Source organism: Streptomyces sp. NPDC001513 (assembly GCF_042894695.1).
Taxonomy (GTDB): domain Bacteria; phylum Actinomycetota; class Actinomycetes; order Streptomycetales; family Streptomycetaceae; genus Streptomyces.
Genome location: NZ_JBIAVU010000005.1, coordinates 330926 through 443339 on the forward strand (window position 1 = coordinate 330926; position 112414 = coordinate 443339).

The following is a 112414-nucleotide window of genomic DNA, read 5'->3' on the forward strand; positions in this document are numbered from 1 at the left end:
CACTGTTAGACATTCGGACAGCCGGACGTGGCGGCGATGGAGGAGGAACGGTGGCGGGCGAGTCCCCCGACAAGTCGGTAGATGCAGGAGCGCCGGGGGCGGCGGAGTCGTCCGCGGAGCGTGACCCGAGGCTGTCGGTGTTCCGGCCGAGGGATCCCGAGGACCGGGACGTTCGCGCCGGCGAGGCGGAGACGGAGACGGCGGGCGGGGCCGACGCGGTTCCCGAGGCCGACACCGAGTCCGAGTCCGAGCCCGTGGCCGAGTCCTCGGCTGAGTTCGTGGCCGAGTCCTCGGCTGAGTCCGAGTCCGCGGCTGAGCCCGTGGCCGAAACCGACCGCGCGCGGGATCCGCTGCGCGAAGCGGTGGCGGCATGGGTCGCCAAGGCCGACGAAGCCGCGGAGACCTCCGAACGGGTGGATTCCGGTGCGGATGCGGATGCGGATGCGGAAGCGGAAGCCGAGGCCGCTACCGAAGCCGACGCGGATGCGGATGCGGAGGTGCGGGCGGAAGAGCCCGACGCCGCCGAGCCGGCTGTCGCGCCGCAGCGTGAGGCCGCTCCGGACGCCCGTGCCGAGGAGCCGGTTCCGGCTTCCGTTTCAGGCTCCACTTCCGGTTCCGCTTCTGGTTCCGCTTCGGCTTCCGGTGTCCGGTCCGGTTCGGCTCCGGAGGCGAAGCCCGTCGACAACGAGCGCACCGCCGTCTTCCGCGCCGTGAAGCCGGATGTCGATTCCGCTTCTGCTCCGGCCGCGGAGCCGGCGAAGCCCGCTCCCGCAGTCGAGGAGCCCGCTGACAGCGAGCGCACGGCCGTGTTCCGGGCCGTGAAGCTGGATTCCGCTTCGACCTCCTCCCCGGAGCGGCCGAAGCCCGAGCCCGCTGTCGACGAGCCCGCGGACAGCGAGCGTACGGCCGTGTTCCGCGCGCTGAAGCCGCCTTCCGCTTCGGCTCCGGCCGGGGAGGCGAAGCCCAAGACCGACAAGCCCGCGGACAGTGAGCGCACCGCCGTCTTCCGGGTCCCGAAGGTGGATGCCGTCAAGACGGAGACCTTCAAGCCCGCCGCCCCGAAGCCGACCCTCGCCAAGCCGGCCGAAGCCAGGTTCACCCCGGCCGAGACCAAGCCCACCGAGACCAAGCTCACCGAGGCCAAGCCCGCAGAGAGCAAGCCCGCCGAGGCCAAGCCCACCCGAGCCGAGCCCGCCGCCGCGGAGCCCAAGGGCAGCACCTTCGTCCCGCTGCGTCCGGAGAGCGGCGGCGCCGCACCGGCGCCCGCGGCCCGGCAGCGGCCGAAGCTGCCCGCCGCCGTGGACCGGTCCGAGCGGACCACCCAGCAGCCGCTGCCGCCCAAGCCGCCGCTCGACATGCTGGCGGACCTCACGAACAACCCGCCCCCGCCGCCGAGCCCGATGCGCACGGCGGTCCGGCGGGTCAAGATCTACGCCCCGCTCGTCGCCCTCCTGGCGATCATCCTGGCCGTCGTACAGCTGGTGCGCCCGCTGCCCGAGCCGACGCTCGTGATGACCGCGAAGTCCTCGTACACCTTCGAGGGCGCCAAGCCGCAGCTGCCCTGGCCCACCGAGGGGCAGGCGTACATGGCGGCCGCCGGCCTCGGCACGCTCGGCCAGTCCGGCGAGCAGAAGCCGGTGCCGATCGCGAGCGTCACCAAGTCGATGACGGCGTACATCATCCTGCGCGACCACCCCATAAAGAAGGGTGAGCAGGGCGAGATGATCGACATCGACAAGACGGCCGAGACCGAGGGCAAGAAGAACAACTCGACCGACAACGAGTCCACCCTCGACACGGTCAAGGAGGGCGACAAGATCTCGGAGTACGACGCGATCGCGGCCCTCATGATCCCGTCGGCCAACAACATCGCGCGGCTGCTCGCGCGCTGGGACTCCGGTTCCCAGGAGGCGTTCGTCAAGAAGATGAACGACACCGCCAAGGAACTCGGCATGACCAACACCACGTACACGGACCCCTCGGGTCTGGACGCGACCACGGTCAGCACCGCCGAGGACCAGGTCAAGCTGGGTCTGAAGCTGGTCGAGATCGAGACGCTGCTCGACATCACGAAGAAGCCCAACTGGGTCGACCCGTACGGCAAGAGCTGGCGGAACTGGAACGGCCTGACCGGCCCCTCCGGCGCGCTCGGCATCAAGACCGGTACGACGACCAAGGCGGGCGGAAACCTCCTCTTCGCCGCGCAGAAGAAGGTCGGCAACACCAACCAGCTGATCGTCGGAGCCGTCCTCGGCCAGCACAAGCCGTCGATCATCGACACCGTGCTCGCCGCGAGCAAGCAGCTGATGGTCGCCACGCAGAAGGCCCTCGACGGCGCGACCGTCGTGAAGAAGGGCGAGGTCGTGGGCTACGTCGACGACGGTCTCGGCGGCCGGACGCCCGTCGTGGCCACCGCCGACGTGCAGGCGGTCGGCTGGGCCTCGCTGACCGTCGACGTCAAGCTCGCGGACAGCGGCGCGAAGATGCCGCAGACGGCGAAGGCCGGGACCGAGGTCGGCATGCTGACCGTCGGCGAGGGCGCCAGCCAGGTGAAGGTGCCGGTGGCGCTGCAGAGCGACCTTGCCGCGCCGGGCATCGGCAGCAAGCTGACGCGCGTCGGCTGACATCCGGTGAGAGCGTGGATCCGGCGCCCCGGGCAACCCCGGGGCGCCGGGGCGCGTCTTGGCACCCGGGACGTGTGCGGGTGTGGACTCATGTGTTGGGGAGAGCGGCAGTGACCACTGCTGAGCAGCAGGGCCGGCGTCAGGAAGCCATCCCGCCGGCCGACGGCGGGGAAGCCGAACGGGGCTCCGGGGTGCCCGAGCCGTCCGCCGGCCACGACGCCGCACCGGGCGCCATACGGCCCCGCGGCCTCGGCCGGCCAGGCTCGGCAGGCTCCGGTACGGCCGGCTCCGGTACAGATGCCGATTCCTCTGCCGGTCCCGGTCCCGGTCCCGGTTCCCATTCCGGACCCGGTTCCGACCTCGGCTCCGCTTCCGGTTCCGGTTCCGGCGCCGAGGCGGATGCCGCCACCACCGCCACCGATGCGGCCACCGCGGCCGCCGAGCCCGTCGGCCCGGTCCGCGCCGCCTTCGGCTGGGCCCGGCGCCACCCGGTGGCCGTCGCCACCGCCCTCGCCGCCGTGCTGCACGTGGCCTGGTTCTTCAGCTTCGCCAACAGCGGCGGCGACCTCGCCGCGCAGGACGCCTGGGCCGAGTTCGTCGGCCGCCATCCCGACTCCGCGTACAACCTCGCCTGGTACGGCGGCATGCACCCCGTCTCGTACAGCGTGGTCTCGCCCTACCTCATGCACATGCTCGGCGTCCGCACCACGATGATGATCGCGGGCACCGTCTCGGCCGGCCTGCTCGCGCTGATCCTCACCCGCTGCCGCGGCGCCGTGCGCGAGCCGCTGTGGCCCGCCCTCGCCGGGGTGTACGGGCTGCTCTGCAACGCCCTGTCGGGCCGCGTCACCTTCGGCCTCGGCGCGATGTTCGCGCTCGCCGCGGTGGCCGCCGTGTTCTGCTGGCCCCGCAAGTGGGCGCAACGCCGCTGGGCCAAGGCCGCGGCGGCGGCCCCGCTGGCCGGGCTCGCGACCGCCGCCAGCCCCGTCGCCGGCCTCTTCCTCGGGGTGATCGCGGCCGCGCTGTTCCTGAGCCGGCGGCGCCCGGGTGCGTACGCGCTGGGGCTGGCCCCGGTGGCCGTGGTGGGACTGTCGGCCTGGCTCTTCCCGTTCTCCGGGACGCAGCCGATGAAGATCGGTTCGGCCGGGCTGCCGTTCGTGTTCGCGCTGCTGATCCTCTTCCTCGTGCCGAAGCGGTGGAAGACGGTCCGGATCGCCTCCGCCGTCTACGCCCTCGGAGTCTTCCTGACCTGGGCGATCGACTCCCAGGTCGGCTCGAACGTCACCCGGATGGTGATGCTGTTCGGCGGGGCCGTGCTGCTCGCCGCCCTCGCGTACGAGGTCCCGCGCTCGCGCCGCTGGTACGGGGTGCTCCTCGCCTTCGTCGGGATCAACGCCTGGATCACCGCCAACAGCATCACGGACATCATCCGCACCACCCCGGTGGCCGCCTGGAACCGGGAGCTGGCCCCGCTCGTCGACCAGCTGCAGAAGGCGGGCGCCGACCGCGGCCGGGTCGAGGTGGTCCCCGCCAGCAGCCACCGCGAGTCCTCCGCCTTCCCCTCGTACGTGAACCTCGCGCGCGGCTGGAACCGGCAGGCCGACCTGGAGCGCAACCCGCTCTTCTACGACGACACCCTCACCGCCGACAGCTACCGGGCCTGGCTGGAGCGCTGGGCCGTGCACTACGTGGTGCTGCCGGCCGACAAACCCGACTCGGGCGGGGAGGACGAGGCGAAGCTCGTGCGCGAGGGGCTCCCGTACCTCCAGCAGGTGTGGGGCGACGCGAACTGGCAGCTGTTCAAGGTCCACGAGCCGACGGACCTGGTGGCGGGACCGGCGACCGTGGTGCGGGCGAGCGCCGACCGCCTGGTCATCGACGTGAAGAAGCCCGGGCGGGTGCTGGTGCGGATCCCGCACTCCCCGTGGCTGGGGCTGGTGGACGGGGCGGGCAAGCCCGTCCCGCCGCCGCAGGAGACCTTCGCGTCGAAGGCGCGCGGCGTGAGCGGTGAGGGCGGGGCGCTCCGCAAGGAGTACGCGAACACCGCCGGATGCCTGTTCAAGGCCGCGCCGGACGACAGCGGCGACGTGTGGACGGAGCTGCTGGCTCCGGCACCGGGGGAGTACCGGGTCGCGGCGAAGTACCAGCTGCCGCGGGGGACGCCCTGCCCGGAGGACCTGGTCCACCAGACGCTGGGGCAGCCGAAGCTGCCGGCTCCGCCGCGCCGGTGATCCGGACCGGAATTCTTTACGGTCCGGTCCGGGTGCGTTGGTCGGTATATATGCATACGATCCCAGTAGTCCGATTGGGTGCTTCCCGAGGGAGTTGACGACGGGATGAACAAAGAGCAGAAGCGTGACGTCCGGACGGTCATCGCGAAGGCGCAGGAGCAGGCGCAGCCGCCGCGTACGCCGGGTCACGGCTTTGACGGTCCGGTACGGAGCAAGGTCAAGGGCGGGTCGCACACGAAGGCCGCGCTCAAGCGGGCCGGCACTCCGCAGGGGGACCGCATCGGCGAACGCAGCAGTGGCCTGAGCTAGCCGACCGAGCCGACCCGTCACTGGGCGTAGCCCTTCCGGCTTCCGGCCGGAGGGGCTTTTTCCGTCTCCGACCGTTCGCCGGGTGGCGGCCGGAGAATCGTTGGACCACCGCGCCCCCGTAGCGGTCTCCGGGGGCCTCGTGGCCTGACCGGGTCCCGGGTGCGAACCCCGCCCGATCCGCCCCGATCCCGCCGACCACACGCGGAGACGGGCGCACTACCGTGAGCTGACCGGGGAACCGTGAACGGGGGACACGGAACACGGGACGGGGAACGGGGAACGGGGACCATGAACGACAGCGAGCGCGGCACCACCGGCATGGGCGCCGACGGCACCACCGGCAGCGACACAGCCATGCGCAGCGGCACCGGCAGCGGCACAGCCATGCGCACCAGCACCGGCGTGGGCACCGGATCGGGCACCGGCGTGGGGACCGGCACCGGCACCCCGGCGGAGCCACGCCGATGAGGGGGCGGCCACCGCGCCCGCGGCTGCCCGCCTGGACCTCCACCCTGATCTGGAAGGCCGCGGTCTTCATCACGCTCATGTGCTGCGGCCTCGCGGCGCTGCTCGGCGTCCTCGTGCACCGCGCCATGACCCACCAGACCGTCGGCACCGCCCGCGAGAAGGCGCTGACCAAGCTGGAACGGACCATCAGGGCCTACGAGACCGGCGCGCGCCTGCCGCGCGGCGAGGGCATCGACCCGGTCGGCCTGCCCCCCGAGCTGCGCACCCTGGCAGTCGGCGGCAAACGCGGCACGGCGCTCGGCGAGCAGCGCGGCCGCGCCGCCATGTGGGCCGCCGCGCCCGCCGAGGAGGGCACCGCGATAGCCGTCTCCGTGGACTTCCGCGCCAGCGAGCAGACCATCGCCGATCTGGACCGCGCCATCCTCGGCTCCTCGGGGCTCGCCATCGGCGTCACGCTCCTCATGGGCGCGTTCGGCGTCACCCGGATCACCCGGCGGCTGCACGTGACCGCGCAGGTGGCCCGCCGGATCACCGCCGGCGACCTGGACGCGCGGGTCGACGACAGCGCGCGCAACAAGGACGAGGTGGCGGCGGTCTCCCGGGCCCTGGACAGCATGGCGGCTTCGCTCCAGGGCAAGCTCGAAGCGGAACAGCGGTTCACGGCGGACGTCGCCCACGAGCTCCGCACCCCGCTCACCGGCCTGAACGCCGCCGCCGAGCTGCTGCCGCCGGGCCGCCCGGCCGAGCTCGTACGGGACCGGGTACAGGCGATGCGTTCGCTGACCGAGGACCTGCTGGAGATCTCCCGGCTGGACACGCGCAGCGAGCGCGTGGAGCTGGACTCGCACGACCTGGCCGACCTGGCGGCCCGCACCATCCGGGCCTCCGGCACCGACACGGTCCTGGAAGTGGTCTCCTCGCCGCGGGTGGAGACGGACCGGCGCCGCCTGGAGCGGATCCTGGGCAACCTCGTGGCCAACGCGCACAGCCACGGCGCGGCCCCGGTCACGGTCACCGTGGACGGCCGGACCCTGACCGTGACCGACGAGGGTCCCGGCTATCCGGAGTACCTGCTCACCAGCGGCCCGCAGCGGTTCCGTACGGAGGGCACCAACAAGGGCCACGGGCTGGGCCTGACCATCGCCGTGGGCCAGGCCCGGGCCCTCGGCGCCACCCTCGCCTTCCGCAACCGGGAGAGGGGCGGCGCCGAGGCCCGCGTCACGCTCCCAGGGCCCGCAGCACCGGGAGCAACTGCGCCTCCTCGGCGTCGAGATGAGCCTCCAGCTCGCGGCTGAGCCGCTCCACCCGGTCACCGAACCCCGCACCGTCCGGCGCGTCCAGCGCCCGCACCAGCTCCTGCTGGAGCCGCGCGATGACGAGGTGCTCGGCGTCGAGCCTGCGGAAGAACTCCCGCATGTGGGGGTGCTGTTGCTCCAGGTACGGGAAGAGCCCGGCGTCCTCGCTCTTGTGGTGGAACTCCAGCGAGTGGCAGAACGCGAGGCAGTGCTGGCGCAGTTGCAGCCCGAGCGGCAGCGGCCCGCCACCGCGCGGCTCCTCGCGCGCGCCTTCCCGTACGAGCTCCCGTACGAGGGCCAGCTGCGCCCGCAGCCACCCGTGCACGTCGAGCAGCTTCCCGGCGATCCCGCCCTCGCCGGAGGCCGCCTCGTGCGTCCGCTGGAGCGCCACGACGGGGATCACCCGCCCGGTGCGCGCCTGGTACTCCCCGTACCCGGGCTCCGCGCGCACCACGCGCGCGAACAGCTCGTCCCGCCGCGCCCCTTCGGCGGGCACGGCGACGGCCTCGTACTCCTCGGTCCCGGTCTCGACCTGTACGAGGGGACGCGCGAGCAGGTTGTGGTACCAGGCGGGATGCCGGTCCGCCCCGGCGGCGGAGCCGACGACGAGCAGGTCCCCGCCGTCGCGGCCCGCGTCCCGCAGGAACCCGAGCGGGACGGTGTGCGACTTCCCGGACCTGGCTCCGGTGGTGGTGAGCAGGATCAGCTCGGACCCTTCGAAGGGCCCGCCGACGCGGCCGGCATTGGCCCTGAACTCATCAATGACAGTCTGATTGAACGAAAATGACACGGAGTGTAAAGATCCTCACGGTGTGTGCGTGCGATGGCAGCGGCAAAACCGAGGGAGATCACCCGTAGCCGGTGGCGTACATGCCCATGGGCCCGGTCCTTCGACAACTGGTGCCTGCCCAACCACCGCCCGGCCCACATCTCAGTAGGCGGCGTCACGCGACACGCGGCCCATGTAACCACAGAGCGACGAAGGACCCCCACCCGTTTCCGGCTGGAGGTCCTCGAAGTGTGCCCTCGGCAGGATTCGAACCTGCGACACCGGCTTTAGGAGAGCCGTGCTCTATCCCCTGAGCTACGAAGGCAGGGTGCGGAGACCTGGTTGTGAGGCCGGGCCACCGCGGTCAGTGTAGCGGGTGGTGCTTGATCCGCATCTGTGATCCACAGCGCCCGGCGCTCCCGGGCGCCGCGGTCGGCTGCCGTGCGGCGTGGTGCTCCTCTTCGAGGGAGGGGCACCACGCCGGGCGGGGTGGGTCAGTAGCGGTCGTGTGAGGCGTTTTCGTTGTACAGGCCGGAGACCAGGTTTTCCGCCGGCCAGTAGTCGCCGCAGTTCGGGGCGAAGCTCTGGCTGGGGCCGCTGTAGCCGGAGTTGAAGTAGACGCGGTAGTCGGCCACGCATTCGCCGTTGGACGCCGAGGCCGCGTTGTTCTTGACCGCTTGGCCGCTGCCCTCGTTCGTCATCGTGCAGGCGGCAACGGTTCCGGAGATCTGGCCGGGCCGGAAGACGTACCGGACGAGGGTCGCCCCGTTAGGCGAGTAGCCGAAGTAGTCCGGGATGTCCCCGTCCGAGACGAAGCAGGGGCTGGCGGAGTACCAGGTCTGCCCGCCGCGGCTGTTGAAGTGGATGGCGAAGCAGTAGCGGTTCCCGTTCGAGCTGCACGCGTCCCCCTCGTAGGTGGTGACCGCCGACGCCGGCGTCACCGAGAGGGACAGCGCGCTCAGGGCGCCGACTGCCGCGACGGTGGCGATTCTCTTGATGATGTTCATCGGTTCCCTGCCACTGTGTACGCCTGCGCGGCCTTCGCCGCGTTCTTGTCCTTCGCGGCCCGCTCCTCCGTGAGCTTCGGCGCGTTCTGCTCGATCGCCTTCCGCTGCTTCTCGGTCTCCTTGCCGTTCCACACCTTGATCAGGCCGGTCTGCTGCTTGCACTCGACGTCGGCGACCGCGTGCGCGATCTCTTCCTTGCCGGCGGTCGGGGCGGAGACGGGGATGCCGAGGGAGCGGAGGTCCTCGAGGGGGTGGCTCTGCTGGTAGCCCTTCCCCTTCATGCAGGAGGACCACTGCGCGAACGCCTTGACGACGTCCGGGTCGCTCTTGGTCTCGTCGAAGACCTTGACCCCGACCGTCTCGGCTTCCGGGGTCTGGGGCACCGGGAACATCCGGCGGGTTTCGCCGCGGCAGCCGTCCTGCGGGACCTCCTTGCCCGCGTAGGTGTTGCCCTTGAGCTCGGGGCCCTTGCCGGTGAACACGGCGGTCTCGGCACCGGGAGCGGGCTCCCAGCGCGCGGGTTCCTTGATGTCCGTCGGGAGGTGGTGTCCGTACTTCTTCGCCACCTCGAGATCGGAGACGCCGTAGCGCCGCCCCATGGTCGCGTCCGCCTGGGCCCGCGCCGCCTGATCGGAAGCCTGGGGCGGGCCGAAGTTCTTGAATCCGTACCGTGCCATGCAGGAACGCCACTGGTCCTGTACGGCGACCTTCCAGGCATAGCCGTCCGCGGGCTTGGCGGTGAATTCGTCGAGCGGAAGGGTGAGTCCCACCGCGAGGCCCTTGGTGGGAGCCGACGGAATCGAGTCGAGCGACATCCGTGCGGGCGCGGCATTCGCCGGCGCGCCCGGGTCCTGGGGCGGGTTACCCGCCTGTTGCGTTCCGCATGCGGCGAGGAGTGCCACGAGAGTGGCGGTACCCGCTATGGCTCTGATCGGTCTCAACGTGAAGGGCCTTTCGCGTGATCGGTCTGTTGCCGAACTTCGACGGAGGGGGGCTTCAAGCATTTCGGGCCGCGCTCACGGTACCCGCCGCGACGAGTTCCGATTGTGAAGACTTTCGCGCTTACGGGGTGAGTGATTCCGCATGGGATTTTCATCGAATCAAGAGGGGTGAATAAGCCATTCCTGTTCTGGTTCGCGGGGGAGCGGTGTCGGCCGGCGCGGCGAGTTGCAGGGGGTTTTCCCAGGTCAGCGACGGGCGAAGGGGTGGCGGCGCGGTCCGCCCGGTGCGGGGTCTGGGCGGTTCTCGGCCATCCGGGGAAGGTTCCCGGCGAATATTCCAACGAGTTGGTGATCGCCCGGGGTTAAGGTGCCGGTGGCCGCTTGGGATCAAGGGGCGCAGTCACAAATGGGGGAAGAAATGAAGCTGAAGCGTGTGGCGGCCACGGCCGCTGCCCTTTCCGCGTTCGCAGGTGTGGGTCTCGCCCTGGCGGGGCCGGCGAGTGCCAGTTCCATGTTGAGCAGTACCTGCTCCGACCTGCGTTCCAACGGGCAGTGTCTCCAGCTGTTCTACAACAGCGGATTCGGTGGTTCCTACTCGTTCTACGAGGGCACCACCAGCGTGCCCGTCATGGCCTCCAGTGACAAATTCCTGACCAGTGGGGCGGGGCAGGGCCGGGAAGTCAAGAACAATGCGGCATCGGCCAAGAATTTCACTTCCCAGGGTTTCTGGGTGAGCATTTACTACAACAGCTGGGGCGACGGCCCTTGTGACGCCATCGCGCCGAACAAGTCCGCCTCGAAGCTCGTGAACACGTACAACGAGAACGCCTCCGCCTACAGCGGCAAGGGCGACGGCTGCTACGTCTTCAACTGACCTTCCCTCGACGCATCCCCAGAGCCATAGGCGTACGCAGTGAACTCATGCTCAAGGAGAAGGGGGCGGCCCGGCCGGGTCGCCCTCGGGGCGTTGTGCCTCGGTCTGGTCCTCGCCGTCGCCGGCTGCGCGAGCGGTGAGAGCGGCGGAAGCGGCGGGAGCGGCGGAAGCGGTCGCGGGCCGGAATCCCCGCCCGCCGGCGCCGACGCGCCCTCCGCGGCCCCCGCGGCAAAGGCCCCGGGGCCGAGCGCGCGGCTGCCGATCGCGCGCTACAGCCTCACCACCGAGGAATCGACCCTGCTCTCGAAGGCCGAGCGACGGGCCATGGCCGCGTGCATGAGCCGCTACGGCCTCCCCTACGACACGGTCTCCGAAAGCCCGGCGGGCTCGTCCGACCGCAGGTACGGAATCCTGGACAAGACCGAGGCGCAGACCCGCGGCTATCACCCCGCCAAGGGGTCCGACCTCGGGCTGAAGAGGCCTTCGGACGAGGCCTGGCAGGTCCTCACGGGCGACGTCGGCACGTACAAGGGGCACGAGGTTCCGAAGGGCGGCTGCGTGGCGGAGGCGGGCAGAGCCCTGCGCGGCGACGCCGAGCCGCCCGCCGCGGCGAGGACGGCCCAGGAGATCTCGGTCAGCGCGTTCGAGGAATCGCGTTCCGCGCCGGAGGTGAAGAACGTCGTCGCCGACTGGTCCGCGTGCATGAAGGGCAAGGGATACACCTACGCGTCCCCCCTGGACCCGGCGGACGACTTCACGGGCCGGCCGAGCGCGACCCCGCAGGAGGTCTCCACGGCCGTGGCCGACGTGGCCTGCAAGGAGGAGACGAAGCTGGTCGACACGTGGCTGATCGTGGAGGCCGGGATCCAGCAGACCAAGCTGGCGGCCCACGGTGACGCACTGGCGGTGCTGGAAGAGCGGCACAAGCAGCAGGTCGACGCGGCCCGCACGATCCTCGCCCGGGCGGGGGAGTAGCGCGCGCAACCCGCCGGAAGGGCAAGCCGACGGCAGTCGACGTGTCCTTCCGGCTTCTCGGACCGGGGATCCGGCCGTCGCTCGCCCCCGGGACGTGACGGTGGATCGGCGGCGCCGGGTGCGGCCTCAGTGGTTGACGTCGACCACGATCCGGTTCGGAGCGGTGAGCTTCGAGATCCGGTACGAGGAGTGGTCGCCGAGGGCGAGTCCGATGTTGAACTCGCGGGCCTCGGGGTCGGTGGCGCCGGTGAGGCCCTGCCCCTTGAGGCTCTTGAAGTTGTAGTTCTGGTACTTCGGGCCCGTGTACACCGACTTGAGGGTGGTGAAGTCGAACCCGGTCGCCGGGGACAGCTTGATCTTCAGGTACTGCTTGCCCGTGATCGGGATCACCTGCCCGCCCGCCTCCTCACCGCAGCAGGTCAGCGGGGTGGTCTGGGTGGTCGTGGTCCACTGCGGAATCGGCCCTTCGCCCAGGTCGATCACGAAGCGGTCGAAGCCCGGGTGGGTCGCGGCGCGGACGCCGAGTACGCAGGTCCCCTGGCAGTCGGGGGCGGCGGCCGTGGAGGCCGCCTCCGCGACGCCGGCCGGCGCCGCGAGCGCGGACGCCTGGGCCTGGGGCACGGCTGCGCACAGGGCGCTCGCCGCGACCGCGACGGTGGACGCCAGCAGGCGAATTACCTTTTTGGAATGCACGAGAAAACTTCCCCTCATCATGCTCGTATTGCGCGAATTGGTCTCATGGCGACATGCGGTCCGGGGTCGCGTACGCGAAGTGTGACTTTGTGGTTCGGGGGTTCGTTCGCCTTGCCGGATTCGGCGATCCGAAAGCCGATCCTCGTGTGCCCGTACCTCCCCCCGTATTCGGCGTGGACGACGTGAATGCCGTCGAGCGGGGGGATGGTGTGCGTCGGCCGCGCGGCGAGATGGACCGCTGTGCCGACCGGGCGGAACGGCGCGCGCGAGGTGGTCGGTCATGCGCTCGCGAGCCGTGTCACCGGCGCGCGGTCGGCTCGGATCCGACGTGCGGAACGGGCTTCGCAGTGCTCGGCGGAGGTTCCCCCCGTCCCGCCGAGCACGTGCGTCAACGCGCCAACCGCTCGCGGTGGTCGTGCCGGCCGGCGGCTTCGCCGATCTCGCACAGGACCACCAAAGGCGGCTGTCTGCCGGGACCATACCCATAAGTAGCCCCAGGCAGGAGGGGTTTTCCCGGGGTGCGGGCCGCGGACCGGCGGCCGCGGCCGCTCCGCGGGGCAGGGGACCGGCCGCCGTCGCCGTGGGGGGCCCGGACGCTGCCGGGCCCTTGGGGCGCGGGCTCGGGCCGGGCCTGCGGGCGGTCGCGGGCGGTCGCCGGGGCGTCCGGATCCCGCTGCGAGATGTCCGGTTCCGGGCTGTTCCGCCGATCGATCAGGGCGCGTTTCACGCCGTTTGAATTTGGCTTGAATTGTGCGGTGTGCTGGCGAAAAATAGCCAGCCGAGCAGGCCTGGAAAGTGGAGGTGGCACATCCGGAAATAGGTGTGAGATATGGCTCATCTCCCCACCTCAAGTGTTCCTCAGATACGAGTTGGGCGGCTTGACTCGATGTGCATTCGCAATGAAGATCGATGGGTGCAGAGGGGGACTGCGCGATGCGGCTCAGTCGTGTGCGTCCCCTTCGTGGCAAAGAGATCTACCAGGGGGAATTGCCGTGAAGTTCCAAGTGCTCGGACCGGTTGAGATAGAGACAGAGGACGGGGCCCAGGTATCGCCGAGAGCACTCAAGCTCCGCTCCCTGCTGGCCTATCTCTGCGCCCATCACGGCGAAGCCGTGTCCTCCGGCCGGCTGATCGAGGCCCTCTGGTCCGGAACCCCTCCCCAGACCGCCTCCACCGCCCTGCACGTCTACGTGTCCAAACTGCGCAAGCACCTCCAGGCCCTCGACCTCGACGCCGCGGCGCTCATCACCACCCAGCCGCCCGGCTACAGACTGCGGCTCGTCGGGTGCGATCTGGACGTCTACGAGTTCGACAGACTGCTGGCGGTGGCCCTGGAGTTCCGTCGGGCCGGTGACCGGGAAAGCGCGTCGAAGACCCTGGACCGGGCCATCTCGCTCTGGCGCGGACAGGCCCTCGAAGACCTGCGCGCCATACCCGCCTTCGAGTCCCTCGGCCGGCGGCTGGACGAGCGCCGCTCCTTCGCCCACGAGCAGCGGTTCGAACTCGAACTCGAACTCGGCAACCACAAGGCCCTCGTCGGCGAGATCTACGCCCTGCTCGACGACCGCTCCACGTGGGAGAACCTCTATGCCTACCTGATGGTGGCCCTCTACCGCAGCGGTCGGACCGCCGAGGCGCTGGCCACGTACAGCAAGGTCCGGCGCAACCTGGTCGAGGACCACGGGATCGAGCCCGCCCCGCGCCTCCAGCGCCTCCAGCACGCGATCTTGACGCACGCCCCGGCCCTCGACGACTGTGGCGCGGATCAACTGGTCGGCGTCAGCGCCGCGTGAAGCGGCGCGCGGCCCGCCGCAACGAGCAAGAGGAGAGCCACTGATGGTCGGGTCGCGTGTCGCCGGGCATTCCCCCGCCGTTCCCTGGTGGCCGCTGCTGCGGCCGCAGGAGGACGTCGCGCCCCGCGCACGCCTCCTGGTGTTCCCGCACTCCGGGTCCGGCCCCAGCACGCTCTACCCGGTCGTCGAGGCGCTGCCCGCGCACGTGGAGGTGCTCGGGCTGTCGCTCCCCGGTCGGGAGCGCCGCTTCGGCGAGCCTCCGGGCTGCCGGCTCGACCAGGTCCTCGACTCCGTCACCGACGAGGTGCTCGGCCGCGACCCGCTGCCCACGGTGGTCTTCGGGCACAGCCTCGGCGCGCTCCTCGCCACCCGCGCGGCCCTCCTCCTCGGCGGGCAGTGCCGGGCGGCCGTCGTCAGCGGCCAGGTGCCCGGCGGGACCCCGCGCCGGGCCCATGCGACGGCCACTCAGGAGGACGCCGTACGGCTGCTGCACGAGGGCGGGGGCACGCCGCAGTGGGTGCTCCAGGACCCGGAGATGCTGGCGCACGTCACGCGGGTGCTGCGGGCCGACATCGCGCTCAGCCGGGAGGCCGCCGCGGGATTCGGGGACGTACGCCTCGACGTGCCGCTCCACGTACTGGGCGGCACGGCGGACCCGCTGGTCCCGCACGAGCCGCTCGACGGCTGGGCCGCGCACACGAGCGGCCCGTGCCGGGTGCGCCGTTTCGCCGGAGACCATTTCTTCCTGCTCGCCCAGGAGAACAAGGGCGAGGTCGGGGACATCCTGCGCCGGGCCCTCGCCGCGGAATTCTGAGAACCCGGCCCCGCCGCCGCTCCGCCCCGCCCGTTCAGCCGCCCTGCGGCCCGGCGGCCGAGGCGGCGCGGCTCTTCACGGTCGCCGCATAGGTGTCCACGTATTCCTGTCCGGACAGCGCGGAGATCTCCTGGGTGATCCGGTTCGTCACCGCGCGCCGCGTCCTACGGTCGGACTCGCCCCCGGAATGCTCGGGGAACGTCATCGGGGTGCCGAAATGCGCCTCGAAACGCGCGACGCAGAGCCGCTTGGCGCCCGCCGGATGCACCCGCTTGGTGCCGACGAGGCCGCACGGGATCACCGGCGCCCCGCTGCGCAGCGCTATCCACGCCGTGCCGGTGTTCCCCTTGTAGAGGCGGCCGTCGGGCGAGCGCGTGCCCTCGATGTGGCCCGACAACCACACGCCCGCCGACGGCCCCGGCCACCTCCTCGCCCCGCTGGAGCGCACGGTGGAGGAGATCGCCGACGTGCTGGAGTCCGTGCTGCGCGGCAAGTCCACGCTGTCCACGGCCCAGGCCACGGTCTCCTGACAGGTACGGGACGTCCTGCTGCACTGGACCCGGACCGTGTACGGCACTTCGGCCGAGGCCGAGGTGCGCCACCACGTCGACCGCTGCCTGCCGCCCGGCCCGGTGACCGACGCCCTCTCCTCCGCGTGGCGGCTGGAGACCCACCTGCACGGCAACCGCTTCGACTGGCAGCGTGCCGTCTCCCCGGTGCCGCCCGCCGGCTCCCCCGGGGACCTCCGCGCGTCGGTCCGCGTTCATGGCGCGCGACCAGCTGTGGGCCCGGCAGGGCAACGTGCGCAACCCCTACAAGGCGGCCGCCGACGGCGTCTGGCGCGACCTGCGCCAGGTCCTCTCGTACGCGGTGGACCACGGGGGCCTCACCGCCGCCTCCCAGCGGCACTTCCTCCAGCGGTACGTGCGCCACCACAACCGGCTCGCGAACGGCGCGGCCCCCGAGATCATGGCCAGGATGGCCGCCCTGATCGACTGCGGGCTGCTGGACGTGGGCGCCCGGTCCTTCCTGCTGTCGGCGCTGCGCCCGAACGCCGACCACTACGTCATGCGGGACACGCTGGTGTGGCTGGACCGCTTCTGGCCGAGGACCACGGCCCGCTGACCCCACGGGCCGCCGACCCCTCCCCGGCGGCCCGCGGAAACACCGATGGGCCCCCGCATGACGCGGGGGCCCATCGGCACATCCGTATGGCGCGTGTTCAGAACATGTCCCGGACGATGCCGAGGGTGATGAACGCCGCTGCCACCAGTACCCCGATGGCGATCAGCCCGGCCCGGCGCCAGGCCGGCACCGTGCAGACGGCGACGAGCGCCGGGCCCAGCGCCAGGGCGATCAGGTTCACCGCGTTGGTGTCGGGGACGTCGCGGGGCGCGAGGGGCCCGATGATGGCGATCGCGTACGCCTGGAGGCCGAAGGCGGCCGTCGTCACCGCCTTCCGCGGCCGTACCCCCAGCAGGGGCAGGGCGATGGCGAAGACGATCACGGCCAGGACCGCCCACGAGAGGACGCCGGTCAGCGGGTAGGGCGTGAGACAGACCGATGTGCTGTCCGCGCAGGTGCGCTTGTCCTCGGCGTCGGCCCACTGCCACAGGCCCAGTGCCAGCCACCCCGTGAGGGCGCCGGTGAGGGCGGAGCCGAGTACACCGTAGGCCTTGTTCATGGAGCGAAGCCTTTCAGAGGAACGGGCAGGGGCCCTGAGTACGGATACTCAGGGCCCCCACGACCGCTCGGTGTTACTTCATTTCCTTGAACGTGTCCTGCAGGGAGTCGGCGTACAGCCGGGCACCCGAGATCTTCGGGTGGAAGGATTGCGCGGAGGTCGGCAAGCCGTCCTCGTCACCCGGGGTCTTGTCCGTGACGATGCCGTGGACCGACTCGGGGCTTCCGCAGATCGCCTTGTTCAGGAAGTTGTCCGTGGGATCGGAGAACCACGCGTTCACGCCGAAGTTGGCCCGCGCGTCGGCGACCGCACCCTTCATCTCCGTGACGAGCAGTCGGCCGATCTCGTTGATCCAGGGCTGCTCGTCCCCGTTGATGCCGGGAATGCAGATGGTGCCCTCGAGGAGGGGCGGGTAGCCCATCAGCACGATCTTGGCGTGGGGAGCCCGGGCGGCGATCTGCGCGAGCGTGGTCTGGATCGAGGGACGCACCGACGTCTTGATCAACCTGGGCTCGGTGACCTTGAGCGGCTCCGACATGTCGCTGAGGTTCGCGTGCTGGCAGTTGAGGAGTACGGCCGCGTAGATGCACTCCTTGATGACGTCGGTGAACCGCGCGTCGTTGCCCCCGATGGACAGCGTCACCAGGGTGGTGTTGTCGTCGAGGTACCCCTTGTCGATCTGGGGGAGCTCGCCGTACGAGGACTGTCCCTTCTTGCCCTCGGTGTTGGTCGGGCCCAAGGGGTCGGCGGAGAGGATGTTCTCCGTCTGCGCTCCGGAGCAGGCGATCAGGTGGTAGTCCATGTTGCCGTCGCGGTCGTCGGACATGGCTCCGATCGACTTGGAGTACCCGGGCAGGGTGGCCTGGCGCGACCACGCGTACTTGGACCGGTGGCAGGCGTTGCGGAGCTTCTTGTCCTTGCCGAGGACGTCGGTCTCCTTGTAGTAGTCACCGCCGCCGGAGGCGGAGGCACCCTCACCGGAGGAGTACGAGTCGCCCATGGCGACCACGAAGTTCGCCGGCTTGGCAGCGAGCGGCTGGAAGCCGACGGCGTCCCAGGCGATGTCCTCGGAGCCGTCCCCGTCCTTGCTGTGGTTGTCCAGGACCACCTGAGGGGTGCCACGGGTGAAGTTGAAGACGCCGAGGTCGGCCCACTTGTTCTCCATCACCCGCTGCGGCTGCACGCGCACGGCGCTCTTGGAGTCGGTGCCCTTGACCTGGTAGGAGGCCTGGCGGGTGTGCGCCCCGTGGTCCGGGACGTGGACCCAGACGCGCATCCAGCCGCGGTCCGGCTTGTTCAGCGTCCAGGTGCCGGTGGTGAGCAGCTTGGCGCCCTCGGCCGTGTTCTTGTCACGGGTGTGCGTGAACCAGAAGTGGTTGCGGAAGCCCGCACCGACCTGGTGTGTGTCGATCTTGCCCGGGTAGGCCCCGCCCGACCCGGTGAAGGTGAACTGGAAGGTTCCGGCCGAGACGTTGTTGGCGCAGTTGCGTGCTCCACCGGCCGGGGAGAACCCGTTGGGCAGGTCGTCGATGACGTGCGTGCCCTCGGGGAGGCCGATGGTGCAGCGCGGCGGGTACGAGGCCTCGTCCGGCTGCTCCGGATAGGTGTCGTTGAACCGGTGGACGGGCGTACCGCACTGCGCGTCCTTGCAGTTCTTCCAGGTGGCCGGCTTGTTGTACCAGCACTTCAGGTACAGCGGGTCCTTGGTGTTCGGGTCGCCGGGAAGCAGGCAGGCGCCCTGACCGGTCTTGTTCGAGTCGGTGTCGCTGATCTTGGAGCGGTCGCAGTCGTTCGACGTGTCGCAGAACAGCCCGATCGGCGGCATCGCGCGGGTGCGGTCACCCGGGTTGAGCCACCAGGCCTCGCGGAAGCCGGCGCCGAATTTGCCCGGCTTCTCCATGGCCTCGATCGGACGGGCCGCCCAGCCGATCACCTTCTCCTGGTACGGCCAGTGCTGCGGGTTGGCAGCGTGGTAGTACGCGTTGCCACCGCTGGCATCCTCCAGGAACGGCGTGCGGTTCGCCTTCCACAGCGGGTTGGCCGGGTTGTTGGTCCAGCCCACGCCCCACTTGCCGCTGTTGGAGCCCGCGGTCGACTTCGGGTGGTATCCCGCGTTGTACGCCCACAGGGCGTACGTCCAGTTCTCGATCCACTTCGGGTGGCCGTCGTTGATGACCAGCCCGTCCCGGCGAGTGGAGTTCCACTTCTCGATGAGGATGTTGACGCCGGATGCGATGTTGGCCGCGTAGTCGAGCGCGACGGCCTCCTGCTGGACGACGGTCTTCGGGGTCTCCCCGGTCTTCTCGTGGCCGTGCATGCGCATGCCGTCGGTCACCTGGGTGATGCCGTAGCCGCAGTCCGAGTCAGCCCAGTCGATGGCCCACGGGTCCTGCTGCTGACCGTTGGAGGCGTACTTGACCCCGTAGAAGTTGCCGATCAGGGAGTTGGCGGTGACACCGGGCACGGCGTAGCGCGTGGCCTGCCACATGTTCGACTCCTGCGCGGTGATGCCGAGCAGGACCTGCGAGGGCACGTGCCACTCGTCAGCGCGGTCCGGAGTGCCGTTGGGGTCGCCGTCCAGCGTGGTGAGCGGGAAGAGGGACTGCGGCGCGTAGGCCGCCATGCCCGTGTTCTTCCAGTTCGCCGGACGCGTGGCTCCCTTGTTGAGCCCGCCGATGACGGTCTGGTTGACCGCCCACTCGACCTGCCGCGGCGTGGGCTGGAAGGCCTGCTTGCGGGGGTCGTTGCGGGGGACCGAGCAGAACCGGTCGGCGTCTACGGTGTCGTTGGCCGGAGCCGCCGCCGCTGCCGAGGAGACGGCGGACGGCGCGTTCTTGGCGTTCGGCTTGGCGGCCGGCTTGGCGCCGCCGGCGTTCTCCAGGGCGGGGGAGGTGCTCTGGCCGTCCTGGAGGGACTTCTCGCCACCGATCGGGTCGGCGGTCGGGAGGGCGTCGAGCTCGACGGTCGTGCCCGTGTCCATGGCCTTGATCGTGGTGCGCGCGGCGCGGGCGCTCAGCGCGTCCTCGGGGCGCAGCCGGGAGTCCTTGCCGTCGGCCCAGCGGGTCATGACGGTGGCCTGGCCCTCGCTGGAGACCGTGGCCTCCTTGGCGATGCCGCCCGGGTTCTTCACGGCACCCGGCAGCTTGCCGGTGTTCGTCGCCGTGCCGGTGACGAACACGGTGCCGGACGGGGTGCGAGCCAGGTCGAAGGCCTCCAGCTTGCCGGTGGCCACCTGGGTGCCCGCGGCCTTGCCGTCGGCCTGCTTGACGTCCGCGGCGGTGACCCGGCTGACCTCGCCCGTGGGCTCCGGCGCGGCGGGGCCGCCCTTGGCCGAGGGGGCGAGCAGCCCGCCGGGCTTCCCGGCGGGCTTGGCGCCCGGCTGGACGCGGTCGATGAAGGTGACGCCGCCCTCGGCGTCGGCCATCAGCTGGAACGGGATCGCCGAAGTCCGCTTGATCGGGAGGACCTTGGCGTCCTTGGAGTCCTTGCCGTCCTTGGCCACCTTGACCAGGGTGGGACCCTGGGCGGCGACGATCTCGCCGTTGACCGGGATCGCCGAGGTCACCTGGCCGGGCACCGTCAGGAAGTCGGCCTTGGCCGTGGGCGCGTCGATGCTGACGAGCCGCGTCTCGTTCTTCGCGGCCGTCTCGTCGGCGAACTGCGAGAAGACGGCCGTGTCGCCCGTGCCGCAGCCCGGGGAGAAGTAGCCGAGGCTGGCCTGCATCGGCAGCTTGGTGATCTGGCCGGTCCGCAGGTCGACGACGGCGGTGAACGCGCCGCGCGCCATCAGCTCCGGCTTGTTGGTGAACGTACGCGGCGCGTACGCGACGGCGGCGTGCGTACCGGACTGGGTCAGGCAGGCGTTGCCGATCCAGGTGTCGGTGTCGAAGCCGGGCTCGGACAGCGTGGCGGCGGTGCGCCACTTGTAGCCGTCCTTCTCGTCGGCGAGCAGGACGTGGAAGCCCGTGCCGTCGCCGGACGTGGTCCACGCGCGGTCCTTCGACCCGCGGTAGTCCTTGCCGAGGGCCGCGGAGCGGTCCTGCTCCGGAACGGCCTCGGGCTTGGGGACGTCACCGCCGGGGGTCTTGGCGCTCGGGTCGGCCGTCGCGTTCGCGGGCGGGGTCGGCGCCGGGGCGGCGAGGGCCTGCGAGGTGGCGATGCCGGCGGCCATGGACAGGGTGAGGGCGGCGGTCACGGGTATCCGTGCCCGCCTCAATCTGTTGCGATTCACTCTTCGCTCTCTGGGTTGCAATGTACATGTCACGACCATGCGCGTCGGGGGCTCCGCCGTCCGGCGCGGCGTGCTGCCGGACCGGAGGGGGCCGCCGGACGGCGGGTCGGTGAGTCGGTGAGTGGGTGCGCGGGGCGGCTAGTTGCAGGCGCCGACGCCGCGCATGTGGTCGACGACGACCTGGCCGGCCTTCTTCATGTACGAGTAGACCGTGCCGCACCAGCCCTTGTTCTGGTACACGGGACCGGCGTAGGTGGTGAAGGTGCCGAAGTCCTCGGTGTCCGGGGTGCTGGTGTAGTTGTCCTTGAGACGGACGCCCATGTACTGGGCCGAGCCGGTCTCGTTGTGCAGGACGGCACAGACCGGCCGGTCGTTGAGCCGCGGGCCGGTCTCCTGGCCGTTGGTGTAGACGTAGATCGTCGCGTAGCGGCGGGCGTCGGGCAGCCGCTCGGCCAGGACGATCTGGTCGTAGCCGGCGCCGCACACGGTCGAGGCCGCGGCGGCGGCCTGCTTGTTCGCCTGCACGAGGGTCTTGGTGGACGGCGAGGCGTCGGCGGCGAGGGTGAAGTGCTGCCCGGGGGTGTCGGCGATGGCCGCCTGGGGGGCGACGAGGCCGAGCGCCGCGAACGTGGTCGCGGTGGCGAGCGTGATCCGCAGCGAGGTCTTCATGGACATGGGGTGGTCACTCCTCTGAATTGCCATGATGTGGCGCGAGCGAGGAGGAGCGGGCCGCCGTTTGCTCAGAGTCGGCCCCCCCCGACGATCGCTTGGGGAAGCTACCAAGGCCGATTCCTGGAGGAATTTCACATAAGGCCGATATCGCCGGGGCGCCGGAAGGGATTTAATCGCCGTGCACGAACCGGCTTTAGCCGGCGGATAGGGGCGGTGCATCGCATTCAGGCCACGGGCGTGGGAATGGCCGGAGTCACGCTGGCGCGTGACCCCGGCAAGGGCTCCCGGATCCAGGGCTCCCGGATCCGGGGCTCCCGGATCTAGGGCCGGGTGATGCGGACCTGGTAGCTGCCGTTGCGCAGCTGCCCCACCACCGAGATGCTGATGCCCGCCTTGTCGTCGGTGAAGGTCTCGCCCGGCCGGAACGGGGCGTCCGACAGCTCGGCGTGCACATTGGGCCGGCGCGTGCAGCCGCCGCTCGCGCCCGCGCTGTCCGACACCGTGATCGGGCCGTGCCCGGTGTCCACGTCGGAGTCCACCTTGTAGACGAGGACTCCGGGCTTGCAGACGGCCTCGTCGTTCCCGGCCCGGGTCCGCAACTCCACCGCGTACCCGGCGCTCTCCGAGAGCGGGACGAAGGCCAGTTTCGTGCCGCCCCGCACTCCCAGCGGGGAGAGGGTGTGGTCACTGGTGCCCGGCTTGGACGCGCAGCTGATCTGCGTGCTGTCGAGCCAGCCCAGCTTCCACTTGTGCCAGCCCATCAGGTCGTTGTTGGCACCCCAGTCCTCGCTCATGATGTCCCAGTGCCCGACCGTGCTCCCGCCGTCGGAGGTGTAGAGGTCGGGCAGCCCGAAGACGTGCCCGTTCTCGTGCGGGAGCACCCGGTAGCCGGTCTCCCGGTAGGTTCCGGAGCCGTCGTCCTGCCGGCTGTAGACGAAGGACGTGTTGGCCAGCGGCACCCCGTCGGCGACGGGGGCCTCGCCGTTGCCCGAGAAGGTCACCGACAGGACGGTGTCCAGGGCGGACGGCCCGGCGTTCGGCGTGACCAGGATGTTGATCAGGTCGTACCGACTGAAGTCCACCTCGGGGTCGGCGGCCTTCGCGATGTGCTCGACGAGCTGCCGGTAGCCCGGCTCGTACGGGGACCCGCGCTCGATCCCGTACGCCGCGAAGGGCATCGGCATCCGCAGCCACGTGCTGATCGGGGCCTCGGGCCGGTAGGTGAGCCGGCCGTACGAGCTGGTGCGGAACCAGTCGGCGGTCTGCGGGAAGAACTCCGCCAGCCGGTCCGCGGCCGTGCCCTCGCCCTTGGCGTCGGGGAAGTCGACCATCAGGTTCAGGGCGCGGACCTCGCCGGTGGAGCGCGAGTACCCGGGCGGCGTCGGCAGGCCCTCGGACATCTGCACGCCCATCGTGCCGGCGATCCGGCAGGGCGCGAGAGCCGATTCGACGGTCGTGGCCACCGGGCCGGCCGCCGAGTTCCCGCGATTGGATATCCCGGTGCTGGCGGTCGCGGAGACGCCGAGGGCCAGCGCGGTCAGGCCGATGAACGCGCTGGTGCGGCGGGGCTTGCGTATCCGGTGGCGGGTCTGCGGCATGGAGATCGCCTTCGGGTCCGCGGCAGCCGGCCCTGTCCCGGTCTGCGCTCTGTGCGATCACCCTCCGACGGGCGCGGCGCGCCCGCGCGCGGGGAGAGGCCGAACGTGCGCGCTGCTGTGACTCAGGTCACACGGGCGAGTGAAATAACCGGGGACGGGTTCCCCGTTTGTACGTGAGTCCCGCAAAGCGGGGACCGGCTCCCCGTTTGGGTGGGCCGAACGAGCTGTCCGTACGGCGAACCGTCCGTACCGCGTGTCACCGTGCCAGGGAGGCCCCGGAATGAAGCGCCCCACCGCCACCGCCACCGCCCCGGCGGCCCCGTCCGTCCTCGTGGCATCCGTGGACCTGGCCCCGGCCGGGACCTCGAAGCCGGCGCGCGTCCGGGAGGGGGCGGGTGCCCGGGCGTCGGCGGCGTCGGGCGCGTCCCGCACGGATGGCGTCCCGCGCCCGCGCGCGGACGCCGTCCGCAACCGCGAGCGGATCCTGACGGCGGCCCGCGAGGTCTTCGTCGAGTTCGGCTCCGCGGCCCCCTTCGACGAGGTGGCCCGGCGGGCCGGCATCGGCAACGCCACCCTCTACCGGCACTTCCCCGACCGCCCCACCCTCGTGCGGCAGGTCGTGCTCTTCGTGATGGACCGGGTCACGGCGTCGGCCGAGGCCTCCCTCGCCGAGGAGCCGGACGCCTTCGCCGCGCTGTGCCGCTTCACGCACGCGGCGGCCGACGAGCGGATCGGCGCCCTGTGCCCGATGCTCGCCGAGGACTTCGACCGCGAACACCCCGAACTCCTCGCGGCGCAGACCGCCTTGCAGACGGCCGTCGAGACGCTCCTGGCCACCGGCCAGGACGCCGGAGCGATCCGTACGGACATCGGCGTCGGCGACCTGATGGTCGCCCTGTCCCAGCTCAGCCGCCCGCTGCCCGGCACCGCCTGCCTCGACACCGACCGCTTCGCCCACCGTCACCTCCAGCTCTTCCTCGACGGGTTGAGGGCTCCGGCCCGCTCCGAACTGCCGGGTTCGGCGGCCACTTTCGACGACCTCCGGCAAAAAACCATGTGACGCGCACAAAGCTTGCCAATTAGCCTTTTTCAGTCATTCCGCACAGTGAAGTGGGTACACCCATGTCAAAAACAGCCGCGACTCCGCCGCTGGCTGCCGATCCCAGCCGCTGGAAGGCCCTCGTCTTCATAGCCCTGGCCCAGCTGATGGTCGTCCTCGACGCGACCATCGTGAACATCGCCCTGCCCTCCGCGCAGACCGACCTCGGGATCTCGGACGGCAACCGCCAGTGGGTCATCACCGCGTACGCGCTGGCCTTCGGCGGACTGCTCCTCTTCGGCGGCCGCATCGCCGACAAGTGGGGCCGTAAGAACGCCTTCGTCGTCGGCCTCATCGGCTTCGCCCTGGCCTCCGCGCTCGGCGGCGCCGCGAACGGCGAGGCCATGATGCTCGGCGCCCGCGCCCTCCAGGGTGCCTTCGGCGCACTGCTCGCACCGGCGGCCCTCTCCCTGCTCGCGGTGATGTTCACCGACGCCAAGGAGCGCGCCAAGGCCTTCGGCATCTACGGCGCGATCGCGGGCGGCGGCGGCGCCGTCGGCCTGATCCTCGGCGGCTTCCTCACCGAGTACCTCAACTGGCGCTGGACCTTCTTCGTCAACATCCCCTTCGCGATCGTCGCGGCCGTGGGTGCCTGGATGGTCATCCGTGAGCCCGCCGGCGGCCGCAACCGCGCGCCGCTCGACATCCCCGGCGTGATCCTGTCGACCACCGGCCTCGTCGCGCTGGTCTACGGCTTCACCCGCGCCGAGTCGGCCGGCTGGTCGGACGCCCTCACCGTGACGATGTTCGTCGCCTCGGTGGTGCTGCTGGCGGCCTTCGTCCTCGTCGAGTCCAAGGTGAAGTCCCCGCTGCTGCCGCTGCGCGTCCTGCTGGAGCGCAACCGCGGCGGTGTGTACCTGTCGCTCGGCCTGGCCGTCATCGCCATGTTCGGCCTGTTCCTCTTCCTGACCTACTACCTCCAGGTCGTGAAGGGCTTCTCGCCGGTCAAGACCGGCTTCGCCTTCCTGCCGATGATCGCGGGCATGATCCTGGGCTCCACGCAGATCGGCGCCCGCCTGATGACCCGGGTCGCGCCGCGCCTGCTGATGGGGCCGGGCTTCCTGCTCGCCGGCGTCGGCATGCTGCTGCTGACCCAGCTGGAGGTCGGGTCCTCGTACCCGGCGCTGATCCTCCCGGCGCAGCTGCTGCTCGGCCTCGGCATGGGCACGGCGTTCATGCCGGCCATGTCCCTGGCCACGCACGGGGTGAACCCGGCCGACGCCGGAGTCGCCTCCGCCATGGTCAACACCTCGCAGCAGGTCGGCGGCGCCATCGGCACCGCGCTGCTGAACACGATCGCCGCCTCGGCGACGACCGCGTACCTGACCGACCACGCGGCCGAGGCCGCGGCGGGCGGCCCGGCCGCACAGCTGATCCAGGCGCAGGCCATGGTCGAGGGCTACGCCTCCGCCATCTGGTGGGCGGTCGGCATCCTGGTCGCCAGCTCGGCCATCGCGCTGACGCTGATCAACACCGGCCGGCCGAACCTCGGCGGTCCGGTGGCCTCCGGCGCCGGCGAGAGCGCGGACGCCGAGCTCAAGGTCCCGGTGATCGCCCACTGACGGCGGTGCCCGCACGGGAATGACTGATCACCCCGCTTGGTTCAAATTTGAACCAAGCGGGGTTAGTCTTTTCGGGCAGCCCTGCACCGACGACGGAGGAGCGCCCATGACCCCGGCCACTGCACCCCAGGACCCCACGGCACGGGGCACCCGCATGCCGGCGCTGTACCTCAGCCACGGGGCGCCGCCGCTCGCCGACGACCCGGTCTGGCCGGGCGAGCTGGCCGCCTGGTCCGCGGACCTGCCCCGCCCCGCGGCGATCCTGATGGTCTCCGCCCACTGGGAGGAGGCCCCGCTCGCCCTCGGCGCCACGGAGCGGGCCCCGCTCGTCTACGACTTCTGGGGCTTCCCCGAGCACTACTACCAGGTGCGCTACGACGCCCCGGGCGCCCCGCGGCTCGCCGCGTCGGTCCGGGCGCTCCTCAAGGCCCCCGGCACCCCGGTCCAGGACGTACCGGACCGCGGCCTCGACCACGGCGCGTACGTCCCGCTGGTGGAGATGTTCCCGGAGGCCGACATACCGGTGCTCCAGATCTCCCTGCCCACCCTGGACCCGCGCCGCCTGATGGAGATCGGCCGCAAGCTGGCACCCCTGCGCGACGAGGGCGTCCTCATCGTCGGCAGCGGCTTCTTCACCCACAACCTGGCCGCCCTGCGGCACGCGGGCGTCCCCGCCTGGTCCGCGGAGTTCGACGCGTGGGGCCACGAGGCGCTGGCCGCCGGCGACATCGACTCCCTGCTCGACTTCGAGGTCAAGTCCCCCTCGGGCCGCCTCGCCCACCCCCGCACGGAACACTTCGCCCCGCTCTTCGTCACCCTCGGCGCCGCCGAAGCCACCGGCGACCTCACCACCCGTCGCGACCCGGTGGACGGCTTCTGGATGGGCCTCTCCAAGCGCTCCCTCCAGTTCGGCTAGCCCTGCCCCCGCAGCCCCCCGGTGACGCCCTCGCCGATGACGAACCCCTTCGCGGGCCCCTCGGGGATGATCACCTCGGTTCCGTAGGGCATCCGCACCTCGGAGGCGTACCGCGCCTCGCCGGGCACGGGGCCGGTCAGCACGCTGACGGTGCCGTGCCCGTCGAAGTCGTCGATGATCACGTACACGGGGATCCCGGCCCGGGCGTAGGCCCGCCGCTTGCGTTCGCGGTCGCGTTCGAGGGATTCCTTGCCGGGCGACACCGCCTCCGCGATCAGCTGGACCGCGGAGGCGTCGATTCCGAGGCCGTCCTCGGTGACGTGCTCCTCGGCGTCCTCCAAGGCGATGAAGACGTCCGGGATCCACACCTTGCGCTTGTGGATGATGTTGCCGTCCTGGTGGGCGGCGAATTCGCCGCCGTCCAAGAACTTGTCCAGGGCGCGGCGCAGGCGATTGGCGATCTGCATGTGTGAGTAGCGACCCGTGGGTGACACCTCGATGAACCCCTCGACGATCTCGGCGTGGTAGCCCTCGGGGAGTTCCATGGCTTTCCATGCCTGCCACAGCACGTCGTCCAGGTCTGACGGGGGAGTCGCGACCTTCGGCATTACGGCCTCCAGCGTCTCGTGGGCGAGAGCGGTCATGTGCAGCACACCTCCTCTCAGTGTGGGCGTCGCCGGCCGGGCGGCACAAGCGACGCTTCGACGCTAGGGGCGGACCAGCTATGCCGCAGGAATATGCCCGCCCGCTCACTCGGAGGAGTGGCGGACTGCTTTCGGGCGGAACGGGCTACTTGCGGCGTATCCGGCCATTCCTTCGGCCGGGGAGGCAACCAGAAGGCGGTGGGGACCGTCTTCAGGGGTGGGAGTGCAGCCAGGGGCGGCGCCGTTCCGGAGTGACGGCCGTCTCACCGGCGCAGGGATCGTAGAGGTCGCAGAGGTCCGTGAGCACCGCCGGATCGGCCTCGGTTCCGGGCCTGACCTGCACCTCTTCGAGTTCCCATGGGATTCGGCCCCCTCTCGTGGCGGGGCAGGATACTGCAAGATCTCGAAAAAGAGGGAGCGGCGTGGGAATTCTGTCCCGATTCCAGTCGTTGTTTCCTTCGGAAGCGGGCACTCGGGAGAGTGTCCGAGGACGTACCACCCCACCACGGTGGCCGTCCGGCAGCCGCACCGCGACCGAACTTCATCGCAAGGGAGCACGCATGGCAACCCGCGCCGTCGCCCGTCGTCAGTCCACGAGCAGCGCCCGCGCTGTGGGCGGGGAGATCGCAGACCGCGACCTGGTCGGCATGTACCTGGACGAGATCGCGCGCACCCCGCTGCTCGACGCCGCCAAGGAAGTGGAGCTCTCGCAGATCATCGAGGCGGGCGTCTACGCCCGGCAGATCCTCGACGGCGAGATAGACCGTGAGGGCGAGTCCCCGGCGCGCGAGGAGCTGGAGGCGCTCGCTGCCGAAGGCGAGCGCGCCAAGGAAGTCTTCATCCGCTCCAACCTCCGCCTCGTCGTGGCCGTCGCCCGCCGCTACCCGCGCAGCGGCCTGCCCCTCCTCGACCTGATCCAGGAGGGCAACGCCGGCCTGGTCCGCGCGGTCGAGAAGTTCGACTACGCCAAGGGCTTCAAGTTCTCCACGTACGCCACGTGGTGGATCCGCCAGGCCATCACCCGCTCCATCGCGGACCAGTCCCGCACCATCCGCCTCCCCGTCCACCTCGTCGAGGAGCTGGGCCGGATCCGCCGGGTCCAGCGCGAGTTCAACCGCGAGAACGGCCGGGACCCGGAGCACGCCGAGATCGCCGCCGAGCTCGACACGACGGAGAAGCGCGTCGGCGACGTACTGGACTGGGCGCGCGACCCGGTCAGCCTCAACATGGCGGTCGACGACGACGGCGACACGCAGTTCGGCGACCTCCTGGAGGACACCTCCGCGATCTCCCCGGAGCAGTCCGTCCTGTCCCTCCTGCGCAGCGAGGAGCTTGAGGACCTGCTGGGCAAGCTGGACCAGCGCACGGCGTCGATCATCAAGATGCGGTACGGCATCGACGACGGCCGCGAGCGGACCCTGACGGAGGTCGGCAAGCAGCACGGCCTGACCCGCGAGCGGATCCGCCAGATCGAAAAGCACGCCCTGCTGGAACTGAAGCGGATGGCGCGCGACACCGGCTTCGACGCCGTGGCCTAGCGCGGCCCGCAGCGAAGCCCCATATACGAGCCCCGGTGCCTATCCCCCCCCAGGCGCCGGGGCTCCCCGTCTTTCCGGGCTCTGCCCGAACCCGCGCCTCAATCGCCGGCGGGGCCGGATGTGTGCCGGCGCCCGCGCAATTTCAGCCCCTCCGGCGTTTGAGGAGCGGGGGTCTGGGGGCTGGCCCCCAGGGGGTCCGGGGCGGAGCCCCGGTTACGGCGCGGCCGTCGCCGACGTGAGCCGCGCGGCCAGCGCACCGGCCGCGGCCCGCAGCGCCGCAGGCTCCCGCACAGTGAACGGCAGTCCCGTCAGCGCCAGCCGCGCCGCCACCCACTCCGGCGCATCCGCACTCTCGAAGCGCACCGAGGTCTCCCCCTCCCCGCCACCCCCCGGGAGGGCCCCGCTCCGCAGCCACTCCGGCAGCTCCGCCGCCCCCGCGGCGAAGGCGACCTCCACCACGTACCGCTCCGCGCCCCGCGGCCCGAGCCCCCGCCGCACGAACTCCTCCGCGTCCATCGGCAGGGCCCGCGCCGCGAACCGGGCCCCCGTCGCGAACGCCTCGGACACCCGGTCCACCCGGAAGGTCCGCCAGTCCTCGCGCTCCAGGTCGTAGGCGACCAGGTACCACCGGCTCCCCGTGCTCACCAGCCGGTACGGCTCCACCAGCCGCCGCGACTCGGCCCCGTCCCCCGCCCGGTAGGCGAACCGCAGCCGCTCCGGCCCCGCCACCGCCGACGCCATCACCGTCAGCGTCCCCGGGTCCACGCTCGGCCCGTCGCCCCGGGTCAGCGCGATCGTGGCCGACTGCAGCGCGCTCACCCGGTGCCGCAGCCGTGACGGCAGGACTTGTTCCAGCTTGGCCAGGGCCCGTACGGAGGCCTCCTCGACCCCCTCGATCGCGTGCCCGGCCCCGGCCCGCAGCCCCACCGCGATCGCCACGGCCTCCTCGTCGTCGAGCAGCAGCGGCGGCATCGCCGCCCCCGCCACCAGCCGGTAGCCGCCCTCCGAACCCAGCGTGGCCTCCACCGGGTAGCCGAGGTCCCGCAGCCGCTCGATGTCGCGCCGGATGGTCCGCGCGCTGACCCGCAGCCGCTGCGCCAGCTCACTCCCGGGCCATTCGCGCGGGGTCTGGAGGAGGGACAGCAGGGACAGCAGCCGTGCGGGGGTGTCGGTCATGGAATCAAGGCTGCCAGCGAAATAGGACACAGACTGACCTAGACGCCGTCTAAGTTTCTCCTCATGAGCACCGAGACGCCCCAGACATCGCCCGAAAGAGAGAACGGGCCCACACAAGAAGAGCGGAACGACGTAGCCCACGACGCACCCAGCTCGACCGTCGACCGCCGCCGCTGGCTGGCGCTCGCCATCGTGATGACCGCGGCCTTCATGGACCTGGTCGACGTCACGATCGTCAACATAGCCATCCGCACCATGCGCGAGGACTTCGGCGCCTCCACCAGCGCGATCCAGTGGATCACCGCGGGCTATGCGCTCGCCTTCGCCGCCGGCCTGATCACCGGCGGTCGTCTCGGTGACATCTACGGCCGCAAGCGCGTCTTCCTCATCGGCATCGCCGGGTTCACCGCGGCCTCGCTGCTCTGCGGCATCGCCTCGACCCCGGACGTGCTCGTCGTCGCCCGCCTCCTCCAGGGCGGTATGGCCGCCCTGATGGTGCCGCAGGTCCTGGCGATCATCCACGTCACCTTCCCGCCGCAGGAGCGCGGCAAGGTCTTCGGCATGTTCGGCGCGATCGTGGGCCTGGCGGCCGTCTCGGGCCCGCTGCTCGGCGCGCTGCTCATCGAGTGGGACCTCTTCGGTCTCGGCTGGCGCCCGATCTTCCTGATCAACCTGCCCGTCGGCATCATGGGCGTGATCCTGGGCCGCAAGTTCATCGCCGAGTCCAAGGCCCCGCAGGCACTGCGCCTGGACCTGGTCGGCGTCGTCCTCGCCACTCTCGCCCTGGTCCTGCTGATCTTCCCGCTGACCCACGGCCACGAGAACGACTGGCCCGCGTGGGGCTTCGTCTGCATGGCCGCCGCGCCGTTCGTCTTCGCCGCGTTCATCGCGTACGAGAAGTACAAGATCAAGAAGGACGGCTCCCCGCTCGTCGAGCTCTCCCTCTTCAAGGTCAAGAGCTTCGCCGGCGGTATCGCCGTCCAGCTGACCTTCGGCATCGCCACCGGCATCTTCTTCCTGGTCTGGACGATGTACATGCAGATGGGGCTCGGCTGGAGCGTGCTGCGCGCCGGTCTGACCGGCATCCCGTTCTCCATCGCCGTATCGGTCGCCGCGGGCCTCTCGGTCGAGAAGCTCGTGCCCCGTTTCGGCCGCAAGGTGCTCCAGGCCGGCGCGCTGACCATGGCTGCCGGACTGCTCCTCTACATCTGGGAGTCGCAGCACTACGGCATGGAGATCGCCTCCTGGCAGATGGCCGCCCCGCTGGTCGTCATGGGCGTCGGCATGGGCCTGATCGTGGCCCCGCTGAACGACACCGTGCTCTCCGAGGTGCCGCGCCAGCACGCAGGCTCCGCCTCGGGCCTGATCAACACCACCGGCCAGATGGGCAATGCCCTGGGTCTCGCCCTGACCTCCGTCGTCTTCTTCGGTCTGATCGACGACGACATGGTCTTCGGCCCGCCGTACGTCGAGGCCTTCCGCGGCGCGCTGTGGTGGGTCGTGGCCGTACTCGTCGTGATCTTCGCGGTGATGTTCGTCCTGCCGCGCCGGGCGCTCCCGATGGACCAGCGCGAGGGCGCGGCCGAGCATGCCGAGCAGGGCGGCCCGGCCGCCGAGAAGGTCCCGGTCGCCTAGAGGGCGTACGTCCCCTCGCGAGGGACACGCCACGGACATGCCCGCCCCTCCCGGGCGGGCATGTCCGTTTTCTGATTTCTGTCCCGTGACCGGCGTACGGTGAGGGGAATCCACCGATACGGAAGTCGTGCGCGCATGATCCTGACCGTCACGCCCAACCCCTCCCTCGACCGGACCTACGAGGTCCCCTCGCTGGACCGGGGCGGGGTGCTGCGCGCCACCGGCGACCAGGTCGACCCCGGCGGCAAGGGTGTCAACGTCTCCCGCGCGGTGGCCGCCGCGGGCGCCCGTACGACGGCGGTCCTCCCGCTCGGCGGCGGCGCCGGCATCCTGCTCGCCGAACTCCTGGGCGCGCACGGCGTGGACGTCACGGCCGTCTCGATCGCCGGCCAGACCCGCTCGAACATCGCCGTCGCCGAACCGGACGGCACCCTCACCAAGATCAACACCCCCGGGCCGGAACTCTCGCCGGAGGAGGCCGCCCTCCTCCTGGAGACCGCTGCCGCGGGAGCCGGCGAGGCCTCCTGGATCGCCTGCTGCGGCAGCCTCCCGCGCGGTCTCGGGCCCGGCTGGTACGCCGACCTGGTCACCCGGGCCCGCGCGGCCGGCGCCCGCGTCGCCGTGGACACCTCGGGTCCCGCGCTGCCCGCGACGCTGGCCGCCCGCCCCGAGGTGGTCAAGCCGAACGCGTCCGAGCTGGCCACGGCGGTGGGACGCCCGCTGTCCACCCTCTGGGACGTGCTCAAGGCCGCGGAGGAGCTCCGCTCGCTCGGCGCCGGAGCCGTGCTGGCCTCCCTCGGCGGCGACGGCCAGCTCCTGGTCTCCGCGGAGGGCACCTTCCACGGCACCGCGCCCGCCCCGGTGGTCCGCAGCACGGTGGGCGCGGGCGACGCCGCCCTGGCCGGCTTCCTGATCGCGGGAGGCGCCGGGCCCGACGCCCTCGCCTCGGCCGTGGCCCACGGCGCGGCCGCCGTCCAACTGCCCGGCAGCGCCATGCCCACACCGGCGGACCTGCGCCCCGAACAGGTCCGCATCACCCGGGACCTGCCCCTGGACCTCGCCCTCAGCGAGCCCGCGACGCCCTGAGCGGACCGGGTGGGACGGGCCGGACGGCGGGCGTGGGTCGGCCGCCGTCCCCACGAATGCTGCCACTCTCGTCGTCCATGGATGTCAGTACCTTCTACGCCCTCTTCTCCGCGACCTGCTTCACCCTGGTGGGCCTGTGGTGGAACGTCGTCCAGAGCCACCACGACTGGATGCGCGAACCCGCCCTGCGGCGCGTCGTCGGAGGGATCTACCTGTCCTTCCTGCTGCCCGCCCTGATGGGCCTGTTCGCCCAGGTCGGCGGCACCGAGCAGCCGCAGGTCTGGCGGGCGGCCTTCATCGTCCTCGCGGTGGTCGGCTGCGCGAGCACCCTGCGGCTGCTGGCCCGGGCGCGCGGCGACCGCTTCCTGACCTGGCAGCAGGCCGCCGCCGCCCTGCTCTACGCCCTGATCGCCGTGGTCGGCGCCGTCCCCGAACTCGCCGAGCCGCTCGGGCTGCAGCCCATCCAGGCCGAGGCGCTGATGCTGATCGGCCTGATCGTGCTGGGCCACGCCCTGGTCTGGCGTTTCATGGCCGGCGAAGGCCGCGCCGCCGCCGCGGACTAGACGGTCTGCCCACGGCCCCCGGCGGGAGCGTCACCGGACGCGGGCGCGGTGCTCCATGGCTCCGCGCGCGGCCGCCTCGCTCTCGTACACCTCGCACATGTGCCGGCCGTCGGGCGTCGCCGTGTGCTCGACCTCCCAGAGGCTGACCTCGGTCCCGTCCAGCAGCACGAAGGCGTGCTCGTACAGGCTGAAGCCGGCGTCCCGCCCGTCCGACAGGCACTGCCGGCCGCCGAACGCCTGCGTGATCTGATGCCCGTACGCCGTCCGCAGCAGCGCCGCCACCGGCTCGCCGGGCCGGTCCCCGTTCTCCGCGCGGCGCAGCACCCGCCGGGCGTGGTCGGCGGACTGCTCCACCGCGTACTCCCGGTGCCGCCGGGCCGGGGCCGAGCCCGCGAACAGTGCGCTCAGCGCCGCCACGTCGTTCTCCGGCTCCTCGTCGCCGGGCAGCAGCACCGGATCAGGGGTGGCGCCGGCGGAGGCCTCTCCGAACAGCCGGGACACCGCCAGGCAGGTCTCCGCCTTGCTCGCGAAGATCTCGTGGCGGACCCTGCGGTCACCCTCGGGCAGGTACGTCAGCTCCCACAGGGAGACCGAACCGCCGTCGGCCAGCAGGTAGGTGTGCCGGTGGGTCTCCCGCCAGACGCCCGTGGCCGGGCTGTGGTGGGTGGTGTAGAGCGAAGAGCTGTGGGCGAGCGCCGTGCCGAGGCGCTCGACCAACCTGTCGGGCAGGTCGAAGGAGTTGAGGGCGCGGCCGAGGAGTCGGTCGAGGTGCGCCTCGGTTGTCTCGTACGGATCGCTCAAGGTGGGTCTCCAGGCCGTCGCAGCTTGTCACTTCGCGGAAGCTCAACGTAACCCCTGGCTCTGACATCACGTTCGGGGTTCGGTAAAACGTCCGGGAAGCATCGGAGGTTCCCGCCACCCCTTCAGGTCAACTTGCGTACGGATGGGCACGGTTGGGCCTGTTCTGTGTCGGAGCGCGGGACTATGGGCCACATGGCAACGAATACAGTGGGCGTCCCGCGCCAGCAGGGACGGCCCCGCAGTGGACACGAGGGCGAACGGGACACCCCGCCCAAGGGGTTGGCCTGGCTGCTGGCCCTCACCGGGGCGGCCGGGCTGCTGGCCTCCTGGGTGATCACCCTCGACAAGTTCCTCCTGTTGGAGGACCCGGACTTCAAGCCGGCGTGCAGCCTGAACCCGGTCGTCTCGTGCGGCAGCGTGATGCAGAGCGAGCAGGCGGCCGCCTTCGGCTTCCCCAACCCGATGCTGGGGCTGGCCGGGTACGCCGTCGTGGTCTGCGTCGGCGCGGGCCTGCTGGCCGGCGCCCGCTACCGCGGCTGGTTCTGGCTCGGACTGAACGCCGGCACGGTCTTCGGCGTCGGGTTCTGCACCTGGCTGATGGTCCAGTCGCTCTACGAGATCAACGCGCTCTGCCTGTGGTGCTGCCTGGCCTGGGTGGCGACCCTGCTGATGTTCTGGGCGGTCACCGCGCACAACGTCCGTACGCGCGTCCTGCCCGCCCCCGGCCCGGTGCGGGGCTTCTTCACCGAATTCGGCTGGGCCCCGCCCGCCCTGCACATCGGAGTGATCGGAATGCTGGTCCTCACCCGGTGGTGGGACTTCTGGACCGGCTGACCGCGGCCGGAACGCCGTGCCGCGGCAGGCGCGGCACGCGCGAGGGCCCCGGCGGCTGGACGCCGCCGGGGCCCTCGTCGGTTTCCGCGAGCTGAGATCAGCTGCCGGCGGAGAGGTTGCCCGACAGGACCGGGATGTTGTCCAGGATGTGCGAGAGCGGCTCGTCGCCCTTGGCCTGGGTGGAGTTCTCGGTGCACTGCTGGTTCTGCGGGTTCGACAGGACGTTGATGTCCTGGACGCCGATGTTGAGCGCGGCGATCAGCGACTGGGCGTTGACCTTCGCCGGCAGGCCGATGCAGGGCTTGTTCAGGGTGCCCTGGACCAGGCCGAGCTGCGGGCTCAGGTCGCCGTGGGTCTTCTGGTTGCCGTAGATCTGCTGGGCACCGTTGCCGTTGACGGTGGTGACCCCGCCGTCGTTGCCGATGGCCATGGCCGGGGCCGCGGCAGCGGCGCCCGCGCCGACCGCAACGGCGGAGACCGCGGCGGCGGTCATGAACTTCTTGAACATCTTGATCCTTTTGTCGCACGAGTGCCCGCTGATGGAGCGCCCTGGTCAACTGCACTACCAGGGGGTTGGTTCCGCTCCTTCACTCAAACGGCCTGCGTGCGCCGAGTTTTTCCCCGGCCCGGGTGAGTGGCCTGCGGACGCGTGCGCGAAGCCCGTACGCAGCCCGTACGGGCACACGTTCCGGTTGCGCTCCGTGGGAGGTGTTCGCACGGTGGGTGAGGAAGCGGATCGCTCGGGTCCGTTTGTGTGCCACCACCAGAAGGAACGCTCATGCACCGCACGAAGCCGTCCCGCGCCCGCCTCCTCGTTCCGTCGGCCCTCGCCGTCGTCATACTGACCGGCGCGGCCGCCCCCGCGGGCGCCGCGGACGGTGACGGCTCCGCGGCGCTCAACGGGCGGGTGGCCTCCGTCCAGCAGCAGGTCGACAAGATCGAGCGGCGCGCCGCGGCCGCCGGTCCGATCGACGACCTGCTCGCCGGTCTCACCAAGACCATCCAGGACCTGCTCGCGTCCGTGGGAGGCCTGCTGCCGGGCGGGGTGAAACTGCCGCCGATCGAGCTGCCGAAACTTCCGGAGCTCCCGGAGCTCCCGGACCTGGAGCTCCCCGACCTGGAGCTCCCCGACCTGTCCGGGCTCATCCCCGCACTGCCGGCGGTGCCCGCGATCCCGGCGGTCCCGGCGGTCCCGGCAGCCCCGGCGGTCCCGGCAGTTCCGGAACTCCCCGCGGTCCCGGAGCTTCCGGCGCTCCCCGGGATCCCGGAGCTCCCGGACCTTCCCGCCCTGCCGTAGGACGCGGAACGACCGGGAACCTGCCGCATGGTTACGACAATTGAGCCGAACAGGTCTCTTCGTGCACGTGGCCGTGTCGTCGTGGGAGGGTGGACCGTTTCGCTCGATGTGAGCCCCGGATCGGGGCAGAACATCGAACAGAAGGTGCACTTCCCATGAACTCTGCCAAGAAGGCCGCCCTGGTCCTGGCCACCGCTGGTCTCGCCGCGGCCGGTGCCGCCGGTTCCGCCGTCGCCGACTCGTCGGCCGAGGGCGCGGCCGTGGGTTCCCCCGGCGTCCTGTCCGGCAACCTGCTGCAGGTCCCGGTGCACATCCCGGTCAACGTCTGCGGCAACACCGTGAACATCATCGGTGCGCTGAACCCCGCGTTCGGCAACCACTGCTTCAACGACTGACGTTCATCGCACGACCGACTGTGGGCGCCCCGGCCTCGCCGGTGGCGCCCACAGTCGTGTCGGTACGCGTTTCAGCCGGGGCGGTTCAGCCCTGGCCGCCGTTGAGCTTCACTCCGCCGAGCAGCGGGGACGTCTGGGTGGCGCCGTTCGCGAGGCCGAGCACGGTGGCGGGCACCTCGTTGCGGACCTTGTTGACCCGCTGGACCGTGTCCACGACCTTGTTCACGCCCTCGCCCTGCTCGGCCAGCGCGTTGCCCACCGTCTGCGGAGCCGACTCGGTGAACGGCCCGACGGCGTTGAGCGCGTCCGTCGCCCCGCTGGTCAGGCTCATCGGGGGCATCGCGGCCGGGGCATCGGCGGCGAAGGCGGGGGCGGCGGCGCCGAGGGCGGCGACCGAGCCGGCGACGACAGCGGCGACCTTCGTGAGCTTCATTATCGAAATCCTCTTCTTTTTTCGTGGGCAGCGGCATCAGCGGCGACCGTCGCACCGCTTTCGCCCTGGGTAACGATTCCCCGCGGCTGCGGAAACGCGAACGCGTGCGCGGTGCGGAACGGGTTCACGACAGCGGCCGGAGAATCCGACGAGGGATTCTCCGGCCGATATTTCTTCTGATTACCGGTATTGCCCGTCAGGAGATACGGGACCGCCGGTACAGAATGGCGCCGCCCAGGATGAGGGCCGTGGCGAGGGCCGCCGCGGCCGCGGGCTGACCCGCGCCGGTCTCGGCCAGCGCGGGCGCGGTCACGTGCGCCGGAGCGGGAACGGGCGCGGGAACGGGAGCCTGCGCCGGGACCGCAGCGGGAGCAGGGGCCGGCGCCGGGGGCAGGTGGACGGGGGTGTCACCGGCGGGGGCGGCCGGCGGCTGGTCCGCGGGAGGTACGACCTCGGGCGCCGGGGCCGGGTGCTCCACGGGCTGGCTGCCGTGCGGCGGCCGGGGCTCGGGGGCCTCGTCCACGACGGGCGCCGGGCCGGGCGCCGGAGCCGGAAGCGTGTGCGGGGCCTCCTCGGGCGCCGGGCCGGGCTCCGGGGCGGGGAGCGTGTGCGGGGCCTCCTCGACGGGAGCCTGCGGTGCCGGGGCCTCGGGGGCGGGGGCCTCCTCGGCGGGCGGTGCGGGCGGTGCCTCCTGGACCGGCTCCGGTGCGGGCAGCGGGGCGGGCTGCTCCTCCACGGGCTCCGGCATCGGATGCGGCGCGTCGGGCCCAGGCGCGTGGTGCTCGGGCGGGGGCGGCGCGGACTCGTGGTCGTCGCACTCCTCCTCGCCCTCCTCCTTGCCGGGGCCGCCGTAGCCGCCCTCGTGGCGGGGCTCCTCGTGGCGCGGCTTCGCGTGCCGGGGGCCCGCGGGGCGGGGCTCGTCGGGCCGGGACGCCTCGGGCCGGGACGCCTCGGGCTGGGCTTCCTCGTACCGCGCTTCCTCGTGCCGGGGTTCCTCGTACCGCGCTTCCTCGTGGCGCCGCGACTCCTGACGCTGTCCGGGCACCGCGTGCCGGCCGCCGCGCTCGTCGAGGTGGCGCTCGAAGGCCTCGGCGTTCTCGGGGCTGAGGTAACGCCCGTAGTCGTACCCGTCGTGGGCGTGCGAGCCGGTCGAGGTGGCGCACGTGTTGCCCATCGCAGGGTTGAGCGCCGCACCGCCGTCCACGCTGTTGCCGCACACGTTCGGCGCGAAGGTGACCGGTACCGAGACGCTGTTGCCGGCCAGCACACCCGGCGAATGCGAGACCTCGGCCGTCGCCCCGGGGTGCGCGTACGCCGCGCCGGTCGCGATCGACAGCAGACTCGACGCGGCCGCCGCCGTGAGCATCCCCTTGCCCAGTACCTGTCGGCTCAGTACCTGTCGCATGGGTCCTTCCCTGTCTACCGGCGCTGCGGCCGGTGCTGAATCGAAGGTGGCCTCGGAGTGCACCGCCGTGCACTCCGAGGCCACTCCGAGGAGGTTTGCCCTTGCGGGCAGGCGCTTCGTCAGGCGTTGACGCAGACGTTGCCGAACGAGGGGTTCAGCAGCGCGATGATGTTCACGGTGTTGCCGCAGACGTTGACCGGGACGTGCACCGGAACCTGCAGCAGGTTGCCGGACAGGACGCCGGGGGAGCCCACGGCCTTGCCCGCGGCGTCCGCGTCGGCCATGGCGGGGGAGGCTGCACCGACTGCCATCAGGGCGCCGGCGGCCAGCACCACTGCCTTCTTGTACGTCATTTTGATTTCGATCCTTCCCGCAGGGGCGTATCCACTGCAGAATTAACAACGAGTGGCGAGGGGAAAAGAAACCGCACATTTTCGGCGGGTGGCCGGCAATTCACTCCGATGCTCGGGGTGAATTCGGGGTGCCGGCGCATTTGTGTCGCGAATTACTCGGGCGGTGCGGCCCGGCTCCACATGCGGCGAGGCCGCCGCGACCCGAAGGTGCGGCGGCCTCGCGGGCGCGGGCCTTCGGTCAGCTGCCCTGGGAGACGTTGCCGGACAGGACCGGGATGTTGTCCAGGATGTGCGAGAGGGCCTCGTCGCCCTTGGCCTGGGTGGAGTTCTCGGTGCACTGCTGGTTCTGCGGGCTGGACAGGACCGGGATGTCCTGGACGCCGACGTTGACCAGGGCCAGGACGGACTGGACGTTGGCCTTCGCGGGGAGCGCGATGCAGGGCTTGTTGAACGAGCCCTGGATCAGCGCCATCTGCGGGCTCATGTTGCCGTAGGTGGCCTGGTTGCCGTAGATCTGCGCGGCGCCGTTGCCCTGGACGGTGGTGACGCCGTTGTCGTTGCCGATCGCCATCGCCTGCGGCGCCATGGCGGCACCGATGCCCACGACCGAGGCGGCAACCGCGGCCGAGGCCATCATCTTCTTGATCATTGTCGTCCCTTTTTTGCAGGATTGCCCGGTAGTGGAGCACCCGGATCAACGGACCGGCCCCGGCTCGGGTTGCGTGCATTCACCCGGATGCAGCCGTTTCGGACGGCGCGGTTGACGCTCAGGCGTTCACGCAGGTGTTGCCGAAGGAGGGGTTCAGCAGGGCGATCACGTTCACGGTGAGGCCGCAGGCGTTCACCGGGACGTCGACGGGGACCTGGAGCAGGTTGCCGCTCAGGACGCCGGGGGACCCGCCGGTGAAGCCGTTGGCCGTCGCACCGTCCCCGCCGTGCGCGGAGGCGAGGCCCGCGCCGCCCATCAGCAGGGCGGCGCCCGCGACGGCGATGGTGGTGCCGCGCACCAGCCTCTTCTTCATCTCCGTATTTCCTTTCGGTTCGAACAATGGTGCCCGGATAACGACCCGCCCGTTCCGAGGGTGCGTGCCATCGCCCAAAAGGCCGTACAAGCGAGTCCAGCGTGATTTCCAGCCCGAGTTCTGACAAAGTTCACTCCTGTTTTGTCCCCTTGATCGAAAATGGAGACAGGGTCATGGGTTCCTCCCGCAGAATCCTCGGCACGCTCGGTCTGCTGTCCTGCCTCACCCTTTCCGCGACCGCCCCGGTGGCGTGGGCGGCGCCCGGTCCCAAGGAGCTGCCTCGAGTTCCGTTCACCCAGCGTTACCAGGCCGTGCAGCACGGCGGGCTGGTACGGGCCTCCAACGCCGGCATCAGCTGCCGCAGGGAGGAGTCCCCGCAGGCCGAGCCGTGCGCCGACGTGAAGCGCGGCGCGGCCGGCGTCAACAGCGACTTCGAGATGTTCTACAGCGAGGTCGACAAGGACCCGGACACCTACAACTCCACCCGCGCCGAGCTCAAGGTCCCGCCGGGCGCGAAGGTCTCGTACGCCCGCCTCTACTGGGGCGGGAACCTGCGGGTGGGCGAGCAGAAGCCGCCGGAGGACAACGGCCGGGTGCTGGTCGCCGAGCCCGGCGGCGCGTACAAGGAGGTCCTGGCCGACACGGTGATGGGCCACCGCACGGACGCGGGCAGCGATGCCTACCAGGCCTCCGCCGACGTGACCCCGCTGGTCCGCAAGGGCGGCGCGGGCATGTGGACGGTGGCCCAGCTCAACATCGCCATGGGCCACTCCGAGGTGGGGGCCTGGGGCGGCTGGACGCTGGTCGTCGCCTACGAGCACCCGCAGGAGCCGGTGCGCCGGATCTCGCTGTGGGACGGCTTCGAGGGGCTCGCCGCCCGCGCCGGGGACGGAACGGTCGAGATCGAGGGCCTGGACGCGCCGGCCGGGTCCGCGGGCCGGGTCGGGGTGGTCGCGTACGACGGGGACCGGGGCACCCTCGGGGACTCACTCACCGTGACGGCCGACAGTGGGCGCCGGGTGAGCCTCAGTGACGGAGAAAATCCTTTTAATGATGTTATGAATTCCACGATCACGGAATTCGGCGGTCAGTCGTTCGTGCGACAGCCCGAACATGTGAATAATCTCGGATATGACGCGGACGTGTTCGACCTGAGTCCCGCACTGTCCGGTGGAGCCCGCAGCCTGAACTTCAGGTTCACGGGTGAAAGTCAGGGTCATTTCCTCGGTGTGCTCTTCGTTCAGACAGACGCGCGCCGCTGAACGTAGGAGACCACTCCACGTGCCCACACAACCTCGGGCGGCACAGCCCACGACCGTCCTCCATCTCGTCCAGCCCGTCGACGGCGGTGTGGCCAGGGTCGTCACCGACCTCGTCCGCGCCCAGACCGCCGACGGCCTGCGCGCCGTCGTCGGCTGCCCACCCGGCGGCACCCTCGGCGACACCGCCCGGTCCGCCGGCGCCGAAGTGCTCACCTGGCGGGCCGGGCGGGCCCCCGGACCCGGGCTGCCCGCCGAACTGCTCGGCGCCCGGCAGCTGCTCCGCCAGGTGCGGCCCGACCTGCTGCACGCCCACAGCGCCAAGGCCGGACTCGCCGGGCGGCTCGCCGCGCGCGGCACCGTGCCCACCGTCTTCCAGCCCCACGCCTGGTCCTTCGACGCGGTCGGCGGGGCCACCGGCGCGCTCGCCCTGCGCTGGGAGCGGTACGGGGCCCGCTGGGCCGACCGGGTGCTCTGCGTCAGCGAGGCCGAACGCCGCGCGGGCGAGGCCGAGGGCATCACCGCCCGCTGGTCGGTGATCCGCAACGGCGTGGACCTGGACCACTTCCGACCCGGCGGACCGGACCCCGAACAGGACCGGGCCCGGGCGCGCGCCGAACTGCCGCTGCCCGCCGCCTTCCGGGGAGGGCCGCTCGCCGTCTGCGTGGGCCGGATCTGCCTCCAGAAGGGGCAGGACATCCTGCTGCGGGCCTGGCCGGAGCTGCTGGGCACCGTCCCCGGAGCCCGCCTCGCCCTCGTCGGCGACGGCCCCGACACCGAACGGCTGCGCCGAACCGCCCCACCGGGCGTGCTCTTCGCGGGCGCCGCCACCGACATCCGACCGTGGCTTCGGGCCGCCGATCTCGTTGTACTGCCGTCGCGGTGGGAAGGCATGGCGCTCGCCCCGCTCGAAGCCATGGCCTGCGGTCGGCCGGTCCTGGTCTCCGACGTCAGCGGCGCCCGGGAGAGCCTGCCGCCCGGCCAGGGACGCCTGTGCCTGGTGCCGCCGGAGGACCCGACGGCGCTGGCCAAGGCCCTGGGGCGGCTGCTCGCCGAGCCGCGGCTCCTCGCCGAACTGGGGGAGCAGGCCCGGCAGCACGCCCGGACCGACTTCGACGTGCGGCGGACCACGGAAGCGGTCACCGGCCTGTACCACGAACTGCTGGGCAGGCCCCGGCCCTTGAACCAGGAGCGCATCAGCCGATGACGATGGACAGCGCACCCGCCCGGCACACCGGGCAGGGCGGCACGGGGCCCGCCGGCGGCAGCGCCTTCGCGCCCGCGCCACACGCGGCAGGCCGCCGTTCCGCGACCGCCATCCACCCCCCGCGCGGGCCCAGGACGGACCAGGCCAGGTCCGCCGTGCGCCCGCGGCGGGTCCGTCGCCGCAGCCGGGTGCTGCCCCTGCTCACCGCCGACGCGCTGGCCGCCGTACTCACCGCGACGACCCTGCCCGGACCGGCGCTGCCGGCCCCGGTGGCGGTGCCGGCCGTCGCCGCCCTTCCCCTGCTGCTCGCCGCGCTGCACGCGCAGGCGGGGCTGTACCGGCCCCGGCTCGCGCCCTCCGCGCTCCTCGAACTGCCCGTGCTGGCCGGCCGGTCCGCCGTCCTGTGGTGCGGGGCGGCCGCCGTACTGGCCGCCGTGGACCCGGCCCGGGCCCTCGGCTGGCACGTCCTGTTCACCGCCGTCTGCCTCCAGGTCGTCCTGGCCTGCGCGGGCCGCGGCCTCGTCAACCAGCTCCAGCGCCGCGCGGCCCTGCGCCGGCCCGCCTCCGCCCTCGTCGTCGGACCCGGCGCCGGAGCGGGCGCGGTGGCCGCCGCCCTGCACGGCCGCCCCGAGTTCGGGCTGCGCCCCGTCGGGCTCGCCGACACCTCGGCCGGCGCCGAGGCCGACAGCGGCGCCCTGCCCTACCTCGCCACCCACGAGGACATCCGGCGCGCGGTCATCCAGAACTCCGTCCGGCACGCGGTGTTCACCCGCCCGCCGGAGGCCGACGAGCGCACCGCCTCCCTGGTCCGGCTCTTCCACGACCACGGCTGCCGGCTGTGGCTCGCCGACCCGGCCGGCACCGCCAAGGTCACCGGGATGCGCCTCGCGCACCCCGCCGACCAGCTGTGGGGGTACGCCGTGCAGCCGCTGCTGCCGCGCCCGGCCCGGCCGCTGGAGCGCTGGGCCAAGCGGGGCATCGACTCGGCGCTCGCGCTGGTCGCGCTCGTCGCCGCCGCACCCGTGATGGGGCTGTGCGCACTGGCCGTACGGCTCTGGGACGGGCCGGGGGTGATCTTCCGGCAGGAGCGGGTCGGCCTCTACGGGCGCCCCTTCACCCTGCTGAAGTTCCGTACCCTGCGCGCCGACGAGCACGAGGCCGCCACCCGCTGGACCGTCGCGGGCGACCGCGGGATGAGCCCGGTGGGCTCCTTCCTGCGCAAGTCCTCGCTGGACGAGCTGCCGCAGCTGTGGAACGTCGTGCGCGGCGACATGAGCCTCGTCGGGCCCCGCCCCGAACGGCCCTTCTTCGTCGCCAAGTTCTCCACCGTCCACCCCGGCTACGAGGCCCGTCACCGGATGCCCGTCGGCATCACCGGCCTCGCCCAGATCAACGGCCTGCGCGGGGACACCTCCATCGAGGACCGGGCCCGCTTCGACAACCACTACATCGACACCTGGTCGCTGTGGCAGGACCTCTGGATCCTCGCCCGCACCGCGGCCTCCTTCTTCCGCTTCCGGCTGGGGGGCAGCTGATGAGCCTCGTCGTCTCCGGTCACCGGGCCCTGCCCGGACTGCCGGTCCTGCTGCGCCGGCACTGGCCGCTGCTGCCGCTCGCCGCGACCGTGCTGTTCCTGCTCGCCCCGCTCCCGGCGGGGGACGCGACCGCCTCCGGGAAGGTCGGCCCGGCCGACGCCGCCTCGCTGCTGCTGGCGTTCGTCTGCGGAGTGCAGGCGCTGCGCGGCCGGGTGCGGGCACTGACCCCGCTGGGCGTGCTCGTGCTCGGCACGCCGGCCGTGGGCCTCGCGATCGCGACGATGACCGCGGGGGATCCGTACGCCGCCCTGCCGGGCTTCGTGCGCTACCTCCAGGTCTTCGTGCTCGTCCCGGCGGCCGTGGTGCTGCTGGTGCGCGACGCCGCGGAGTTCCGGCTGGCCGCCGGGTGCTTCGTGGTCCTGGCGCTGGTGCAGGGCGCGGTGGGGGTCGTGCAGTACGTCACCCACACCGGGGCCTCCTACCAGGGCCAGGACGTCCGTGCCGTGGGCACCTTCGGCCCTGGTGACGTCATGGGCATGGCCACCGTGGTGGCGTACGGGCTGATCGTGGCCACCGCGGTCGGGCTGGCGCCCGGGCTGCCGCGGCGGGTCCGGCGGATCGGCGGGGGCCTGGCACTGGCGCTGGTGCTGCCGCTGGTGCTGTCGTTCAGCCGGGGCGTGTGGATCGCCACCGCCGGCGCGGCGGTGCTGGTGATGGTGCTGGCCGGGATCCGGCGGGCGCTGAAGGTGCTCCTCGCGCTCGTCGCGGCGGGCGTGGTCCTCGTGGGCGGGTTCGGTGTCGGCTCCGCCATGGTCGCCGAGCGGCTGACCTCCATCACCCAGGTCTCCAGCGCCCCCGACCAGTCGGTGACCGACCGCTACACGATGTGGGCCGCGGCCGAGTCGATGTGGCGCGAGCGGCCGGCGGTGGGGGTGGGGCTGAAGGGCTTCCCGGCCAACCGCGACGGCCACTCCTCGCTGGGGCTCTCCTCCGGCAGCGACACCGCGGGCGCGGGACAGGCGTACCTCCGCCAGCCGCTGCTCTCCCCGCACAACATGTACCTGCTGATCCTGAGCGAGCAGGGCCTGATCGGGCTGATCGCGCTGGCGGGCGGCTGGGCCGCGCTGCTGGTGGCGGGACTCCGGCGGCTCGCCGCCGGCGAGGGCATGCGGGACTGCGGGCTGGTCGCGATCGGGCTGTTCGCGTGGCAGCTGACCGACTTCCTGTACGCGGACATCGGCGGGCCGTCCACGGTCCTCACCGGGGTGATCATCGGCCTGGCGGCCTGGTGGGCACTGCCCTCCCCGCAGGACGCGGGCCGACCCGGCCCCGCCGTCGCCGGCATGGGCCGGCAGCGAGGCGCCCCTGCCCCGGCCCCCGGCGCGGGCTCACGGGGCAGCGCCCCCGAAGCCCTGGCCCGCCCGTGACGGACACCACGCCTTGGCGGCCCGCCTCCGGCCCTCCGGCCGGGGCGGGCCCCGCCCGTGTCCCGGGTGCACCCACCGGCACACCCCGTCCGGCCGCGGCTCCCGGGACCGCCGCCGGCGCCCACCCGGGCCGCAGCGGCCATGCGACGGGGTCCGGTTCGGCCGGCGCCCCCGCGGCCCAGGGCGGCCCCGGTACGCCCGGCCCGGGCCGTGCCCCGGTCCTGCCCGGTACGGCCCCCGGACAGGATCCGGCCGTGCCCGGCTCGGCGGACCCCGGGTTCGTCACCGGCGCCCTGCCCGGGCGCAACGTCGCGGCGGGGGCGGCCCGTACGGCCGGAGCCCCCGCGGCGCCGGGCGCGCGTGCGCGGGGTCCGGTGGATCCCGGGTTCGTCGCCGGGGCCGTGCCCGGCGGTGAGCCGGCCGTGCGGCAGCCCGTGTTCGGCTCCGCCGGCTATCCGGGCGGCCCCTCGGGAAGGCGCAGCGTACGGGTGGCGGCGCGCACCACGGGCGCCCCGGCCGACGTGCACGAGGCCCCGGCCCCGGCGGGCGGCCGGCCCGGCCACGTCCGTCACGCGGGCGAGGCCTCCGTACCCGCCGCCCCCGGCGGGGGCCGGCACGGCAGGGCCCGCGCCGCGGGCGGGTCCTCCGCACCCGGCACCCCGGGTACGCCCGGCACCCCCGGCGGCAGCCGGACGGCCGGATCCGCCGAGCTCCCCGATCCCGCCACCCCCGGCGGGAGTCCGCCGCTAGGGCGGTTCCTGGCGAAGGCCGCCGCGGTCACCGCCGGGCTGACCGCCGCCGGCGCGGTGTTCGGGCTCGTGCGCGACCAGACCATCGCGCACCTCTTCGGGGCCGGGCACGACAGCGACGCCTTCCTGATCGCCTGGACCGTGCCCGAGATGGCCTCGACGCTGCTCATCGAGGACGCCATGGCGCTGCTGATGGTGCCCGCGTTCAGCCACGCCCTGGCCCGCCGGGCCGCCAGCCGGGCCGGCCTCACCCGCAAGGAGGCCCGCGCGCAGGACCCCGTACGGCTGCTCGTGGGGGCGACCCTGCCCCGGCTCGCCGTGTTCGTGGCCGCCATCGCCTCCCTGCTCATCATGGCCGCGCCGGCGGTCGTCGCCGTGCTCGCCCCCGGCCTGCCCGACCCCGAACTCGCCATCCAGTGCACCCGGATGACGGCCCTGACCGTCATCTCCTTCGGCATCGCCGGATACTTCAGCGCCGCGCTGCGCGCCCACCGCTCCTTCGTGCCACCCGCTGCGATCTACGTCTCGTACAACGTCGGGATCATCGGCACCATGGTCGCCCTGAACGCCGTGTGGGGCGTACGGGCGGCCGCCGCGGGCGTCGCCGTCGGCGGACTGCTGATGGTCCTCGTCCAGCTGCCCGCCTTCATCCGCAACGTGGGCTTCGGCCCGCCCCGCGCCAAGAGGGCCCCGCGCAGCCAGCGCGACCGCGACCGCCCCACCCTCATCGCCTTCGGGGTCATCGCCCCGGTGATCTTCTTCGCCGTCTTCCGGCAGTCGCAGGTGCTCGTCGAGCGGTTCCTGGCCGCCTCGCTCCCGCCCGGGGCGATCTCGCACCTCAACTACGCGCAGAAGGTCGCGCAGATGCCGATGGTGCTCTCCCTGATGATCTGCACCGTCACCTTCCCCGTCGTCGCCCAGGCCATGGCCGGCGGGGAGCTGGAGAAGGCCCGGCGCCGCGTCGAACAGGACCTCGCGCTCGCCTCGCTCGCCGTCCTCATGGGCACCGCCCTCGTCATCGGCTACGCCCCCCAGATCATCCAGGTCCTCTTCGAACGCGGCGCCTTCACCCACCAGGACACCCTCGCCACCGCCTCCGTCATGCGGGTCTACGGACTCGGACTCCTCGGCCACTGCCTCGTCGGAGCACTGTCCCGGCCCTTCTTCTCGACCGCCCGGCCCATCTGGTTCCCGGCGTTCGCGATGGGTGCCGGCCTGCTCGTCAACATCGTGGCCGGAGCCTTCGCCGTCGGCTGGTGGGGCACCTACGGGATCGCCGCCGCCAACGCCGCCGGCATCTCCACCACCGCCGCACTGCTGCTCACCGGACTCGGCTCGCGGATCATCGCCATCCAGGTCCGCCGGGTCGCCGTCAGCATCGGACGGCTCGCCGTGGCCGCCGTCGCCGCCTGCGCCACCGGCTGGATCGCCGGGCCGATGATCCCCGACCCGATGCTCAGCGCCGCCCTCGGCTGCCTGCTGGTCCCGGCCATGTTCGGAGCCACCGGCATGGCCATACGCGCCCTCGAAGTCACCGCCCTGCCCGGTCAGATCTCCCAGTTCACGCAGAGGTTCCGCAATGTCCGCTGACACCGACACGGCCCCCGCCGCCGTGCTGGTCCCCGCCCGCCGGACCGCTTCGCCGTGGGTCCTGATGTACCACTCGGTCGCCGAGTTCACCGACCCCGCCGAGGACCCGTACGGGATCACCGTCACCCCGCAGGTGCTGGACGCCCAGCTGCTGTGGCTGCACTCCCGCGGCCTGCGCGGGGTCTCGGTCGGGGAACTCCTCCGGGCCCGCGCGGCCGGCCGCGGCGCCGGGCTGGTCGGGCTGACCTTCGACGACGGCTACACCGACTTCCTCACCCACGCGCTGCCGCTGCTGCGCCGCCACGACTTCACCTCCACCCTCTTCGTGCTGCCCGGACGGCTCGGCGTGGACAACGTGTGGGACCCGCTGGGCCCGCGCAAGTCCCTGCTCACCGCCGAGGGCATCCGCGAAGTCGCCGACGCCGGACAGGAGATCGGCTCGCACGGGCTGCTCCACCAGGACCTCACCGCGGCCCCCGACGACGTCCTCCAGCAGGAGCTCCGCGGCAGCCGCGACCTGCTGCGCGAGCTGACCGGAACCCTGCCCGAGGGGTTCTGCTACCCGTACGGGCACCTCGACGCCCGCGTCGTCGACGCCACCCGCGCCGCCGGCTACACGTACGCCTGCGCCATCGACCCCGGCGGGCTCGCCGGCCCGCACGCCCTGCCCCGCACCCACGTCAGCCAGGCCGACGGCAGCGCCCGGCTGCGGATCAAGCAGCTGCGCCACCAGGCGCAGGAGCTGCGTCGCCGGGCGGTGCGCCGGTGAAGGCCCTGCACATCATCACCGGCCTCGGCGTCGGCGGCGCCGAGCAGCAACTGCGGCTGCTGCTGCGGCACATGCCGATGCCGTGCGACGTGCTGACGCTGACCAACCCCGGGCCGGTGGCCGAGGGGCTGCGCGCCGACGGCGTCCGGGTCGTGCACCTCGGGATGCGCGGCAACCGGGACCTGGGGGCGCTGCCGCGGCTGGTGCGGTTCATCCGGCGCGGCGAGTACGACCTCGTGCACACGCACCTGTACCGGGCGTGCGTGTACGGGCGCCTCGCGGCCCGGCTCGCGGGCGCCCGGGCGACCGTGGCCACCGAACACTCCCTCGGCGAGGGCGAGATCGAGGGCCGGCCGCTGTCCGGCGGGGTACGGGCGCTGTACCTGGCCTCCGAACGCCTCGGCGCGGCCACCGTGGCCGTGTCCGACACCGTCGCCGCCCGGCTGGAGGGGTGGGGGGTGCCGGCCGCGCGGGTGCACGTCGTACCCAACGGGATCGAGGCCGTCCGCTTCCGCTTCGAGGAGGGCGTCCGGCGCTCCACCCGGGCCCGGACCGGCCTGCCCGAACGCGCCTTCGTCGTCGGCGGGGTCGGACGGCTGGTCCCCGGCAAGCGCTTCGACGTCCTGGTGCGGGCCGTGGCCGCGCTGCCGGGGGCGCACCTGCTGCTGGCCGGGGACGGGCCGGAGCGCGCGCGGCTGCGCCGGCTGGCCGCCGAACTCGGCGCGCAGAGCCGGATCCACCTGCTGGGGGAGCGGGACCCGCTGGGCGACAGCGCGGACGGCCGCACCCCCGGCATCCCGGCGCTGCTCGCCGCCATGGACGTCTTCGTCTCCCCGTCACGGGAGGAGGCCTTCGGGCTCGCCGTCGTGGAGGCGCTGGCCGCCGGACTCCCCGTCCTGCACGTGACCTGCCCGGCCATCGACGACCTGCCGGCCGCGCAGGCCCCCGGGGCCCGCCGCATCGGCACCGGCACGGAGGAACTGGTCGCGGCGCTGCGCGGGCACATGGAGGCGGGAGCGCGCCGGCTGCCCCCGCCGCCGGTGGTCCGCCGCTACGACATCGCCCGCAGCGCCCGGCAGCTGCTGGACGTGTACGACCTCGCCCTCTCGGCCGCGCCGGGCACCGCCGGGGCCGCCCGGGGCCCGGGCGTTCAGAGCGTTCCGGCCGCGCCGAGCCGGTCGGGTCCGCCGGGCCCGGACCCGGCGCGCCCGGAGCCTTCGGTCCCGGACCTGTCGCTCCCGGGCGCGGCCGTGCCCGGGCGGGTGCCCGGCGCCGCAGCCGTCACCGGAACCGTCGTCGGTGCCCGGCGCAAGCCGGTGGGCCCCGGGCCGGCGGAGCCGACCGGGACCGGCTGAACCGTCCCCTCCCCGAACCACCCTCACCCAGGAAGCGAGCACGCTCATGGCCGAAACCACCGATCACAAGAAGTCCGACAAGAAGCCCGAGCCGAAGCCGGAGCAGAAGGCCGAGAGGAAGACCGCCGAGCGGAAGACCGCCGAGCGGAAGCCGGACCACCGCTCCGAGCGGAAGTCGCGGCGGCGACTGCCGAAGCCGCCCGCATGGTGGCCGCTGCCCGTGTGCGCCGTGCTCGGGCTGGCCGCGGGCGGGGCGTACGGGGTGCTCAAGACCCCCGAGTACGCCGCAACCAGCTATGTCGTCGCCGTGCCCGACGAAACCACCGAGCCGGCCACCGCCCTCGGCTTCGCGCAGGCGTACGCCCGCATCGCCACCAGCAGCTCCACCCTCGGCTACGCCCAGCCCCGCGCCGGCATCACCGCCCGTCAGCTGCGGACCCAGGTGCGGGCCGAGACCTCGCCCGAGTCCCCGATGATCGCCATCACGGGCACCTCGACGAGCCCGTCCGAGGCCGCCGACATCTCGAACGCGGTGGCCGACGCCCTGTCGCTGAGCAGCAACCAGGCCGCCAAGAACACCGGGGTCCAGCTGCTCCTCTTCAACCAGGCCGTGGCTCCCACCGAGCCCGCCTCCCCGTCCGCCGCCATCAGCGGAGCCGTCGGCATGTGCGCCGGCGGGCTGCTCGGCGGGCTGTGGCTGCTCGCCCGGCCGGGCCGGGCGCGGCGCCCCGAGGAGCACGGGGACGGGCCCGCGGCCCAGGCCCAGGCCCCGGCCCGCGCCGTCGCCGCGGCGCCGGCCGAGCCCGCGGTGGCGTCCCCCGTCGAGGAGTACGCCTCGCTCCCCGCCCAGGGTGAGCCCACCTCGGCCAAGGAGAAGGAGTCCGTGCGATGAGTTCGGGCTCCGCCGGGGCCCTGTCGGTGACGCTGTGCCGCGACCCCCGGCAGTTCGCCGCGCTGGAGGAGCCGTGGAACCGGCTCTTCCGCGGCTGTCCCACCGCCACCCCCTTCCAGAGCCACGCCTGGCTGCACTCCTGGTGGCTGTCGTACGGGAAGGACGGCCGGCTCCGGCTCGTCCTCGTCCGGCGCGGCGAGGAACTGGTCGGCGCGGCCGCGCTGATGCTCGTACACCGGCCGATGCCCCTGCTGGTGCCGCTCGGCGGCCCCATCACCGACTACTTCGACGTCCTCGTGGCCGCGGAGCACGCCGAGCAGGTCGTCCCGGCGCTGGCCCGCGGGCTGCACCGGGCCGCCCGGCGGGCCGTCGTCGACCTGCGGGAGGTGCGTCCCGGGGCGGCCGCCGAGGAGCTGTACCGGCAGTGGCCCGGTGCCTGCGCCCGGCTCGCCGACTCCACGTGCATGGAGCTGCCCACGCTGCCGTTCGACGAGCTGGTCAAGCGGATGCCGGCGTCCGGCGCCCAGCGGGTGCGGGCCAAGCTGCGCAAGACCGACGCGGCCGGGATCGAGGAGCACGAGGTCACCGAGCAGGAAGTGCCGCGTGCCGTACGGACCCTGCTGCGGCTGCACGAGAAGCAGTGGCGCGGCCGCGGGGTGACCCCCGAACACCTGAGGCCCCGCTTCGCCGAGCACCTGACCCGGGCCACCCGGCGGATGGTGCGGGCGGGGGAGGGCCGGCTGACGGAGTTCCGGCTGGACGGGAAGGTGGTGGCGGCCAACGTCACGCTGCTGTCGGCCGGACTCAGCGGCGGCTACCTCTACGGGGCCGACCCGGACCTGCGGACCCGGAAGGTGGACGTGGCGACGCTGCTGCTGCGCTACGAGGCGGGGCGGGCGCTCGCCGAGGGCCGGCCGGTGGTCAGCTTCCTGCGCGGCAACGAGCCGTACAAGAACCACTGGCGGCCCGAGACGGTCGTGAACCAGCGGTTCCTGCTGGCCACCAGCGCGCTCGCGCCCCTGCTGCGACTGCACGAGTCGCAGCTGACGGGGCGCGAGCGGGCGGTGGACGCGCTGCGGGAGGCGTTGCCGGCCGCCAGGGACTGGCGGGCGCGGCTCAACGAACTGCGGGTGCGATGACCCGTCTAGAAGGGCCAGATGCCGGAGCCCTTGCCCCAGTCGAGCCTGATGCAGACCGACTGCTTGCCGACCAGCTTGGAGAGCCACTCGCCGAAGTTGAGCGGCACGCACCACTGCGAGCTGTTGACCGGCGGCTGCTGCGGCTGCGGCAGGGGCTTCGGCGGCGTGGGATCGGGCTTCGGCACGGCGGGCGTGGGCCCGACGGGCGGGGCCGAGGGCGAGGGCGACGGGGCCGGGACCTCGGGGCTGGGGGCCACGGGCGTGGGCCCGGGGACCTCGGGCGAGGGCTTGGGCACCTCGGGGGTCGGGACCTCGGGGGTCGGCACGAGCGGGCTGGGCGTGACCGGCAGCGGGACCTCGGGCTTCGGGGTGACCGGTGCCGGGACCTCCGGGCTCGGGCTGACGGGCGCCGGGACCTCGGGGCTCGGGGTGACCGGTGTGGGGACGAGCGGGCTCGGGGTCACCGGCAGCGGGACCTCGGGGCTCGGCGCCACCGGGCTCGGTGTCACGGGGCTCGGGACCTGGGGGCTCGGCGTCACGGGGCCGGGGGCCACGGGCGAGGGCTTGGGGATCTCGGGCGTCGGGACCTGCGGCGTCGGGATCTGCGGCGTCGGGATGTCGGGAGTGGGGACCGAGGGCGTCGGGATCTGCGGGGTCGGGATCTGGGGCGTCGGGACCGACGGCGTGGGCACGACCGGCGTGGGCACCACGGGGGTCGGGACCACCGGGGTCGGGACCACGGGCGTGGGCACCACCGGGGTCGGGATCACCGGGCCGGGCCGCTCGGGCGTCAGCGCGTCGCGGAAGACCTTCGCGGACTCCGGGTTCTGCTTGCACTGCCACACGCCGTGCGGGCAGTAGTCGGTGATGGTGTGGTAGAGCGGCTTGTGCTGCTCGATCCACTTCAGCATGCGCCGTACGTACTCCGGATTGTCCCCGCGGCGGAAGAGCCCCCACTCCGGGTACGAGATCTCCTTGCCGTGCGCCTTCGCGAAGTCGACGTGCTTCTGGAGCCCGTACGGCTGGGTGATCTGGTCGTCGAAGGTCCTGCCGGGAGCCTGGTCGTACGAGTCCATGCCGATGATGTCGACCACGTCGTCGCCGGGGTAGCACTGCGTCCAGCCGATCGCGTCCGTACCCCGGTTCGGCGCGAAGTCGAACTTGAACTCCTGCCCGGGCACCGCGCGCATCGTGGTGACGATGCGCTTCCAGTACGCCTTCCAGTTCTCCGGGTCGGGCGCGCAGCGGTGGGTGTAGGTGACGCCGTTCATCTCCCAGCCGAGCACGATGACCGTGTCCGGGACCCCCAGCGACACCAGCCGCTCGGCGAGCCTCCCGAAGTGCCGGTCGAAGTCCCCCTCGGCGCCCGCCCGGATCAGCCGGGCCACCTCCCAGTCGGGCACGCGGCCCTCGTTCCGTTCCTGCATGGGCACGTTGAGGACGAACATCCGGTCGTCCTCGGCCTGGCGCCATTCGGCCCAGTCCTCCAGGAACGAGACCCGGCCCTCGATGCCGGCCCACCGGTCACCGGGGAGATAGGTGTGCCCGACCCGGATCTCCCTGCCGCCCAGCCAGTTCGACAGGTGCGGGATCCGGGCCACTCCCGGCGGCCCGAAGTCGAGGTAGGCGCCCATGGCGATGTCGGAGCCCTCGGACCGGTCCTCTCCGGGGGGCGCGAGCGCGGCCCCGGTGGCGAGCAGTCCGGCCGTGACCGTACCGATGCAGGTGCTCGCCAGTCGGCGGCGTGGTCTGGGCATGGCGTCTCCCGAGCTTTCCTGAATCGGTGTGCTTTCCAAAGACGTTAGGCATCAGATCTGACGAATGGCCTGTTCGGTGACTGCCGCGTAGGCCATTAGCAGGTGCACACCACCCCCGCTTGGTCCGACTAGGTGAAAGACACCGTTGCCATGCACGCGTATCTCAACCATGTGCCCGCCGTAGTGCTCAGACTCGATCGGAATCCGTTCCACCACGGAACCCTCGGCGCCGTCAGATCCCTTGGCCGCAAGGGCGTGGAGGTCCATGCCGTCGTCGAGGCCGGGGGAGGTCCCATGGGACGTTCGCGGTACCTGCGCGCCGTGCACGCCGGTCCGGCCGGCGGGTTGGACCCGGAGGCGCCCGAGGCGCTGCTGGAGTGCCTGAGCGGGGTGTCGGAGCGGATCGGCCGTCAGGCCGTGCTGATCGCCATGGACGACCTGAGCGCCATCGCCGTGTCCCGGGTCGCGCCCATGCTCCGCGAACGGTTCCGGATCCCCCATCAGCCCGACAACCTGCCCGCCCGGGTGGCCGACAAGGCCGAGCTGTCGCGGCTCTGTTCGCGCTGGGACGTCCCGCACCCGGAGACCGTGATCCCGGCGAGCGGGGCCGAGGCGTCCGAGGCGGCCTGGCGGCTCGGCCTGCCGGTGGTCGCCAAGTGGAGCCGGCCCTGGCTGCTGCCCACCGGGGCCGACGGGCTGCGCAGCACCACGCTGGTGCACACCGCCGCCGAGGCGCGCCGGCTGTACGAGCGTTCCGCGGAGGCGGGCAGCCGGCTGCTGCTCCAGCGGTTCCTGCCGGCCGGTCCGGACACCGACTGGTTCTTCCACGGCGCCTTCGCCCGGGGCGGGCGTCCGCTGCTCGCGGGATCGGGCCGCAAGGAGCTGTCCTGGCCGGTGCGGACGGGGCTGACCGCGGTGGGGCGCTGGCTGCCGGACCCGGCGGTGGAGGCGGCGGCGCTGCGGCTCGCCGAACGGCTGGGCTACCAGGGGATCCTGGACCTGGACTTCCGCCGGGACGAGCAGGGGTGCTTCCGGCTGGTGGACTTCAACCCCCGTCCGGGCGCGCAGTTCCGGCTGTTCACGGACGCGGCCGGACTGGACGTGGTCCAGGCGATGTACCTGGATCTGACGGGCCAGCGGGTCCCCCAGCCCTCGGGCGGTCCGGGCCGGGTGTTCGTCGCCGAGAACTACGCGCTGCTGGCGGCGGTCCGGGGCGGTTCGCTGCCGCGGCGCCGGGCGGCGGAGCAGGTGCAGGGTCCCGTTGCTCCGGCAACGGCGGCCGGCCGGCCGGCCGGCGCCGCGGAGCAGGCCCCGCCGGTGGTCGCCGGCCAGCGGACCGGCCCGGGGCGGGCGGCGGAGCCGCAGCCCGGTGCGGACCACCACGAGGCGGACCACCACGGCGCGGACCCTCACGGCGCGGCAGCCGGTGCGCAGCCGGCGCCGGCGGGCCGGCCCGTGCGGCCGGGGCGGGGCGGCGGGGTCGAGACGGCCTGGTTCGCCGCCGACGACCTGCTGCCGTTCCTGGCGATGCTCGGCGCCTTCCTCGGGCGGGGTGCGGGCAAGGGGGTGCGGGTCCTGCGCGGGGTCCCGGCGCAGGGCCGCCGCACGGCGCGCGCGGTCGTCCGTACGCCCCGCCAGCGCGGGGAGCAGCCGGCGGCCGCTCCCCCCTCCGCACCCCCTTCCGCACCCGCCCCGGCTCCGGCCGCGGGGGCCGCCTCCCGTCCCGTACCGCCGGAGGCGTCGGCCGAGCCGGACGAGCTGGTGACGCGTTGACCACGGCCGGCGCGGCGGACCGGGCCGGGCCGGTGACCATCGAGCTGGAGGAGCGGCCGTGACGCGGATCGACGATCTCGTGGTGATCGGCGCGGGCCCGTACGGGCTGTCCATCGCCGCCCACGCGGCGGGCGCGGGGCTCGGCGTACGGCTGCTGGGGCGGCCCATGGCCTCGTGGCGCGACCACATGCCCGACGGCATGTACCTGAAGTCGGAGCCCTGGTCCTCCAACCTGTCCGCGCCGGACGGGCGGCACACCCTCGCCGATTACTGCGCCACGCGCGGAATGGCCGCGGAACACGGCACTCCGCTGCCGATCGACACGTTCAGTGCGTACGGGATGTGGTTCGCCCGGCAGGCCGCACCGGAGGTGGAGGAGGTGACCGTCACGGAGGTGACCCCGCAGGGCGACGGCTTCCGCGTCCGCACCGCCGAGGGACCGCCCCTCCTCGCCCGTACGGTCGCCCTCGCGGTCGGGGTGATGCCCTTCGTCCACCACCCCGAGGGGCTGCGCGGTCTCCCGCCCGCCCACTACTCGCACAGCAGCGGCCACCGCGACCTGACCCGCTTCGCCGGCCGCGAGGTCGCCGTGCTCGGGGCCGGGCAGGCCGCCCTGGAGACCGCCGCCCTGCTGGCCGAGCAGGGCGCCCGGCCGTGCCTGGTCGCCCGCCGCACCCGGCTGAACTGGAACACCGTCCCGCAGCCCCTGGAGCGGCACGCGCTGCGCGCCCTGCGCGATCCGCACAGCGGCCTCGGCACCGGCTGGCGCAGCTGGGTGTGGTCGGAGCTGCCCTGGGCGGTGCGCCGGCTGCCCGCGCCCACCCGGGAGCGGATCGCGGAGACCGCGCTGGGCCCGGCCGGCGCCTGGTGGCTGCGGGACCGCTTCGAGCGGCGCGTGCCCGTCCTGCTCGGGCACCGGCTGCACCGGGCGGTCCCGGTGGGCGAGCGGACCCGGCTCGGGCTGTCCACCCGGGCGGGGGAATCCGTGGTCCTCGACGTCGCGCACGTCATCGCGGCCACCGGCTTCGTCCCGGACCTGGCCCGGCTGGAGCTGCTCGACGCGGGGCTGCGGGCGGGGCTGGATACCGTGGGGCACAGCGGGGCGCCGGAGCTGAGCCCCGGCTTCGAGTCCTCGTGGCCCGGACTGTTCTTCGCGGGGCTGCTGACGGCTCCCTCATTCGGCCCTTCCATGCGATTCGTGCACGGCGCGGGCTTCACGGCGGGGAGACTGGTGAGAGGAGTCCGCAAGCGCCTCGGGGCCCGGGGTCCGCGGCCGGGCTCCACCGGTGTCGCCCGGTTCGACAGGGCTGCTTCCCCCGGGCGTCCTCCGGGGGTACCCCCAGGGCATCCGACGACGTATCTGCGGTGAGATCCGCGGTGAGAGGGGTCCGTGATGAGCGCGGAGCGAGCACAGGGCCGCGGCTGGGTACGCATTCCCGCCAGCCGCGCGGAACAGCCCGCCACGACGGCCAGGGCCGGCGGGTTCGAGCGCGCCGCGCACGCGGCTCCGTACGCGGGCCCGTACGGGGGGCCGTACGCGAGCGCCCCGGCCGCCGACCCGGCCACGATCTACCTCTCGGTCGTCAAGCGCTGGCGGGAGGCCGGGCGCACCCTTCCGGGGCATCCTGACGAGGAGTGGGAGCGGCTGATCTCGCAGCCGTGCTGGCCCGGCCGTTAGGTGGTGTGGAAGGTGGCAGCGGCGGAGCACGAGGGCCCGGAGCCGGTCCGGCGGCCCCCCGTGACCGGGCCCGGGGAGCGGCTCGCGCTGAACGGCATGGGCAGCTTCGAGTGGGACCTGGACGCCGGGACGGTGGAGCTGGACGAGGCCGCGATGGCCGTCTTCGACCTGGGGCCGGAGGAGTTCGACGGCACCCCGGAAGGGGTCTCGCTGCACATCCGGCCCGAGGACGGGGACCGGCTCACCGAGGCCATCGCGGGGGTCCTGGAGAGCGGCGGGGACACGTACGGCGCGTACTTCACGGTGCAGCGGCGCGACGGCCTCGACCAGTGGACGCACACCTCGGGCCGGATCCTGCGGGACGGCGAGGGGCAGCCGCGGCGCATCGTGGGGATCGTCCGGGACGCGACGGCGGAGCTGGCCCACGCGACGCTGCTGCGCAAACTGGAGGCGGCGCGCGCCCAGCAGACGACGATCGTGCAGCGGACCACGGAGGCCCTGTCGCGGGCGGTGACGGTGGACGACGTCACGGCCGCGCTGACCGGGGCGGGCGCGCTGGAGCGGCTCGGTGCCGACGGGCTGGCCCTGGGGCTGGTCGAGGGCGGCACCATCAAGATCATCGCGCTGAGCGGGGAGTCGCTGGAGATCCTCAGCGAGCGGCGGTTCACCCGGCTGGACGGTTCGCTCCCGCTGTCGCACGCGGTGCTCACCCGGCAGGCACGTTTCGTCACCTCGCTGTCCGAACTCGGCGGCGAGTTCCCGCTCCTCGCGGACTACCTGAACCGGATCCGCTTCGACGCGGCCGCCTACCTGCCGCTGATCGCGCAGGCCAAGGCCATCGGCGGGCTGGTCCTCTTCTACCGGCGGCGCAGCGAGTTCAGCCCGGAGGAGCGCAACCTCTGCCTGGGCCTGGCCGGCATCGTGGCGCAGTCCCTCCAGCGGGCGCTCCTCTTCGACCAGGAGCGGGAGTTCGCGACGGGCCTGCAGGCCGCCATGCTGCCGCGCCGGATCCCGGACATCACCGGCGGCGAGATCGCGGTCCGCTACCACGCCGCCTGGAGCGGGCGGGAGGTCGGCGGGGACTGGTACGACGTGATCTCGCTGCCCCGCGACCGCGTCGGCATCGTGGTGGGCGACGTACAGGGCCACGACACGCACGCGGCGGCCATCATGGGCCAGCTGCGGATCGCGCTGCGGGCGTACGCGGGGGAGGGCCACCCGCCGTCCACCGTGCTGGCCCGGGCCTCGCGCTTCCTCGCCGAACTGGACACCGAGCGCTTCGCCACCTGCATGTACGCGCAGGTGGACCTGGAGACCGGAGGGGTACGGGCGGTCCGCGCGGGCCATCTCGGACCGCTGATCCGGCACACGGACGGGCGTACCGGCTGGCCCAAGGTGCGCGGCGGCCTGCCGCTGGGGCTGGCCTCGGCCTTCGAGCAGGAGGAGTTCCCCGAGACCCGGCTCGACCTGGTCCCCGGGGAGACGCTCGTGCTGTGCACGGACGGCCTGGTGGAGGAGCCCGGCACGACCATCACCCAGGGCATGGCGGCCCTGGCGCAGGCGGTGCGCAGCGGCCCGCAGGCGCCCGAGGCACTCGCCGACCACCTATCGGACCGGCTCTGGGAGCGCTGGGGCTCCGGCGACGACGTGGCCCTGCTGGTGCTGCGCCGGGCCCCCGACCCGGGCACCCACCGGGCGCCGCGCATCCACCAGTACGTCCACCAGGCCGACCCCGAAGGCCTCTCGGAGGCCCGTTACGCCCTGCGCCAGGCCCTGCGCGACTGGGGCATGCCGGAGCTCGCCGACGATGTGGAGCTGGCGGCCGGGGAGCTGCTGGTCAACGCCCTCCTGCACACCGACGGCGGGGCGGTGCTGACCATGGAGGTGCTGCCGGAGCCGGTCCGGCGGATCCGGCTGTGGGTCAAGGACCGCTCCAGCGTGTGGCCGCGTCGGCGCACCCCGGGCGAGGCGGCCACCACGGGGCGCGGGCTGCTGCTGGTGGACGCGCTGGCCACGCACTGGGGTGTGGAGTCCCGCGGCGACGGCAAGGCGGTGTGGTGCGAGTTCACCGTCGGCGGCAGCCCGCGGAGCATCGAGTGACCGGCCGGTCACCCCGGGTTGTGGGGCGCGGGAGGCGGGGTGATGATGCCGTCCATGGAACGGATCGTGTTGTGCGCGGGCTGAGCAAGGCCGCCGTGACGGGAGTCCTGGCCCTGGTCCTGCTGGCGGCCGGAGCGCCGACCGTCGTGGACTGGACGACAGGGCGTCCGCACGCGGACGCCGAGTGCCGCTCGGTGGCCTTCATGTCGATGACGGACGTCGCCCCCGAGTGCCGCTGACGGGTCCGGGTGCTTTCCGGGCGTGCCGGGTGTTCCGGGCCGTGCCGGGGCCGGGCGCCCGGCCCCGGCAGCGGCGGCTACCGGGCGGGCGGGCGCGTGCCACGGGCCCGTCGTCGTGCGGTCGTGCGGTCGCTCAGTGCCCCTCGCGGACCTCGACGTCCTTGCTGTCCTGGGCGACCGTGGTGACCGACCGCGGCATGAAGCCGGAGAGCCGGACCTCCTGGATCTCCCCGGTGACCGTCGCGTGACCCGGCTGCACGCGGACGAAGGAGCCCGGAGCGTGGGCGACCCACGTGCGCTCCGTGCCGTCGCAGACGACCTCCTCCGCGCCGAGGCTGAGCCGGACGCCGTCCTGGACGAGGGTCGCCTTGATCTGCATCGCCCCCCTGGGTGACGCCTGCTCGCAGTGGTAGCTGCCGGAAAGGGTGACGCTGCCGTCCTGCGCGAGGCGGGCGTGCGGGTGCACGGAAATGCCCTGGTTGAAAACGGTGGCCCCGGCCGGGACGGTGAATACCGTCGTGGCGGCCAGTGCGGAGAGGGCTGCCAGTGCCATTCGACGGCCGGACATGCGCATTCTTCCTCCAGATGGATCGGGGTGACGGGAATCCGCCGGAACGCATTGTGCTGGCAGTTGGCCGCAACCGTCCGCACGCACTCCGCGGGCGCACTCGTGTCGGTGAGTGCAATTGCCCGCTCGGGCGCGTGAGACTGACCGAAATACATCCCCGAAGGGATCCCGAATGCGTCAGTCCGCCGCCCGTCGCCACACCCCCGTCCTCGCCGCCGCCCTTCTCCCGCTCCTCCTCTTCGGTGCCACTGCCTGCCAGAGCGCTCCCGGGGAAGCCGCGCTCGCCCCGGCCGTGGCGCCCGCCGTCCCGGTGGACGACGGGGTGCCGGGCGGGGAGGCACCCGTACGGCCCGCCGCGAAGGCCGCCCATGTGGGTGACTCCGTACGGGTGGACGGCGCGCAGGTCGGCCGGCACCTCCAGGCCGTGCTGGCCGCGTACGTGGACCCGGCGATCAGCGTCGAGAAGAACTACGCCCCGCCCGCCGGCAAGCGCTGGGTGGCCGCGCAGATGTCCTTCGTCAACGTGGGCGGGGCCTCGTACGGGGCGCTCGGACGCGTGTGGGCGCACGACAGCGCGGGGCGGCGCCACCCGGTGGTGTCCACCGGCGAGCTGACCACCGGCAAACCACTCGTCTTCGATTCCCTGGAGGTGGGTGAGCGGGCCGAGGGATGGGTGGTGTTCGAAATCCCGGAAAACGCGCGCATTGTGCGCCTCCAGTACCAGGACACGAACATGCAGGCGAATTCCGGAGGGGGATTCTGGGAGGTCTAGCCCGCCCGGGTGAAAGGCCGTGAAAGGGCCGGGGGCGGGACCACTAGGGTGCGGCGCATGACTTCTACTCAAGCCGAAATCGACCGGTCCCAGCTCGGCACCCTTTCGGTGCTCGCCTGGATCGGTGATCCCGAAGAGGCGCACGACATCCCGTACCTCCTCGCCTACACCCTCGGCGACGGCCCGCAGGGCCGGGAGGCCGGCGAGGCGGCCGCCCGCGGGCTGCTGGAGGAGATCGGCCTGCCCATCGGCGACGTGGTCATGGACGGCACCCTCAAGGCGGCCACCTTCCCCGTGCAGATCCTGCTGGAGGGCAACCAGATCGCGCTCACCCTGCCCGGGATGAACGCGCGCTGCACCGCCCCCGACGAGTGGGTCGCCGCGGCCGACGAGAGCGGACAGGCGTACTTCCTCTTCGCCACCCGCGCCTGGCCGGAGGCGGTCCCGGGCCAGCCCGTCGCGCCGGAGACCCTGCAGGCGTTCGCGGGCGACGAGTCGGTGCTCACCAGCAGCGCCCACTGCGTCCTCGCCGTGCGACGCCTGCAGAAGTAGCCGCACCCCGGGTGCCGCCACCACCCGCTCCGGCCGCCGGGCTCCCAGCCTGCCCGGTGGCCGGTCCCGCTCCTACCGTCGCGCTCCTGCCGGCCCGCTCCTTCCCGGCGGCGTCAGGGGCGTTCGAAGGCGAACTTGAGCGACCGCACCCGGTTGTCGAAGTTCGACCCGGCCAGGTCCGGCAGGCCCACCGCGCGCAGCCCGACCGGCCGGGTGAGCAGCTCGCGGAAGAGCGCCTTCATCTCCACCCGGGCCAGGTGCGCGCCCAGGCAGAAGTGCGGGCCGCCGCCGCCGAACCCCAGGTGCGGATTGGGCGAGCGGGTGATGTCGAAGGCGTCCGGATCGGGGAAGACCGCCTCGTCGCGGTTGGCGGACGCGTAGTAGAGCACCACCTTGTCGCCCGGCCGGAACACGTGCCCGTCCATGGTGTGCTCCGCGGCCACCGTCCGGCGGAACTGGATGATCGGCGTCGAGTGGCGGATCATCTCGTCCACCGCGCCGTCCGCGTACTTCTCGAAGTCCGAGAGCAGCAGGTCCCGCTGGTCCGGGTGGTCGGTGAGCAGGGTCAGCCCGTGGGTGATCGCATTGCGGGTGGTCTCCACCCCGGCGACCATCAAGAGGGAGAAGAAGGCCCCGAGTTGGCGGGCCCCGAGGGCCTGTCCGTCCACGTTCGCGCAGACCAGCGCCGAGATCAGGTCGTCGGTGGGGTTCTTGCGCCGCTCCCGGCCGATGCCCGCCACCATCCGCTGCATCCGGGCGAGCGCGCGCAGCCCGCGCCCGGGCATCCGCAGCCGGGCCGTCAGGCCCCGCTCCACGCCGATGTTCTCGGAGGCGTGGTTGACGCGGTCGGCGATCTCGGCGCGGTAGTGCTCCGGGATGCCCATCATGTTGCAGATGACGTCCAGGGGGAGCCGGGAGGCCACCGCCGAGACGAACTCGTCCGGTTCGTCGGCGAGCACGTCGTCCACGATGCGGGCCGCCACCGCGTGGATGTCCTCCTCGGCCGCCGCCAGCAGGCGGGGCGTGAACGCCCGCTGGACGATCTTGCGGAGCTGGGCGTGGTCGGGGCCGTCCAGATTGACCATCGAGTCGCCGAACAGCGCACGGACCCAGCCGGCCGGTTCGGGGGTGGTCACACCGGGCGCGCTGGCGAACACCTTGGGGAGGCGACTGGCCTCCTGCACCTGGGCGTGCCGGACGAGCGCCCAGTGCCCGGGCCCTTCGGGTACGAAGACGGGCGAGCCGACGGCCCGCAGGCGGGCGAAGGCGGCGAGGCGGTGGGCGGGGGGCTGCTGCCAGAAGCCGGGCTCGGCCAATTCCCTGCCGGGGTCTTCGCCGGGGCGTTGTGGGGGGAGTGTCATGGCCTGGAAACGGTGACGGGGGCGCGGGGGTTGCGGGGGCTGTATCTCAGCCTCGCCGGCGTTCGAGGCGCGGGGTCTGGGGCGGAGCCCCAGGAGGCCGGGCCGCAGGCGGTCAACGAGGGCTCGACCTCGTCGAGAGGGTCAGGCCCACGGCAACCGTGGCAGTCGACACCAGGCCCGCCCAGAGCACCGCGTACGGCCCTGTCCACGCGCACGCGAGCGTCACCACGGCGGCGACGGGTAGCACCAGCTGCTCCGCGAGGTCCCGCTTGAAGTGCCGGGAGTGCAGCAGCCACACCATCAGCAGGAACAGCGCGGCCGGCACGGTCACGGCCGCATTGGCGGCGACCTGGGAGATGTGCGCCTTGTGGACCGCGTGCTCCACCGCGACCTCGATGCCCGCGCCGATCGCCGCACCCGAGGCGAAGATCAGCAGGTGGCCGTACCCCCACGGGATCGCCTCGCGGTTGGAGGTCAGGTGCTCGTGCATCGGTACGGCGAAGTAGATCCACCACGCGGCGAACACGATCAGCAGCCCGCCCGCGGCGATGGGCAGCAGCAGGTCGAGGGCCTCGTGCTCGTCGAGCGCCGACTTGACCGCGACCGTGCTCGCGGCGATCGTCTCGCCGAGCACGATGATCGTGAACAGGCCGTACCGTTCCACGATGTGGTGGGCGTGCCAGGGGGACTGGTGCCCGCGTTCGGCGATCACCGGTACCAGCAGCTCGCAGGCGGCCACGACGAGGAACAGCCACCGCTTCCAGTCGTTCGGGGCGAACAGCAGTGCCACCCAGCCGAGCTGGCAGAGCACCAGTCCCGCCGCGTACTTCAGCGCTGCCGTGCGGGCCGTGCCGGTCTCCCCGGAGGCCGCCCGCAGCCACTGCGCCGTCAGCGCGACGCGCATGATGATGTAGCCGACGACGGCGACGGTCCAGTCGTTCTCGTCGAAGGCCCGGCTCACCCCGGCCGCGTAGACGAGGACGCCGGCGATCTGCACCAAAGTCGCGATCCGGTACGGCACGTCGTCGCAGTCGTAGGCGGAGGCGAACCACGTGAAGTTCATCCACGCCCACCACACGCCGAAGAAGACGAAGAAGTAGCCGATCACCCCGGTGACGGGATGGCCCTCGGCCAGCGAGTGCACCAGGCGCTGCCCGCACTGCGCGATCGCCACGACGAAGCAGAGGTCGAAGAACAGCTCCAGCGGGGTGGCCGCGCGGTGGTCCTCGTCGCGGCTGCGGGCGGTCATGGGGGAGAAGGCCATACCGGCCAGGAGACCAGAGGGACCGCGTTTCGGCAGGCCGGACGCGCTGCCGGCGCAGCCCGTGTGCCCCGGGCGGCGGCCGGGGCGGCGACCAACGCACCGGGGGCGACGGGACCTTGCCCCGTGGCCCCACGGTGCCTTCTCCTCTGCCGCGCGGTGCCCCCGGGACCGGAGCCTGGATGGGTCGGCGCCCTTCTCGCAGTTCAGGACCCCGCCATGAGCTCCGCCACGCAGGAAGTACAGAGGCAGCTGCCCATCGCCGATCCGCCGCAGTACCGACAGGGCCGCACCACCACGCAATGGTCACCGGAGGATCCGTCCGGCCTGGCAGGCGAACGGCTCGGAGATCCACCTCCGGAACGCCGCCTTCGTGTGGGTGCCGGTCGTGATCGTCCTGGCCCTGGTGGCCTGGTTCGGGCAGAACGACCTGAAGGTCGCCTTCGGCTCCTTCATCGGCTTCTATGCCGGCTGCCTCGCGGTGTGCTGGTGGTTCTACGCCCGCAAGGGCGCCGAGGCCCTCAGTCGAGCGGGGCCGCGGCCAGGGGCGGCCGTACCCTGGAGGCATGAGCAGCGCCCCCGCCTCCGACCCGCAGTCCTCGCGTCCCGCCCCCGCCGCCGGGGCCGACCGGCCCCGGCCGAAGCCGAAGCTGGTCTTCGACGACCCGCTGGACCGGCAGTCCTCGGACGACACCGACCGGGGCTGGGGCGAGCGGCCGCCCGCCGGCGGAAGCGCGGCCGACCTGGCCCGCTTCCTCGACGAGAAGCCCCCGCACCACATCTGACCGGCCGGACCGGTCAGAACGCGTCGCGCGGACCCGATTGGCCGCTGCCGCCGCCGTTGGCGCGCTGCGCGACCAGCTCGTCCCGGATCTCCTTGAGGACCTCCAGCTCGGTGATCTCGACGAGCTCCTGGACGCCCTGCCGGGCCTTGCGGCGGGCCTCCTGCTTGGCCAGGTACTTCGCCATCGGCAGCACCATGAGGAAGTACACGACCGCCGCGGTGATCACGAAGGTCAGCGTGGCGTTCAGCACCGAGCCCCAGAGGATCTCGACACCCGTCGGCTGGCCGTTCGGGCCGACACCGCAAGGGCTCTTGAGGCAGGACTTGTAGCCGTCCAGGCTCTGCGTGCCCACGGCGCCGATCACCGGGCTGATGATCCCCTTGACCACCGAGTTCACGATGTTCGTGAACGCGGCGCCGATGACCACGGCCACCGCCAGGTCGACCACGTTGCCGCGCATCAGGAAGGCCTTGAAGCCTGCCAGCACGCTCTCCTTCTTCTTCTCGCTCACGACTGAGCCTCTCTTCACATCTGCCGAACACGGAGCCAACGGTTCCGAAAGCTACGGCAGTCCGGGCGCGCCGTGTCCAATCGGCCCCCATGTCAAGGTGAATTGACCGACCGCGTGTGCGAATCAACACAACGTCACCGCCAACCGCGTCACGGCACCCGCCCCCACGAGATCCCGCGCGGTGTCCCGGGGCACGGACAGGACCACCAGCGCCCCACCGTCCCCAACGCCCTGCTCGGGCCGGGGCACTTCGGCAACCCTGGCCCCCGCCGCCACCACCCTGGTCGGTCCGGCGCGCTCCGCCGCGACCACGTCCACCCGGTCCCCGGGCCGCAGCAGCCGCACCGTCGCGGCGTCCGCGATGCGCACCGGGGCCGACACCATCCGCACCGCCGCGGGCGGTGCGCCACCCTGCGCGGCCCGGGCCGATGGTGGCGCGGCGCCCCGGGAGGCCTGCGCCTCCGTCCCGCCCACCGCCAGGGCCGCCGCCACGACGACCAGTCCGGCCGAGGCGGCCCGCCGCCTGCGCCGCAGGGCCCGGCGCAGCCGGTCCCCGCCCCGCCCCACGCGAAGCGGCGGGAACGGCGGGACCGGGCGCGCGGGGGGACATGCGGAGGGAATCGAAGAAGCCGTGGAACAACGGGACATGACGAACACCACCAGACCGAGTGAGTTGCCGAGCCCGGGCCCATCGCCCGGACACCTCTCACGATCCGGCCTCCCGGCGAATCCCGCCGGAGCCTGTGGACGATCCCCAGCCTGTGGACAACCCCGTCACCCACAAGAGTCAACAGGCGGCGCGGGCCCGCCGCAGCGCCGCCACCGGGTCGGCGGCCCGGGCGATCGACCGGCCCACCACGACGTGCGAGGCCCCGGCCGCGAAGGCGGCCTGTGGAGTCCCCAGCCGCGCGTGCCCGCCCGTCGACCCGCCCGGCCCCAGGGTCACGCCCGTCGACCCGCCCGGCCCCAGGGTCACGCCCGTCGACCCGCCCGGCCCCAGGGTCACGCCCGTCGCCCCGTCCGGCCCCAGGGTCACGCCCGGCGTGACGATCAGCCGCTCCGGACCCAGCAGTGCGCGCAGCACCCCGGCCTCCCGCGGCGAGGCGATGACCCCGTCGCACCCGGCGCCCACCGCCAGCCGGGCCAGCCGCAGCACCTGCTCCTCGGTGTCCGCCTCGATGCCGATGTCGGCGAGGTCGCGGGCGGTCATGCTGGTGACCACCGTCAGCGCGAGCACCCGCAGCCGCGGGAACTCCCGCGCCGCCTCCACCGCCGCCGACATGATCCCCGTACCGCCCATGCCGTGCACGGTCACCATGGACGCGCCCAGGGCCCCGGCGGCCCGGACGGCGCCGGCGACCGAGTTCGGGATCTCGAAGAGCTTCAGGTCGAGGAAGACCTCGTGCCCCCGCTCGACGAGGTCCCGTGCGAGATCGGGGCCGGCGGCGGTCAGCAGCTCCAGGCCGATCTTGTAGAAGCCGCACGCGTCGCCGAGGCGCTCGACGAGCTCCTCGGCGGCCCGGCGGTCGTCGAAGTCGAGGGCGACGATGACCTCGCGGTCGGCGAGGGGGAAGTCCGTGTTCACGCCGTCATTGTCGCGGCCGGCGACGAGCGAGCGCCGGCTCGGCCGCAGTCGCTACGCGCTCTCCCCGCCCAGCGCGGTGGGGGCCACCCCGAGCGCGCCGAGGAGCCGGTCCGTGAGGTCCTCCGCGAAGGCCTCGGAGCCGGTGAGAGCGGCCCGGATCCCGTCCGGGTCGGCGGTCAGCCCGGCGGCGGCAGCCCAGTCGAGCGCGCCCGCCAGGGCCGCCTCCACGGGGAACCGGTCGACGGGTATCTCGTAGTCCTGCGCCGTGCGCCGGTTCAGCAGCGCCTTCCAACAACCCCCGGCGAAGGTGGCGGCCTCGACGAAGCCGACATCGCTGTCGAGGTGGGCCACCGTGAGCACCGGCGCCCCGGTCCGCCGTGCCAGTGCCGCCGCGGCGCCGTCCGGCTGGTCGGGGTAGTGCACGGCCGACCAGCCGCCGCCCAGGTCCTCGTCGTGGTCGACCGCGCACCCGGCCTCGGCCGCGAACTCCCGCAGCTCCGCCACCGTGGCATGCGCCACGGCCATGCCGCCCCAGTTCCCCATGCGCGCAGGCTAGGGCGGGCCACTGACAAAGCCGCCGACAAAGCCGCCGCGAAGCCCGCGGCGCGGGGGACTCCCTCGGCACGCGGGACTACGGCAGCTCGATGCCCAGGTCCCAGCCGTCGTGCGCGTGCGTGCACAGGCAGGCGCGGGACTCCGTCGCCGGCAGGGCCGCCACCGCGTCGAAGAGGACCTCGCGCAGCCGGCCGACGTTCTCGCCGAACACCTTCAGGACCTCGGTGTGGGAGACGCCCTCGCCCGTCTCGGCGCCCGCGTCCAGGTCCGTGACCAGGGCCATCGAGGTGTAGCAGAGCCCCAGCTCGCGCGCGAGGATCGCCTCCGGGTGCCCGGTCATCCCGACGACCGACCAGCCCGCGGCGGCGTGCCACTGCGATTCCGCCCGCGTGGAGAAGCGCGGCCCCTCGATGACGACCATGGTTCCGCCGTCCACCGGCTCCCAGTCCCGGCCCCGGGCCGCCGCGATCGCCACGGACCGGCCCACCGGGCAGTACGGGTCGGCGAAGGTGGTGTGCACGACGTTCGGTACCGACCCGTCCGGCAGCGGCTCCCCGTCGAAGAAGGTCTGCGCACGGGACTTCGTACGGTCGACCAGCTGGTCGGGAACGAGCAGCGTGCCCGGTCCGTACTCGGCCCGCAGGCCGCCGACCGCGCACGGCCCCAGCACCTGGCGGACGCCGACCGAGCGCAGGGCCCACAGGTTGGCCCGGTAATTGATCTTGTGCGGCGGGACGGTGTGGCTGCGTCCGTGCCGGGGGAGGAAGGCCACCTGCCGGCCGGCCAGCTCGCCCACGTACAGCGAGTCGCTCGGGGGCCCGTACGGGGTCTCCACCTGGACCTCGGTGACGTCCTCGAGGAAGGAGTAGAAGCCCGAACCGCCGATGACACCGATCTCTGCGTTCACCATGCGGCCCACCCTAACGGGGCATGCCGAAGGCCCCGCTGCCCGGTCAGGGCGGGCGGGGCCTCAGGGCGAAGCGATCAGGCGGCCGACGTGGAGCTGCTGCTCGAGGACGACGAAGACGCCGAGGAGGACGAAGCGGCGGGCGCGGCGGCGGTCGACGTCGTGGACGAGGACGAGCTCGAGGCCGGCTTCGAGGCAGGGGTGCTGCTCGACGAGGCGCCACGGCTGTCGTTCCGGTAGAAACCGGAACCCTTGAAGACGATGCCGACCGCGGAGAACACCTTCTTCAGGCGTCCGTCGCAGCTCGGGCACACGGTCAGCGCGTCATCGGTGAACTTCTGCACGGCCTCAAGGCCCTCACCGCACTCGGTGCACTGGTACTGGTAGGTCGGCACGAATTTCCTCCTGGCACTCTGACTCAATGAGTGCTAACGACGCTCCATGGTGACGTATTCCGGCGGATCAGTCCACCGTCACCGGCACGCGGTGACCCATCCCACGCTCGTTCACCCGGTTACGGGCGGCCGACGCGGAGGCGTTCGGGCCCGCCGTCGCGGCCGAAGCGGCGACCGGAGCAGTGGCCGGAGCAGTGGCCGGGGCGGCGGCCGAGGCCGCCGGCTCGGACGCGCTCACGATCCGGCTCGGGGCCTTCGGGGCCAGCTTCCCGCGCAGCGCCAGCAGGGTGGTCAGTGCGAGCGCGGTGGCGGCCATGGGCACCAGGAAGCCGTACGAGGAACCGTGCGCGTCCGTCAGGCGGCCGGCCAGCGTGACCGCGATGGCCTGACCGAAGGCGATCGAACCGGTCAGCCAGGTGAAGGCCTCGGTCCGGGCGTTGGCGGGCACCAGCTGCTCGACCATCGTGTAGCCGGTGATCAGCGCCGGGGCGATGAACAGGCCCACGACCAGGCCGAGGGCGCCCAGCAGGATCATCGAGTGGGCGGCCCACAGGACGGACGCGGCGGCGGTGAGACCGATGTAGCCCACGATCAGCCGGCGACGCGGGCCGATCTTCCAGGCGACGGCGCCCATGGCGATGCCGGCGATCATGTTGCCGGCGGCGAAGACGCCGTAGAGCAGGCCGTTGGCCCCGGGGTTGCCGATCTCGTTGGAGAAGGCGGCGAGCGAGACCTGCATGCCGCCGAAGACGGCGCCGATCCCGAGGAAGGCGAAGATCAGGACGCGCAGGCCCGGGAAGGACAGCGCGAAGGCGCGCTTCTCGCCGTTGGCCGACGGGGCGTGCGGCTTGGGCTGGGTGGCGCGACGGGCCGCGAAGAGCAGGCCGCCGAGCAGCGTCAGCGTGGCCTCGGTGACCAGGCCGGCCGCCGGGTGGACGCCGGTGCACAGGGCGGTCGCGAGGACCGGGCCGACGACGAAGGTGAACTCGTCGGTGACGGACTCGAAGGCGGCGGCCGTGGGCAGCAGCGGCGAGCCCTCCAGCCTGGCGGCCCAGCGGGCCCGGACCATCGGGCCGACCTGCGGCACCGAGGCGCCGGCGGGGATGGCGGCGAGGGCCAGCGCCCAGACCGGAGCGCCCAGGAGGGCGAGCGCGGCCAGGCCGCTGACGGCGGCGGAGTGCGCGAGGACCACGGGGACCAGGACGGCGCTCTGGCCGAGGCGGTCGGTGAAGATGCCCATCAGGGGGGCGGAGAGCGCCATCGAGACGCCGGTGACGGCGGCGACGATGCCGGCGCTGCCGTAGGAACCGGTGGTGTGCTGGACCAGCAGCAGGATGCTGATGGTCAGCATTCCGAAGGGGAGGCGCGCTGCGAAGCCGGGAAGTACGAAGCCGAGGGCACCGGGCGTGCGCAGAAGCTGTCCGTAGCCGGGGCGGGCGGAGTTGTCGGTCGTGACCGCGGATGTCACGGCCTTGCCTTTCCGCTGCCTGGTAGAGCGTCCCCGTCTGCGGACGGTGCTTCGCCTTGTGAGCGGCCGCACCCGTACATGTGGGAGCCCCGAGAGCTGTCCTCTTGCGCAGAACCGAGTGATACCTGGGCGCCCACTGCGGGAGGGTGCCACGGCCGCTTTGCGGTCGCGCCAGCTCTGCGTCAGGCAGAGTTGGTTCGATCTGTTGTGCCTTCATCGTACAGGCGATCCCACTACCACGCCCTGTGATTGCGCTGACAACCCGTGTCTTCACCTGCGATTAACGGCAGCTTCGTCCGTGAGAGGCTTGGAAATAGGGATCAAATCGGGCAGATCGCACCGAAAATAGCGAATTAGAACGTCGCTCTAACGCGATCCGGTCCCGTTCCCCGTCCCCAGCCACCCCGCCAGCTTGCCGCCCCGCGCCACTGCCCGCAGCCGTGCCTCGGCCGCGTCCCGGACCGGATCCGTGGCCACCACCAGCAGCTCGTCCCCGCGCCGCAGCACGGTCGACGGCAGCGGTACGAAGCTCTTCGCGTCCCGGACCACCAGCGTGACCGAGGCCCCCGGCGGCAGCCGCAGCTCGCTCACCTCCACGCCGTGCATCCGCGAGGCCGGCGGGATCTCGAAGGACAGCAGGTGTCCGCGCAGCTTCTCCAGCGGCGCCGACTCGATGCCGAGGTCGGAGGCGGTCTCCTCGCCCTTCCCCAGGTTCAGCTTGCGCGCCACCCAGGGCAGGGTCGGCCCCTGCACCAGGGTGTAGACGACGACCAGGACGAAGACGATGTTGAATACGCGGTCGCTGCCCTCGATCCCGGTCACCATCGGGATGGTCGCCAGGATGATGGGCACGGCGCCGCGCAGGCCCGCCCACGACATCAGGGCCTGCTCCTGCCACGGGATCCGGAAGGGCAGCAGGCTGACGAAGACCTCCAGGGGCCGCGCCACCATCGTGAGCACCAGCCCGATGACCACGGCGGGCCAGAAGTCGTTGACCAGCTCGTGCGGGGTCACCAGCAGGCCCAGCAGCACGAACATGCCGATCTGGGCGATCCAGCCGAGCCCGTCCGCGAACCCCCGGGTGGCCGGCCAGTGCGGGAGCTTCGCGTTCCCGAGGACCATCGCGGCCAGGTACACCGCGAGGAAGCCGGAGCCGTGCGCGATCGCGCCGGCCGCGTACGCCGTGATGGCGATGGCCATGACGGCGATCGGGTAGAGGCCGGAGGCGGGCAGGGCGACGTGCCGCAGGCCGTACGAGCCCAGGAAGCCCACGGTCAGGCCGATCGCGACGCCGATGGCCAGCTCCAGCGCGATCTTGCCGAGCAGGACGTACCACTCGTCCACCGGGCCGACGGTGGCGAAGGCCACCACCAGGATGACGACGGGTGCGTCGTTGAAGCCGGACTCGGCCTCCAGGACGCCCGTGATCCGGGCGGGCAGCGGGACCTTCCGCAGCACCGAGAAGACGGCCGCCGCGTCGGTCGAGGAGACGACCGCGCCGATCAGGAGGGCCTGCCGCCATTCCAGTCCGACCAGGTAATGCGCTCCCGCCGCCGTCACGCCCACGCTGACCGCGACGCCCACCAGGGACAGCATGATCGCTGCCGGCAAGGCCGGCTTGATCTCTTTCCACTTCGTGCCCAGACCGCCCTCGGCGAGGATCACCACGAGTGCGGCGTAGCCGATGACCTGGGTCAGCTCGGCATTGTCGAATACGACGTTGCCTATGCCGTCCTGGCCTATCGCGACGCCTATGCCGAGGTAGATGAGCAGGCTGGGCAGGCCGCTGCGTGACGAGACGCGCACCGCCGCGACTGCGACGAGCAGTACGAGCGAGCAGACCAGCAGTAGCTCATTGAGCGTGTGGACAGTCAGCGGGCGGCCCTCCTCAATGCGCCCGGCGGATCGATCCTCCCGGCGACAAGTTCGGCAAGTAGTTCGTTACCTTACCTAATCTTTGACGCTCCCTTTACGCGATACCCACATTGTGAAACGCCTGTTCGCCCCTGTCGTTCGGACCTCTACCCCTGGAGGATCAACGAAGTCGGTCCTGCGCCTATGGTTGCTCCCAGCACTCCCAGGACCACCCTGCCCCTCTAAGGACAGCGATGCCCGCCAACGAAACCGCTCCTCCCGCCAAGAAGAAGGGGCGACGCGCCCGTCTGATCGTGCTCGTACTGGTCCTGGCGCTCTTCGCGGGCCTCGGCTACGGGGCGTACTGGGGCGTCGACAGCGTGCGCGCCTCCTTCCCCCAGACCACCGGCTCCCTCAAGGTGCCCGGCCTGACCGGGACCGTCGACGTCAAGCGCGATGCCCACGGCATTCCGCAGCTCTACGCGGACAACGACGACGACCTCTTCCGCGCGCAGGGATTCGTGCACGCCCAGGACAGGTTCTGGGAAATGGACGTACGCCGCCACATGACCTCCGGGCGGCTCTCGGAGATGTTCGGCTCCGGCCAGGTCGAGACCGACGCCTTCCTGCGCACGCTCGGCTGGCGCCAGGTCGCCCAGGCCGAGTACGACACCAAGCTGTCGCCCGAGACCAAGAAGTATCTGCAGGCCTACGCCGACGGGGTCAACGCGTACCTGAAGGGGAAGTCCGGCAAGGACCTCTCCGTCGAGCACGCGGCGCTCAAGCTGAGCGACGACTACCAGCCCGAGCAGTGGTCGCCGGTGGACTCGGTGGCCTGGCTCAAGGCGATGGCGTGGGACCTGCGCGGCAACATGCAGGACGAGATCGACCGCGCGCTGATGACGAGCAAGCTCTCGCAGGCGCAGATCGACGAGCTCTACCCGCCGTACCCCTTCGACCGCAACAAGCCGATCGTCGAGGGCGGCAAGGTCGAGGGCGGCAAGTACACGCCCCAGGGCTCCGGCTCGACGGGCTCCACCGGCTCCAACGGCACCGGCTCGGGCAGCGGCACCGCCCTGGGCTCCCAGGCCTCCACCGGCTCGGCCGGCACGGGAGCCGGCACCGGAACGGCCGCGGGAACCGGCCTCGCCGACAACGTCACCGCCCAGGGCGCGACCGTGGGCCTGCGCGACCACCTGACCGCCCTCGCCGCCACCCTGGACAAGGTCCCCGCGATCCTCGGCCCCAACGGCAGCGGCATCGGCTCGAACTCCTGGGTCGTCTCGGGCAAGTACACGACCACCGGCAAGCCGCTGCTCGCGAACGACCCGCACCTGTCCCCGCAGCTGCCCTCGGTCTGGTACCAGATGGGCCTGCACTGCCGCACCGTCTCGGCCCAGTGCCAGTACGACGTGGCCGGCTACACCTTCTCCGGCATGCCGGGCGTGGTCATCGGCCACAACGCCGACATCGCCTGGGGCATGACCAACCTCGGCGCCGACGTCACCGACCTCTTCCTGGAGCAGGTCAAGCCCGAGGGCTACGTCTACGACGGCAAGGTGCTCCCCTTCACCACCCGTGAAGAGGTCATCAAGGTCGCGGGCGGTGACAGCAAGAAGATCACCGTCCGCACCACCAACAACGGCCCGCTCGTCTCCGACCGCAGCGAGGAGCTCGCCACGGTCGGCACCCGCGCCCCCGTCGCCAGCTCCGCCCCCGACCGCGGCGACGGCTACGCCGTCGCCCTGCGCTGGACCGCGCTGGACCCGGGCAAGACCATGGACTCGGTCTTCAGGCTCAACCGCGCCAAGACCTTCGACGACTTCCGCAAGGCCGCCGCCGACTTCGACGTGCCCTCGCAGAACCTGATCTACGCCGACAACAAGAACCTCAACGGCAACATCGGCTACCAGGCCCCGGGCCGCATCCCGATGCGCGGCCAGGGCGACGGCCGGATGCCCACACCCGGCTGGGACTCCAAGTACGCCTGGAAGGGCGGCAAGGACGGCAACGTCGGCTACATCCCGCAGAGCGAGATGCCCTTCGACTCCAACCCGTCGCGCGGCTACATCGTCACCGCCAACCAGGCCGTCGTGGAGAGCGGGACCGGCGCGGGCAAGTACCCGTACCTGCTGACCACCGACTGGGGCTACGGCGCCCGCAGCCAGCGGATCAACGACCTCATCGAGGCGAAGATCAAGGACGGCGGGAAGATCTCGACCGACGACATGCGCACCATGCAGATGGACAACAGCAGCGAGATCGCCGCGCTGCTGACCCCGATGCTGGCGAAGATCCAGGTCTCCGACCCGGGCGTGCGCGCAGCGCAGAAGCTGCTGGACGGCTGGAACTACACCCAGGAGCCCGACTCGGCGGCCGCGGCCTACTTCAACGCGGTCTGGCGCAACATCCTCAAGCTGTCCTTCGGCGACAAGATGCCCAAGGAGCTGCGGATCGAGGGCAGCTGCATGAACGTCCTCGGCAACGGCACCGGCCCCGCCGACGACCTCGCCAAGACCGTCCGCGAATGCGGCACCCGCGGCCCCGACTCGGCGCAGCCGGACGGCGGCGACCGCTGGTTCGAGGTGGTCCGCCGCCTGGTCAAGGACGAGAAGTCGCAGTGGTGGAGCTCGCCCCGGACCCTGACCCAGCCCGCGACCGCCACCCGCGACGAGCTCTTCGCCCGGGCCATGAAGGACGCCCGCTGGGAGCTCACCGCCAAGCTCGGCAAGGACCAGTCCACCTGGAGCTGGGGCCGGCTGCACCAGCTGAACCTGAAGAACCAGACGATCGGCACCGAGGGCCCCGGCTTCATGCAGTGGCTCCTCAACCGCGGCCCGTGGAACCTGGGCGGCGGCGAGGCCACCGTCAACGCCACCGGCTGGAACGCCTCCAGCGGGTACGGGGTCACGTGGGTGCCGTCGATGCGGATGGTCGTGAACCTCAACGACCTCGACAAGTCCCGCTGGATCAACCTGACGGGCGCCTCGGGGCACGCGTACAACTCCCACTACACGGACCAGACGACGATGTGGGCCAAGGGCGAGCTGCTGGAGTGGCCCTTCGGCAAGGACGCCGTCGAGAAGGCCACGGTCGACACCCTGACCCTCAAGCCGGCCGGTTCATGAGCTGAAGCGGCGCACCCCCGACGGGGTCGCCACCGCTTGTACGGGGTGGTCGTGCGGTTCCTCCGGGACCCGCGCGACCACCTCGTCGTCGTAGAGGAGCACCACGAGCGCGGGATGGGCCCCGGCGCGCTCCAGCCGTTCCAGCACGCGGTCGTACGAGCCTCCGCCGCGGCCCAGCCGCATCCCGCGCCCGTCGACCGCGAGGCCGGGCAGCAGCACGGTGTCGGCCGCGGTCACCGCGTCGGGGCCGAGCGCCGGCCCGGTGGGCTCCAGTAGGCGCATCTTCCCGGGGTGGGCGGTCTCGGCGAGGCTCTGCGGGCCTTCGTACGCCGCCCAGTCGAGGTCGTTGTCGGGCAGCAGCAGGGGCAGCAGCACGCGCTTGCCGGCTGCGCGCAGGGTGTCGAGGAGTGCGCGGGTACCGGGTTCGGTGCCGACGGAGACGTACGCCGCCACCGTCTGCGCGTCGGCCAGTTCGGGCAGTTCGAGGGCCCTGACGGCGAGTGCGGCGGCCGTCGTGCGGCAGGCTTCGGGGGACAAGGCGCGGCGGGCGGCGAGGAGTTCGCGGCGCAGTCCGGCCTTGGCGGACGCGGTGGGCGGGTTCTCGGTCACGAGAAATCAAATATCCTTGCGAATCGGGTCATACGTGGATCTACCTACTGGGATCTCGTCTGACGTTCGGCAGGACCCACTATCGTTCGGGGCATGACTATGTTGCACCCCGTGATCAAGAAGGCCGTGATTCCGGCCGCTGGCCTCGGTACCCGCTTCCTTCCGGCGACCAAGGCGACCCCGAAGGAAATGCTCCCGGTTGTGGACAAGCCGGCCATCCAGTACGTGGTGGAGGAGGCCGTCGCGGCCGGGCTCGACGATGTCCTCATGATCACTGGGCGTAACAAGCGTGCCCTGGAAGACCACTTCGACCGGAACTACGAGCTGGAGTCGGCCCTCATCGCCAAGGGCGACGACGACCGCCTGAAGAAGGTCCAGGAATCCAGCGACCTCGCGACCATGCACTACGTCCGCCAGGGCGACCCGCGTGGCCTCGGTCACGCCGTGCTCTGCGCCGAGCCGCACGTCGGCCGCGAGCCCTTCGCCGTTCTCCTCGGTGACGACCTCATCGACCCGCGCGACCCGCTGCTGCGTCAGATGGCCGACATCTACGCCCGCACCGGCGGCACCGTCATCGCCCTCATGGAGGTCGACCCGGCCAGCGTCCACCTCTACGGCTGCGCCGCCGTCGAGGCCACCGACGAGCAGGACGTGGTCCGCATCACCGGCCTCGTCGAGAAGCCGGAGCCCGAGGACGCGCCCAGCAACTTCGCGGTGATCGGACGCTACGTCCTCAACCCCGCGATCTTCGACATACTGCGGGAGACCGAGCCGGGCCGCGGCGGGGAGATCCAGCTCACCGACGCCCTGCAGAAGCTTGCCGCCGACGAGACCGTCGGCGGCCCGGTGCACGGCGTGGTCTTCCGGGGCCGTCGCTACGACACCGGGGACCGCGGCGACTACCTGCGGGCCATCGTCCGCCTCGCGTGCGAGCGCGAGGACCTCGGCCCCGAGTTCCGCACCTGGCTTCACCGTTACGTCACGGAGGAGATGTAGCACCTTGAGCAGTTCCGCACCGCAGCATCCACGACCGGCGGGCGGCCACCGTCTGTGGTCCGTGGACGAGCACCTCGCGGACGTCCTCGCGGCCGTCCGGCCGCTGGAGCCCATCGAGCTCCAGCTGCTGGACGCCCAGGGCTGTGTCCTCGTCGAGGACGTCACCGTGCCCGTCGCCCTCCCGCCCTTCGACAACAGCTCCATGGACGGCTACGCCGTCCGCACGGCCGACGTCCAGGGTGCGAGCGAGGAGTTCCCTGCGGTGCTGACGGTCATCGGGGACGTCGCGGCGGGCAGCGGTGAGCTGCCCACCGTGGGCCCCGGCGAGGCCGCCCGGATCATGACCGGCGCCCCGCTGCCGCCCGGTGCGGAAGCCGTCGTGCCGGTGGAGTGGACCGACGGCGGCACGGGCGGCGGAGCGGCCGCCGGGATGACCCCGGCCAGCGCCGCCCCCGAGCACGCGGGCGGCGAGGTGCGGGTGCACCGCGCCGCCGAGGCGCGGGCGCACGTCCGCGCGCGCGGCAGCGACGTACAGGCCGGTGACCTGGCGCTGGCCGCCGGGACCGTCCTCGGGCCGCCGCAGATCGCCCTGCTGGCCGCCATCGGGCGCGGCACCGTCCGGGTCCGGCCGCGGCCGCGCGTGGTGGTCCTGTCCACCGGCAGCGAGCTGGTCCAGCCCGGCGAGGCGCTCACCTCGGGCACGATCTACGACTCCAACAGCTTCGCGCTCGCCGCGGCCGCGCGGGACGCTGGCGCCATCGCCTACCGCGTCGGCGCCGTCGCGGACGACGCCGACATCCTGCGCGCCACCATCGAGGACCAGCTGATCCGTGCCGACCTGCTGGTCACCACGGGCGGGGTCAGCGTCGGCGCGTACGACGTGGTCAAGGAGGCGCTGTCCTCCGTCGGCTCGGGGGACGAGTCCTCCGGGGACGTGGAGGGCGGCGGGATCGACTTCCGCAAGCTCGCCATGCAGCCCGGCAAGCCGCAGGGCTTCGGCACGATCGGCCCGGACCACACCCCGCTGCTGGCCCTGCCCGGCAACCCGGTGTCCTCGTACGTCTCTTTCGAGCTGTTCGTGCGCCCCGCGATCCGCACCCTGATGGGCCTGCCGGAGCCCGAGGTCCGGCGGCCGAGCGTCCGGGCGGTGCTGACGGCCGACAAGGCGCTCGGCTCCCCGGCCGGCCGCCGCCAGTTCCTGCGCGGCAAGTACGACGCGGAGAGCGGCACGGTCAGCCCGGTCGGCGGATCGGGCTCCCATCTGATCGCCGCGCTGGCGCACGCCGACTCGCTGATGGTCGTACCGGAGGACGTCACCTCGGTGGAGCCGGGCACCGAGCTGGAAGTGGTCCTGCTCGGCTGAAGTGCGGCCGGTGCGGGTAGCGTGTTGCACCACACAGGCCCCCCGGGGGCCCGGACGGAAGCGACGCGCAGAGTATGAGCACGCAGAGCAGGCTGACCCACATCGACGAGGCCGGTGCGGCCCGGATGGTCGACGTCTCCGAGAAGGACGTCACCACCCGGACGGCCCGGGCCAGTGGACGGGTTCTGGTCTCCCCCCGGGTGATCGAGCTGCTGCGCGGCGAGGGCGTCCCCAAGGGCGATGCCCTCGCCACCGCGCGGATCGCCGGGATCATGGGGGCGAAGAAGACCCCCGACCTGATCCCGCTCTGCCACCCGCTGGCGGTCTCCGGCGTGAAGGTCGACCTCAAGGTCGCCGACGACGCCGTCGAGATCCTCGCCACCGTGAAGACGACCGACCGTACGGGCGTCGAGATGGAGGCGCTGACCGCCGTCGCGGTCGCCGGTCTCACTGTGATCGACATGGTGAAGGCGGTCGACAAGGGCGCGGTCATCACGGACGTCCGGGTGGAGGAGAAGACCGGCGGCAAGTCCGGCGACTGGGCGCGCTCGTGAACGCCCCGCGCGGCGGTGAGGTGCACAGCCACGTGGGCCACGCCTCGCAGACCCCGGAACCCGTCTCCGCGACCGTGACCGCGACCTCACCGGCGGCCGCGGTCGCACCGGCAGCCGCCCCCGCAGCCACGGGCCGGGCGCTCGTCGTCACGGCCTCGAACCGGGCCTCGCAGGGCGTGTACGCCGACAAGGGCGGCCCGCTGCTGGCCCAGGCGCTGGAGGAGCTCGGCTTCTCGGTGGACGGCCCGCGGGTCGTCCCGGACGGCGACCCCGTCGAGCAGGCGCTGCGCGAGGGCGTGGCCGACGGCTACGACGTCATCCTGACCACCGGCGGGACCGGCATCTCGCCGACGGACCGCACCCCGGACGCCACCGCGCGCGTACTGGACTACGAGATCCCCGGGATCCCGCAGGCCATCCGCGCCGAAGGCCTGGCGCAGGTGCCGACCGCGGCCCTGTCCCGGGGCCTCGCCGGAGTCGCGGGGCGCACCCTCATCGTCAACCTGCCGGGTTCGACGGGCGGGGTGCGCGACGGCCTCGCCGTCCTCTCCCGCATCCTTCCGCACGCCGTGGACCAGATCCGGGGCGGCGACCACCCCAGACCGGCGGGACCCTCCGGGAGCGCGAGCTGAACGGCCCCACCTGGCCGGTCGTCCTGACGGACGGCGACGTGACCCTCCGGCCGATAAGACTGCGGGACCAGAAGGCCTGGCGCGAGGTCAACCGGCGCAACCGCGACTGGCTCCGGCCGTGGGAGGCGACGATTCCGCCGCCCGCGCCGTGGGGGCCGGTGATACAGCGGCCCACGTACCGCCAGATGGTCCGCCATCTGCGGGCGGAGGCGAACGCGGGCCGGATGCTGCCCTTCGTCATCGAGTACCAGGGCCGCCTGGTGGGCCAGCTGACCGTCGCCGGGATCACCTGGGGCTCGATGTGCGCGGCACACGTCGGCTACTGGGTCGACCGCGAGGTGGCGGGCCGCGGAGTGATGCCCACGGCGGTCGCGCTGGCGGTGGACCACTGCTTCGGGAAGGTCGGCCTGCACCGGATCGAGGTGTGCATCCGCCCCGAGAACGGGCCGAGCCGGCGGGTCGTGGAGAAGCTGGGGCTGCGCGAGGAGGGAATGCGTCCGCGGTACCTGCACATCGACGGGGCCTGGCGCGACCACCTCGTCTACGCGGTCACGGCGGAGGAGGTGCCGGAGGGGCTGCTGCGCCGCTGGCACCGGTCCCGGCACACGAAGACACCGCCGAAGGCACCGCCGAAATAGATAACCGAATATCTGTTCGAATTAATGAGCGCGGCAAGGGGCCGGGGACCGATTCGCCCATAACCTGATCCGAAGAATCACAAAAAAAGTCCGTGATATCAGCGAGATCGCGCGACACACCGGCCCAATTGGCCGATCCTCCCGCCCGCGCCCCTCTACGGTGTGAGGTGTGAGCAGCAGCGGCCTCATCTACGCAGTCATTGTCGGGGCCTGGGCCGCCTACTTGGTGCCCATGTGGCTCCGGAGGCAGGACGAGCTGAACGAGGCCCGTCCGACGGAACGCTTCTCCACTGCCATTCGGCTGCTTTCCGGCCGGGCGGGAATGGAGCGCCGTTACGCCAAGGGGCTGCGTGAGCGCGGTGACGAGGAGGCGGGGGCCCAGCCCCACGCGGACCCGGACGCCGCGACGGAAAAGGTGAATTCCGTCGACGCCGACGCCCGGGCCGTTGTCGTGCCCGCGACCAGGGCGGAGCCGAGACCGGCCGCCGCCGAGCGGGAGCAGCGCGCCGAGCGGGCCCGGCGCGAACAGCGCCTCCAGGTCCTCGCCCGCCGCCGGCGCACCACCGCGCTCCTCTTCCTCGTCTTCACCCTCGGCGCGGTCGTCGCGGCCGTGGGCGGTCTGCGCTTCCTGTGGGCCCCCGCGGTGCCCGCCCTCCTGCTGAGCGCGTACATCGTGCACCTGCGGGTCCAGGAGCGGCGGCGCTACGAGTTCACGATGGACCGGCGCCGCGCCGAGGCGGCCGCGCGGCAGCTGCGCGAGAACCGGCCGCGCCGCCGCGACCAGGGGGAGCCCGCCCCCGCGGGCGCCGAACCGGACCCTGCGCCACCGGTCTCCCCGCAGGAGGCCGGGCGGCGCGCGCTCGTCGAGCAGACCGACCACGCCGAGTGGGTGGACCAGCAGCGCGAACGCGAGCGCGGCCCCGCCCGCGGTGACAGCTGGGAGCCGGTCCCGGTCCCGCTGCCGACGTACGTGACGGCCCCGGTCGCTCCCCGCGCCACCGGCCCGGCGGCCCCGGACGCCTGGAGCGCGACCCGCTCCAGCACGGCCGAGCCGACGGAACCCCGCCTGCGCGCCCAGCCCGCGGCCCCCAAGCCGGACGCGAAGCCGCAGACCACCCCGCGCCCCCGCGGCCAGGCCGGCGGCCGCACCCCGCTGTTCGACCAGTACGAGAGCGACGACCGCCCGCGCGCCGCCAACGAGTGATCGGTGACCTGCACGGACGCTCCGGGAAACGCGTTTTGGAGCAGCCGCGGGGGGATGCTAATGTTTCACACGTCGCAAGGGCCTGTGGCGCAGTCTGGTAGCGCACCTCGTTCGCATCGAGGGGGTCTGGGGTTCAAATCCCCACAGGTCCACAGACGATGAAGATCCCGTCCGATCGCAAGATCGGGCGGGATCTTCTGCTTTCCCGATGCCCTTCCAGTGCCCTCCCGGTGCCGTCCCGGTGCCGTCCCGGTGCCGTCCCGGTGCCGTCCCGGTGCTTTTGCGGTGGGAGCGTACCGGCCGGTAAACCCCCTGCATTCCTTCGGCCAGTGGCCGATAAACTCCGCCTGCCCGTAACTCCCGTGATGGTCACCGGGGTCGGGCTGCGTTGACTGGGGGGTTCATGAGCTTGCTGCCGATCGGCAGAAGACCGCGGGACAGACGGGGGAGAGGCGCTCGGGCGGGTGTCGTCTCGGGGGCGTTGCTGCTCGCCGTCCTGACCGCCTTCACCGGCCAGACCGGATCCGCCTTCGCGGCCGCGGCGCCGTCGCCCGGGGCCGGCGCCTCGGCGCAGGCCGAGCCCGCCGCGCCGGCCGGGCCCAAGGCCCCGCCGAAGGCCGACCCGAAGGCCGACCACGAGGCCGCCGTCCGCGCGCTCGGGAAGAGCGCCGCCGCCGAGGCCTGCCCGGCGGCCCTCGCGCCGCACACGACCGTCACCTGCACGGTCGACCCGTACAAGACCGCCTCCTTCACGCTCGCGCTGCCGCAGCAGAAGGACGTCGTCTTCTACCAGGTCGTCACCCAGCGCTGGGCCAACTACAAGCTGGTGGCCCCGGACGGCACCACGGTCGCCTGTGAGAACGTCCTCGGTTCCGGCAGCTCCGGTGGCGCGCAGCGCTGCCCCACGGGCACGGCCGGCACCTACAAGCTGGAGGTCACGGACTCCTACGGTGCGGAGAACGCCATCTCCGTGTCGTACGTCCCGCTGCTCTCCTCCACCGCCTGCAAGGCGGTCGGCGCCGCCGACCGCAAGCTCGGCGCCCCGACCGTGTTCCACGGCTCGCCGGCCGCCGGTTCGGCGGGCGACTGCTACACGCTGGACCTGGCCGCGAACGACGTGCTGCGTACCTTCGCGTCCACGTACCGGGTGGGCCAGGACGTCTTCGACGCCACCGGCAAGATGGTCTGCAGCACCGACGTCCGCCGCGGTGAGACGCTCGACTGCAAGCTCACCGGTACCGCGCCGTACCGGATGTCGGTGCTCCAGGGCTCCGGCACCGCCGAGGAATACGACCTCACCGTCGCCCGGCTCTCCAAGCCCGAGGGCTGCGCGGTGGTGGAACCGCAGGCGTTCGGGGCCGCCCCGGACCTGAGCTCCACGGCCCGCTGCCGCACCCTGCGGGTGGCGCAGGCCGCGCACCACACGTTCGCTCCGGTCGCCTCCGGAAGCGTTCCGTACGGCGCGCTGTTCGACGCCCAGGGCACCGCGATCACCGCCTGCGGTCAGGGCGCCTGCGACCTGACCCCCGGTGACCACACCTGGGCCGTCGACCCGCGGAGCACCGACGTCGGTGCGTTCGGGATCGCGTTCCACTCCGCCAAGGAGACCCGCGGCTGCACCGCGACCCACGACAACGGTCTGGTGGCCGGTCCGGCCACCGGCACCTTCGGCGGGCCGGGGCAGCAGCTCTGCCTGACCCTGCCGACGGCCAGCGGACAGGGCCTCTACCTCCTCAACCGACCGGCCGAGGAGGGCACCACCGCCGCCTCCACGGTCTATGACGCCGCCGGCGTCAAGCAGTGCGAGCAGGACGGCTACGCGTACTCCGTCTGCAAGCTGACCGGCACCGCCCCGTTCCGCGCGGTGCTGAGCGGCACGGAATCCCAGGCGTTCCGGCTGGTGATCCACCGGACCGGCGACGCCGCGGGCTGCGCCGCCTGGCCGCAGACCGGCTTCGACGGCTCCTGGGGTGCCCAGGTCCCGCTCGGTGGCGAGGCACGACAGCAGTGCCTGAGCATGCCGGCCGACAAGCACTCCACGGCCGAGATGCTCGACTACACCAACGAGCAGAACAAGGTGAACGGCTCGATCCAGATCGTCGACCCCGCGGGCACCGTGGTGTGCTCGACCGTCGGCAGCTCGACCACCACCTGCGCTTTCACCGCGGGTGTGCCGTACACCGCCATGGTCGTCTTCACCGGCTGGGGAACGGACACCTACAAGCTGGTCCGGCGTGACATCTCGTCGACCGCGAAGTGCACCGCGCCCGCCTCGACGAAGGTCGCCGGCCAGTCGACCCCCTTCGACCTGACCTCGGCCCTGGACGCCCGCTGCGTCCGGGTGACCGGCGCCGCCACGGACAAGTTCTGGCTGAGCTCGCGGACCCTCGCGGACCCGCGGTACGCACCGTCGACGCTGCTGACGGCGGTCGACTCCAGCGGAAAGATCGCCTGCCGTCAGTGGGGCCTCTCCTGCCGGGTCACCGGGTCGACGTCGTACGTCGTGATCGTGCTCGCCGCCGGCTACCAGGACCAGCCGATCCACACCAACGTGGACACCTGGAAGGTCGGCACGGCCGACGGATGGGTGCCGGAGTGCACGGCCAACCCCGTTTCGCTCAAGGGGTTCCCGGCGCGGAGCGGAGTGCTCTCCGAGTCCTCGACGGGCTACTGCGCTGTGGTCGACGTGAAGCCCAACCAGGCCTTCAAGATCGCTGGAAACAGCAGCACGACCAACAGCGAGCACCCGTCCCTGAACCTGCACGGTGCGGCCCAGTGGACGAGCACGGGCGTCGAGTTCCAGTGCACCCAGTTCTCGGGCGTGTTCGGCGCCCGGTGCCTGACCCTCGGGAACGCCGAGGCCGGCCAGGCCGTACTCCTGGTGAGCGCCGGCCGCAGCGCCACGCCCGTGGAGTACAGCATGCAGGGACTGTGCGACTCCGAGTGCACCTTCCCGCAGCAGGGGGCCGTGCCCACGTCGATCAGCCCGGCGAGGGGCGCCGCCGGCACCCGGACCCACGCCGTCGTGCAGGGGACGGGGCTCACCCTGGACACCAAGCTCCACCTGGTGCGCAGTGACACGGCCGGCGACCCGAGGCCCATCATGAAGGTGCTCTCGGTGAACGCCGACGGCACCGCGCTCGACGTGCTGGTCGACACCAACGGGCTGGCGCCGGGCACTTACGACATCGCGCGCGACAACTACGTGCCCACGCCCGGAGTGCCTTCCGCGGGCTACCTGCCGAAGGCGTACACGGTGACGGCCGCGGCGGAGCTCTCGAAGAGCCGGTTCGTGCCGATCGCCCCCTCGCGGTTCCTGGACACCCGTGACGGTGTCGGGGCGAAGAAGGAGCGCGTCGGTCCCGGTGGGGTCGTGACCCTTCAGGTGGCCGGTGTGAAGGGCGTCCCCGCGAGCGGGGTGACCGCGGTCGTCATGAACGTGACCGCCGTCAACCCGACCGAGGCGGGCCACGTGATGGTCTACCCGAACGGGCAGCCGAAGCCCGCGGTGTCGAACCTCAACTTCTCGGCGGGGCAGATCGTGCCCAACCTGGTGACCGTTCCGGTCGTCAACGGGAAGGTGGACCTGCGCAACAACGCCGGTTCGGTCGACTTGATCGCGGACGTCACCGGCTACTACACCGACAAGGCGGCCACCGGTTCCGCGCTGACGCCGATCACGCCCACCCGGTTCCTGGACACGCGTGACGGCACCGGGGCCAACAAGGCACGGGTCGGTCCCGGTGGGGTCGTGACCCTTCAGGTGGCCGGTGTGAAGGGCGTCCCGGCGAGCGGGGTGACCGCGGTCGTCATGAACGTGACCGCCGTCAGTCCGACCGAGGCCGGCCACGTCACCGTCTACCCGAACGGGCAGGCGGCCCCCGGGGTGTCGAACCTCAACTTCACCGCCGGGCAGGTCGTCCCGAACCTGGTGACGGTGCCGGTCGTCAACGGGAAGGTGGACCTGCGCAACAACTCGGGCTCCGTCGACCTGATCGCCGACGTCACCGGCTACTACTCGGCCACCGGTTCGACGTTCTCGGCCGGTTCGCCGGTGCGGCTGCTGGACACCCGCTACGGTCTCGGCGCCCGCGCCGGATCCGTCGGCCAGGGCGGCGTCGTCAGCCTGCAGATCGCCGGCGTCGAGGGCGTACCGCTGACCGGGGTCACCGCGGTGGTCCTCAACGTCACCGTCACCGGTCCGACGCAGGACGGCCACCTGATCGTCCAGCCGCACGGGGTGCCGCGTCCCAACGTGTCGAACCTCAACTTCACGGCCGGACAGACGGTCTCCAACCTGGTGGTCGTCCCGGTCGTGGACGGCCGGGTGACCTTCTACAACAACACCGGTTCCGCCGATGTGATCGCCGACCTGAACGGCTACTTCACCTCCTGACGGACCCGCGCAACACACGAAAAAACGAAACACGAAGGGCCCGTCCGGTCATGCGACCGGGCGGGCCCTTCGCCTTCGGTCAGTTCACCGAGTCGAGCCGGGCGCGCTGTTCCGCGGTGAGGTCGAGGTCCACCGCGCCCAGGTTCTCCTCCAACTGGGCCACCGAGGAAGCGCCGATCAGCGGGGAGTACGCGACCTGGGTCAGGGACGGGGTGTCCCGGAGGTAGCTGAGCAGGTCGCCGCTGACCAGGCCCTGGTTGCCGTCGGGCGAGCGCAGGCTGGGCACGTCGGTGCGCTGGCGCAGGTAGCTGTGGTGGTGCTGGAGCACCTCGTAGCCGGGTACGCCGGCCGCCGCGGCCAGCGTACGGGCGCGTTCCACGCGCCAGGCCCAGTGGTTGCTGGCGCCCAGCAGACCCGCCGTGCCGTCCGCGACGACCTCGGCGAAGCCCCGGACGGTCTCCTCCAGCGGCTTCAGCCTCGACGTGGAGGGCCTGTCCGCCAAGTTGGGGCGGGCGCCGAGCTTCGTGGCGACGGTGATCCCGTCGCCGACGCCGCGGCTGCGCAGCCAGCGGCCGACCAGCTCCTCGCTCTCGCCGCCCTGGGTGCCGTTGACCCAGAACGCGTAGTTGTTGGAGGTGTCGACGAAGGTGCCGCTCGCCTCGGCGAAGCGGTCGAGGATCGCGTACGCGGTGGCCTCGTCGACGGTGGTGCCGAAGGTCATCGTGCCGTTCACGATGTTGCCTTTCGGTTCGGGGAAGGCGAAGCGCCCCTCCTCAGCGGCCCGTTGACGAACGCTCGTCGAGGAAGCCGCTCCGGGCGATGAGGTACGCGAGCTGCGCGCGGCTGCGGCTGCCGAACAGTTCGGCCGCCCAGCGCATGTGGTTGGAGACGCTGCGCGGGCTCATCCCGAGCCGCGCGGCGATCGCCTCGTCGGTGTGGCCGTTGACCATGTGGCGCAGGATCGTGCGGCGGACGTCGTCGGTGAGCTCGGCCGGCAGCCGGCCGCCGGGGTCGTCCCGCAGCGGCGCGGCGCGCTGCCAGGTGTGGTCGAAGATGCCGGCGAGGTAGCGGACGACCCCCGGATGCTCGATGGCCAGGGCCACCTGGCTGCGCTCCGCGCCCGGGTCGGGGACGAAGGCGATCCTGCGGTCGCAGATGATCAGCCGGTCGAACACCTCGTCCAGCGTGCGGACCTCGCCGCCCGCCCGCGAGATCTGCTCCACGTAGGCCAGCGTGGGCGGGTGGGAGCGGACGGTGTGCTCGTAGATGGTGCGCTGGCGGACACCGCGGCCGAGCGCGGCGAGGTCGCTGGGGAGCGCCTCGTCGAGCGTCTTCTGCGGGCGTCCGCCGCCCGGCTGGGCGGTCAGCAGTTCGTCCTGGCAGGCTTGGACGGCCGCGGCGAGGGTGGCGGTGATGGTGCTGGGACCCCGCACCGTGCGGACCGGATGGGCGTCCGTGCGGTCGTAGCTGTCCAGATAGACCTCCTGGGCCCGCGAGATCGAGGTGCGGACGGCCTCCAGGGCGTTCCTCTTCTCCTCGATGGCCCGTTCCAGACGGTCCACGCGGGCATCGGCCGCGAGCCGGGGCGGGACGGGGGCGAGGGAGCCGTCGGGCAGCCGCCGGACGAGCCCCAGGTCGAGCAGGCACGGAGGGCAGTCGCCGTCGGGATCCCGCCCCCGCAGGAGGTCCGCGTAGTGCCGGAGGCCGGCCGTGCAGATCGCGCCACCACCGGCCCCGGTGGGGCCGCCCGCGTCACTCGTGTTCGCTTCCGTGCACATATGTCCACCCTGCTGGTTTGCGCAATGCGTGATCATCCTGCCTGCAGCCCACTGACTACGGGAACGCCTGGCGCCAGCATGAATTCCCGCGGGTGAACACATCGGGGCCATAGGTCGGGAAGGTGGGAAATGATGGGTTCATGGGGATCGGTGACGAACGGGACAGTGGGACGGCGGGCGCCTGGGCGGCCCTCGGAGGAGCACCGGAGCTCGTCGACCGGGTCCGCTTCGCCGGAGCCGGCGACCTCGAAGAAGGCCCGCTGCCGGTGCGGGAGTTGGCGCGAGCCACTGTGAGCGTCTGCGGACTGGCGGCGGGCGAGCTCGCCGCCGTGCGGGGTGGGGGCGCGCCGGGGGACGCGCCTCCCCTCGTGGTGGACGAGGGCGCCGTCGCCACGGCCTTCGTCAGCGAACGGCACCTGCGCGTGGCGGGCCGCGCGCCGGTGACCTTCGCCCCGCTGTCGGGCTTCTGGCGGGCAGCCGACGGATGGGTCCGCACGCACGCCAACTATCCGCACCACAGGGACGCGTTGGTGCGTGCGCTGGGGCTGCCGTCCGCGACACCGGAGGCGCTGCGCGCCGCGGTGGCCGGCCGGACCGCCGTCGAGGTGCAGGAACTCGCGTACGGGGCGGGCGGACTCGCCGTCGCCGTGGCGGGGGAGTACGGGGAGCCACAGCCGCTGGTCGAGTGCGTACGGCCATCCGGCGGCGCGCGGGGGCGGACGCTCGGCGCGGCCCCGTCGGGTCGACCCGCCACGGGGGTGCGGGTGCTGGACCTGACGCGGGTCATCGCCGGGCCCGTCGCCACGCGGACGCTCGGGCTGCTGGGGGCGGACGTCCTGCGGATCGACTCGCCGGGGCTGCCGGAGGCGGACGACGCGTACGCGGACACCGGCTTCGGGAAGCGGTCGGCGCGGCTGGACCTGACGTCGCCCGGGGACCGGGCGGTCTTCGAAGGGCTGCTGGCCGAGGCCGACGTGGTGGTGAGCGGGTACCGCCCGGGGGCGCTGGAACGCTTCGGGCTCGGGTCGGCGGATCTGCTGGAGCGGAGGCCCGGGCTGGTGGTGGCCGAGCTGTGCGCGTGGGGGTGGACGGGGCCGTGGGCGGCGCGCCGGGGGTTCGACTCGCTGGTGCAGGCCGGGTACGGGATCGCTGCGCGCTGTGCGGGGGGTGGCGCGGGGGGTGATGGTGTGCCCGGGGTGTTGCCCGCGCAGGCGCTGGACCACGGGACCGGGTACCTGGTGGCGGCGGGTGTGCTGAGGGCGTTGGCGGGTGGGGGTGGGCAGCGGCTGCGGTTCTCCCTGGCGGGGACGGCGTCGTGGCTGGTGCGGGATCTGTCGCCCGTGCGGGGGGCCGGAGGCGCGTATGAGGCCGGGCCTTGGCTGCGGGAGACTCCGTCGGCCGGGTATGGGGTGGTGCGGCACGCCGCCAGTCCCTTCGGGGAGTGGGAGCGGGGGCCGTCGCGGTGGGGGACCGACGCTGCCGCCTGGCTCCCGCGGTAGGCCGCCTGCGGCTCGGCTGCTGGGGCTCCGCCCCAGACCCCGCGCCTCAAACGCCGGCGAGGCTGGATGTGGCCCGGCGGGCTGCTATTGCAGCGGTTTTGTCATGCAGCGGCTGGAGTCGTGGAAGCGGTAGTGGCCGAACTTTCGGGACATGGTGTAGCCCGCGGAGAGGTAGAGGGCTATCGCCTCCGGCTGCTGGTCGCCCGTTTCGAGGACCATGCGGAGGCGGCCCGCCGCTCGGGCGTCGGTTTCCAGGGCGGCCAGGATGCGGCGGGCCAGGCCCAGGCCGCGGGCTTCCGGGACGACGTACATGCGCTTGAGTTCGGCGTCGCCGTCCGAGTAGCCCTCGTCGTTCTCGTCCTGGATGCGCCAGCCGCCGCTCGCCACCGGGGCGCCCGTCGCGTCGTACGCCAGCAGGTACAGGCCGCGCGGCGGGGCGAACATCGCCGGGTCCAGGTACGTCGCATCGCCCTCGCCGTCGTACCGCACCCGGTACTCGAGCTGGACCTGGTCATTGAGTTTGACCGCGTCCGGGTGGTCGTACGGCACGGTGCGGAGCTGGATCCGGTGAGGCATCCGAACATCGTACGGAACCCTTCCGCCGGGCCCCCGCCCCGGCGCCCGCCGTGAGACGGGGACGCCCGGCAGGGGGCCGGCGGGTAGGCTGCCCCCGTTTTGTGCGATGTGGGGAGCTTGTTTTGATCACTGTGACGTCCGTGAATGTGAATGGGATCCGCGCCGCCGCCAAGAAGGGCTTCGGGGCGTGGCTCGAGGGATCCGACGCCGACGTGGTCTGCCTCCAGGAGGTGCGGGCCGAGGAAGCGCAGATTCCGGAGGAGGTCCGGACTCCCGCGGGCTGGCACACCGTGTTCGCGCCGGCCGCCGCCAAGGGGCGGGCCGGGGTCGCGCTCTACACGCGGCGGGCGCCCGAGCGGGTGCAGATCGGATTCGGCAGTGAGGAATTCGACACCGCCGGGCGGTACATCGAGATCGATCTCCCCGGTGTGACCGTGGCCAGCCTCTACCTGCCCTCGGGCGAGGCCAGGACGGAGAAGCAGGACGAGAAGTACCGGTTCATGGACGAGTTCCTGACCTACCTCGCCGCGCTGAAGGTGCGGGCCGCCGCCGACGGGCGCGAGGTCGTGGTCTGCGGAGACTGGAACATCTGCCACCAGGAAGCCGACCTCAAGAACTGGAAGACGAACCGGAAGAACGCGGGCTTCCTGCCCGAGGAGCGGGAGTGGCTCGGCAAGGTGTACGCCGAGGCCGGGTACGTGGACGTGGTGCGCGAGCTGCACCCGGACACCGAGGGCCCGTACTCCTGGTGGTCGTACCGGGGCCGTGCCTTCGACAACGACGCGGGCTGGCGGATCGACCTCCAGGTGGCGACGCCCGGGCTGGCCGCCAAGGCCGTCAAGGCCTTCGTGGAGCGGGCCGAGACGCACCCCGAGCGCTGGTCGGACCACGCTCCCGTGACGGTCGTCTACGCACTGGGTTCCTGACCGGAGGCGGAGGCCAGCAGGCGGTCCATCGCCATCGTCAGCTCGGCCTCGACCACGCTCTTCGCCAGCGGACGCAGCCGGTTGACCGCGTCCGGTGACGGCGAGATGTGGGTCGATATCAGCTCGGTGAACAGGAGCGCCATCGCGTCCGCGTGCTCGCGGACGCGGCGCCCCGTCTCCAGGACCGCGGCCAGCGGGACGCCCTCGTGGACGAGGGCCGAGGAGACGTCCAGCAGGCGGCGGCTGACGTGGACGATCGCGTCGCCGTCGACGGCGAGGTAGCCGAGGTCCAGGGAGGCCGCCAGGTTCTCCGGGGTGACCTCGCCCTCGAAGTAGTCGGCCAGTGCCTCCGGGGTGAGCCGGACCGGGGTCTCCTCCGACCAGCCGATGCCGAGCAGCTCGCCGAGCTGGCTCACGTCGCGGCCGCTCTCGAAGGCGGCGGTCAGCTCGGCGATGCCGCCGAGCGTGTGGCCGCGCTCCAGCAGGGCGGCGATGGTGCGCAGCCGGGCCAGGTGGTGTTCGTCGTACCAGGCGATCCGCCCCTCGCGGCGCGGCGGGGGCAGCAGTTTGCGCTCGCGGTAGAAGCGCAGGGTGCGGACCGGGATGCCGGCCGCTTCGGCCAGCTCCTCCGTTCGGTACTCGCGCACCGTCTTGGCTTCCGTCTTCGCTTCCGTCTCATCCTTCGCCACAGGCGCACCTTATGGCGTACCGACAGTAACTTTCCCGGCGTGACCCCTACCCATGAGTACGGGGCTGCTCTACCCTCCCGATTGTGCCAGTGATTGCTGGCAGTGTTCCGATGGTATCTGCGGATGATGCGGAAGGCGGCGGGCATGGGCGGCAAGGACGAGCGCGGACGCGAGCACGTACGGGTGGCGGTGATCGGGTCGGGCTTCGGCGGGCTCGGCGCGGCCGTACGCCTGCGGCGCGAGGGGATCACGGACTTCGTCGTCCTCGAACGGGCCGATTCCGTGGGTGGGACCTGGCGGGACAACAGCTATCCGGGGTGCGCGTGCGACGTCCCCTCCCACCTCTATTCGTTCTCCTTCGCGCCCAACCCGGACTGGCCGCGCACCTTCTCCGGCCAGCCGGCCATCCGCTCCTACCTGGAGCACGTCGCCGACACCTTCGGGCTGCGCCGGCACATCCGGCTGGACTCCGAGGTCCGGTTGATGCGCTGGGACGCCGACGAGCTGCACTGGGAGATCGAGACCTCCTCCGGGGACCTCACCGCCGACGTCGTCGTCTCGGCGACCGGGCCGCTCTCCGACCCGAAGATGCCGGAGGTCCCGGGGCTCGCCGAGTTCCCCGGCAAGGTCTTCCACTCCGCCCGCTGGGACCACGACTACGACCTGCGCGGCAAGCGCGTCGCCATGATCGGCACCGGCGCCTCCGCCATCCAGATCGTGCCCGCCATCGCCCCCGAGGTGGAGCGCCTCACCCTCTTCCAGCGGACCCCGCCGTGGGTCATGCCCCGCACCGACCGCGCCATCACCGCCGTCGAGCGCTGGCTCCACCGCCAGCTGCCCTTCACCCGGGCGGCCCGCCGCGGGCTGCTGTGGGGGATCCGGGAGCTCCAGGTCAGCGCCTTCACCAAGCGGCCGAACCAGCTCGGGCTGATCGAGTCGCTGGCCAAGGCCAACATGGCCCGCTCGATCAAGGACCCGGCGCTGCGCGCCAAGCTGACGCCGTCCTACCGGATCGGCTGCAAGCGGATCCTGCTCTCCAGCGAGTACTACCCGGCCCTGGCCCGGCCCGACGTGGACCTGGTCGCCTCCGGCCTGAAGGAGATCCGCGGCTCGGTGCTGGTCGCTGCCGACGGGACCGAGACCGAGGTCGACGCGATCATCTTCGGCACCGGCTTCCACGTCACGGACATGCCGATCGCCGACAGGGTGGTCGGCGCGGACGGGCAGACCCTCGCGGACGCGTGGAAGGACGGGATGCAGGCGCTGCGCGGCGCGACCGCGGCCGGCTTCCCCAACTGGATGACGATCATCGGCCCGAACACCGGGCTCGGGAACAGCTCGATGATCCTGATGATCGAGTCGCAGCTCACCTACATGGCCGATTACCTGCGGCAGCTCGCCCTCCTCGATGGAAGCAGCCTGGGCGGGAAGGTCGCGCTCGGCGCCCGGCCGTCCGCCGTCAACCGGTGGAACCGGCAGGTGCAGGCCCGCATGGAGCGGACCGTGTGGAACACCGGCGGCTGCACCAGCTGGTACCTGGACGCGCAGGGCCGCAACACGACGGTCTGGCCGGGCACGACGGGCGAGTTCCGCCGGGAGACGCGGAGCGTCGATCTGGCGGAGTACGAGGTCGTACGCGTACGGGAGCGCGAGCGGGTCCCGGTCTCCGTGGCCGCGCCGCTGCCGGGGGCGCTGCCCCCGGACCCCAGCGCCTCAAACGCCGGCGGGGCTGGATTGGCCTCCGGCGAGGCTGACAGGGCGGAGGAGGTCGCGTGAGGCGGGCGGCGTACGTCACCTCCGGGCGCTACGCGCCGCCCGCCGCGCGGCGGGAGCTCGTCGCGGACTCCGCCGACGGGGCCCGCCTGCACGTCGAGGTGCACGGGGAGGAGGGGGCGCCGGCCGTGGTGCTGGCGCACGGCTGGACCTGCTCCACCGCGTTCTGGGCCGCGCAGGTGCGGGCCCTGGCCGCCACCCACCGGGTCATCGCCTACGACCAGCGCGGCCACGGGCGCAGCCCCGCCGCCCGGGCGCACAGCACCACCGCCCTCGCCGACGACCTCGTGGCGGTGCTCGGCGCCACCCTCGCCCCCGGGGAGCGGGCGGTCGTCGCCGGGCACTCCATGGGAGGCATGACGATCATGGCGGCGGCCGGCCGGCCGGAGTTCACCGAGCACGCCGCGGCCGCGCTGCTGTGCAGCACCGGCAGCTCCCGGCTGGTCGCCGAGGCGCAGGTGCTGCCGGTGCGCGCCGGGCGCGCCCGGACCCGTGTCACCGGCGCGGTCCTGGGGTCCCGCGCCCCCCTCGGGCCGGTCACGCCCGTCGCCAGGAAGATCCTCAAGTACGCCACGATGGGCCCCGGTTCCGCCCCCGACAAGGTGGAGGCGTGCGCCCGTATCGTCCACGCCTGCCCCACCGGGGTGCGGCACGCCTGGTCCCGGGTGCTGGCGGGGCTGGACCTCGACGCCGAGGTGGCCCGCCTCGCCGTGCCCACCGCCGTCATCGGCGGCACCGCCGACCGGCTCACCCCGATCGTGCACGCCCGCGGGCTCGCCGCCGCGCTGCCGAACTGCGTGGGCCTCACCGAGCTCACCGGCATGGGGCACATGACCCCGGTCGAGGCGCCCGAGGCCGTCACCCGGGCCGTGCGGGAGCTGACCGAGCTGTATCTCCACACCACCGAGAAGGAGAAGACGCCGTGAGTGCTCGCAGGAGTCTGGAAGGCCAGGTCGCCGTCGTCACCGGCGCCGCCCGCGGGGTCGGCGAGCTGCTCGCCCGCAAGCTCTCCGCCCGCGGCGCGCGGATCGCCCTGGTCGGCCTGGAGCCGGAGGCCCTCAAGGAGGTCTCCGAGCGGCTGCACACCGACAGCGACCACTGGTACGCCGACGTCACCGACCACGAGGCCATGGCCCGCGTCGCGCAGGAGGTCAAGCAGCGCTTCGGCAAGGTCGACATCGTCGTCGCCAACGCGGGCGTGGCCGCCGGCGGGCCGTTCGTCGACTCGGACCCCGACGCCTGGCGCCGGGTCATCGAGGTCAACCTCATCGGCGGGGCCGTCACCGCCCGCGCCTTCCTGCCCGTACTGACCGAGAGCCGCGGCTACTTCCTGCAGATCGCCTCGCTCGCCGCGATCACCCCGGCGCCGATGATGAGCGCCTACTGCGCCTCCAAGTCGGGCGTCGAGGCCTTCGCGCACTGCCTGCGCGCCGAGGTCGGCCACAAGGGCGTCAAGGTCGGTGTCGGCTACCTCTCCTGGACCGACACCGACATGGTGCGCGGAGCCGACCAGGACGAGGTCATGCGGGAGCTGCGCCGGCGGCTGCCCTGGCCGTCGAACCGCACGTACCCGCTCGGCCCCGCCGTCGACCGGATCGTCGCGGGCATCGAGCGGCGCTCCCCGCACGTGTACGCGCAGTGGTGGCTGCGCGGGATGCAGGGGATGCGCGGATACCTGCCCGGGCTCATCGCCACGGTCGGACAGCGCGAGATGAAGCGCTTCGAACCGCGGCTGTCCGGTGTTTCCAAGGGACTTGTGGGGGCCGGCGGGGCCGCGGACGAGAAGGAGCGCACAGAGCGTTACTGATCGAAATGCGAGCTTTGTCCACCCGTGCAAGTCTGGTCGAGGCCCACACCACCAACACCCCTCATGGAGTGAACAGCATGGGTATCAAGGACCAGTTCCAGGACAAGGCCGACGAGCTCAGGGACCGCGCGCAGAACGGCGCCAAGGGCGCGAAGGACGAGGCGACCGAACGCACCGCCAAGCTCCAGGAGAAGGCGAAGCGCAGGCCGCAGCAGGAGCCGGCGGACCGCGTGCGCGACGAGTTCGACGCCTGAGAACCGGCGCCTGACCGAACTGCCGTAGGACCTGCGAAGGGGCGCGATCCCCGATGGTGTGGATCGCGCCCCTTCCGCATGTCCCGGGACCCGGGACGCCCGCTACTCCCGGGGCGGCAGCTTCGGACGGCGCCGGTCCGGTACGTCCGTGTAGCCGGGCGGCACCGCGGCCGGGTCCTGCTCCAGCAGTTCCAGCGCCAGGTGCACGGCGTCGTCGAGCTGGGCGTGCCGCCCCTCCGCCCAGTCGAGCGGGGTGCGCAGGATCGCTAGGTCCGGCTCCACGCCGTGGTTCTCCACCGACCACCCGTACTCCGGGAACCAGGCGGCGTTCATCGGCACCGTGATCACCGTGCCGTCGCCGAGGGTGTGCCGGCCGGTCATGCCGACCACCCCGCCCCAGGTGCGCTGGCCCACCACCGGGCCCAGCCCCAGCAGTTTGAAGGCCGCGGTGATCATGTCTCCGTCCGAGGAGGTCGCCTCGTCGGCGAGCGCCACGATCGGACCGCGGGGCGCGTTGGAGGCGTACGAGACCGGCTGGGCGTCGCGCGTCAGGTCCCAGCCGAGGATGGAGCGGGTCAGCTTCTCCACCACGAGCTCGCTGATGTGGCCGCCCGCGTTGCCGCGTACGTCGACGATCAGCGCGGGCCGGGACATCTCCATCCGCAGGTCGCGGTTGAACTGCGCCCAGCCCGAGCCGCCCATGTCGGGGATGTGGAGGTAGCCGCACCGGCCGCCGCTGATCTCCCGGACCACCTCGCGCCGTTTGGACACCCAGTCCTGGTAGCGCAGCGGCCGTTCGTCGATCAGCGGCACGATGGCGACCCGCCGGGCGCGGCCCTCGCCCTCCGCCGGCTGGAAGGTCAGCTCCACCGTGGTCCCGCCCGCCGCCGACAGCAGCGGATAGGGGCCGGCCACCGGGTCCACGGGCCGTCCGTCCACGTGGGTGAGCACGGCGCCCTCCCGGATGCCGGTGCCGGCCAGCGGCGAGCGGGCCTTGGAGTCCGAGGACTCGCCGGGCAGGATCCGGGCGATCACCCAGGTCCCGTCCTTGGGGTACAGGTTGGCGCCGAGCAGACCGATCGCCCGCTGGTAGTGCGGCGGACCTTCGTTGCGGCGCGCGGGGGAGACGTAGGCGTGGGAGGTGCCGAGCTCGCCGAGGACCTCGCGCAGCAGGTCGGCGAACTCGTCGGGGGAGGCGACCCGTTCGACCAGGGGGCGGTACTGGCTCAGCACCCCGTCCCAGTCGATGCCGCACATCTTCGGCTCCCAGAAGTAGGCGCGGATGATCCGCCCGGCCTCCTCGAAGGCCTGGCGCCACTCGGCCGCCGGGTCCACCTCGTGCAGGATGCGCCGCAGGTCCAGGTAGACCGTCGAGTCGCTGTCGCCCGACTCGGTCGCCGGGACCGCGCGCAGGTCCCCGTCGTCGTTGAGCACCAGCCGGGTGCCGTCGCCGCTGACCGCGAACCAGTCCAGCCCCGAGGCCAGTTCGGTCTTGCGGGCCTTGGTCAGGTCGAAGTGCTCCAGCGTCGGCTTGCCGCTGATGTCGTTCGGGTTGGCGAAGGTCTCGCCGAGCGCGCCCGAGATCGGCCAGCGCAGCCACACCAGCCCGCCGCCGTGCACCGGGTACAGGGCGGAGTACTTGGACGCGGACACCGGGAAGGGGGTGACCCGGCTCTCCAGGCCCTCCACCTCCACGGTCACGGAGCCGTCGCCGTCGCCCGATTCCCCTTCGACCGGGTCCAGTCCCCCCGCCGCGGGCCGGCCCTCGGCGGAGAGCGCGAAGGGGGAGGGGGTCGCGGAGGACAGCGGCACCAGGTACGGGCGGCAGCCCAGCGGGAACGACAGGTCGCCGGTGTGCACGTCGTAGACCGGGTCGAAACCGCGCCACGACAGGAAGGCCAGGTAGCGCCCGTCCCGGGTGAAGACCGGGTTCTCGTCCTCGAAGCGGCCGTTGGTGACGTCGACGATGGTGCGCGCGCCGGGGCCGGAGATGCGGGCCATCTTGATCTGCCGCAGCGAACGGCCGATGCCCGGGTGCGACCAGGTCAGCCAGCCTCCGTCGGGGGAGAAGGCCAGGTCGGTGACGGGTCCGTTGATGGACCGGATCAGCTCGGTGACCTCACCGTTGGACTCCTCGGTCGCGTTGACGAGCAGCAGCCGCCCGTCGTTGGAGGCGATGGCGAGCCGCTCCCCGTCCGGGTCCGAGAGCAGCTCGGTGACGCGCCCCAGCTCGCCCGAGGCCAGCCGGCGCGGCTCGCGTTCCCCGGAGGCCCGGGGCAGGTAGGCGATCTCGATCGCGTCCTCGCCCTCGGCGTCGGTGACGTAGGCGACCTGTCCGCCGCTGCCGAGCATCTCCGGCAGCCGTACGCGCACGCCCGGGGTGTCGGCGATGGTCCGGGCGGGCCCGTCGCGGTGGGTCAGCCAGTACAGGCTGCCGCGCACCACGACCGCGCTGGCCCGGCCGGTGGTGTCGACGGAGAGCGAGTCGACGTTGCTGGCGGCCGAGGCCTGGTAGGTGCGCCGGCCGGCGCGGGGGCCGCCGAGGCGGACCTGGAGCCGGCGCGGCACGGCGTCGGGGGCCAGGGACTCGACGAGCCAGAGTTCGCCGGCGCACTGGTAGACGATCCGGGAGCCGTCGCTGGAGGCGTGCCGGGCGTAGAACTCCTCGTGGTCGGTGTGGCGGCGCAGGTCGGTGCCGTCGGGCAGGACGGAGTACAGGTTGCCGATGCCCTCGTGGTCGGAGAGGAAGGCGATCCGGCCGCCCACGAACATCGGCGCGTCCAGGTGCCCCTCGATGTCCTCCAGCAGCTGCCGGCCGTGCAGCCACAGCCGGCCGGTGGCCCCGCCGCGGTAGCGCTTCCAGGCGGCGGGCTCGTGCGGGGGCTTGCCGGTGAGCAGCAGGGTGCGGTGCTCGCCGTCGATGTCGGCGACCTGGATGTCGGAGACGGGTCCCCAGGGCAGGCGTCCGCCGGGGCTGCCGTCGGTGGGCAGCTTGTACGCCCAGGAGTAGTACGAGAACGGCTGGCCCCGGGAGGAGACCGCCAGGATGTTGCCGTCGGGGTCCCAGCCGCAGACCCGGGTGTCGATGGCGCCCCAGTGGCTCAGCTGGCGGGCGGGGCCGCCGTCGACGGGGGCGAGGTGGATCTCGGGGTCGAGGGTGCGCCAGGTGGCGAAGGCGATGTGCTTGCCGTCGGGGGAGAACCGCGGGTGGTTGACCCGGGTCCGGTCGACGGTGATCCGCCAGGCCCGGCCGGGGGTCTGCCCGTCGGGGACCAGCGGGGCGACCCATAGGTCGTCCTCGGTGGCGAAGCACAGGAGGTCGTCGTGCAGGTGCGGGAACCGGAGGTACGCGACGTCGTGACTCACCCCCCAATGCTTTCCGCGGCAAGGGGCCCTGGCAACTCGTACAGGTGATCCATGCCACTCCGCCAAGCGAAACGGAACGGTTTCGTTTCGCTTGCGGTGGGGGTATCGTCTTAAGCGTACGGAATGGTTTCGTTCGGACGGGAGGCGGAGATGACCGAGGCGATGGCGGCCCGGCGCAGCCGGATCACCCCCGAACGACAGGCCGAACTGCACGAGGCGGTCCTCGACCTGCTGCGTGACGTCGGCTACGAGGCGCTGACCATGGACGCGGTCGCCGCCCGTACGAAGTCCAGCAAGGCCACCCTCTACCGCCAGTGGGGGAGCAAGCCGGAACTGGTCGCCAAGGCCCTGCGATGCACGCAGCCCGTCTCGCTGCGGGAGATCGACACGGGCAGCCTGCGCGGGGACTTCTCGCTCATGGTGGAGCACTCGGACGATGCGCAGATGGCCAAGGACACCGCGCTGATGCGGGGTCTGGCCCATGCCGTCCACGAGAGCCCGGAGCTCCACAAGGCGCTGCGCGACCTGCTGGTCGACCCGGAGATCAACGGCCTTCAGGCGATGCTCCAGCGCGCGGTGGACCGGGGCGAGATCCGCCCGGACTGTCCGGCCCTGGACTTCGTACCGCACATGCTCATCGGGGCGTTCATCGCGCTCCCGCTGATCGAGGACCGTCCCGTGGACCGGGCCTTCCTCGGTGAGTTCATCGATGCCGTGGTCTTCCCCGCCCTCGGCGTCTGATCCACCCGTCCCCTTCGGCTCCACCGCTTCCTGCTGCTCCTGACACGCCGCTCTCGTCGTCGGGCCGGCTCTCTACGCCCTGATCCATCCGGATCCATCCCACGACCTGAACGGGAGAACCACCGACGTGGCTACCTTCCTCTACCGGCTCGGCAGGGGCGCCTTCCGGCGCCGCGGCCTCGTCGCCCTCCTCTGGGTGGCGCTGCTGTTCGCCGCCGGCTTCGGCGCGGCCTCGGCCGGCGCCCCGACCTCCGGCTCGTTCTCGATACCCGGCACGGAGGCCCAGAAGGCCTTCGACCTGCTGGACGAGAAGTTCCCGGGCATGGCCGCCGACGGCGCCACCGCCCGCATCGTCATCAAGGCCCCAGAGGGCGCCAAGGTCACCGACCCCGGCCCCAAGGCCGAGGTCCAGAAGATCGTCTCCGATCTGAAGACCGGACCGGGCGCGGACGAGATCTCCTCCGTCGCCGACCCGTACGAGGCCCAGGCCGTGAGCCAGGACGGCTCCACCGCCTACGCCAGCGTCAAGTACAAGGTCAGCGGCATGGAGCTGAAGGACGTCACCCGCGACGCCCTCAAGGACTCCGGCGAGGCCGCCAAGGCCGCGGGCCTGAACGTCCAGATCGGCGGTGACGCGCTGATGGCCGCCCCCGAGACGGGCTCCGGCGAGATCATCGGCATCGCGGTCGCCGCGATCGTCCTCGTGATCACCTTCGGCTCGCTGATCGCGGCCGGGCTGCCGCTGCTGACCGCCCTGATCGGCGTGGGCATCGGCGTCTCCTCCATCACCGCGCTCGCCAACGTGCTGGACCTCGGCTCCACCACCTCCACCCTCGCGATGATGATCGGCCTCGCGGTCGGCATCGACTACGCCCTCTTCATCGTCTCCCGCTACCGCGTGGAGCTCGCCGAGGGCCGCGAGCGGGACGAGGCCGCCGGCCGGGCCGCCGGAACCGCCGGCTCCGCCGTCGTCTTCGCCGGTCTGACCGTGGTCATCGCCCTCGTGGGCCTGGCCGTCGTCAACATCCCCATGCTGACCAAGATGGGCTTCGCGGCCGCCGGCACGGTGGTCATCGCGGTCCTGGTCGCCCTGACCCTGGTCCCGGCCATCCTCGGTTTCGCGGGCAAGAAGGTCCTGCCCGCCGGCGAGAAGAGCCGCCTGTTCGGCAAGGGCAAGCCGGCCGGCGCCGAGAAGAAGGCCAACGGCGGCACCCGCTGGGCCCGCTTCGTCCTGCGCCGCCCGGTCATGGTGCTGCTGGCCGGTGTGATCGGCCTCGGCGTCATCGCCATCCCGGCGAGCAAGCTGGAGATGGGCCTGCCGGACGACGGCGCCCAGCCCGTCTCCACCACCCAGCGCCAGGCGTACGACATGCTGTCCGACGGCTTCGGCCCGGGCTTCAACGGCCCGCTGATGGTCGTCGTGGACGGGGACAAGGCGCTCGCCGACTCCACCGTCGACCGGATCAAGGGCCTGGAGGGCGTGGTCGCGGTCATGCCGCCGATGCCCAACGAGGCCGGGGACGCCTCGATGATCACCGTCATCCCGAAGGACCGCCCGTCCTCCACGCAGACCGAGGACCTGGTCCACGAGATCCGCGACGGCAGCGGGGACGACGTCATGGTCACCGGCGCCACCGCGATGAACATCGACTTCTCGCAGAAGATGAACGACGCGCTGCTGCCCTACCTGGCGCTCGTCGTCGGCCTCGCCTTCCTGCTGCTGATGCTGGTGTTCCGCTCGATCCTGGTCCCGCTCAAGGCGGCCCTCGGCTTCCTGCTCTCGGTCGTCGCCGCCCTCGGCGCGGTCGTCGCGGTCTTCCAGTGGGGCTGGCTCGGCTCGGTCTTCGGCGTGGAGCAGACCGGCCCGATCATGTCGATGATGCCGATCTTCATGGTGGGCGTCGTCTTCGGTCTGGCCATGGACTACGAGGTCTTCCTCGTCACCCGCATGCGTGAGGCGTACGTCCACGGCGAGCGCCCGGGCCAGGCCGTGGTGACCGGCTTCCAGTACAGCGCGCGGGTCGTCGTGGCCGCCGCCGTCATCATGATCGCGGTGTTCGCGGGCTTCATCGGAGCCAGCGAGCAGATGGTCAAGATGATCGGCTTCGGTCTGGCCGTCGCCGTCTTCTTCGACGCCTTCGTGGTCCGCATGGCCATCGTCCCGGCGGTGCTCGCCCTGCTCGGTCACAAGGCCTGGTGGCTGCCGAAGTGGCTGGACCGGCTGCTGCCGAACGTGGACGTGGAGGGCGAGAGCCTGCGCAAGCACCTCTCGAAGGACCCGCAGTCTCCCGAGGGCCCGGACAAGGACCGCGAGCTGGTCAACGCCTGACCTCGCACCGTCCGGCCGACAGGACGGCCCGCCCCACGGCCCGGCCCCGCACCGCCTGCTCACCAGGTGGTGCGGGGCCGGGCCCGTTTCGTGCCGGGCCCCTACGCCCTACGGGTGGCGGCGGCCGGAGCGTACGTACGGCGCAGGAAGCGGCGCAGCGCGGCGATGTCGAACTGGATCACGGCGACGCCCTCGGGGGAGTGGAACTCGACGACCGCCTGGACGCGGCCGCAGGGCCAGACGCGTACGTCCCCGGTCCCGGTCGGCGCCTGGAGGCCCGCCTCCAGCAGGGCGCGCGGGAAGACCCACTCGTTGTCGGTGCCCTCGGGGGACAGGTCGGCCGGGAAGACGATCCGTACGGCCAGCGGCTCCGCGGGGGCGAAGCGCAGGGCGACCGGGATGGTCCGGTAGAGGGGATCGTCGGTGATCACCCGGGCGCGTACCCGCTCCTCGACCGGGGTGGTGGTCGAGGACGTGGGGGCGGGCGCGGTCGCGGTCGCCGTGGCGGTCGCGGTGGCGGCGGCTGGTGGATTCTCGGCGGTGGCTGACATCGACCAGGCTCCTCGAAATCGGAACATTTGCGTCCGTTTGTCCTCCAGCCTCGCACATTCCGACGAAACCGCACGGGTGCATTTGTGATGCATCCGCTCTTGCCAACGGTTTGCAACTGGGCACTATTCTTGAACGGTTAAAGACTGCGTTAAGGCGTAAGGAAGCGGAGCCACTCCATGCATGTGCCCGACGGTTTCATCAACGCACCCGTCTCGGTGGCCGCCGGAGTGGCGGCCGGCGCCGCGGTCGCCCTCAGCCTCCGCGGCGCCCGCCGCGAGCTCGACGAACGGACCGCCCCGCTGGCCGGCCTCGTCGCCGCCTTCATCTTCGCCGTGCAGATGCTGAACTTCCCGGTGGCCGCCGGCACCAGCGGCCACCTGCTGGGCGGGGCCCTCGCCGCGATACTCGTCGGCCCCTACACCGGTGTGCTGTGCGTGTCCGTCGTCCTGCTCATGCAAGGCATCCTCTTCGCCGACGGCGGGCTGACCGCCCTGGGCGTGAACATCACCGTCATGGGCGTCGTCACCGTCGTGGTCGCCTACGCGCTCTTCCGCGGCCTGCTCAAGGTGCTGCCGCCCACCCGCCGCTCGGTGACCGCCGCCGCCTTCGTGGCAGCCCTGCTCTCGGTGCCCGCCGCGGCCACCGCCTTCACCGCCATCTACGCGATCGGCGGCACCACCGACGTGGCCATCGGCAAGGTGTTCACCGCCATGGTCGGCGTGCACGTGCTCATCGGCATCGGCGAAGCCGCCATCACCGCCGCGACCGTCGGCGCCGTGATCGCCGTACGCCCCGACCTGGTCCACGGCGCCCGCGGGCTGACCGCCCCGCTGAAGCTGCGCGTCGACGGCGAACTCGTCGACGCCCCCGCGGCCGCCCCCGCCCCGGTGGCCGCCCGCTCCACGAAGAAGGTGTGGGCGACCGGCCTGGTCACCGCGCTCGTCCTCGCCGGGTTCGTCTCCTACTACGCCTCCGCCAGCCCCGACGGCCTGGAGAAGGTCGCCGCCGACAAGGGCATCGACGAGAAGGTCGAGGACCACGCCGCCGCCGACTCCCCGCTCGCCGACTACGGCGTCAAGAACGTCGACGACGCCCGTCTGTCCGGCGGCCTCGCCGGGGTCATCGGCGTCGGCGTGACCGTCGTCGCGGGCACCGGGATCTTCTGGGCCGTGCGCCGCCGCCGCACCGAGGAGCTGACCGCCACCTCCGTCTCGGCGGGCTGACATGGGAGCCGGCCACGCCCACAAGCTCTACCGACACGGGCACTCGCCGGTCCACGACCTGCCCCCGCACTGCAAGCTCGCCGCGACCTTCGCCTTCGTCGTGGTCGTCGTGTCCACACCGCGCGAGGCGGTGTGGGCCTTCGGCCTGTACGCCGTCCTCATCGCGGCGGCCGCCGCCGTGGCCCGGATCCCGCCCGGCTTCCTGCTGCGCCGGCTGCTGATCGAGATCCCGTTCGTCGCCTTCGCCGTGCTCATGCCCTTCGTCGCCGAGGGCGAGCGGGTGGAGGTGCTCGGCATGTCGCTGAGCGTCTCCGGCCTGTGGGGCGCCTGGAACGTCCTCGCCAAGGGCACGCTCGGCGTCGCCGCCTCCGTCCTGCTGGCCTCGACGACCGAGCTGCGGGCCCTGCTGCTGGGCCTCCAGCGGCTGAAGCTGCCGCCGCTGCTCGTCCAGATCGCCTCCTTCATGATCCGCTACGGCGACGTGGTCACCGACGAGCTGCGCCGGATGTCGATCGCCCGCCGCTCGCGCGGGTTCGAGGCCAGCGGAATCCGGCACTGGGGCGTGCTGGCCAAGACCGCCGGCGCGCTGTTCATCCGCTCCTACGAGCGCGGCGAGCGGGTCTACCTCGCGATGGTCAGCCGCGGCTACGCCGGCTCGATGCCGGTGATCGACGAGGTCTCGGCCTCGCGTGCCCAGTGGGCGTACGCGGCCGTGCTCCCGGTGACGGCCCTCGCCGTCTGTCTGATGGGATGGACGCTGTGAACCTCTCCCCTTCCCTCGAAGTCTCCGGCCTCGCCTACGCCTACCCCGACGGCCACCAGGCCCTCTTCGGAGTGGACCTGACCGTCGGGCGCGGTGAGCGGGTCGCCCTGCTCGGACCCAACGGCGCCGGCAAGACCACGCTGGTGCTGCACCTCAACGGCATCCTGGGCGGCGGGGTCGGCGCGGTCACCGTCGCAGGGCTGCCCGTGGAGAAGCGGAACCTCGCCGAGATCCGGCGCCGGGTCGGGATCGTCTTCCAGGACCCCGACGACCAGCTGTTCATGCCGACCGTCCGCGAGGACGTGGCCTTCGGGCCGGCCGCCGCCGGAATGCGGGGCGCGGAACTGGAGGAGCGGGTCCGGGCCGCCTTGGACCAGGTCGGGATGGCGGACTTCGCCGACCGGCCCCCGCACCACCTGTCCTTCGGGCAGCGCCGCCGCGTCGCGGTGGCGACCGTGCTGGCCATGCGGCCCGAGATCCTGGTCCTGGACGAGCCCTCGTCCAATCTGGACCCGGCCTCGCGCCGCGAGCTCGCGGACATCCTGCGCTCGCTCGACGTGACCGTGCTGATGGTGACGCACGACCTGCCGTACGCGCTGGAGCTGTGCCCGCGCTCGGTGATCCTCAGCGAGGGGGTCATCGCGGCGGACGGCCGCACGCAGGACCTGCTGTGCGACGAGAAGCTGATGCGGGCCCACCGGCTGGAGCTCCCCTTCGGCTTCGACCCCCGTTCGGTATCGGTGGCATAAGCCCCGGTCGCAGGTTGTTGGACTGCTCGTGGACATTCAGGGTGTGGTGGCGGAGGGCTTCGAGCCCGTCCGGGACGCGTTCGCGCGCAATTTCGAGGTGCTCGGGGACCGGGGCGCGGCCGTCGCCGTCTACCGCGACGGCCGCAAGGTCGTCGACCTGTGGGGCGGCACCAAGGACGCCGAAGGCACCGAGCCCTGGACCGGGGACACCGCGCAGATTGTCCGCTCCGCGACCAAGGGCGTGGCCGCCGCCGTGCCGCTGCTGCTGCACCAGCGCGGACTGCTCGACCTGGACGCGCCGGTGGGCTCGTACTGGCCGGAGTTCAAGACGGGCGGCAAGGAGCGGATCCTGGTCCGCGACCTGCTCGCGCACCGGGCCGGGGTGCCGGTGATCGACCGCGGGCTGACCGCCGCCGAGGCCGCGGACGGGGTGTCCGGAGCGCAGGCCGTCGCCGCGCAGCAGCCCTTCTGGGAGCCGGGCACCGAGCACGGCTACCACGCGCAGACCTACAGCTGGCTGCTGTCCGAACTGGTGCTGCGGGTGACCGGCCGCACGCTGGGCTCCGTACTCGTGGAGGAGATGACCGAGCCGCTCGGGGTCGACTTCTGGATCGGACTGCCGGAGACCGAGGCGCACCGGGTGGGCCGGGTGGCCCCGGTCGACCCGCCGGAGGGCGCCGGCACGCTCAGGACCAGGCCGCGCAGAAACGTTTCCGAGGCCTACGCCGACCCGGACTCCCTCACCCGCCGCGCCTTCCGCGCCATCGACCCGCTGCCCGACGAGAACGACCCCGCCTACCGGGCCGCCGAACTGCCCGCCTCGAACGGCATCGGCACGGCCCGCGCCCTGGCCCGCTTCTACGGGGCCACCATCGGCGTGGTCGAGGACGGCGCCCGGATCTTCACCCCGGCCACCACCGCGCTGGCCGGCCGCGAGCTCTCCTCGGGCCCGGACCGGGTGCTCGTCGTGAACACCCGCTTCGGCCCCGGCTACATGCTCCACGGCCCCGCCTCGCCGCTGCTGTCCCCGGCCTCCTTCGGGCACCCCGGCCGCGGCGGCTCCCTGGCCTTCGCGGACCCGGACGCCGGCATCGGCTTCGGCTACGTCACCAACGCCCTGGCCAAGTCGGTCACCGCCGACCCGCGCGCCCAGGCCCTGGTCCGCGCCCTGCGCTCAGCCCTCTGACGGCTCCGACGGCCGCTCGCGTACGTCGGCCACGGCGGCCCCGGCGTGCCGGACGAGCCGGCCTCCGGGGACCGGCCCACCCGATGGGGGGTCAGCCCGCCTTCAGGACCGTCAGCCGGCCTTCAGGACCGTCAGCCCGCGTTCAGGACCGTCAGCCCGCCTTCAGGACCTGCGCGACGATTGGGCCCGCCGCGTCGCCGCCGTGGCCGCCGCCCTCGACCATCGCGGCCGCGGCCACGTCGCCGCTGTAGCCGGTGAACCAGCTGTCCGGGTTGCCGGCGCCGTCGACCTCCGCCGAGCCCGTCTTCGCGCCCTTGTCGCCGCCGACCGACCGCATGACCTTCTCGGCGGTGCCGGCGGTCGCCGTCTGCCGCATCATCGCCACCAGCTGCTGCTGCACCGACGGCTTCATCCGCCGCTCCGCCGTCGCGATCTTCCGGCCGTCCAGCTCCGGCGAGACCAGCAGTGGCTGGCGGAACACGCCGGTGCGTGCGGTCGCGGTGACGGACGCGATGTTCAGCGGGTTCATGGTGATCTTGCCCTGCCCGATGTAACCGGCGGCCTCCTCCGCGCCCGTCGCCGTCGGGACCGTGCCGTCGACCGACTTGATGCCCGTCTTCCAGTCCAGGTCGATGCCGAAGACCTGGTTGGCCTCCTTCGAGAGCGCGGCGTCGTCGCGCACCACCGCGACCGGCTTGATGAAGGCCGTGTTGCAGGACTTGGCGAAGCTCGTCGCGAAGTTCGCGCCCGGCAGCTCGAAATTATCCAGGTTGTGGAAGGTGCGCCCGCCCCATTGCACGTCCTTCGTGCACTGCGCCGGCTTGTCGGCCGCGACCAGCCCGCGGTCGATCAGCATGGCCGCCGTCACGATCTTCATCGTGGAGCCGGGAGCCCTGGCACCCCGCATCGCCGCGTTGAAGCCGTCGGTGCGGTGGTTGGCGACGGCCAGGATGTGCCCGTTGCTCGGCTGGACGGCGACCACCGAGGCCTCGGGGTACTTGGCGACAGCCTGCTCGGCCGCCGCCTGCACCTTCGCGTCCAGGTACGTCTTGAGGGTGCTCGGCTCGCCCTCGACCAGGGTCAGCAGGGTCCGCTTGGGGGATTCCTTGACGGCCGGCTCGATCCACACCTCCGCGCCCGCCCTGCCGCCCGTCTTGCCGCCGTAGTTCTGGCGCAGCTCGTCGAGGATCTGCCGCAGCGAGGGGTACTTCTCCGGGGTCAGCTCCTCGCCGTTGCGGTCGACGGCCTTGACCGGCGGGTTCGCCGCCGCGCCCGCGCGCAGTTTCTCGTCCTTCTGGAGCTGCGGGTGGATCACCGACGGCTGCCAGTCGACCAGCGGCTTCCCGCTGGTCACCCCGCGCACCACCGTCAGCAGGGAGTCGTAGGCCAGCGGCTTGGTGGTGCCCTCGTACGTGATCTCGGCCTCGACCTTGAAGGGCACGGTGGTGCCGTTCGGCGGGCCGGGGGTGATCACGGCCTTGGACACGTACGCCTTGGTCCTGAAGTCGCCGACGGCGGTCTGCGCGGCCGCGGCGTTGTTCGTCAGCTCGGCGGCCACCCGCTCGTCCCCGGCGGCCCACGCGGCCAGGAAGGCCTTTGCGGTCGCGGCGGTCTCCTTCGCGCCGACGGGCCCGCTGCCCTTCCCTGCCTGGACGGAGGTGTCGCCGTCCTTCCCGTCGCCGCTGTCCCCGACCAGGGCGTACACCCCGTACCCGGCGCCGCCGAGCATCGCGAGAAACACCCCGCCGACGATGGCGCCCTTCGCTGCCCCGTTCACTGCGTCCCCTCCCCAGGAGCCATGTTTCTCTGAACGCGTTCAAAGAAACCTCGGTGCGGACCTTACGCTGCGGAGCAGATCGTTCCGGGCGTTGTTACCGGACCGGAACATCGCGACTGCGAAGACCGTTGTACGAACTGATGACCACGACGAGGCCCAAGGCAGTGGAGGCGCTCCGCACCGGCGGAGCGCCTCCCGAGCGGATCTGGTACACCTCCTACGGCTCGAACATGCACCGGGGCCGGCTGGCCTGCTACCTGGCCGGGGGCACCCCCGCGGGCGGCGCCCGCAGCCAGCCCGGCTGCCGCGACCCCCGCGCGCCGGCCCGCTCCGTGGCCGTGGAACTGCCCGGAAGCCTGTACTTCGCCACCGAGTCCCTCGTGTGGACGGGCGGCCGCGGGTTCTACGACCCGACGGCCCCGGGCCGCATCCGCGGACGGGCCCACCTGGTCACCGCCCAGCAGTTCTCCGACATCGCCGCCCAGGAGATGTACCGGGAGCCCGGCGCCGGCGCCGACGTCGACCTCACCCGCGTCCTGCGCACCGGCCGCGACGAGCTGGGACCCGGCCGGTACGAGACGCTGATCTGCTCCGGCGCCCTCGACGGCATCCCCGTGCTGACCTTCACCGCGCCCTGGGCCATGCACGAGGTGGACTGGGTCAGCCCCGCCGCCGCGTACGTCACGCACCTGGCGGCCGGGCTGCTGGAGTCCGGTGCCTGGGGAGCCCGCTCCGTCGCCGACTACCTCGCCCGCTGCCCCGGCGCGGCCGGCCACTGGAGCGCGGACCGGATCGCGGCCCTCCTGACCTGAAGTGCGCGGCCCGGGGCCGTGCTCTAGCGTCGAAAGGGCGAGGGTGACCGCCGCGTTCGAGTACGGTCGCCCCTCCGAGTGCCCGCTCAGCGCCGCCGCCCCCGCCCGTGGTCCGGCGCACCGCCGATCGCGCGTCCCACCGAGAGAGCAGGTGCAGCGCATGCGTCCGTCCGCCCGTATCCCCGGCATCCTCGCCGGCCTCGCCCTCGCCGTCGGCGGCGCCGTCTTCGTCGCCCCCGCCGCGCACGCGGACATGAAGGCCTGCGAGCAGTCCCTCGAACAGAAGAAGGTGCAGGTCACGGACGACATCCGGCAGGCCTGCTACGAGGGTCAGATCGGCAACCAGACCAGCTGCAGCGCCAGCCTCACCGAGGCCGGCGTCTCCAAGGAGGACGCGGCCAACGCCTGCCAGGTGGCCCCGCAGTAGCACCGACGACCAACGCCGAGGGCCCCGACGCCGTCCGGCACCGGGGCCCTCGTTTGGGCTGCTAGACCCAGGTGTCCAGCCACATGCGGTTGCGCCAGGAGTCCATGGGCAAGGTCTGGCCCGTGTAGATCGGCCAGAAGTAGATGAAGTTCCAGACGATCAGCAGGACCAGCACCCCCGCCCCGATCGCGCCCAGCGCCCGCCGGCGCTCCGACGAGCCCGCCGGGCCCAGCAGGGCGCCGATCATCATCGCCACCGCCAGGCACAGGTACGGGACGAAGACCACCGCGTAGAAGTAGAAGATCGTCCGCTCCTGGTAGTTGAACCAGGGCAGCAGACCCGCGGCCACCGCGCACGCGATCGCGCCCGCCCGCCAGTCACGGCGGAAGAACCACCGCCACAGCACGTACAGCAGCGCGAAGCAGCCCGCCCACCACAGCAGCGGGGTGCCCAGCGCCAGCACCTCGCGGGCGCACTTGCCCGCCTCGGTCGCCGGGCAGCCGTCGGTGCCGGGCGCGGGGGACTCGTAGAAATAGGAGACGGGCCGGCCCAGGACCAGCCAGCTCCACGGGTTCGACTCGTAGGTGTGCCCCGAGGTCAGCCCGACGTGGAACCGGTAGACCTCGGTCTCGTAGTGCCACAGGCTGCGCAGCCACTCCGGCAGGAACGACAGCGCGCTGTGCTGGTCGTTCTTGGCCGCCCAGTCGCGCAGATAGCCGCCCTTGCCGTTGTCCGGGCTGAAGATCCAGCCCGACCACGAGGCCACGTACGTCACGATCGCGACCGGCACCGTCGACACGAACGCGGGCAGCGCGTCGCGCCGCAGCATCGCCGCGTACGGGGCCCCCGCGCCCGCGGTGCGGCGCGCGGCCGCGTCCCACAGCACGGTCAGGACCCCGAAGAAGGCCAGGACGACGAAACCGTTCCACTTCGTGCCCGCGGCCAGGCCCAGGCAGACCCCGGCCAGGATCCGGTACGGCCGCCAGCCCAGCCGCAGCGTCTCGGCGATCTTCATGTCGGGCCGGGTCCGGCCCTCCGGATCGACGGGCAGCGCGTCCGCGAGTCTGAGCCGGGTCCGGTCCCGGTCGATGAGCAGCGCCCCGAACGCGGCGAGCACGAAGAACATCAGCACCAGGTCCAGCAGTGCGGTGCGGCTCATCACCAGGTGCAGGCCGTCCACCGCGAGCAGCGCGCCCGCCAGACAGCCCAGGAAGGTCGAACGGAAGAGGCGCCGCCCGATCCGGCACAGCATCAGCACCGACAGGGTGCCGAGCACGGCGGTCATGAACCGCCAGCCGAAGGGGGTGAAGCCGAACATCCACTCGCCGAGCCCGATGATCCACTTGCCCACGGGCGGGTGCACCACGTAGCCCGGGTCCACCGGCAGCGCGACCCCGTCCGGATTGGCGAGGATCGACGCGTCGATGTCCTTGGGCCAGCTCGCCTCGTAGCCCTGCCGGACCGTGGCCCACGCGTCCTTGGCGTAGTACGTCTCGTCGAATATCACCGCCTTCGGGCTGCCCAGGTGCACGAACCGCAGCACCCCGGCGACCAGCGCCACCAGCAGCGGCCCCGCCCACCCGACGATGCGCTGCCAGGTCCCCCACACCTCCGGCGGCAGACCGAAGGTCAGCCACAGCTGCCGGGACGGCTTGGCGTACGGGGGCACCAGCCGGGTGCGGACGTCCGCGCGCGGCGACGCGGCGGCGGCCGGCACGTAGCCGAAGCCGCGCAGCCGGCGCAGCCAGGTGGGCGGCTCTTCTTCGCGCCCCGCCGGCGAGGCGGCAGGGGCCCCCGCGGGGCTGGGCGACGGCGTCGCGGTACTGGTCACCGGCACATCGTAGGGAAGAGAACTGTGTGCGCCCCAGTGGCCGGGGCCTGACGGGGGGCGGCGAGGCGCGGGACTGAGAGGATGGGCGGGTGACAAACGACCAGCCCCGCGGTACCCAGCCCACCCCCCGTGCCGCCGCGGCCGAAGGCCTGACGGGCACGCTCGTCCTCGCCGGCACCCCCATCGGCGACCTCGCCGACGCCCCGCCGCGCCTCGCGGCCGAGCTGGAGCGGGCCGATGTGATCGCCGCCGAGGACACCCGGCGGCTGCGCCGGCTGACCCAGGGCCTCGGCGTGCACACCACCGGGCGGGTCCTGTCGTACTTCGAGGGCAACGAGTCGGCGCGCACCCCCGAGCTGGTCGAGGCCCTGGCCGGCGGCGCGCGCGTCCTGCTCGTGACCGACGCCGGCATGCCCTCGGTCTCCGACCCCGGCTACCGGCTGGTCGCCGCCGCCGTGGAGAAGGACATCCGGGTCACCGCCGTCCCCGGGCCGTCCGCGGTGCTCACCGCGCTCGCCCTGTCCGGGCTGCCCGTGGACCGGTTCTGCTTCGAGGGGTTCCTGCCGCGCAAGGCGGGCGAGCGCCTCGGCCGGCTGCGCGAGGTCGAGGCCGAGCGGCGCACCCTCGTCTACTTCGAGGCCCCGCACCGGCTCGACGACACCCTCGCCGCGATGGCCGAGGTCTTCGGCGCCGAGCGGCGGGCCGCGGTCTGCCGCGAGCTGACGAAGACGTACGAGGAGGTCAAGCGCGGCGGCCTCGGCGAGCTCGCGGCCTGGGCCGCCGAAGGGGTGCGCGGGGAGATCACCGTCGTCGTGGAGGGCGCCCCGGCCGCCGGACCCGGCGACGTGGACGCCGAGGAGCTGGTGCGCCGGGTGCAGGTGCGCGAGGAGGCGGGGGAGCGGCGCAAGGAGGCCATCGCGGCGGTCGCGGCCGAGGCCGGGGTACCCAAGCGCGAGGTGTTCGACGCCGTGGTCGCGGCAAAGAATGCGGCACAGAAGGTGCCGTAAGTCGGTAAAGAGCTAACCTGAAAAGCAAAGCTCAGACCGGGCACCGGGCGCTTTGGGCATGGACTCGCCCAAAGACCGTCCAACACTGGACAGGGCCTGATGCGCTCCCGCCCGAAGAGGCGTCCACTGGCAATGGCACCAGTGGAACAAGAGGAGCTGGCATGAGTGAGATAGCTGACACCCCGGTACCCGTCCCCGCAGCGGTACCCGCCGCAGTCCCTGCCGCCGTCTCCCGACCCGACGTGCAGACCGTCCACGAGGCCTACTCCTTCGCCTGCATGAGGTGCGGATACGGCTGGGAGCAGGCGTACGCCATCGAGCACCACGTCGACGGCAGGGGCGAGCCGTTCATCATGTACACGGTCAACGGCGAGCGGGTGCCCTCCCCGCTGTCCAACCCGACCTGCATGAACTGCGGCGGACACGTCGTACGGATCATGCGCGCGGGCCAGGTCTCCTCGGTGCTCGGCATGATCGACCACCTGTACCACCACCGCATCGCCCCCGGGATCGCCGGACCGGTGCCGGCCGGGGCGAACGTCCCGCGGACCCCGAAGCCCCGCAAGGGCGAGCACGACTCCCCCGGACCCGTCGCCGTCGACCAGGCCGGGGAGCGCCGGGGCTGGCTCTCCCGCCTGCTGGGCGTGTTCCGCCGGTCATAAGATCGGCCGTATGAGCCCTTCCTCCGCCTCCAAGGACGCACTGCCCCCGCTGCCCGAACCCCTCCGGGTGGCGGTGGCCGACTCGCACACCCACCTCGACATGCAGGCGGGCACCGTCGAGGAGGGCCTCGCGAAGGCCGCCTCGGTCGGCGTGAGCACCGTCGTCCAGGTGGGCTGCGACGTGAAGGGCTCCCGGTGGGCCGCCGAGACCGCCGCCGCGTACGAGAACGTCCACGCGGCCGTCGCCCTTCACCCGAACGAAGCCCCCCGGATCGTCCTCGGGGATCCCGACGGATGGTCACGGCAGGGCGCCCGGACCGGCGGCGGCGAGGCCGCCCTCGACGAGGCGCTCGCCGAGATCGAGGCGCTGGCCGCCCTCGACCACGT

At 72.4% G+C, this 112414-nt stretch carries 102 protein-coding genes and 2 tRNA genes (1 of these 104 only partly in view); 64 read left to right on the plus strand and 40 right to left on the minus strand.

Annotated elements, in window-relative coordinates; translation table 11 throughout:
- Positions 1–50: 50 nt before the first annotated feature.
- The 5 genes from ACFYZ4_RS13470 to ACFYZ4_RS13490 all read left to right on the plus strand — a co-directional run bounded on the left by ACFYZ4_RS13470 (position 51) and on the right by ACFYZ4_RS13490 (position 6927).
- Entirely contained in the window at positions 51–2624 is a 2574-nt protein-coding gene (locus ACFYZ4_RS13470; RefSeq protein ID WP_390783949.1) for a hypothetical protein, read from the plus strand.
- 110 nt (positions 2625–2734) lie between these two features.
- Positions 2735–4855: an MFS transporter gene (locus tag ACFYZ4_RS13475; RefSeq protein ID WP_390783950.1), complete on the plus strand. Its 2121-nt coding sequence runs from the start codon at positions 2735–2737 to the stop codon at positions 4853–4855.
- A 105-nt stretch (positions 4856–4960) separates the two neighbouring features.
- The gene (locus ACFYZ4_RS13480; protein WP_351293485.1) at positions 4961–5164 is read left to right on the plus strand and encodes a hypothetical protein; all 204 of its coding nucleotides are present in this window, start codon (positions 4961–4963) and stop codon (positions 5162–5164) included.
- A 288-nt stretch (positions 5165–5452) separates the two neighbouring features.
- On the plus strand, positions 5453–5632 hold the full coding sequence (locus tag ACFYZ4_RS13485; RefSeq protein ID WP_351293482.1) for a hypothetical protein: 180 nt from the start codon (positions 5453–5455) through the stop codon (positions 5630–5632).
- Positions 5629–6927: an ATP-binding protein gene (locus tag ACFYZ4_RS13490; RefSeq protein WP_390783951.1), complete on the plus strand. Its 1299-nt coding sequence runs from the start codon at positions 5629–5631 to the stop codon at positions 6925–6927. The genes ACFYZ4_RS13485 and ACFYZ4_RS13490 overlap by 4 nt, the downstream gene beginning before the upstream one ends.
- Here the strand turns inward: ACFYZ4_RS13490 and ACFYZ4_RS13495 are convergent.
- The 4 genes from ACFYZ4_RS13495 to ACFYZ4_RS13510 all read right to left on the minus strand — a co-directional run bounded on the left by ACFYZ4_RS13495 (position 6851) and on the right by ACFYZ4_RS13510 (position 9605).
- Entirely contained in the window at positions 6851–7717 is an 867-nt protein-coding gene (locus ACFYZ4_RS13495) for a nitroreductase/quinone reductase family protein (protein ID WP_390783952.1), read from the minus strand. The two genes, ACFYZ4_RS13490 and ACFYZ4_RS13495, sit on opposite strands and share 77 nt — an antisense overlap.
- Before the next feature lie 231 nt (positions 7718–7948).
- Positions 7949–8021: transfer RNA gene (locus tag ACFYZ4_RS13500), tRNA-Arg, on the minus strand.
- A gap of 169 nt (positions 8022–8190) precedes the next feature.
- Positions 8191–8703, minus strand: a complete 513-nt coding sequence (locus ACFYZ4_RS13505) for a hypothetical protein (protein ID WP_351293474.1) — start codon at positions 8701–8703, stop codon at positions 8191–8193.
- Positions 8700–9605, minus strand: coding sequence for a hypothetical protein (locus ACFYZ4_RS13510; RefSeq protein ID WP_351293472.1), 906 nt, complete (start codon positions 9603–9605; stop codon positions 8700–8702). Before ACFYZ4_RS13510 ends, ACFYZ4_RS13505 begins: the two co-directional genes overlap by 4 nt.
- A gap of 457 nt (positions 9606–10062) precedes the next feature.
- On the opposite strand from ACFYZ4_RS13510, the gene ACFYZ4_RS13515 reads away from it, so the two are divergent.
- Together ACFYZ4_RS13515 and ACFYZ4_RS13520 are read left to right on the plus strand one after the other, a co-directional pair.
- On the plus strand, positions 10063–10518 hold the full coding sequence (locus ACFYZ4_RS13515; protein WP_351293469.1) for a hypothetical protein: 456 nt from the start codon (positions 10063–10065) through the stop codon (positions 10516–10518).
- Positions 10519–10611: 93 nt separating this feature from the next.
- Entirely contained in the window at positions 10612–11493 is an 882-nt protein-coding gene (locus ACFYZ4_RS13520) for a hypothetical protein (protein WP_390783953.1), read from the plus strand.
- 126 nt (positions 11494–11619) lie between these two features.
- Here the strand turns inward: ACFYZ4_RS13520 and ACFYZ4_RS13525 are convergent, their stop codons facing one another.
- A complete protein-coding gene (locus ACFYZ4_RS13525) occupies positions 11620–12186 on the minus strand; it encodes a hypothetical protein (RefSeq protein WP_351293465.1) in 567 nt (188 codons plus the stop codon).
- A gap of 992 nt (positions 12187–13178) precedes the next feature.
- On the opposite strand from ACFYZ4_RS13525, the gene ACFYZ4_RS13530 reads away from it, so the two are divergent.
- Together ACFYZ4_RS13530 and ACFYZ4_RS13535 are read left to right on the plus strand one after the other, a co-directional pair.
- Positions 13179–13979 carry a BTAD domain-containing putative transcriptional regulator gene (locus tag ACFYZ4_RS13530; RefSeq protein ID WP_351301959.1) on the plus strand — a complete coding sequence of 267 codons (801 nt, stop codon included), beginning with the start codon at positions 13179–13181 and terminating at the stop codon, positions 13977–13979.
- A 43-nt stretch (positions 13980–14022) separates the two neighbouring features.
- Complete coding sequence (locus ACFYZ4_RS13535; RefSeq protein WP_384342614.1) at positions 14023–14793, plus strand: thioesterase II family protein; 771 nt, start codon at positions 14023–14025, stop codon at positions 14791–14793.
- Positions 14794–14827: 34 nt separating this feature from the next.
- Here the strand turns inward: ACFYZ4_RS13535 and ACFYZ4_RS13540 are convergent, their stop codons facing one another.
- Entirely contained in the window at positions 14828–15190 is a 363-nt protein-coding gene (locus ACFYZ4_RS13540) for a lysophospholipid acyltransferase family protein (protein ID WP_390783954.1), read from the minus strand.
- Here ACFYZ4_RS13540 and ACFYZ4_RS13545 point away from each other — a divergent pair.
- Together ACFYZ4_RS13545 and ACFYZ4_RS13550 are read left to right on the plus strand one after the other, a co-directional pair.
- Positions 15177–15323: a hypothetical protein gene (locus ACFYZ4_RS13545; RefSeq protein ID WP_390783955.1), complete on the plus strand. Its 147-nt coding sequence runs from the start codon at positions 15177–15179 to the stop codon at positions 15321–15323. The two genes, ACFYZ4_RS13540 and ACFYZ4_RS13545, sit on opposite strands and share 14 nt — an antisense overlap.
- Before the next feature lie 235 nt (positions 15324–15558).
- A complete protein-coding gene (locus tag ACFYZ4_RS13550) occupies positions 15559–15918 on the plus strand; it encodes a hypothetical protein (RefSeq protein WP_390783956.1) in 360 nt (119 codons plus the stop codon).
- A gap of 97 nt (positions 15919–16015) precedes the next feature.
- On the opposite strand, the gene ACFYZ4_RS13555 is transcribed toward ACFYZ4_RS13550, so the two are convergent.
- From ACFYZ4_RS13555 to ACFYZ4_RS13570, 4 genes are all read right to left on the minus strand, one after another.
- Complete coding sequence (locus ACFYZ4_RS13555) at positions 16016–16477, minus strand: hypothetical protein (protein ID WP_351301971.1); 462 nt, start codon at positions 16475–16477, stop codon at positions 16016–16018.
- 73 nt (positions 16478–16550) lie between these two features.
- A complete protein-coding gene (locus ACFYZ4_RS13560; RefSeq protein WP_390783957.1) occupies positions 16551–20672 on the minus strand; it encodes a NocE in 4122 nt (1373 codons plus the stop codon).
- 174 nt (positions 20673–20846) lie between these two features.
- Positions 20847–21383 (minus strand): hypothetical protein, encoded by a 537-nt coding sequence (locus ACFYZ4_RS13565; protein ID WP_351301977.1) that lies wholly within the window; start codon positions 21381–21383, stop codon positions 20847–20849.
- Positions 21384–21700: 317 nt separating this feature from the next.
- A complete protein-coding gene (locus ACFYZ4_RS13570; RefSeq protein WP_351301980.1) occupies positions 21701–22978 on the minus strand; it encodes a M6 family metalloprotease domain-containing protein in 1278 nt (425 codons plus the stop codon).
- A 280-nt stretch (positions 22979–23258) separates the two neighbouring features.
- Between ACFYZ4_RS13570 and ACFYZ4_RS13575 the strand changes: the two genes are divergently transcribed.
- From ACFYZ4_RS13575 to ACFYZ4_RS13585, 3 genes are all read left to right on the plus strand, one after another.
- Complete coding sequence (locus tag ACFYZ4_RS13575) at positions 23259–24038, plus strand: TetR/AcrR family transcriptional regulator (protein ID WP_384342626.1); 780 nt, start codon at positions 23259–23261, stop codon at positions 24036–24038.
- Between the two features lie 62 nt (positions 24039–24100).
- Positions 24101–25639, plus strand: a complete 1539-nt coding sequence (locus tag ACFYZ4_RS13580) for an MFS transporter (protein WP_351301986.1) — start codon at positions 24101–24103, stop codon at positions 25637–25639.
- Positions 25640–25745: 106 nt separating this feature from the next.
- Positions 25746–26555, plus strand: a complete 810-nt coding sequence (locus ACFYZ4_RS13585; protein ID WP_390783958.1) for a dioxygenase — start codon at positions 25746–25748, stop codon at positions 26553–26555.
- Here the strand turns inward: ACFYZ4_RS13585 and ACFYZ4_RS13590 are convergent.
- Complete coding sequence (locus tag ACFYZ4_RS13590; protein ID WP_390783959.1) at positions 26552–27199, minus strand: Uma2 family endonuclease; 648 nt, start codon at positions 27197–27199, stop codon at positions 26552–26554. The two genes, ACFYZ4_RS13585 and ACFYZ4_RS13590, sit on opposite strands and share 4 nt — an antisense overlap.
- 560 nt (positions 27200–27759) lie before the next feature.
- On the opposite strand from ACFYZ4_RS13590, the gene ACFYZ4_RS13595 reads away from it, so the two are divergent.
- On the plus strand, positions 27760–28737 hold the full coding sequence (locus ACFYZ4_RS13595; protein ID WP_351301995.1) for a sigma-70 family RNA polymerase sigma factor: 978 nt from the start codon (positions 27760–27762) through the stop codon (positions 28735–28737).
- Positions 28738–28950: 213 nt separating this feature from the next.
- Here the strand turns inward: ACFYZ4_RS13595 and ACFYZ4_RS13600 are convergent, their stop codons facing one another.
- Positions 28951–29913, minus strand: a complete 963-nt coding sequence (locus ACFYZ4_RS13600) for a YafY family protein (RefSeq protein ID WP_351304345.1) — start codon at positions 29911–29913, stop codon at positions 28951–28953.
- A gap of 63 nt (positions 29914–29976) precedes the next feature.
- On the opposite strand from ACFYZ4_RS13600, the gene ACFYZ4_RS13605 reads away from it, so the two are divergent.
- The 3 genes from ACFYZ4_RS13605 (at position 29977) to ACFYZ4_RS13615 (ending at position 33197) form a co-directional block, all read left to right on the plus strand.
- Positions 29977–31548, plus strand: a complete 1572-nt coding sequence (locus ACFYZ4_RS13605) for an MFS transporter (protein WP_390783960.1) — start codon at positions 29977–29979, stop codon at positions 31546–31548.
- Between the two features lie 135 nt (positions 31549–31683).
- Positions 31684–32634 (plus strand): 1-phosphofructokinase, encoded by a 951-nt coding sequence (gene pfkB / locus ACFYZ4_RS13610; RefSeq protein ID WP_351304339.1) that lies wholly within the window; start codon positions 31684–31686, stop codon positions 32632–32634.
- Positions 32635–32711: 77 nt separating this feature from the next.
- On the plus strand, positions 32712–33197 hold the full coding sequence (locus ACFYZ4_RS13615) for a hypothetical protein (protein ID WP_351304336.1): 486 nt from the start codon (positions 32712–32714) through the stop codon (positions 33195–33197).
- 30 nt (positions 33198–33227) lie between these two features.
- On the opposite strand, the gene ACFYZ4_RS13620 is transcribed toward ACFYZ4_RS13615, so the two are convergent.
- Positions 33228–33998, minus strand: a complete 771-nt coding sequence (locus ACFYZ4_RS13620) for a DUF6227 family protein (RefSeq protein ID WP_390783961.1) — start codon at positions 33996–33998, stop codon at positions 33228–33230.
- A gap of 192 nt (positions 33999–34190) precedes the next feature.
- On the opposite strand from ACFYZ4_RS13620, the gene ACFYZ4_RS13625 reads away from it, so the two are divergent.
- Positions 34191–34832, plus strand: coding sequence for a vitamin K epoxide reductase family protein (locus ACFYZ4_RS13625; RefSeq protein WP_351304330.1), 642 nt, complete (start codon positions 34191–34193; stop codon positions 34830–34832).
- Positions 34833–34929: 97 nt separating this feature from the next.
- Here ACFYZ4_RS13625 and ACFYZ4_RS13630 read toward each other — a convergent pair whose 3' ends face one another.
- Complete coding sequence (locus ACFYZ4_RS13630; protein ID WP_351585047.1) at positions 34930–35340, minus strand: rodlin; 411 nt, start codon at positions 35338–35340, stop codon at positions 34930–34932.
- 270 nt (positions 35341–35610) lie between these two features.
- Here ACFYZ4_RS13630 and ACFYZ4_RS13635 point away from each other — a divergent pair, with 270 nt between their 5' ends.
- Positions 35611–36129: a hypothetical protein gene (locus tag ACFYZ4_RS13635; protein WP_390783962.1), complete on the plus strand. Its 519-nt coding sequence runs from the start codon at positions 35611–35613 to the stop codon at positions 36127–36129.
- A 155-nt stretch (positions 36130–36284) separates the two neighbouring features.
- The gene (locus ACFYZ4_RS13640) at positions 36285–36524 is read left to right on the plus strand and encodes a chaplin (RefSeq protein WP_351288070.1); all 240 of its coding nucleotides are present in this window, start codon (positions 36285–36287) and stop codon (positions 36522–36524) included.
- Positions 36525–36609: 85 nt separating this feature from the next.
- On the opposite strand, the gene ACFYZ4_RS13645 is transcribed toward ACFYZ4_RS13640, so the two are convergent.
- From ACFYZ4_RS13645 to ACFYZ4_RS13665, 5 genes are all read right to left on the minus strand, one after another.
- Positions 36610–36957, minus strand: a complete 348-nt coding sequence (locus ACFYZ4_RS13645; protein WP_351288073.1) for a hypothetical protein — start codon at positions 36955–36957, stop codon at positions 36610–36612.
- A gap of 196 nt (positions 36958–37153) precedes the next feature.
- The gene (locus ACFYZ4_RS13650; RefSeq protein WP_390783963.1) at positions 37154–38362 is read right to left on the minus strand and encodes a chaplin; all 1209 of its coding nucleotides are present in this window, start codon (positions 38360–38362) and stop codon (positions 37154–37156) included.
- 119 nt (positions 38363–38481) lie between these two features.
- A complete protein-coding gene (locus tag ACFYZ4_RS13655) occupies positions 38482–38715 on the minus strand; it encodes a chaplin (protein ID WP_351288079.1) in 234 nt (77 codons plus the stop codon).
- 238 nt (positions 38716–38953) lie between these two features.
- Positions 38954–39364, minus strand: a complete 411-nt coding sequence (locus ACFYZ4_RS13660) for a rodlin (RefSeq protein WP_351288081.1) — start codon at positions 39362–39364, stop codon at positions 38954–38956.
- Positions 39365–39482: 118 nt separating this feature from the next.
- Entirely contained in the window at positions 39483–39737 is a 255-nt protein-coding gene (locus ACFYZ4_RS13665; RefSeq protein WP_351288083.1) for a chaplin, read from the minus strand.
- Between the two features lie 173 nt (positions 39738–39910).
- Here ACFYZ4_RS13665 and ACFYZ4_RS13670 point away from each other — a divergent pair, with 173 nt between their 5' ends.
- The 9 genes from ACFYZ4_RS13670 (at position 39911) to ACFYZ4_RS13710 (ending at position 51659) form a co-directional block, all read left to right on the plus strand.
- Complete coding sequence (locus ACFYZ4_RS13670) at positions 39911–40999, plus strand: DUF3344 domain-containing protein (RefSeq protein WP_390783964.1); 1089 nt, start codon at positions 39911–39913, stop codon at positions 40997–40999.
- Positions 41000–41018: 19 nt separating this feature from the next.
- A complete protein-coding gene (locus tag ACFYZ4_RS13675; protein WP_351288089.1) occupies positions 41019–42203 on the plus strand; it encodes a glycosyltransferase in 1185 nt (394 codons plus the stop codon).
- A complete protein-coding gene (locus tag ACFYZ4_RS13680; protein WP_390783965.1) occupies positions 42200–43738 on the plus strand; it encodes an exopolysaccharide biosynthesis polyprenyl glycosylphosphotransferase in 1539 nt (512 codons plus the stop codon). Before ACFYZ4_RS13675 ends, ACFYZ4_RS13680 begins: the two co-directional genes overlap by 4 nt.
- On the plus strand, positions 43738–45165 hold the full coding sequence (locus tag ACFYZ4_RS13685; protein ID WP_390783966.1) for an O-antigen ligase family protein: 1428 nt from the start codon (positions 43738–43740) through the stop codon (positions 45163–45165). Before ACFYZ4_RS13680 ends, ACFYZ4_RS13685 begins: the two co-directional genes overlap by 1 nt.
- Before the next feature lie 254 nt (positions 45166–45419).
- Entirely contained in the window at positions 45420–47504 is a 2085-nt protein-coding gene (gene murJ / locus ACFYZ4_RS13690; protein WP_351288095.1) for a lipid II flippase MurJ, read from the plus strand.
- Positions 47494–48273, plus strand: coding sequence for a polysaccharide deacetylase family protein (locus tag ACFYZ4_RS13695; RefSeq protein WP_351288098.1), 780 nt, complete (start codon positions 47494–47496; stop codon positions 48271–48273). Before murJ ends, ACFYZ4_RS13695 begins: the two co-directional genes overlap by 11 nt.
- Positions 48270–49628, plus strand: a complete 1359-nt coding sequence (locus ACFYZ4_RS13700) for a glycosyltransferase (protein ID WP_351288101.1) — start codon at positions 48270–48272, stop codon at positions 49626–49628. The genes ACFYZ4_RS13695 and ACFYZ4_RS13700 overlap by 4 nt, the downstream gene beginning before the upstream one ends.
- Before the next feature lie 46 nt (positions 49629–49674).
- Positions 49675–50520, plus strand: a complete 846-nt coding sequence (locus tag ACFYZ4_RS13705; RefSeq protein ID WP_351288104.1) for a lipopolysaccharide biosynthesis protein — start codon at positions 49675–49677, stop codon at positions 50518–50520.
- Positions 50517–51659 (plus strand): GNAT family N-acetyltransferase, encoded by a 1143-nt coding sequence (locus ACFYZ4_RS13710; RefSeq protein ID WP_351288107.1) that lies wholly within the window; start codon positions 50517–50519, stop codon positions 51657–51659. Before ACFYZ4_RS13705 ends, ACFYZ4_RS13710 begins: the two co-directional genes overlap by 4 nt.
- Positions 51660–51664: 5 nt before the next feature.
- Here ACFYZ4_RS13710 and ACFYZ4_RS13715 read toward each other — a convergent pair whose 3' ends face one another.
- Complete coding sequence (locus tag ACFYZ4_RS13715) at positions 51665–53416, minus strand: glycosyl hydrolase (RefSeq protein WP_390783967.1); 1752 nt, start codon at positions 53414–53416, stop codon at positions 51665–51667.
- Positions 53417–53710: 294 nt separating this feature from the next.
- Between ACFYZ4_RS13715 and ACFYZ4_RS13720 the strand changes: the two genes are divergently transcribed.
- The 5 genes from ACFYZ4_RS13720 (at position 53711) to ACFYZ4_RS13740 (ending at position 59206) form a co-directional block, all read left to right on the plus strand.
- Positions 53711–55189: an ATP-grasp domain-containing protein gene (locus ACFYZ4_RS13720; protein ID WP_390783968.1), complete on the plus strand. Its 1479-nt coding sequence runs from the start codon at positions 53711–53713 to the stop codon at positions 55187–55189.
- Positions 55190–55256: 67 nt separating this feature from the next.
- A complete protein-coding gene (locus tag ACFYZ4_RS13725) occupies positions 55257–56558 on the plus strand; it encodes an NAD(P)-binding domain-containing protein (RefSeq protein WP_390784020.1) in 1302 nt (433 codons plus the stop codon).
- A 24-nt stretch (positions 56559–56582) separates the two neighbouring features.
- Positions 56583–56867, plus strand: coding sequence for a hypothetical protein (locus ACFYZ4_RS13730; protein ID WP_351288113.1), 285 nt, complete (start codon positions 56583–56585; stop codon positions 56865–56867).
- Between the two features lie 12 nt (positions 56868–56879).
- Positions 56880–58967 (plus strand): SpoIIE family protein phosphatase, encoded by a 2088-nt coding sequence (locus tag ACFYZ4_RS13735; RefSeq protein WP_390783969.1) that lies wholly within the window; start codon positions 56880–56882, stop codon positions 58965–58967.
- Between the two features lie 71 nt (positions 58968–59038).
- Entirely contained in the window at positions 59039–59206 is a 168-nt protein-coding gene (locus tag ACFYZ4_RS13740) for a hypothetical protein (protein WP_327414479.1), read from the plus strand.
- 133 nt (positions 59207–59339) lie between these two features.
- Here ACFYZ4_RS13740 and ACFYZ4_RS13745 read toward each other — a convergent pair whose 3' ends face one another.
- Positions 59340–59774 carry a DUF6299 family protein gene (locus tag ACFYZ4_RS13745; RefSeq protein ID WP_351288119.1) on the minus strand — a complete coding sequence of 145 codons (435 nt, stop codon included), beginning with the start codon at positions 59772–59774 and terminating at the stop codon, positions 59340–59342.
- Positions 59775–59946: 172 nt separating this feature from the next.
- Here ACFYZ4_RS13745 and ACFYZ4_RS13750 point away from each other — a divergent pair, with 172 nt between their 5' ends.
- Both ACFYZ4_RS13750 and ACFYZ4_RS13755 read left to right on the plus strand, forming a co-directional pair.
- Positions 59947–60546: a hypothetical protein gene (locus tag ACFYZ4_RS13750; RefSeq protein ID WP_351288122.1), complete on the plus strand. Its 600-nt coding sequence runs from the start codon at positions 59947–59949 to the stop codon at positions 60544–60546.
- A gap of 57 nt (positions 60547–60603) precedes the next feature.
- Complete coding sequence (locus ACFYZ4_RS13755) at positions 60604–61098, plus strand: DUF5949 family protein (protein ID WP_351288125.1); 495 nt, start codon at positions 60604–60606, stop codon at positions 61096–61098.
- A gap of 113 nt (positions 61099–61211) precedes the next feature.
- On the opposite strand, the gene ACFYZ4_RS13760 is transcribed toward ACFYZ4_RS13755, so the two are convergent.
- Both ACFYZ4_RS13760 and ACFYZ4_RS13765 read right to left on the minus strand, forming a co-directional pair.
- Entirely contained in the window at positions 61212–62459 is a 1248-nt protein-coding gene (locus tag ACFYZ4_RS13760; protein WP_390783970.1) for a cytochrome P450, read from the minus strand.
- A gap of 112 nt (positions 62460–62571) precedes the next feature.
- Positions 62572–63723, minus strand: a complete 1152-nt coding sequence (locus ACFYZ4_RS13765; protein ID WP_351288131.1) for a low temperature requirement protein A — start codon at positions 63721–63723, stop codon at positions 62572–62574.
- Positions 63724–64286: 563 nt separating this feature from the next.
- On the opposite strand from ACFYZ4_RS13765, the gene ACFYZ4_RS13770 reads away from it, so the two are divergent.
- Positions 64287–64505: a hypothetical protein gene (locus ACFYZ4_RS13770; RefSeq protein WP_351590758.1), complete on the plus strand. Its 219-nt coding sequence runs from the start codon at positions 64287–64289 to the stop codon at positions 64503–64505.
- Positions 64506–64518: 13 nt separating this feature from the next.
- On the opposite strand, the gene mscL is transcribed toward ACFYZ4_RS13770, so the two are convergent.
- From mscL to ACFYZ4_RS13810, 8 genes are all read right to left on the minus strand, one after another.
- Complete coding sequence (mscL, locus tag ACFYZ4_RS13775; RefSeq protein WP_390783971.1) at positions 64519–65016, minus strand: large conductance mechanosensitive channel protein MscL; 498 nt, start codon at positions 65014–65016, stop codon at positions 64519–64521.
- A 123-nt stretch (positions 65017–65139) separates the two neighbouring features.
- The gene (locus ACFYZ4_RS13780) at positions 65140–65664 is read right to left on the minus strand and encodes a hypothetical protein (protein WP_390783972.1); all 525 of its coding nucleotides are present in this window, start codon (positions 65662–65664) and stop codon (positions 65140–65142) included.
- A gap of 139 nt (positions 65665–65803) precedes the next feature.
- Positions 65804–66601, minus strand: coding sequence for an orotidine-5'-phosphate decarboxylase (gene pyrF / locus ACFYZ4_RS13785; protein ID WP_390783973.1), 798 nt, complete (start codon positions 66599–66601; stop codon positions 65804–65806).
- A 51-nt stretch (positions 66602–66652) separates the two neighbouring features.
- The gene (locus ACFYZ4_RS13790) at positions 66653–67144 is read right to left on the minus strand and encodes a hypothetical protein (RefSeq protein WP_390783974.1); all 492 of its coding nucleotides are present in this window, start codon (positions 67142–67144) and stop codon (positions 66653–66655) included.
- An 88-nt stretch (positions 67145–67232) separates the two neighbouring features.
- Entirely contained in the window at positions 67233–68066 is an 834-nt protein-coding gene (locus tag ACFYZ4_RS13795) for an S-methyl-5'-thioadenosine phosphorylase (protein WP_351288149.1), read from the minus strand.
- A 74-nt stretch (positions 68067–68140) separates the two neighbouring features.
- Positions 68141–68458, minus strand: coding sequence for an FmdB family zinc ribbon protein (locus ACFYZ4_RS13800; protein WP_390783975.1), 318 nt, complete (start codon positions 68456–68458; stop codon positions 68141–68143).
- Positions 68459–68525: 67 nt separating this feature from the next.
- The gene (locus ACFYZ4_RS13805) at positions 68526–69926 is read right to left on the minus strand and encodes an MFS transporter (RefSeq protein WP_351288154.1); all 1401 of its coding nucleotides are present in this window, start codon (positions 69924–69926) and stop codon (positions 68526–68528) included.
- Between the two features lie 366 nt (positions 69927–70292).
- Positions 70293–71819 carry a potassium/proton antiporter gene (locus ACFYZ4_RS13810; RefSeq protein ID WP_351288246.1) on the minus strand — a complete coding sequence of 509 codons (1527 nt, stop codon included), beginning with the start codon at positions 71817–71819 and terminating at the stop codon, positions 70293–70295.
- A 215-nt stretch (positions 71820–72034) separates the two neighbouring features.
- Here ACFYZ4_RS13810 and ACFYZ4_RS13815 point away from each other — a divergent pair, with 215 nt between their 5' ends.
- The gene (locus tag ACFYZ4_RS13815) at positions 72035–74908 is read left to right on the plus strand and encodes a penicillin acylase family protein (RefSeq protein WP_390783976.1); all 2874 of its coding nucleotides are present in this window, start codon (positions 72035–72037) and stop codon (positions 74906–74908) included.
- Here ACFYZ4_RS13815 and ACFYZ4_RS13820 read toward each other — a convergent pair.
- Positions 74903–75517: a 5-formyltetrahydrofolate cyclo-ligase gene (locus ACFYZ4_RS13820; protein WP_390783977.1), complete on the minus strand. Its 615-nt coding sequence runs from the start codon at positions 75515–75517 to the stop codon at positions 74903–74905. The genes ACFYZ4_RS13815 and ACFYZ4_RS13820 overlap by 6 nt on opposite strands.
- A 93-nt stretch (positions 75518–75610) precedes the next feature.
- Here ACFYZ4_RS13820 and galU point away from each other — a divergent pair, with 93 nt between their 5' ends.
- The 8 genes from galU to ACFYZ4_RS13860 all read left to right on the plus strand — a co-directional run bounded on the left by galU (position 75611) and on the right by ACFYZ4_RS13860 (position 85300).
- Positions 75611–76513 carry a UTP--glucose-1-phosphate uridylyltransferase GalU gene (gene galU / locus ACFYZ4_RS13825; RefSeq protein WP_390783978.1) on the plus strand — a complete coding sequence of 301 codons (903 nt, stop codon included), beginning with the start codon at positions 75611–75613 and terminating at the stop codon, positions 76511–76513.
- 4 nt (positions 76514–76517) lie between these two features.
- Positions 76518–77876, plus strand: coding sequence for a gephyrin-like molybdotransferase Glp (glp, locus tag ACFYZ4_RS13830; RefSeq protein WP_351590729.1), 1359 nt, complete (start codon positions 76518–76520; stop codon positions 77874–77876).
- 74 nt (positions 77877–77950) lie between these two features.
- Entirely contained in the window at positions 77951–78430 is a 480-nt protein-coding gene (gene moaC, locus ACFYZ4_RS13835; protein WP_030706954.1) for a cyclic pyranopterin monophosphate synthase MoaC, read from the plus strand.
- Between the two features lie 74 nt (positions 78431–78504).
- Entirely contained in the window at positions 78505–79062 is a 558-nt protein-coding gene (locus ACFYZ4_RS13840; RefSeq protein WP_384348024.1) for a molybdenum cofactor biosynthesis protein B, read from the plus strand.
- Positions 79059–79700, plus strand: a complete 642-nt coding sequence (locus ACFYZ4_RS13845; protein ID WP_390784021.1) for a GNAT family N-acetyltransferase — start codon at positions 79059–79061, stop codon at positions 79698–79700. Before ACFYZ4_RS13840 ends, ACFYZ4_RS13845 begins: the two co-directional genes overlap by 4 nt.
- Positions 79701–79869: 169 nt before the next feature.
- Positions 79870–80904: a hypothetical protein gene (locus tag ACFYZ4_RS13850; RefSeq protein ID WP_351288169.1), complete on the plus strand. Its 1035-nt coding sequence runs from the start codon at positions 79870–79872 to the stop codon at positions 80902–80904.
- A 78-nt stretch (positions 80905–80982) separates the two neighbouring features.
- Positions 80983–81056, plus strand: a tRNA-Ala gene (locus ACFYZ4_RS13855).
- Positions 81057–81385: 329 nt separating this feature from the next.
- Positions 81386–85300 (plus strand): hypothetical protein, encoded by a 3915-nt coding sequence (locus tag ACFYZ4_RS13860; protein ID WP_390783979.1) that lies wholly within the window; start codon positions 81386–81388, stop codon positions 85298–85300.
- A gap of 79 nt (positions 85301–85379) precedes the next feature.
- On the opposite strand, the gene ACFYZ4_RS13865 is transcribed toward ACFYZ4_RS13860, so the two are convergent.
- Positions 85380–86033, minus strand: coding sequence for an aldo/keto reductase (locus ACFYZ4_RS13865; protein WP_390783980.1), 654 nt, complete (start codon positions 86031–86033; stop codon positions 85380–85382).
- A 40-nt stretch (positions 86034–86073) separates the two neighbouring features.
- Entirely contained in the window at positions 86074–87078 is a 1005-nt protein-coding gene (locus ACFYZ4_RS13870) for a LuxR C-terminal-related transcriptional regulator (protein WP_390783981.1), read from the minus strand.
- Positions 87079–87218: 140 nt separating this feature from the next.
- Here ACFYZ4_RS13870 and ACFYZ4_RS13875 point away from each other — a divergent pair, with 140 nt between their 5' ends.
- Positions 87219–88577 carry a CoA transferase gene (locus ACFYZ4_RS13875; RefSeq protein WP_390783982.1) on the plus strand — a complete coding sequence of 453 codons (1359 nt, stop codon included), beginning with the start codon at positions 87219–87221 and terminating at the stop codon, positions 88575–88577.
- Between the two features lie 84 nt (positions 88578–88661).
- Here ACFYZ4_RS13875 and ACFYZ4_RS13880 read toward each other — a convergent pair whose 3' ends face one another.
- On the minus strand, positions 88662–89153 hold the full coding sequence (locus ACFYZ4_RS13880; RefSeq protein WP_351288180.1) for a GNAT family N-acetyltransferase: 492 nt from the start codon (positions 89151–89153) through the stop codon (positions 88662–88664).
- A 122-nt stretch (positions 89154–89275) separates the two neighbouring features.
- Here ACFYZ4_RS13880 and ACFYZ4_RS13885 point away from each other — a divergent pair, with 122 nt between their 5' ends.
- Positions 89276–90079, plus strand: a complete 804-nt coding sequence (locus tag ACFYZ4_RS13885; RefSeq protein WP_351288183.1) for an exodeoxyribonuclease III — start codon at positions 89276–89278, stop codon at positions 90077–90079.
- On the opposite strand, the gene ACFYZ4_RS13890 is transcribed toward ACFYZ4_RS13885, so the two are convergent.
- Positions 90061–90768: a MerR family transcriptional regulator gene (locus ACFYZ4_RS13890; RefSeq protein ID WP_390783983.1), complete on the minus strand. Its 708-nt coding sequence runs from the start codon at positions 90766–90768 to the stop codon at positions 90061–90063. The two genes, ACFYZ4_RS13885 and ACFYZ4_RS13890, sit on opposite strands and share 19 nt — an antisense overlap.
- A gap of 126 nt (positions 90769–90894) precedes the next feature.
- Here ACFYZ4_RS13890 and ACFYZ4_RS13895 point away from each other — a divergent pair, with 126 nt between their 5' ends.
- The 4 genes from ACFYZ4_RS13895 (at position 90895) to ACFYZ4_RS13910 (ending at position 94602) form a co-directional block, all read left to right on the plus strand.
- Entirely contained in the window at positions 90895–92544 is a 1650-nt protein-coding gene (locus tag ACFYZ4_RS13895; RefSeq protein WP_390784022.1) for a flavin-containing monooxygenase, read from the plus strand.
- Positions 92541–93467, plus strand: coding sequence for an alpha/beta fold hydrolase (locus ACFYZ4_RS13900; RefSeq protein WP_384351449.1), 927 nt, complete (start codon positions 92541–92543; stop codon positions 93465–93467). The genes ACFYZ4_RS13895 and ACFYZ4_RS13900 overlap by 4 nt, the downstream gene beginning before the upstream one ends.
- On the plus strand, positions 93464–94348 hold the full coding sequence (locus ACFYZ4_RS13905) for an SDR family oxidoreductase (RefSeq protein ID WP_384351452.1): 885 nt from the start codon (positions 93464–93466) through the stop codon (positions 94346–94348). The genes ACFYZ4_RS13900 and ACFYZ4_RS13905 overlap by 4 nt, the downstream gene beginning before the upstream one ends.
- Positions 94349–94425: 77 nt before the next feature.
- Positions 94426–94602 carry a hypothetical protein gene (locus ACFYZ4_RS13910; protein ID WP_351288192.1) on the plus strand — a complete coding sequence of 59 codons (177 nt, stop codon included), beginning with the start codon at positions 94426–94428 and terminating at the stop codon, positions 94600–94602.
- A 102-nt stretch (positions 94603–94704) separates the two neighbouring features.
- Here ACFYZ4_RS13910 and ACFYZ4_RS13915 read toward each other — a convergent pair whose 3' ends face one another.
- Entirely contained in the window at positions 94705–97968 is a 3264-nt protein-coding gene (locus ACFYZ4_RS13915; RefSeq protein WP_351288194.1) for a S41 family peptidase, read from the minus strand.
- A 150-nt stretch (positions 97969–98118) separates the two neighbouring features.
- Here ACFYZ4_RS13915 and ACFYZ4_RS13920 point away from each other — a divergent pair, with 150 nt between their 5' ends.
- Both ACFYZ4_RS13920 and ACFYZ4_RS13925 read left to right on the plus strand, forming a co-directional pair.
- Positions 98119–98709, plus strand: coding sequence for a TetR/AcrR family transcriptional regulator (locus tag ACFYZ4_RS13920; protein ID WP_351288197.1), 591 nt, complete (start codon positions 98119–98121; stop codon positions 98707–98709).
- Positions 98710–98836: 127 nt separating this feature from the next.
- Positions 98837–101038 carry an MMPL family transporter gene (locus tag ACFYZ4_RS13925; RefSeq protein ID WP_384351457.1) on the plus strand — a complete coding sequence of 734 codons (2202 nt, stop codon included), beginning with the start codon at positions 98837–98839 and terminating at the stop codon, positions 101036–101038.
- A 101-nt stretch (positions 101039–101139) separates the two neighbouring features.
- Here ACFYZ4_RS13925 and ACFYZ4_RS13930 read toward each other — a convergent pair whose 3' ends face one another.
- Entirely contained in the window at positions 101140–101589 is a 450-nt protein-coding gene (locus ACFYZ4_RS13930; RefSeq protein ID WP_351288203.1) for an SsgA family sporulation/cell division regulator, read from the minus strand.
- A gap of 177 nt (positions 101590–101766) precedes the next feature.
- Here ACFYZ4_RS13930 and ACFYZ4_RS13935 point away from each other — a divergent pair, with 177 nt between their 5' ends.
- From ACFYZ4_RS13935 to ACFYZ4_RS13950, 4 genes are read left to right on the plus strand one after another with little or no spacing between them, the layout of a single operon-like run.
- Complete coding sequence (locus ACFYZ4_RS13935; RefSeq protein ID WP_351288206.1) at positions 101767–102813, plus strand: energy-coupling factor ABC transporter permease; 1047 nt, start codon at positions 101767–101769, stop codon at positions 102811–102813.
- Between the two features lies 1 nt (position 102814).
- Complete coding sequence (gene cbiQ, locus ACFYZ4_RS13940; protein ID WP_351597323.1) at positions 102815–103576, plus strand: cobalt ECF transporter T component CbiQ; 762 nt, start codon at positions 102815–102817, stop codon at positions 103574–103576.
- Complete coding sequence (locus ACFYZ4_RS13945) at positions 103564–104325, plus strand: ABC transporter ATP-binding protein (RefSeq protein ID WP_351288212.1); 762 nt, start codon at positions 103564–103566, stop codon at positions 104323–104325. The genes cbiQ and ACFYZ4_RS13945 overlap by 13 nt, the downstream gene beginning before the upstream one ends.
- A gap of 28 nt (positions 104326–104353) precedes the next feature.
- Positions 104354–105511, plus strand: a complete 1158-nt coding sequence (locus ACFYZ4_RS13950) for a serine hydrolase domain-containing protein (RefSeq protein WP_384351462.1) — start codon at positions 104354–104356, stop codon at positions 105509–105511.
- Positions 105512–105662: 151 nt separating this feature from the next.
- Here ACFYZ4_RS13950 and ACFYZ4_RS13955 read toward each other — a convergent pair whose 3' ends face one another.
- A complete protein-coding gene (locus ACFYZ4_RS13955; protein ID WP_351288218.1) occupies positions 105663–107288 on the minus strand; it encodes a penicillin-binding transpeptidase domain-containing protein in 1626 nt (541 codons plus the stop codon).
- 140 nt (positions 107289–107428) lie between these two features.
- On the opposite strand from ACFYZ4_RS13955, the gene ACFYZ4_RS13960 reads away from it, so the two are divergent.
- Together ACFYZ4_RS13960 and ACFYZ4_RS13965 are read left to right on the plus strand one after the other, a co-directional pair.
- Positions 107429–108100: a histone deacetylase gene (locus tag ACFYZ4_RS13960; protein WP_390783984.1), complete on the plus strand. Its 672-nt coding sequence runs from the start codon at positions 107429–107431 to the stop codon at positions 108098–108100.
- A gap of 160 nt (positions 108101–108260) precedes the next feature.
- Positions 108261–108527 carry a hypothetical protein gene (locus ACFYZ4_RS13965; RefSeq protein ID WP_351288224.1) on the plus strand — a complete coding sequence of 89 codons (267 nt, stop codon included), beginning with the start codon at positions 108261–108263 and terminating at the stop codon, positions 108525–108527.
- A gap of 61 nt (positions 108528–108588) precedes the next feature.
- Here ACFYZ4_RS13965 and ACFYZ4_RS13970 read toward each other — a convergent pair whose 3' ends face one another.
- The gene (locus ACFYZ4_RS13970; protein ID WP_384352140.1) at positions 108589–110358 is read right to left on the minus strand and encodes a dolichyl-phosphate-mannose--protein mannosyltransferase; all 1770 of its coding nucleotides are present in this window, start codon (positions 110356–110358) and stop codon (positions 108589–108591) included.
- Between the two features lie 149 nt (positions 110359–110507).
- Between ACFYZ4_RS13970 and rsmI the strand changes: the two genes are divergently transcribed.
- The 3 genes from rsmI to ACFYZ4_RS13985 all read left to right on the plus strand — a co-directional run.
- A complete protein-coding gene (rsmI, locus tag ACFYZ4_RS13975) occupies positions 110508–111365 on the plus strand; it encodes a 16S rRNA (cytidine(1402)-2'-O)-methyltransferase (RefSeq protein WP_351288260.1) in 858 nt (285 codons plus the stop codon).
- Between the two features lie 161 nt (positions 111366–111526).
- Positions 111527–112027, plus strand: coding sequence for a hypothetical protein (locus tag ACFYZ4_RS13980; RefSeq protein ID WP_390783985.1), 501 nt, complete (start codon positions 111527–111529; stop codon positions 112025–112027).
- 10 nt (positions 112028–112037) lie between these two features.
- Positions 112038–112414 carry the start of a TatD family hydrolase gene (locus ACFYZ4_RS13985; RefSeq protein WP_390783986.1) on the plus strand. It continues 505 nt past the right edge of the window, so only the first 377 of its 882 coding nucleotides appear in the window; the start codon lies at positions 112038–112040; the stop codon falls past the right edge of the window.

Bases quoted from the DNA above. Each gene is read 5' to 3' on its own strand.
- ACFYZ4_RS13910 (WP_351288192.1), top strand. From the start codon at position 94,426: ATGGGTATCAAGGACCAGTTCCAGGACAAGGCCGACGAGCTCAGGGAC.
- cbiQ (WP_351597323.1), top strand. From the start codon at position 102,815: ATGGGAGCCGGCCACGCCCACAAGCTCTACCGACACGGGCACTCGCCG.
- ACFYZ4_RS13880 (WP_351288180.1), bottom strand. From the start codon at position 89,153: ATGCCTCACCGGATCCAGCTCCGCACCGTGCCGTACGACCACCCGGAC.
- ACFYZ4_RS13555 (WP_351301971.1), bottom strand. From the start codon at position 16,477: ATGAACAAGGCCTACGGTGTACTCGGCTCCGCCCTCACCGGCGCCCTC.
- ACFYZ4_RS13760 (WP_390783970.1), bottom strand. From the start codon at position 62,459: ATGACACTCCCCCCACAACGCCCCGGCGAAGACCCCGGCAGGGAATTG.
- ACFYZ4_RS13715 (WP_390783967.1), bottom strand. From the start codon at position 53,416: ATGCCCAGACCACGCCGCCGACTGGCGAGCACCTGCATCGGTACGGTC.
- ACFYZ4_RS13570 (WP_351301980.1), bottom strand. From the start codon at position 22,978: ATGCCGCAGACCCGCCACCGGATACGCAAGCCCCGCCGCACCAGCGCG.
- ACFYZ4_RS13680 (WP_390783965.1), top strand. From the start codon at position 42,200: ATGACGATGGACAGCGCACCCGCCCGGCACACCGGGCAGGGCGGCACG.
- ACFYZ4_RS13695 (WP_351288098.1), top strand. From the start codon at position 47,494: ATGTCCGCTGACACCGACACGGCCCCCGCCGCCGTGCTGGTCCCCGCC.
- ACFYZ4_RS13765 (WP_351288131.1), bottom strand. From the start codon at position 63,723: ATGGCCTTCTCCCCCATGACCGCCCGCAGCCGCGACGAGGACCACCGC.
- ACFYZ4_RS13605 (WP_390783960.1), top strand. From the start codon at position 29,977: ATGAGCACCGAGACGCCCCAGACATCGCCCGAAAGAGAGAACGGGCCC.
- ACFYZ4_RS13875 (WP_390783982.1), top strand. From the start codon at position 87,219: ATGGGGATCGGTGACGAACGGGACAGTGGGACGGCGGGCGCCTGGGCG.
- ACFYZ4_RS13505 (WP_351293474.1), bottom strand. From the start codon at position 8,703: ATGAACATCATCAAGAGAATCGCCACCGTCGCGGCAGTCGGCGCCCTG.
- ACFYZ4_RS13615 (WP_351304336.1), top strand. From the start codon at position 32,712: ATGGATGTCAGTACCTTCTACGCCCTCTTCTCCGCGACCTGCTTCACC.
- ACFYZ4_RS13655 (WP_351288079.1), bottom strand. From the start codon at position 38,715: ATGACGTACAAGAAGGCAGTGGTGCTGGCCGCCGGCGCCCTGATGGCA.
- ACFYZ4_RS13480 (WP_351293485.1), top strand. From the start codon at position 4,961: ATGAACAAAGAGCAGAAGCGTGACGTCCGGACGGTCATCGCGAAGGCG.
- ACFYZ4_RS13895 (WP_390784022.1), top strand. From the start codon at position 90,895: ATGCGGAAGGCGGCGGGCATGGGCGGCAAGGACGAGCGCGGACGCGAG.
- ACFYZ4_RS13600 (WP_351304345.1), bottom strand. From the start codon at position 29,913: ATGACCGACACCCCCGCACGGCTGCTGTCCCTGCTGTCCCTCCTCCAG.
- ACFYZ4_RS13935 (WP_351288206.1), top strand. From the start codon at position 101,767: ATGCATGTGCCCGACGGTTTCATCAACGCACCCGTCTCGGTGGCCGCC.
- ACFYZ4_RS13535 (WP_384342614.1), top strand. From the start codon at position 14,023: ATGGTCGGGTCGCGTGTCGCCGGGCATTCCCCCGCCGTTCCCTGGTGG.
- ACFYZ4_RS13580 (WP_351301986.1), top strand. From the start codon at position 24,101: ATGTCAAAAACAGCCGCGACTCCGCCGCTGGCTGCCGATCCCAGCCGC.
- ACFYZ4_RS13960 (WP_390783984.1), top strand. From the start codon at position 107,429: ATGACCACGACGAGGCCCAAGGCAGTGGAGGCGCTCCGCACCGGCGGA.
- ACFYZ4_RS13565 (WP_351301977.1), bottom strand. From the start codon at position 21,383: ATGTCCATGAAGACCTCGCTGCGGATCACGCTCGCCACCGCGACCACG.
- ACFYZ4_RS13670 (WP_390783964.1), top strand. From the start codon at position 39,911: ATGGGTTCCTCCCGCAGAATCCTCGGCACGCTCGGTCTGCTGTCCTGC.
- ACFYZ4_RS13665 (WP_351288083.1), bottom strand. From the start codon at position 39,737: ATGAAGAAGAGGCTGGTGCGCGGCACCACCATCGCCGTCGCGGGCGCC.
- ACFYZ4_RS13635 (WP_390783962.1), top strand. From the start codon at position 35,611: ATGCACCGCACGAAGCCGTCCCGCGCCCGCCTCCTCGTTCCGTCGGCC.
- ACFYZ4_RS13870 (WP_390783981.1), bottom strand. From the start codon at position 87,078: ATGTGCACGGAAGCGAACACGAGTGACGCGGGCGGCCCCACCGGGGCC.
- ACFYZ4_RS13575 (WP_384342626.1), top strand. From the start codon at position 23,259: ATGAAGCGCCCCACCGCCACCGCCACCGCCCCGGCGGCCCCGTCCGTC.
- ACFYZ4_RS13945 (WP_351288212.1), top strand. From the start codon at position 103,564: ATGGACGCTGTGAACCTCTCCCCTTCCCTCGAAGTCTCCGGCCTCGCC.
- ACFYZ4_RS13730 (WP_351288113.1), top strand. From the start codon at position 56,583: ATGAGCGCGGAGCGAGCACAGGGCCGCGGCTGGGTACGCATTCCCGCC.
- ACFYZ4_RS13795 (WP_351288149.1), bottom strand. From the start codon at position 68,066: ATGGTGAACGCAGAGATCGGTGTCATCGGCGGTTCGGGCTTCTACTCC.
- moaC (WP_030706954.1), top strand. From the start codon at position 77,951: ATGAGCACGCAGAGCAGGCTGACCCACATCGACGAGGCCGGTGCGGCC.
- ACFYZ4_RS13770 (WP_351590758.1), top strand. From the start codon at position 64,287: ATGAGCAGCGCCCCCGCCTCCGACCCGCAGTCCTCGCGTCCCGCCCCC.
- ACFYZ4_RS13750 (WP_351288122.1), top strand. From the start codon at position 59,947: ATGCGTCAGTCCGCCGCCCGTCGCCACACCCCCGTCCTCGCCGCCGCC.
- ACFYZ4_RS13965 (WP_351288224.1), top strand. From the start codon at position 108,261: ATGCGTCCGTCCGCCCGTATCCCCGGCATCCTCGCCGGCCTCGCCCTC.
- galU (WP_390783978.1), top strand. From the start codon at position 75,611: ATGACTATGTTGCACCCCGTGATCAAGAAGGCCGTGATTCCGGCCGCT.
- ACFYZ4_RS13710 (WP_351288107.1), top strand. From the start codon at position 50,517: ATGAGTTCGGGCTCCGCCGGGGCCCTGTCGGTGACGCTGTGCCGCGAC.
- ACFYZ4_RS13745 (WP_351288119.1), bottom strand. From the start codon at position 59,774: ATGTCCGGCCGTCGAATGGCACTGGCAGCCCTCTCCGCACTGGCCGCC.
- ACFYZ4_RS13640 (WP_351288070.1), top strand. From the start codon at position 36,285: ATGAACTCTGCCAAGAAGGCCGCCCTGGTCCTGGCCACCGCTGGTCTC.
- ACFYZ4_RS13490 (WP_390783951.1), top strand. From the start codon at position 5,629: ATGAGGGGGCGGCCACCGCGCCCGCGGCTGCCCGCCTGGACCTCCACC.
- ACFYZ4_RS13920 (WP_351288197.1), top strand. From the start codon at position 98,119: ATGACCGAGGCGATGGCGGCCCGGCGCAGCCGGATCACCCCCGAACGA.
- ACFYZ4_RS13790 (WP_390783974.1), bottom strand. From the start codon at position 67,144: ATGGGGAACTGGGGCGGCATGGCCGTGGCGCATGCCACGGTGGCGGAG.
- ACFYZ4_RS13660 (WP_351288081.1), bottom strand. From the start codon at position 39,364: ATGATCAAGAAGATGATGGCCTCGGCCGCGGTTGCCGCCTCGGTCGTG.
- ACFYZ4_RS13550 (WP_390783956.1), top strand. From the start codon at position 15,559: ATGGCGCGCGACCAGCTGTGGGCCCGGCAGGGCAACGTGCGCAACCCC.
- ACFYZ4_RS13485 (WP_351293482.1), top strand. From the start codon at position 5,453: ATGAACGACAGCGAGCGCGGCACCACCGGCATGGGCGCCGACGGCACC.
- ACFYZ4_RS13685 (WP_390783966.1), top strand. From the start codon at position 43,738: ATGAGCCTCGTCGTCTCCGGTCACCGGGCCCTGCCCGGACTGCCGGTC.
- ACFYZ4_RS13625 (WP_351304330.1), top strand. From the start codon at position 34,191: ATGGCAACGAATACAGTGGGCGTCCCGCGCCAGCAGGGACGGCCCCGC.
- ACFYZ4_RS13515 (WP_351293469.1), top strand. From the start codon at position 10,063: ATGAAGCTGAAGCGTGTGGCGGCCACGGCCGCTGCCCTTTCCGCGTTC.
- pfkB (WP_351304339.1), top strand. From the start codon at position 31,684: ATGATCCTGACCGTCACGCCCAACCCCTCCCTCGACCGGACCTACGAG.
- ACFYZ4_RS13590 (WP_390783959.1), bottom strand. From the start codon at position 27,199: ATGACCGCTCTCGCCCACGAGACGCTGGAGGCCGTAATGCCGAAGGTC.
- ACFYZ4_RS13650 (WP_390783963.1), bottom strand. From the start codon at position 38,362: ATGCGACAGGTACTGAGCCGACAGGTACTGGGCAAGGGGATGCTCACG.
- ACFYZ4_RS13930 (WP_351288203.1), bottom strand. From the start codon at position 101,589: ATGTCAGCCACCGCCGAGAATCCACCAGCCGCCGCCACCGCGACCGCC.
- ACFYZ4_RS13630 (WP_351585047.1), bottom strand. From the start codon at position 35,340: ATGTTCAAGAAGTTCATGACCGCCGCCGCGGTCTCCGCCGTTGCGGTC.
- ACFYZ4_RS13720 (WP_390783968.1), top strand. From the start codon at position 53,711: ATGGGACGTTCGCGGTACCTGCGCGCCGTGCACGCCGGTCCGGCCGGC.
- ACFYZ4_RS13815 (WP_390783976.1), top strand. From the start codon at position 72,035: ATGCCCGCCAACGAAACCGCTCCTCCCGCCAAGAAGAAGGGGCGACGC.
- ACFYZ4_RS13545 (WP_390783955.1), top strand. From the start codon at position 15,177: ATGTGGCCCGACAACCACACGCCCGCCGACGGCCCCGGCCACCTCCTC.
- ACFYZ4_RS13980 (WP_390783985.1), top strand. From the start codon at position 111,527: ATGAGTGAGATAGCTGACACCCCGGTACCCGTCCCCGCAGCGGTACCC.
- ACFYZ4_RS13595 (WP_351301995.1), top strand. From the start codon at position 27,760: ATGGCAACCCGCGCCGTCGCCCGTCGTCAGTCCACGAGCAGCGCCCGC.
- ACFYZ4_RS13705 (WP_351288104.1), top strand. From the start codon at position 49,675: ATGGCCGAAACCACCGATCACAAGAAGTCCGACAAGAAGCCCGAGCCG.
- ACFYZ4_RS13645 (WP_351288073.1), bottom strand. From the start codon at position 36,957: ATGAAGCTCACGAAGGTCGCCGCTGTCGTCGCCGGCTCGGTCGCCGCC.
- ACFYZ4_RS13780 (WP_390783972.1), bottom strand. From the start codon at position 65,664: ATGTCCCGTTGTTCCACGGCTTCTTCGATTCCCTCCGCATGTCCCCCC.
- ACFYZ4_RS13585 (WP_390783958.1), top strand. From the start codon at position 25,746: ATGACCCCGGCCACTGCACCCCAGGACCCCACGGCACGGGGCACCCGC.
- ACFYZ4_RS13755 (WP_351288125.1), top strand. From the start codon at position 60,604: ATGACTTCTACTCAAGCCGAAATCGACCGGTCCCAGCTCGGCACCCTT.